We start from the raw sequence: 115,343 nt of genomic DNA, 5'->3' as shown, positions 1-115,343 counted from the left end.
AAGAGTGTCAAGAGATTGTTAAAAATGCGCCAGCACCTAAAACAAGGCGTACACGCAAATAAAAAATATAGTAACCTGCCTTTCCCTGCGAAGGGCAGGGATATAAATGAATGATTAATAACGTAGAAAATAAACCTTCACGCATCATCATTTTGGGTTATATGGGGGCTGGAAAAACCACCTTAGGTCATGCTTTGTCAAAGGTTTTGGATATGCCTTTCTATGATTTAGACTGGTATATTGAAAGCAGAATGCGCAAAACGGTGTCGCAAATCTTTGAAGAACGTGGCGAAGAGGGATTCCGAACCATAGAAAGGAATATGTTGCACGAGGTGGCAGAATTTGAAAATGTCATCATTTCGTGCGGAGGCGGCACTCCATGCTTCTTCGATAACATGGAATATATGAACCAACAGGGCGAAACAGTCTATCTTTCAGCCACGCCAGAAATACTTTACCAACATCTACAAATGGGAAAAAAGGAGCGACCACTGCTCAAAGGTAAGTCGGAAGAAGAACTAAAAATGTTCATGCAAACTCAACTCAACGACAGGAATGTTTATTACAACCAAGCAAAGCATATTTTCCGTGTAGAATTAATGGATACGCGCGACAAAATACAGTTCCTTGCCGAACGCCTTATCAACGATTTGGGCATCAAAAAGAACAATACAAATACAAAATTATAATTGGAATAGAGAATGAAAAAATGGACGATTGAAGATTCAAAGGAACTCTACAACATCAAAGGGTGGGGTACTTCTTATTTCGGAATAAACGAACAGGGTAATGTTTTCGTTACACCTTGCAAAGATAACACACAATTAGATTTGTGTGAAATCATGGACGAGTTGGTGTTACGCGATGTTACACCACCTGTTTTGCTCCGTTTTCCAGATATTCTTGACAATCGTATTGAGATGACTTCATCGTGTTTTGAAATCGCAAAGAAGGAATACGATTACAAAGGAGAGAACTTCATAATCTATCCGATTAAGGTTAATCAGATGCAACCTGTTGTTGATGAAATTATTTCGCACGGCAGAAAGTTTAATCTTGGACTTGAAGCAGGTTCAAAGCCTGAACTTCATGCTGTTATAGCAGTGCAATGCCAAAGCGATTCGCCTATTATTTGCAACGGATACAAAGACCAAAGCTACATAGAATTGGCTCTTTTAGCGCAGAAAATGGGCAAACGCATCTTCATTGTGGTTGAAAAACTCAATGAAATAGACATTATTGCCAAAGCAGCAAAGAAACTTAACGTGAAGCCAAACATTGGTATTCGTATAAAATTGGCATCAACTGGCTCTGGAAAATGGTCGGAAAGTGGTGGCGATGCGTCTAAATTCGGACTCACTGCATCGGAACTTCTTCAAGCATTAGATATTCTTGACGAAAAAGGTTTGCACGATTGCTTGCGCTTAATTCACTTCCATATAGGTTCGCAAATTACCAAAATACGCCGCATTCAGACCGCTCTTACTGAAGCAGCCCAATACTATGCAAATTTGAGAAAAATGGGTTACAACGTCGATTTCGTCGATTGTGGTGGCGGATTGGGCATTGATTACGATGGAACTCGCTCGTCAAGCAGCGAAAGTTCGATTAATTACACCATTCAAGAGTATGTAAACGACTGCGTTTGCACTTTTGTCGATGCCTCAAATAAGCATAATATTCCTCACCCAAATATCATTACGGAAAGCGGACGAAGCGTTGCTGCCCACCATTCCATACTCGTTATTGATGTGTTGGAAACAGCTTCGTTGCCAGAAATGGACGAAGAATTTGAAGCAAAGGAAACCGACCACCAATTGGTTCGTGAGCTTTACAAGATTTGGGACAACCTAAATTCGCGTAATATGTTAGAAGACTGGCACGATGCCGAACAAATTCGTGAAGAATCGTTAGAACTTTTCTCACACGGATTGGTTGATTTGAAGACTCGTGCTGAGATTGAAGCCATGTATTGGAGTGTTTGCCACGAAATAAACATATTGGCAAAGGGTATGAAACACGCTCCTGACGAGTTGCGAAACTTGGATAAAATTCTTGCTGATAAATACTTCTGCAACTTCTCTTTGTTCCAATCATTGCCTGATAGTTGGGCGATTGACCAACTTTTCCCTGTGATGCCTATTCAAAGACTGAACGAACGACCAACAAGAAAGTGTACCTTGCAAGATATTACTTGCGATAGCGATGGAAAAATTGCCAATTTTGTTACCGAAGGACGCACCTCTCATGTGTTGCCAGTTCACGCTTTGAAACGCAACGAGCCTTACTATTTGGGTGTATTCCTCGTTGGTGCTTATCAAGAAATACTCGGCGATATGCACAATCTCTTTGGCGATACCAACGCAGTACACCTTTCTGTGAAGGACGGAGCCTATCATATTGACCAAATTTTTGATGGTGAAACCGTTGCCGAAGTGCTTGAATATGTGCAATATAACCCTAAAAAATTGGTTCGACAGCTTGAAATTTGGGTTACAAAGAGCGTAAAACAAGGTAAAATTTCACTTGAAGAAGGTAAGGAATTTTTGAATAATTACCGAAGTGGACTTTACGGTTACACTTACTTAGAGTAAAGATTTTTATTGAAATCCAAGCAAATATTTTTCATTTGTGCGGGCTTTTGTTCATCTATCTTTTATATTTCACACCAAGATATTAAGCAAAAGCTCGCACGAATAAAAGAAAATGTAGCAGTAACCATTTATTTTAATTCGTAACAAAAGTTAAAATTATTTCTTTTTCGCCCCCTTTTGTAACTTTATCCTCACCCAATTCGTCATTAAAACAGAGAGAATGAAAAAAATCAGTTTCCGAAACGATGTCTTGCCTTTAAAGAATCAACTCTTTAGGTTGGCTCTTCGCATCTGTCTTAATCGCGAAGAAGCAGAAGATATTGTACAGGATACGATGATAAAAGTGTGGGACAGACGCTACGAATGGGACAATATTGACTCGATAGAAGCCTATAGTTTGCGTATTTGCAGAAACATTTCACTCGATAGATTAAAGAAAAAAGACAACCAAAACGCATCGTTAGAAGACGAGAACGTAGAGGTTACGAATGAAAGTATCACCCCACAAGAACGATTAATTCACCAAGACCGCATCAGAGTAGTCAAGGAAATCGTAAATGCTCTGCCCGAAAAGCAACGCTCATGTATGCAGTTACGCGACTTTGAAGGTAAGCAATACAAAGAAATTGCCGATATATTGGACATCACGGAAGAGCAAGTAAAAGTTAATATTTTCCGCGCCAGACAAACGGTAAAACAAAACTTTCAGAAAATAGAACAATATGGATTATAAGTACATAGAACAGTTAATGGAGCGTTATTGGCGCTGTGAAACTTCTCTGCAAGAGGAGGAGATACTTCGTTCGTTCTTCTCTCAGGAGGACGTACCTGCCAATTTGCTGCCTTATAAGGAATTGTTCAGCTACGAACAAACCGAAAAGGCAACCGAGATACTGGGTGAAGACTTTGACCAAAAGATACTCGGAATGGTCAATGAAGACCATCCTGTAAAGGCTCGTGTAATAACCATGCGACAAAGGCTTATGCCTCTATTCAAAGCGGCGGCGGTTGTTGCTATCATACTCACTTTGCAGAACGCATTACAGGGTGCTTTAACCGATGAACAAGCGGCTCAGCAGCCTACAATGACACCTATTGAAAATACAGCCAACAAAGGTGCAGCGGTAGCAAAGATTGATTCGGCAAAGATTGATTCTGCTCAGCAGGCACAAGCAATAGCACCTTCCGATGTAAATTAAGAAATATCATTTAATGCTTTCTCTATAAAACAAATCATTTTTCTATAAAACAACTCGAAACTGCGAAGTTTCATATCTCAAATTTTGATAGCATATTAGAGTAAAAAGCTAGCACCATGGTGCTAGCTTTTTTGTTTTATGTTAAAATATCGTTCAAATTTTGCTTTAAATTTCCCACTTTTTGATTTTTCTTAAAATTGTCTTTGTCAGAGAAAGGATAGTATAAGGCGTTCAATTTCGTTACAAATAGGAAGTTTACATTTTGTTTTTGGTGTTTTAAGGGCGTTTTTCGAATATAAGGAATGTTTAAAACACTTAAAATGGTATGTGATTTAAAATTATAAGTAAGTTGAAATTTAAGGAATAAAGTATCTTTATGATGCTGTTTAATAATAATTTTATGCATAAAGTAATTTGTTTCTTTTAATTTTAGGATATAAGTAAACAATTATATGTTTCTTATAAATTATTAAAACAAATAGAAATGTTGCGTTTTTATTACTTTTTGCAAAACGATAGAGAATTGTCAATAAATTGTAAGCATTTAATTTGTTTATTCAATATTAATGACTAATTTTGCAAAGAATTTCATTCACTTTGAAGAGTAATGGGTAACAGATTTAAAACTTTTTTTTATGAGCATTAAAATTACAAAGAGAGCGCTTTTTCGCGAGATTGTAGATTATCTGATTATTGCCATTGGCTGTTTGTCATATGGTATTGGTTGGAACATTTTCCTGCTTCCTAACAATATTAGTACGGGAGGTGTGGCTGGTTTGTCGTCTATTTTATTTTGGGGCTTGCACATTCCTGTTTATATTACCTACTTCTGTATGAACGCATTACTGCTTATCATCGCCCTTAAAACATTGGGCTGGCGGTTTTGTGTGAAGACTGTTTACGGCGTTGTTATGCTTACATTTGTAACAGGCTACTTACAAGAGTTTTGTCCTAATCCAACGATTTTGAGTGACCAACCTTTCATGACCGCACTCATCGGTGCTATTTTCTGTGGTGCAGGTTTGGGTTTCTGTTTGTCTTATAATGGTAGTACGGGAGGTTCGGATATTGTTGCTGCGGTGGTTAATAAGTATCACGATATATCGCTCGGCAGAGTGATTATCTTGGTGGATACCACTATTGTATCCTTTAGTTACGTTGTTTTGAAGGATTGGGAACAAGTCATTTATGGTTATGTTAGTTTGATAGTTGCTTCGTTTGTGCTTGACCAAGTAGTAAACGCAGGACGAAAGTCAGTGCAATTCCTTATTATTTCAGAGCGTTACCAAGAAATTTGTAAGCAAATTGTGGAGATGCCTCCTCATCGTGGTTGTACGGTAATTGATGCTCATGGATATTATACAGGCAACAATACGAAGGTTGTTTTGGTGGTAACTCGCCAACGTGAAGCTGGTTTGTTGTACCGTTTTATCAACGATATAGACCCTCATGCCTTTGTAACCCAGAGTCAAGTAATGGGTGTGTTCGGTGAAGGTTTCGATAAGTTTAAAGTAAAGAATAAGAAAAAAGATAAAATTGAAGATTAAAGGTCGGCATTATCTAATTGTGCTGAATCCCAAAAGAGCCTGTTTTGAACTTCAAAACAGGCTCTTTTTTTGTTGCAAACCTATTGTTTTAAAATTGAAACAATAGGCGAGAAAAATAATACATAGAGGTTGTAAGTCATGTTTTGTTGAAATTTACGTTAAACGAATAGCGATAAGTCTTAACATTTTATATTCTTCAATCTTTTTACAACTAATTCTAACGCAAAAAAGTTGGTTTTAGTAATTAAATCATACTTTTGCGCAAGTAATTAAATCATACAAATGAAGCTTAAACATTATCTATTATTACTCGCTCTAATGGTAGCAATCGTTGCAAATGCACAAGAAGTACAGGTTTGCGATGCTACTACAAAATTGCCTATACGCAATGTGCAGGTAAAAATAGACGATAAACCATTTGGAAAAACAGATTTCCGTGGCATTATTTTACTTCCTGACACATTTAAAACAGCTACTTTTACGCATAAAAGTTACCATAAAGAAACACTCTTTTGTAAAGAATTAAAGTCAGATACCTTATTCCTTTTTAATGAGAAACACTATTTAGACGAAGTCGTTATCATGGGAAAGCACCGAATAGATGGGCGAGCATTGCTAAAAACGATGCCTGAACGTGATATATTGGAGAAAGCCCCACCTCGCGAATTGGGCGGATTTGATTTAGGTTTAATGCTCGACAAACGATTGAAACGAGATAAAAAGCACGTTGAAAAACTACGCAAGATATTTAAACAGATGGACGGCACCGATACGGACGACCCTATTTTGCGTATTTACAACCAAATGAAGATTGACAAGCAAAGGAAAGAAATAGAGCAAAAAATTGAGGAAAGTCAAAAGAAATAAAAATTTTCGAAATTGATTTCTATGTTTTTCGTTAAAAATACAGTTTCTAATACTTTTTAGAAAAATATGAATGCTTTCGCATCAAAAGTTTGATAAAAGTTTTGTTTTCATCAATTTTCTAATTACTTTTGAAGCATCTCTTGATGAAATCAACTATAAACCAAGTTTTTTTTTCATCAACAAACTGAAAATTTATCAACAAACTAACAATCTTATGAAAAAATTTTATTCATTAATCACACTGTTATTATTGGGTGCTTTAAACTTATGTGCCCAAAGTGTTAGTCCAATCTATCAACCAGGAACAGAAGGACCATGGTATCAAGAAAAAGTAGAACAAGGAAAGCCACGCAATTTTTATGATTATGGTGGTCCTGAAAAAGGAACAAAAGGCGATTTTGCTTATACTTTGATGCGCTTAGAACCAGGAAATTCTGACTCACATATAACCATTGTATTTGAAAAAATGAATTTAGCCGAATATGATGATTTAAGAATTTACGATGGATTAGTTGAACTCTATTGCGATCGAACAGATGAAGCTACTTGGGGCTGGCCTAAAGATAAAACAGAAATAAAGCGTTTTAAAGGTGAAGAAAATAAGATGCCTGTGCGTGTTTCTTCAACATCTAAAGATGGCTGCTTGTCAGTAGCTTTCTATTCGGCTGATGTAGCTGAAGGTTGGGTTGCCAAAGTGTATTGTGTGCCTAATGGTGGCGAAGAGCCTACTGTTGGAACAGCAGAAGTTGTACCTAATTTCACCCTGAAAGTAGACCCTAAGTTGGAAACAAAATTAGATGAAGATGGTGAAGAAATTCCTAATGAAGTAACTTTACAGCTTGGAGGAATACAAGCCAATCAGACCATTCAGATTGATGTTGACGGCACAAAAAAGGACTATACCATTTTGAAAAAGGGTCTTCCAAACAAAGTTAATTTGGAAGTTAGTGCTAATTCGGTAATAAAAATTTATGGCGACTTGTATAGTTTGGCAGCTCAATGTCAAAAGTTGGTAGCTTGCGACTTGGGTAAGAATGACCAATTGGAAGACCTTGATTTAACAGGCAACAAGATTACAGCATTGGATTTGAGCAAATTGCCAAAAATGCGCATTTTAAGTGTTACAGCAAATAAACTCACTTCTATCGATTTGAGTAACTTGGCAAATCTTGAACAATTCTATGGTAGCTACAATGTAGTGGGTGCTTTGCGTACAAAGATGAATCCTAAATTGGAAGTACTATCATGTGCTGGCATGGGATTAACAGAATTAGACCTTACAAGCAATCCTAATCTTGAAATTTTGACCATTGATGAAAATAAATTTGAGGTATTCCCTGACTTGACCAATAAGCCAAATCTTAGATATTTGCACATGGAAAAATGTGATTTGAAGAACATTGATGTTGCAATTTACCCATTATTGAAAGACCTTGATGTATCAGACAATCAACTTTCTACTATTGATATTACCAAGAATCCTAAATTAATTAAACTTGATTTGGACAATAACAAGTTTGATGCTTGTACGCTCAACGATGTAATGTATCTTTTGCCAAAAGCAAACGAAAGCGACCAAGCACGTTTCCAAGCTGACGGCAATGATGGTTCAGCTACTTGCGACAAGACTTTGTTGGACGGTAAGAACTATTTTGTAAAGGTACAAGGCAACGGTGGTGGTTGCGACAAAGTAAGATTGAAGTTTGAAGCAAACACACAAGGTAGCATTAAAACAAAAGTTGATGGCAATAATGTGGCCGAATGGACACCAATTGTCAAAGGAAAGAAGGTGGAAATAGAAGCTACACCAATGCAAGGCTACAAGTTGGAGAAGACTATGCTCGACGGAAAGACAATAGAAAACAATACATTTACCATTAATAATTATGGTGTCCTTGCAGCTGTATTTACCAAAACAGACGGAATTGATAAGGTTGAAACTGAAAATCTGAAGGTGATAAGCCATAACGGAAATATCATTGTGAAAGGTTTGCAAGCTGAAAAAACATTTGCTATTTTTGATACAGCTGGTAAATTGCTCCATAAAGGTGTTGCAGATGCAAACGGTGATGTAACTATCTCTATGCCAAGCGGACATATTGCCATTTTGAAACAAGGTAGAGTCGCAATAAAAATAGCGTATTAATCGAAGAAAATAGAATGCTTCTTGCGATAAAATCGTGAGAAATGAATAAAAATAAGTTGGCGAAGATAGTTGAGTAAACACTGAATTATCTTCGCCAAACTTGTTTTTGATAACAAAATTTTGTATCTTTGAATGTGGAAATGAATAAACCCACAGATACAAAAATGAAGAAAATAACGATTTTATTGATTGTCTTGCTCTGCGTAATGGGCTTTTCGGCATTCAAAAAGGATAAGAGCGAAGTGCGAAAAGCGTCTGTTTCGACTACTGCACAACGCATGGAGCAGCAAGGATTAGTAAATATTAAAAGCGTAGACCCTACCATAAAAATAGCGTTGATGTATGCTCGTACGGACAATTTCTTAAAGAAAATGCTGTACAAAGACTTGCGTGAGGCTTATTTCCTGCCTCGCTGTGCCACATCATTGAAGAAAGCCCAAGCCGAATTGAAGCGTTTGCGTCCAGATTTAAGTCTGATTATTTTCGATGCTACCCGCCCCATGAGCATACAACAAACCATGTGGAACGCAGTAAAGAATACCAATCATTATTTTTATGTATCGAATCCGAAGAACGGAGGCGGCATGCACAACTACGGAATGGCGGTGGATATTAGTATTTGCAAGGCTTCGTGGAATGAAAAGTTGTGGAAAGATAGCGCAAAGGCATGCTCAATAGATACAATTCCAATGGGAACGAAAGTAGACCACATGGGCTTTGAAAGTCATATAGACAAAGAACAGCAACTTTTAGCCAAGGGTATCCTTACAAAAGAGCGTTTTGAAAACCGAGCATTATTGCGCCGTGTGATGAAAGAAGCGGGATTCACTCCTTTAAGAACCGAATGGTGGCACTTTAATCTCTGCACAAGAGCATGGGCAAAAGCCAACTTGAAAGTAGTAAAATAATATAGTTCACAAAGAATTTCAGACAATTGGAAACTCCAGAATTTATCCGTGAATATGCAAATGCTGATGTGAAAACACTCGCTTTGTTGGGGAAACGTTTTCCAAAGGTGGATATGCCTTTTGCCATTAACCAGATACAAGGGCGACAGTTAGCAAAAACAAAACTACCCATGTGGGCAGCGATTGACGGAATAATCTATCCGCCGCACCTTAATATGGAGCAATGTTCGAGCGAACAAACAGCAGTTTATAAACAAAAACTGGTGAGAAGGTTGATAAATTCTGTCGAAGTGAATGGCAAAACTAGTCTTATTGACTTAACAGGGGGATTTGGTGTAGACTTTTCTTATATGTCGCAAGTGGTTGAAACGGCTTGTTATGTGGAACGAAACGAACAATTGTGCAGCATAGCAGAACAGAATTTCAAGCGACTAAGGTTGAAAAATGTAATGCTAAAAAATAAAGATTCCATCGAATTTTTACAGACTTTAGAGCCACAAACAATTCTCTTTTTAGACCCAGCACGCCGAAATGCAAACGGGGGGAAAGTGGTTTCCATAGAAGATTGTGAACCCAATGTGTTAGCATTGCGCGATGAATTGATGTCAAAAAGCCAATTTGTCATCGTAAAACTATCGCCAATGTTAGATTGGCACAAGGCTGTGGAGCAATTAGAATGTGTTTTTGAAGTGCATATCTTATCGGTTGGCAACGAATGTAAGGAACTTTTGTTGGTACTTTCAGCTGATGAAATGGCAAAAAATAATAAATCAGAAACGAAAATAAGGGTTTTTTGCGTGAACGATGAACAGTGTTTCGAATACGAAAGAAATAATGAAAAAGAAGCAAATTCATCGTTGAAACAAAGAATTTTCGATATGAATTCGCCTTTACCCAACTACCTTTATGAACCAAATGCCTCGCTAATGAAAGCGGGCGACTATGCTCAAATTACAGAAAGATATGATGTTGCAGCCGTTAGTGCTAACTCTCATCTTTTTATTTCAAATCATTGGGAACGTAATTTCCCAGGCAGACAATTCAAAATCATAGATTATTGCAGCCTTAACAAGAAGGAATTAAAAGAAAAAATAGCAGGTATTACGCAAGCAAACATCTCCGTTAGAAACTTTCCCATGCGTGTTGAGGAGTTGAGAAAACGCTTAAAAATAAAAGATGGAGGCGAAGTTTATATTTTTGCAACTACACGTCAAAACAAAGAATATATATTAATAATAGCCAAAAAAGTGATGTAAATTTGTAAACCTTATATAAAATAAGTATCTTTGCATGTTTAAAGTCAAAAATGAAATAATTATATCATAATGTCATTAATCCAAATAAAGAAGGTCGAAACAAAAAACGAACTTAAAAAGTTTATTGAATTTCACTATGACCTCTATGAAGGAAATGTGTACGACGTCCCTCCGCTCTATAGCGACGAGTGGAATGTATTGTCCAAAGACAAGAATCCAGCGTTCGATTTTTGTGAAGCTGAATATTTCTTAGCATTGAAAGATGATAAAATTGTAGGTCGTGTAGCTGCAATTATCAACCATAAAGCCAATAAAAAGTGGGAGCGTAAAGACGTGCGTTTTGGGTGGATTGAGTACATTGATGATATTGAAGTTTCAAAAGCATTACTCACCGCAGTCGAAGAATACGGTCGTTCGAAAGGCATGGATACCATTGCTGGACCTTTAGGGTTTACAGATATGGATCCAGAGGGCATGCTTACAATGGGTTTTGATAAGTTAGGAACGATTGCAACGAATTATAATTACGATTATTATCCAAAGCATTTTGAACAATTGGAAGGTTGGGAGAAAGATGTAGACTACTTGGAATACAAAATAAATGTGCCTGATCAAATCCCAGAAAAGTTGATAAAACTCTCTGAAATGATTCAGAAGCGATATAATTTGCACATTAAAAAACTTACGAAAAAGGATATTTTCGAAGGCGGATATGGTAGAAAAATCTTCCATCTCATTAATAGTACTTACAAAGACCTATACGGCTATTCAGAATTGACCGATAAACAAATAGACGTTTATATCAATCAATACTTCCCTTATGCCAATTTGGAATTTATAACAGTCATTGAAGACGGCAATAAAGACAATCAAATTGCAGGTATGGGCATCACTATTCCGTCACTTTCCCTTGCATTACAAAAATGCAAACGAGGCAGATTGTTACCTTTTGGCTGGTGGCACATGTTGAAAGTAATTAAGTTTACAAAGACAGAAGGAGTAGATTTATTGCTGTTAGGATTTCTTCCAGAATACAGATCCAAGGGCGCTAATGCACTGTTGTTCTACGATTTAATTCCACGCTACCAAAAATATGGTATCAAATGGGGTGAAAGTCAAGTCGAAATGGAAACTAATGGTGGTGTACAAAGCCAATGGGACATGTTTGACACAGTAAATCATAAACGCAGACGTTGCTTTAAGAAAAAACTTTAAGTAGAGACTTGATAGAAAAGAATTAGAATTTAATAAGGATAGATACAGAAAAAATATCGTTCAGGAGGAAAAATGGCTGAAGACAACAAAAAATCAGTAGCATATACAGACGAAAACATTCGACATTTATCGGATATGGAACATGTACGCACACGTCCTGGTATGTACATCGGACGTTTAGGTGATGGAAAACTCCCCGAAGATGGAATTTATGTGCTATTGAAAGAGGTCATAGACAATTCTATTGATGAGTTTAAAATGAACGAAGGTGATAGGATTGAGATTGATATTGAAGATAATTTAAGAGTTTCTGTCCGAGATTATGGTCGTGGCATTCCACAAGGTAAACTCGTTGAAGCCGTTTCAATGCTTAATACAGGTGGTAAATACGACTCAAAGGCTTTTAAAAAGAGTGTCGGTCTGAATGGTGTTGGTGTGAAAGCAGTCAATGCATTAAGTTCTAAATTTGAAGTAAAGAGTTTCCGTGAGGGCAAAGTTCGTGAACTTTCATTCGAGCAGGGTAATAAAAAAAGCGATAATACCAAAAAATCTACCGATGAGCAAGGCACTTATATTTACTTTGAGCCTGACAATACGTTGTTCAAAAATTATAGTTTCCACGATGATATTGTGGTAACTATGCTCCGAAATTATACTTACTTGAACACGGGATTGACCATTATGTACAATGGACACCGCATTGCAAGTCGTCATGGATTGCAAGATTTGCTTACCGATAATATGACGGTTGATCCGTTATATCCTATTGTTCACATGAAGGGGGAGGATATTGAGATTGCTTTTACCCATACAAATCAGTACGGAGAGGAATATTACTCATTTGTAAATGGTCAGCATACAACGCAAGGCGGTACGCATCAAAGTGCATTTAAGGAGCATATTGCACGCACTATCAAGGAATTTTTTGGAAAATACGAATATGGGGATATTCGAAATGGTATGGTTGCAGCCATAGCTGTGAATGTTGAAGAACCAGTTTTCGAGTCGCAAACAAAAATTAAGCTTGGTTCTACGCTCATGGCGCCTGATGGAGAAACCATCAACAAGTTTGTTGGCGATTTCATTAAAACCAATATTGACAACTATTTGCACATTCACAAAGAAGAATTTACCGATATTTTAGAGAATAAAATCAAGGAAACTGAGCGTGAACGTAAAGCCATGGCGGGCGTAACAAAGTTGGCTCGTGAGCGTGCAAAGAAGGCAAACTTACACAATAGAAAGCTGCGTGACTGTAGAATTCATTTCAGTGATGCTAAAAATGACCTTAAAGAAGAAAGTTCTATCTTTATTACAGAGGGCGATTCTGCCAGTGGAAGTATAACAAAAAGCCGTGATGTCAATACGCAAGCAGTCTTTTCTTTGCGTGGAAAGCCGCTGAATTGTTTCGGATTAACCAAGAAAGTGGTTTATGAAAACGAAGAGTTTAATCTTTTACAAGCTGCCTTAGATATTGAGGATGGGCTTGATACTTTGCGTTATAATAAGGTGATTGTGGCGACCGATGCCGATGTTGATGGTATGCACATACGCTTACTTATTATAACTTTCTTCCTACAATTTTTCCCAGAGCTTATTAAAAAAGGGCATGTTTATGTTCTTCAAACTCCATTGTTCCGTGTTCGCAACAAGAGAACAAAGATAAAGAACAAAAAAATCATAGAAGAACAAGATGCCAAACTTCGTAAAGGCGATAAGAAAAGCGACCTTATTACGCTTTATTGTTATAGCGAAGAAGAGCGAATTAATGCTATTGAGGCACTTGGACCAGACCCGGAAATTACGCGATTTAAAGGTCTTGGCGAAATTTCTCCTGACGAATTTGTTCATTTTATTGGTCCTGAAATGCGTTTAGAGCAGGTTACTTTGCACAAAAACGACCAAGTTCAAAATCTTTTGGAATACTATATGGGTAAGAATACGATGGAACGCCAAAACTTTATCATTGAGAATTTGGTTATTGAGGAAGATTTAGTAAACGATTTATCGCAAGAATAGACTCCCACTGAATATAAAAACAAACCCAAGGACGTTTCATTGACGTCTGAAAAAACAGAAAAGAAATGAAAAAGATTTGCCTTTTGATTGTAATGGTGGTGTTGCTTTGCAATAATGCAGTTGCACAAGTGAGCCTTAACTTTGGTGGTGATTCGCCATTGCGCAAATTACAAATGGCAGAAATTGCTATTACTAACTTTTATGTTGAAGATGTAAACGAACAAAAGTTAGCGGAAGATGCCATTCGTGGTATGCTCAAAGAACTTGACCCACATTCTACTTATACTGATGCTAAGGAGACAAAGGCTTTGAATGAACCTTTGCAAGGCGATTTTGAAGGTATCGGAGTTCAATTTAATATTATTGACGACTCGTTAGTGGTCATTCAACCTGTTGTAAATGGTCCTTCTGAAAAAGTAGGAATTATTGCTGGCGACCGCATTGTTATGGTTGATGACACGCTTATTGCTGGTGTAAAGATGAGCCGTATGGATATTATGAAGCGTTTGCGTGGTAAAAAGGGTTCAAAAGTGAAGTTAGGCATTGTTCGTCGCGGGGTTAAAAATAAACTAACTTTTATTGTTACTCGTGCCAAAATTCCTGTTCATACGGTCAATGCAGCCTACATGATTCGCCCAGGAATAGGTTATGTACGTTTAGAGAGTTTCGGAATGAAAACCCACGAAGAGTTTATGGCTGCCATTGAAACGTTAAAGCAACAAGGAATGAAGCGTTTAATTCTTGATTTGCAAGACAATGGTGGTGGATTTTTGGAATCTGCTGTGCGCATAGCTAACGAATTTTTGCAAGACGACGACATGATTGTTTATACAGAAGGGCGTCGTGTGCCACGACAAAACTTTAAAGCACGTGGTAACGGGCGTTTAAAAGATATACCAGTTTATGTTTTGGTCAATGAGTTTAGTGCCTCAGCAGCCGAAATTGTCTCAGGTGCCATGATGGATAACGACCGTGCCACCATTATAGGTCGCCGTACTTTCGGTAAAGGTTTGGTGCAACGTCCATTCGAATTGCCTGACGGAAGTATGATTCGTCTGACGGTTGCACATTATTATATACCAAGTGGGCGCTGCATTCAGAAGCCTTACAAGAAAGGCGACCAAATGGATTATGACATGGACTTAGAGAAACGCCTCAAACATGGGGAACTTACCAACCCTGACAGCATACATTTTGACGATTCGTTGAAGTATTATACCGTGCGCAAACATCGTCCTGTTTATGGTGGGGGCGGTGTTATGCCCGACTATTTTGTACCATTGGACACGACCAAATTTACGGTTTATCATCGCCAAATCATGGCTAAAAATATTTTGATGGACGCTTTTTTGAAATACGTAGATAATAATCGTAAAGCGTTACGCAAGGGATTTAAAACATTCAATGACTTCCAAGCCAATTACGAAGTGCCAACATCGCTGACAGAAGCAATTGTTGCTGAGGCTAAAAAGCAAAAGATTGAACCTAAAAATGCTGCCGATTTAGAAAAGTCATTGGTATATATGCGTCATCAAATCAAGTCGCTCGTTGCTCGAGATATATGGGATATGAACGAGTACTTTAGGATTTGGAACGAGCAAAGTGATATTATTCAAAAGGCTTTAGACGTGATTAAAGCCGACGAAAAGCAATAAAACAAAAGCAGCAAGTTAGTTTGTATTTCAAATCAGCTTGCTGCTTTTTTCAATATCATCATGTGGGACTATTGATAGTTTCACATTTTTTTATTTCATAGATAATTCTTTCAATATTGCCAATGCCTTATTTTCATTTTCTTCCATGATTTCACGTTCTCCTGGACCTTTGTCGTTGATGCCACAAAGGTGCAAAATGCCGTGAATAATGACCCGATAAAGCTCTTCCTCGTAGGTCTTTCCAAACTTTTCGGCATTGGTTCGAACGGTGTCTAATGAGATTACAATGTCGCCATTGAGTTCGTTTTCTTCACAATAATCAAAAGTGATAACGTCAGTATAATAGTCGTGACCGAGATATTCATTGTTTACTTCGAGAATTTTCTCATCGTCCACAAACATATAGCCTATTTCTCCCACTTTTTTTCCATGCGTTTCGGCTACCGCCTTTATCCATTTGGTAGTTTCTCGTTTGCCTATTTTAGGGAGTTTTACCCCTTCTGCATTGTATGTTATCATCTTAATTTATTTTTCAGTCTTTATTTTTTGGCAAAAAATCGCTCACATCTCTGCCAAAGTGGATTAATTCTCTTACAAGGCTTGAACTGATGTTTGCCAAATGTGGTTCGGCTACTAAAAACAAAGTTTCTATTCCGCCCAATTGTCGGTTAATATCGGCTTGCTCCCGCTCATATTCAAAGTCTTTCACACTGCGTACGCCCTTTATAAAATAGGTAGCTCCTTCACGTTTTGCAAAATCTATCGTCAAATCGGTGTAGGCTTTCACCTCAATTTTGCTTTTATCGGCATACACCCCCTGAATTGTTTTCATGCGTTCTTCAGTTGTTTGCATGTATTGTTTGTGCTCGTTTACACCTATACCAATCACAATTTTATCGAAGAGGGGCAAAGCTCGCCTGACAATAGAATCGTGTCCAAGCGTAAAAGGGTCGAAACTACCAACAAAGAGACCTATCTTCATTTCCTTTTCTGCGTTCATTATCATTATCTTATAATGAGTTTTATCGTATGCAAAGATACAATAAAGCATAAGCAAAACCAAATTTCTAACTCCTTAACTCCAAAAATATTATGTTTGCTTCTCTTTTATTATCGTTTCATGGTCAAGAGATTTTTAAAAAAAAGATAGTTGTGCCTGCATTGCTGCCTCCGCTTTTATTTCATTTTACGCTACATGTTTCGTTGCAAAATTGTACTATTGTCGAAGATAAAAAAAAGACTTCATTTCAAAAGAGCCTGTTTTGAAGTTCAAAAGAGCCTGTTTTGACGTTCAAAAGTGCCTATTTTGGATTTTAAAAGTGTAGGCATGATGCCCCGATACTGCTGAAGCTAAATTGCTTTATTAGCCTGCGACTAATATTTTGCAACCTTTCTGCTTACATTTTTGCACACTAATGTAATTGTTTGCCTACTTCTTGATTTTTATTTCTGGAATATTTTGTTACTCCCAATATATAAAAAAATGTACCCTTTATTTGTTAAAAACAGAGTATAATTTAAATCTTTATACAAATATGTTATTTTTTTGTAGATTTTTTTGTAAGATTTCAAAATTATATATATCTTTGGCGACTATTACAAAACAATCATATAATAACAAAACAAGAGTAAATGATGAGAAAAAGACATTTATTAGCACTTCTGTTGCTGTCTGCTGTACAGATGGTCTATGCTGCTCCTGTGAAACAATCCACAGCAGCACAAACTGCAAAATCTTTTTTTGCAGCAAAAGGAAAAGTGTTGAAAACTACGAATGCGGCCTATGCCCCACAACGTAGATTAAAATCAGCAACTAAGGAAGTTGCTCCTTATTATGTATTTAACGCTGGTAACAATAATGGTTTCGTTATTGTGTCAGGTGATGACAGAATTCAACCAATCTTGGGTTATGTAGATTCTGGCTCATTCGACTTGAATAAGATACCAGATAACATGCGTGACTTCTTGAAAACCTATTCTGAACAAGTAGCAGAATTGGATGCTGAAAACAAAACAATCGGTGGTACTTCTTCACAAAACGCTATCCAATCACGCAGAGCAGTAGAACCATTGGTAAAATGTAATTGGAATCAAGATGCCCCTTATTACAACGCATGTCCAAAAGGCACTAAAGGTCAAACTGTAACAGGTTGTGTGGCTACAGCGATGGCACAAGTAATGTATTACTATCAATGGCCTAACAACATTACAAAGGAAATTCCTGCTTATAAGATAAAAGGGGAAACTGGACACTATTCAGGTACTGTTGCGAAAGTAGACGCAGGTACAGCAATTGATTGGGCTAACTTGAAGTTAGAAAAATATACAAGTGGTTCAACACCAGAACAAAAAGAAGCTATTAGTAAATTAATGGCTTACATCGGAAGCTCTGTTCAAATGGAATACGACTATGCGGAATATGGTGGTTCAGGTGCAATGCCTTCAGACATTGCTCCCGCTTTTAATGATTATTTCAATTATAGTGCAAGTTTTTTAGACCGTTCTAAAGTAACAGCACAAGAATTTGAAGACGCTATGTACAATGAAGTTGCACATAATCGTCCTGTTATTTTTAATGGTTCACAAGCTGATGGTGGCGGTCATTGCTTCGTTCTTGACGGTTACAATGGCAATGGTCTCTTTCATATCAACTGGGGTTGGGGTGGTATAGCTAATGGTTATTTTGCTATTCCAATTTTAAACCCTGATGAGTCTGGTATTGGCGCAGGTTCAGGTTCAGGTGGTTATGCTGTTTATCAATCTGCAATCATCGGAATTAATAAAGGTGTGCAAGCAGAAAACCGTAGTACACGCATAGTGTCAGAGTTTGTTCGTATTAACGGAGCTGCGATTACTACTCGTTTGTTCCATTATTCTGATAAGACCCAAGACGTTGAATGTGCAATTGGTGTACGCGAAGAAAATACAACAAATACTCCTGCATTGAATACGGAGATTGAAAAATTTTCCATAACCCCAGGATATTATAGTAGACCTACGCAGTTTATATTAAAAAATCTTACCCCTAATAAGAAATACAAAGCTTATATCTTACTTCGCCAGCAAGGAACTACTGCATGGTCATGGGACGAAAGCAACTTTGTAGATGTATCTGTAGATGGCCAAGGTATTATTACAACTGCTTACAATAAGGTCTACAACGATTCTAAAAGTTTAGAAGTAGTAAGATTAGAACCTTTTATCGAAAATATTGTTAATGGATTTGCAAAAGCCCACGTTACTATTAAAAATAAAAGTCAAAAAGAATACAATGGTACAATAGGTGTTGCAACAGCTAAGTCTTATATTCCTGGTTACGGAGTAGCTTATAAAATTTATAAAGCTCGCCCTATTTTGTTACAAGCTGGCGAAGAATTATCTTTCGATTTAGACTATGCTTTTACACAAGCAGGTCCTCAGAAACTTTATTTGGTAGCTGGTAACAATAAGTTATTAAAACAGCAAGAAGTAAATGTTGATGCAGAAGTTGAAAGTAGTACTGTGGAAACAAAATTTTCTTTCAAAGATGATGTAAAGACAATCGTTGGTGATAACGTAGTGGGTTCTGTTAAAATTACTGCAAAAGATGCTCCAATTACATCAGGTTTACTCCTTGCATTGGTAAAGGGTGGTTATATTTATAAATCTTTTCCAACTTCTGTGAAACTTGAAACTGATGGTGTTAAAGAAATTCCATTCAACTTCCAAGGTGTAGCGCCTGGAACTTATAATATAGCACTCTTGCGTTATGACGCTACTAATAAAGGTTTGGTTTTTTGTGGAAAGGCAGATTACATCAGCGTACGTAATACAGTCGTATCTTACAAGAAAGATGGTAAAAAGGAATTTGCTCTTTATACAAATAATATGACATTTGATGCTGATGTTGTGGCAGTTGACCTCACAAAGGTTTCTCCTACAAGTATTAAACCTGGGGCAAACCCAAATACATTATATTATGTTGGTAATAAAAACATCACTGGTCTTGAAAATGCTAACAAGGTTTTAGTTAATCGATATAGTCCTAGTTTACCAGTGGCAGAAAAGATAGTATTAGACGATAATTATAGTTTCGCATGTCCAATTGCTTTCGTAGCTAAAGATGTGAAATATTCTCGCCAATTTACAAATAGCTATGCCAAAGGTAAAGGTTGGGAAACTATCGCATTACCATTCAATGTACAAAAGGTTTCTATCAACGGAGAGGCTATTGATTGGTACAAAACTAAAGACGAAACTGGTAAGAATTTCTGGTTGATGTCTTATGATGGTCAAGAAAACGACGATGTATGTTTCCGCTATGCACCTGAATTCCTTGCAAATACTCCATATATTATGGGTGTACCAGAGAAGATGAAGAACGTAAATATTGACTTCACAGCAACAAATGTACAATTTGAAGTACGCGATCTCTCTGCTACTCAAGGAGCTAATTATACTTACTTTGGTTCATACAGAGAAAGAACCGTGCAAGATGCCTATACTATCAACGCTACAGGTAATAAGTTTGAAAAGCTTGGTACAGCCGTTAAGCCTTTCCGTGGCTACTTCGCAGGTAAAGGAACAGCAGCGACTTTGAACTTAAAGGCTATTGGTTACGATGTAACAGGCATTGATAACATTGCGGAAGACGGCACATTCGCAGCACCACAAGCAGTGTTTGACCTTCAAGGTCGCAAGGTTGCAACGATTAAAAACGCATCTGAACTCAACAATTTGCCAAAGGGTATCTATGTTGTTAAGGGCAAAAAAATGGTTGTAAAATAATTTTTTCTAATCAAGAAATATACTGATTGAAAAATAAATAAAATGAATAAAGCGGGGCGCATGCTCCGCTTTATTCATTTTATTTCGTTATCTTTGCAAAGAAGTAAGGAGGGTTTATAAGCTAATTGGACGAGTATTAACGGCTCTTAATGCAGTTAGAAATAGAACAAAAGACAATCATGAATGAAGATTTCAATATAAGAGAGGAACGTGTTTCGGCAGAAAAGGAATTTGAAAACGCTTTACGTCCACCGAAGTTTGACGACTTTAGTGGACAAGATAAGGTTGTAGAAAATCTCCGAGTGTTTGTAGAAGCTGCCAAATATCGTGGCGAACCATTAGACCACACGCTGCTCCACGGCCCTCCAGGATTGGGTAAAACAACGTTGAGCAACATTATTGCCAATGAATTGGGCGTAGGATTTAAGATTACTTCAGGACCAGTTTTAGATAAACCAGGCGACTTAGCGGGTATTTTAACCTCGTTAGAACCTAATGATGTGCTTTTTATTGACGAAATACATCGCCTGTCTCCTGTCGTGGAAGAGTATCTTTACTCGGCAATGGAGGACTATCGCATTGATATTATGATAGACAAAGGTCCTTCAGCACGCTCCATTCAGATTGATTTAAATCCCTTTACGCTCGTGGGAGCAACGACTCGTAGCGGACTTTTAACGGCTCCTTTGCGCGCTCGTTTCGGCATTAATCTGCACTTGGAGTATTATGCTCCCGAAACGTTGAGTAAGATTATCAAGCGTTCGGCAAACCTTTTGAAAGTTCCAATCTATGAAGATGCTGCCGTAGAGATAGCTCGTCGCTCTCGTGGAACGCCTCGTATCTGCAATTCTTTGCTGCGCCGTGTGCGTGATTTTGCCCAAGTTAAAGGGAATGGAACGATTGACCATGCTATAGCACAATCGTCTTTACAAGCATTGAACATTGATAAATACGGTTTAGACGAAATAGATAATAAGATTTTGCTGACCATTATCGACAAATTTAGAGGCGGTCCTGTTGGCATTTCCACCATTGCTACTGCTATTGGCGAAGATGGTGGTACAGTAGAAGAGGTTTATGAGCCTTATTTAATCATGGAAGGCTTTATAAAACGCACTCCACGAGGTCGTATGGCTACCGCTTTAGCCTACGAACACTTGGGGAAAAATATAAGAAATGAATCCCCTACGCTGTTTGACTAAAAGGGTTTAGGTGGACGAGTCGGACTTTTCGGACGTGTCTGATTAGTCTGACAAGTCTGAAAATTCCGACCACTCTTATTAATCTGATAGGCTTTTCTCCAATTTATTTCAAAAAAATCACTTTTCTTTGCCACAAAATAGCTACAACCTACGTCTCTATAAATACAAGCGTGATAATAAAAACAATTTAAAACGATAAATTTATGAGAACAATTCTTATTACACTCGCACTCCTTGCAATGAGTATCGTAGGCAAAGCACAAAGTATTGACACCATTCTTGAGCAATTTAAGAATGAGAAAAACGTAACGTTGGTAGATATGCCAAAGGATTTAATAGCACTTGCTGCTTCATCTTCGGGTGATAAAGATGCTGCAAAATATTTAAAATCGATAGACCGTCTGCGTGTTCTTTCTTTGGAAGAAGCCGATAAAACTGTGCGTGATAATTTCTTTGCAGCCTTTAAAAAACTTGATTTGAAGGATTATAACGATGTTGTCAGAGCTACATCAGATGGGGAAAAGGTGAGAATATTGACCAAAGAAGGTAAAAACGACATTACAAGTCTTGTCATTTGTGCCATAGATGCAGACGATGGCGATTGTGCTTTGGTTGTAATTGACGGGCATATCAATCCGAACGATATTGATAGTATCATAAATAGTCAAAAATAATGCCCCTATAGCCATGAAGAAAATATTATTTTTCCTCGTTCTATTGTTGAATACCCATGTGGTAAGCGCAACAACCTTTGTGGGAGATAACGTAAAAAGCCTCATTTCGGCATTTCGTCATTGTCCTAATGCGGATTATACGCATGTGTCAAAACCACTAATGTTTTTGGCAAAAGCTATATTGAAGAAAGCAGACTGCAAAGATGATGAAGATTTATCTATCCTTAAAATGATAAATTCGGTGAAAGTAGTCGATTTAGAGGAATGCTCTGATAAGGTGAAAACCAACTTTTACGAGCGTGCCAAATCGTTAAAGACAAAAGGTTATAAGGAAATTGTAAGAAGTAATACCGATGGCGAATTGTCAATCGTTATGGTAAAATCGAAAAACGATATTATTCGCGAAATTGTAGTCATTGATGCAGAAAAGAATGATGGTTCAATCGTAAAAATAAAAGGGAAAGTTCCACTGAAAGCATTGCAATCGGTGATTGAAAATCAGACTAAAAAATATAAGCATAAACGCTCTCGATAAAGTTATAAATGGAATCCTCTCAGTTTAAAACACTCTTTTTGCCATGTCATCGTAAGCTCTATGCGGTGGCATGGCGGCTTACAGGCAATGCTCAAGCGGCTGAAGATTTGGTGCAAGAAACCTTTCTACGCCTTTGGACACGCCGCCAACAAATTGTAAGCGTAGAGTGTGTTGAGGCTTATAGCATTACAACATTGCGAAGAATATTTTACGATACGAAGCGAAGTAAGCAAATAGAAGCATCAGAGCGTGAAATAAGCGAACTGCATGTGAAAGATAGCGAGGATTTAAACCAACGAATTGATGCGCAAGACGAATGGCAACGCATCAGAACGATGATACTCGCACTGCCCGACCCACAAGGAAAAATCATGATAATGAGGGATGTTGAAGGGCAAACGTACGAGGAAATCAGTGTTGAAACAGGGCTCACCGAAGTGAATTTACGTTCGATATTGAGCCGCGCACGCAAGAGAATAAGAGAACAAATAAAGGAGATGAGACAATGAAGGATAAGGCGGAAATACAGAAGCTATTAGAAAAATTCTATGATGGGCTTACCACCGAAGCGGAGGAAGCACTGTTAAAGGATTATTTCTTGAGCGACAATGTTGCTGAAACACTCAGTGAGGAGCGAGTTATTTTCCTTGCTATGTGCGAGAGTGAGGTTGTTGTGCCTGCCGACTTAGTATCAAAATTGGACAGACAAATCAATCAATGGAATACCATTGAGCGTACAACACGCAAAACAATCACCCGAAACGGAATGCGTTGGATAGTAGGCATAGCAGCCAGCATTCTTGTTTTGGTTGCTGTGGGTGTCTTTATAGACAAACACGAACAAAAACAATTGTCTTCTACGGAAGAAATTGACACTTATGATAACCCCGAAGATGCATATGCCACTACAAGGAAAGCACTTACAAAGTTTTCTAAATCGCTGAATAAGGGTTTACAAGCGGTGGAAAATGCAACTAATAAACAAGTAGATTAAAAGATATGAAGAAGCTATTATTATTTTTGCTGCTTATATTTACCTGCAACATGGCTTTTGGACAAAAGGCTTTGTTCGACAAATATGACGATGTTGATGGCATAAGCACCGTTTATATTTCGCCAACCATGATGCGAATGATGAAAAATGTAAAGGCTGGAAACAAAGATATATCTCGTATTGCCAACCGATTAGACCATATTTACATCTTGGAATGCGAACGTCCTTCGATGATAAACAGCATAAAAGCCACAGCCGAAGCCTATTATAGAAGGGGAAAATATGCTTTGGTGATGAAAACAAAAAGCAAGGGCGAGGTGGTAAACATCTATGAAAAGAAATATAGAAATGGTAAATCAGAATTTGTTTTACTAAGTGTTGAATCCGACGAATTGGTTATTATCAATCTGTTTGGAAAGGTTTCGCTATCTGAAATTCAATCGATAACGGGTTAAAAAAAATGACACTTGCCATAAGATAAATCGCTTCTATTTTCAAAACAGACTGTTTTGAACGACAAAAGAGCCTATATTGCAGCGCAATATAGGCTCTTTTGTTTTTAAAATGTATGACCGTTATTTGTCTTAATGGATTAAATATTGCGCAATCGTTCACGGCATTCGTTAAGAATGGCAATGATTTCGTCCACTTTTGAGGCTCGAAGCATGGCTATGCGTGTTTGTTTGAAGTCTGGAATACCTTTAAATATAGGCGAGGCAGCAAGGTGACGGCGCGTGTGTAATATTCCACGATATTCGTCAATGCGTTCTACATTTATGCGTAACATCTCTTCTAAAATGTCTATTTTGTCGTCTATCGTGAGTTTTGGTGCATCGTCAGTTTCGCTAAACAACCATGGACACCCAAAAGTGGCTCGCCCTATCATTACAGCATCAACACCATATTTGTCGAAATGCTTATGAGCATCGGCGATATTTTCTATATCGCCATTTCCAATGATTGGAATATGAATGCGAGGATTGTTTTTCACCTCTCCAATTAGAGTCCAATCAGCGTTTCCAGTGTACATTTGGGCTCGTGTGCGACCATGAATGGTGAGTGCTTGTATGCCACAATTTTGTAATTGCTCTGCAAGGTCGGTTATAATCAAATTGTTATCGTCCCACCCTAGGCGAGTTTTAACTGTAACAGGTGTTTTCACGGCTTTCACAACTTCACGCGTTATCTCTAAAAGCAAAGGTATATTGCGCAACATGCCAGAGCCTGCTCCCTTGTTTGCTACTTTTTTCACAGGGCAACCAAAGTTAATATCAATAACATCGGGGTGTACTTCTTCTACAATTTTAGCTGCTTCCACCATCGACGCTACGTCTTTTCCGTATATTTGTATGCCAACGGGGCGTTCTTCATCGTTGATAACAATTTTATTGAGGGTGGATTTAATGCTTCGTATGACGGCATCGGCTGAAACAAATTCAGTATATACCATTGCTGCACCAAATCGTTTGCACATTTTTCGAAAGCCTATGTCGGTAACATCTTCCATTGGTGCCAAGAAAAGTGGGCGTTCGCCAAAATCTATTGTTCCTATTTTCATGCTGCAAAGTTAATGTTTTTTCTGTCAATTCACAAGGTTATATATGATGAAGCAATGTTTTTATGAAAATGGTCAATTCTATTATTCTTGTAGTAATTGGAAAAGTAAAATAAAATTCAAACTATTATTACAGCAGATTGCGACTTGTTGTGATTTTTTTTATTGATATGAACCATCAATATTACTGAAATTTCGAACTTAGGTCGTAATTTTTTCTCTGTTACCTATTCTTTGCAACTTGGTTGCATTACTTTTTCTATAACTTTGCAGCAGAAATTTTAAACAAAGAGAAATGAAGACAAAACTTATTAGAATAGTTCTTACGGTTGTATTGTTGGTACTTGTTGGTTACGCTGAGCGGCATTTTAACCTGCCTTTATGGCAATTGTTGCTCCTTTACCTTGTACCTTATCTGATAATTGGTTACGATGTTCTTATCGAAGCGGTAGAAGGACTATTGGAAGGCAATGCTTTAGACGAAAATTTTTTAATGTCTGTTGCCACAATAGGTGCTTTATCCATCGGCTTTTTGCCCAATGGAAACCACCAATTCTTAGAAGGCGTGTTTGTAATGTTATTCTTTCAGGTGGGAGAAATGTTCGAACATTATGCCAAAGATAGAACTCGTGATTCAATTTCCGACCTTATGGACATTCGCCCCGATAGAGCTAATGTGGAGCGAAATGGAGTAGTACAGACTGTAGACCCAACGGAAATTGCAGTCAATGAGGTTGTATTGATTAAACCAGGAGAGAAGATTCCATTAGATGGTGTTATCGTTGAGGGCAGCTCAAGCCTTAATACAGTGGCACTAACGGGCGAAAGCATGCCACGCAATGTGTCTGAAGGCGACAGTGTCCTATCTGGTTGTGTGAATGTTTCAGGACTCTTGAAGATGAAAGTAACCAAAAATTTTGGTGAATCTACAGCTTCAAAGATTATCCATTTAGTGGAAGAGGCAAGCGAAAATAAATCGAAAAACGAATCATTTATCCGTCGTTTCGCCATTGTTTACACCCCGATAGTAGTAGGAATGGCACTCGTTTTGGCTTTCCTTCCGCCTTTTTTCTACGATAGTTATGGCAGTGCTTTGTCCACATGGTTGTATCGTGCTTTGACATTCCTTGTGGTAAGTTGCCCTTGCGCATTGGTAATTTCTGTGCCTTTATCGTTCTTTTGCGGTATAGGAGGGGCGAGCCAATTGGGCATACTCATCAAAGGTGGCAACTATATGGAGGCTTTGGCACGCACAAAGACGGTCGTTTTCGATAAGACAGGTACACTCACACAGGGCATTTTTGAGGTTGAAGCTATCCATCCGAATGGTATTTCTAAGGAAGAGTTGTTGAGTTGTGCTGCCCATGTGAATCAATTCTCAACTCACCCCATAGCAGTAGCATTACGAAAAACCTTTGGGAAAAATCAATTCACCGAAAAAGTAGACCATATCACTGAGGTTGCTGGGCAGGGAATACAGGCGAAAATCAATGGAAAAACCATTAGTGCGGGCAACAAACGCATGATGGAATCGATAGATGCAAACCTTTTAAGCAATGGTAAAGAAAGTTTCGAGCATACGGGAACAGTCATTCATGTGGCAAACGATGAAAATTACATGGGACACATTGTTATTTCCGACAAAGTGAAAGCCGATTCGAAAGAAGCCATAACAGCCCTGAAGAACATAGGCGTAAGTAACATCGTAATGCTTACGGGGGATAGGCAAGAAGAAGGCGTTCGTGTAGCCGAAACATTAGGCTTAGATAAGGTATACACCGAATTGCTGCCGACCGATAAAGTGTTGCATGTAGAAAAATTATTAAACGAAAAAGCTAAAAATAGCACCCTCGCGTTTGTTGGCGATGGTATCAACGATGCACCAGTATTGGCTCGTGCCGATGTGGGAATAGCTATGGGCGCACTCGGAAGCGATGCCGCCATAGAAGCTGCTGATGTGGTTTTGATGGACGATAAACCATCAAAAATAGCAAAAGCCATTGAAATTTCTCGCAGAACTATCGGCATAGCCCAGCAAAACACGATATTTGCCATTGGAATAAAAGTTGCAGTGTTGATACTTTCTACTTTTGGATTAACAACAATGGGCATGGCTGTCTTTGCCGATGTCGGTGTCATGGTGCTAACCGTTATGAATGCCAGCCGCGCATTGAGTGTAAAATCCTATTGAACCCTATAATGGTCTTGCCACCAGCATTTACCACAAGGTTTTGCAATCTGCGCCGCTGTGGGTTGTACAATTTTCCTGTACACCCACTCTAAAAAGCCACAAACCAAATGTCCCAAGTGCGGCAATTGCCATTTGGTTAAAAATGGATATCGTTATCGAGACTTCCTTGCACTTCCCATTGGAAGTCGGCGAGTTGTCATTCGCATGAAGGTTCAACATTATAAATGTAAGCACAAGGGTTTCGATTATTAACAGAGTATTGTTTTAAGATAGTAATAAGGATTCAGCATAGAAGGCGAACGAAAAAGATATTTTCGTTCGCCTTTTAAATGGTAATATATCAGTGTGCAAAGCGAATACTTGATAATAGTCTTCCATTTTGGTTGTAAGCTACAGCTATATAAATACCACTTGCTATATCTCGTAATGAGATACTTCCTTGTTGTTCTTTAGACTGCCATAACAATCGTCCATCTGTTGAGTACAGAACAATCTTGGCTACAGCTGCAGATTTATGGATTGTAGCGCTGATTTGGTCATAGCGCAAATAGGCTTCTGTTTCGCTTTGTTGTTGCCCATTAATTCCTGCATTAACTTCTGCTACCACTTTCCAACCATTTTCGCGTGCTTTAGTTGTATTTGCCTCTCTATGAACGCAATAGTTGAGGGCGGTAACAGAAGGGGAATATAGATAGATTATATAATATTAACACAATTTATGATTACGGGGGGGGTAAAATACTTACCTTTGCAACAAATTATTTGAAGGTATTTTTTTACACACGGTACCTCTTTTGTAGATAAGTTAATAAACGTAATGAATACAATATGAAGAAAACTTATTTTCCCCCAAGTATTTTAGTACTTGCATCACAAGGTTTTGTTGGACCAAATATTGGTTCAGGCGATGATGATGCAGAGTTGCAGCCAGACGAAAAAAATAATAATGATTCAACTCAATCTGCCAAGTGGTCAAATTCTTTTTTCGATTAGTGCATGGTTAATCACATGCAGGCATACTTTGACTATCTATTGTGGTGCTGAGAGCACAGTTCATGGGTGGTATAAGAAATGAAAAACAAAACAAATTTATTGATATCAATGATGAGAAATTATTTACAGCGAATGGCATTATTGCTGTTGATGTTGCCATTATGCATGGCTGTGTCGGCGGTTACATTTGTCAATGTTACTCGCGAAAACAGCAAAGTGACGAAGGTTGACGTGGGTGAGCAGCTAAGCAGTATCACGTTGACCGTGACGTTGGGTGCCAACGAGGCTCTCAACGGACAGGCACAGTTGCGGTCAAGTACCGATGAGACAGCTCTTGTCAATAATGGTAGTGGTTTTCTTTCTGACAATGTGCTGAAACAGAAAACCGAAAATCCCAATGTGTGGGAAATAACATGGCTGAACGTGCCGGTAGGGAAATATAAGGTGTATTTCCAGCAATCAGGTGGAACCACACACACATTCTTGCACGAAGTGGAGATAGTGGAGATACCTTCAACAGACCCTCCTGTCATCTCGTTCAAGGTGAAAGACGCCACATGTAACACATCGCCAACAGACACCAAAAATGGTAGCATAACAGTGAATGTAGAGAAGGGCGTAGCTCCTTTTACCTATAAAGCGACAATCCATCACGCAGACAACACCACCGAGGAGAAGACCTTGGAGAACACCCCGAACCGTGCATGGATTGTAGATGGATTGGCATCGGGCGAGTATATCGACGTAACCGTTACCGATTCGAAGGGCAAGACCGTCACCAAAAAATCTGAATTGGTGGGCTTTGGCAAGACAACAGTGTCTATAGGGCAGACTATTTTCATCAAGCAGACAGGCGATTGTACGTTTGATTATTACCTCAGAGCAACCATTGAAACGGAAAACCAAGACGCGCTGGATGCTCAAACTGAACTTTTGGCGCAGACATTGAAGCTGCGTAGTTATGCCGATAAAAAATATTACGATGTGGAACATGTGCCGGCTTACGACATGCCGGTGCCACATAGGTCAGGCAAGTACTATCGTTTTTACAAGGTTGCATCTGCTGCCAAACTCTCGTCACGAGGACAAAATAGGATATATGGCTTAAAATATTCTACCCTTTGTAGTGGAGAAAGAACAACGCGTGACTACTATGCGCATGTGCGTACACTTGATAAAATGATGAATTTTAGCACTTCGTCAAAGGGAAGTTTGAACCCTGCAGACTGTTCTTACCAAGACGCTAAGTTCACCATTAAGTATGATTTTCAGGGAGGGTACAATCGTGGCAACGACGATGACTATATTTTTTCTTATTACTTCATGGACGAAGCGCACCGCTATGCAAAATTGTTTAAGAAAAATGAGGATGGCACTTATCCTTCTACACCAGTCAAGGCAGATGTGCCTATGCCCATCAACGAGTTTGATACTCGATGGTCGCAGACAATAGAAGTGGCAGAACCGGGTACGTATAAATTCGTATATGGCTCTGATTGCGACCAAGTGCGTATAGAAAAGGAAATTGTGGTTGAACCCATCAAGCCTGAGTTTAAAGATATAGGCGATTGGATGTCTCCTACAATAAACCAAGAGTTGGGAATACATGGCAATACCGCTGGCTTGGCAATAGGGCTTGCTAATGTTTCTGCCCCATTGACTCTGACCGTGAAACGCCTTGATGACAAGAGAGAATTTGTCATAACCGACTTTGCGGATGACAAACCGTACACCAAGCACATAGATTTCCCACAGAATATAAACTACGACAAGTTGCGTGACGCTTATTTCATCGCCGACCTGCCTGCTGGCAAATATGCCTTGGATTTGAAAGACAATTGCAACAATACCGCAACCTATAACTTTGAAATTCCAGAGAGCAAGCTCCAGCATTACAAGCCCAAGCGCGACGAGGGATACAAGGACGGAGTGTATGTAGGAGTTGATTGCAATGGCAACAATGTTGTGAAGTTCGATTTCGGTCCGGAAGGAGACAATGTTGCCTATGCTTATAAAACCAGCACGGGGGAACAAGGAGCGTCGAGTAGCAGAAAGACTTGGGCATCTAATGTAGATCCTATCACTCCATTGGAAAAACTGATAGACACCAACTATTTCGGTGCTGGCTTTGCTCCAAGTTTATATAATGGTCACAGCTATTCTGCTGGGAACAACATCTACTCTGCCATAGCGAAAGCAGACAGATACTATAATAGTGACGAGTTTGTCATCCGACCTGCGGAGCCAGGCGATTATGCCCGCAAGACATACAAGTTTGATTTCGCCGATTATGCTGACAAGGCAGCGTTCGAAGTCTTTGGTGCCATGTGCAATCGCGATGGTAAAGGTACCGGTATGGTGAGTGTTGGCGTCGCTAAAGGTGTGAATGTAGCGTTGCCCGTTAAATACGAATTGTATAAGACGGAGGATGGTTCGACCCGAATCGGAGAACCGCTTCGGACTTACGAAGCAACCAGCGCACAGGATGCTCTCAATGTAGTATGGAAAGATGTGGAGGTAGGGAAGTATCTCGTTCGTACCATTTATAACGGCACATGTGAAGGAAAGAAATTTGTTCAAGTATCGCCTACCGACATACCAGAGCCTTCGGTGGAGACTGAAAACGGTTTCGAGGTGAAGAGCATTATCAACCTTGACATTACCGATGGTATGAAACCCCTGCATCTTTATTTGCCTGTTTCACCTTATATATATAATGTGGAATGGTATGATATTACGAACACTCCCGAAAAGAAAGTGTTTGACGGTAACGATATCAACGTGACATTCAACGAGCCAGGCGTGTACACCTATCAGGTTCGCACCACGTTTACTGACCGCACATCGTGTCCGGGAAGCTCAGGTGGTGACCGAATTGTGAAGTTCTACGTCACGAAGACCGACAAACCCAACTACTGGGTAGGCTCGACGAGCGAAGATTTTAGCACCGCTTCCAACTGGACAGCAAATAAGGTACCTACCGATAACGAGGACATCGTGTTTGCTACGGAAGAGAATAACAACGGACATGCTGCCGAAAGAGATTGCCGACTGACAGAAGGAGAGTCTCCTCTTACGTTTTGGGCGGCCAGCTTGATTAACGAAAGCGGCAAGGCGATGGTTGTTCCAGCAGGTAGTGCCTTGGTGGTTAATAGTGGAACGGTGGGCTTCGCGCATGAAATTAAACAAGATGGAAGCGTAGATCCTGTTCGTTTGAAGATTGAGGCATCCGACAAAGATGTTCCAAACGGAACTTTCATTGCGAAATATCCTGGTGCGGCATCAGACAAAGTGTATGCTGAGGTGCAAATGTATGTCAGGTCACGTAAGCTTGCGCAGCCTACATCATGGACGGATAATTTGGAAGGTTCGCCTACCAAGGGTACGACTTTCCCTGTGAAATATACGGACCAATTCTTTGGAATACCGTTCAAAGAAATGTCATCGGGCATGCTTGGTGGTTCATATATTTACAAATATGATGAGGCACACAACGCTAAAAACCAGTTCTACCAAAAGTTTGTTGGCTTGAAAGCCAATGCTCCGATGACTGCTTTTGCTGGTTATTCAATTCGAAACGCATCTACAACGCCTAAGATTAAAACCATGAAGGGATACCTTGACTTTAACAATGTGACGTTGACGCTCACCCAAAAGGCATCGAAAGTGAATGGCGCTACAAGTCAAAAAGATGCCGTGAATTACTGGGGGTTGGGTCAAAACCTATTTGGAAATTCCTATACGGCACCCATAAGTTCAGGGGCTTTGGCACAAGCTATGGCATCCACCAATAAAGTGGAGAATACCGCTTACCTATACCGTACAGGCAGTGGGAAAGACTGGGGAGAAAAGTTCGAAACTGACGATGAAGACGGAGCGGGTTCTTACCAAGCTGTTCCATTGTTTGCTGCTTCTGATTTGGCTTTCTATGTAATTCCTTCTATGCAAGGTTTCTTGTTGAAATTTTTGTCAGATGAAGTCAAACCAAATGGTGACGACGCGGTGTTGACATTGGATTATAACTGGGTTGTGACATTAGATAGCAATAGTCCACAGTTGGCTAAGCGTTTTGGTGCTGCTCCAAGCGAGACTTCTGGTTCTGTGAAGTTTGAGCTAACTGGTGAGCATGCACACGAGACGATGTGGTTGTTGGAAAATGCCAACACGTCTGACGACTTCGATAACGGTTGGGATGGTTTCAGACTTGGAGCTGAATCGATGCCTACAGCCATCTATTCCAATGCCAAACCAGGCATGTTGCAGGTCAACACCACGGACGATTTGACTAAGGCGAATATCACAGTGAAGACAGGAAAGGCAGGCAATTACACCTTGACCCTTACCCGTAATAGACTCGACCAATATGCTGACTTGAAGCTTGTCGACCTGAAACTGCAACAGTTGGTACCCTTTGATGGCGACAAACTGTCTTACATGTTTACCGCTGGTGAAAGCGAGACGGCTACAGACCGATTTACTTTGGTCAACACAACGGCAAAATCATTTGCGGATTGGGCAATGAGCGTGTCGTCTGTAGAAAACGATATGGAAGGTGAAGTCAGTGTTTATACGTTGTCAGGACACATGGTGGCACGGTTTAATCTGCCCCAAGACAAGAACCTAATGAAGAATAGTATGAAACGAGGAGTTTATATCTTATCGGTTAAGAATGGTACGGTGACTAACAACCGAAAATACATCGTTAAGTAATAACTGCTTTTCTCATTTATTTATAATAAGAGGTAGCTTTCCCATTCATAGAGGAAGTTACCTCTTTAACGTTAGAGATGTCAAGATTATCATGGATACCGTTTTCTGTGGGTATCATCTCTATGGAAATTGAGGGGAAGAGTGCACACGACTTTTTTATTTTACCTTAATTCCGCACCACTATTGTAAATTAAACTTTTTAAGTACCTGAGCAACAATAAGTTGCTTGGGATTTTGCTATGTCAGAATTTTCACTTATTTTAGTGTTGCAAAAAACAAGAGAATCCGACGATAGACATGGCAAAATACAAATTAAATCTGAGAGACTCACTCCTTTTGGGGGAATATTTTCAATCATGGAGCAATTTGACTCTGTATAGTCATTTTCCATTCACTGCTACATTTTTTTGAGAGTCTGCTTTTGTGTAGCAGTTTCTGTAGCAAAAAATGACCGAATGATGACTATCAAAAGGTATGGTTTAGCAGTCAAACGGATATGGATAAAAACAAAAAAATCGCTGTAAAACCTCGATTTTACAGCGATTATCCTTGTTTTGAAGGCTAAAATGACGTGTTGTTTGACGTCCTCTTGAAACCTCTTTGTGGACCAGCCTGAACTAATCCACAGTGTATCCTAATCGCTGAATGCTAATTGTTTACCTTTTCATTCAGATAGTTCCTGTAGCAGAAATGTAGCAGCAAACTGACTGGTTTATGACCGCTATTCTGACTATCTGTCGAAAGCACGCTTACTCTCATTTTCTGTGTACAAAGTTAGATTTTTTTGTTTATATTTCCAAATCTTTGTGTCATAAATATTTAGAAACTTTTCTGCTACATTTTCCAGTGCACGGTGCAAGCCCTTATATATAAAGGGTCTTGCACCGTGCACTGGCTTTCATAATAATTATCTTTTTTTGCCGATTTCGGAATGATAATAAAGTATTTTTTCGTTTTAATCTATTAGGAGTTGGAAAAGGTATTCCATGCTGACACAGCCAAAATATTTATCTGCACCTAATGCAAGCTTCCTTGCATGGGATGCAAACATTTGAATGAGGCGGGTTGCTCAAATTTAGGTGTCTTTGTAACTTTATACATATGAAACAGTTGCACAAAACCCTAAAGGAAAAGCGAGAGCATGAAGGATACTCACAGGAGTATATCGCTGAAAAACTGAAAGTTAGCTCAAGTACCATCTCAAGATGGGAAACAGGATCCGTATCCATGAGTATAGTACAAATTTGCAGCTATGCCAAAGTTTTGGAAATGGATGAGAGTGATCTGCTTGCATCTATTGCAAGGAGAAGAAGAGAAATACCACCCCCATTTATCCGACTTGGCATAGACGTGTTTGACGAAGAGACTTATGGAAAGATAATGGATCTCGCCAAGGAATTGGGACCGCAGCACATTATCTTACAAACCAAACTGTGATGACATATGGAAATAATAGCAGTAGAAAGCCAAGCTTATCAAGAACTGATAGACAGGCTCAACCGAATTGAGCAGTATATCGAGCGCACCTCTCATCTTATCCAAGATATAGATGATGAGCTGGAGATGACCACCAAAGACCTTATCGGGACTCTGAATGTTTCAGAGTCCACCCTTTACCGTTGGCGCAAGAAGCAGTTGGTGCGGTATCGCTACACCGAGGGTGGTGATGTGCGTTATTTTTTCAAGTCTATCGTGATTGCCACGAAATGCAACCGCCTCCGTGTTACCGGTATGAGGAATGACGAGGTTCTTGGTAGGCTCAATCGTTTTAAGGACAATCTTATCATGAGTTCATGTCTTAACCCTAAAAACAGACAACTATGATAGAAAAAGAACAGATTCTTTTGCTTACCCAAGGAGGTTTGAATGTATTTTCCCATTTCCTTGGTTTTGAGGTGAATCTTCACCGAAACTTCCGTAGCCCCTTCTATGACGACAAACGGGCTTCCTGTCATATCTACTATGATAGGAAAACTTCTTCTTATAAATTCTATGACCATGGCGATACCACCTATTCAGGGGATTGCTTTTGGTTTGTGGCAACGTTGCGTAGTTTGAATCTGAAAACGAGTTTTCCCGAGGTCTTGGAAACCATCGTACAAGAACTTGGATTGTATTCTTTATGTGATGCCGAAAAGCATAACAAGCATATCACACCGTCATATAAAAATCCTATAGCCTCCAGTCCTACGGTCGAAAAGACCAAGCGGACGGAAGAACGACCATATAGTTTCGAGATACAGCCATTTGACGATAGACTGCTGAACTATTGGGCGCATTATGGTATCCATGAAGATACACTCCAGCAGTTTCGGGTACGGAGTCTTAAACGGTATGAGAGCGTATCTGCCGAGGGCAAGAAGTTTGAACTTCATAGTTCACCGACAGAACCTATATTTGCCTATATAGGAAACGGCTACATAAAGATATATCGACCACACAGTTCGAAAATCCGCTTTCTCTATGGTGGAAGAATGCCTGCCACCTATTGCTTCGGTATGGAGCAGATTCCCACCAAAGGTGATATTCTTTTCATCACCGGTGGAGAAAAGGATGTGCTCTCGTTATATGCACACGGCTTCAATGCGATATGTTTCAACAGTGAAACGGCACAAATACCGACAAGCATGATTGAGAGCCTTCAACTTCGCTTTCGGCATATCATACTCTTGTATGATGCGGATGAAACTGGTGTAAGGGAGGCGCATAAACAGGCTGAACATTTAGTAGAATTCAAGGTGTTGAATCTTACACTTCCTCTTAGTGGAACCAAGACGGAAAAGGATATTTCTGATTTCTTTGCTTTGGGCAATGGGGCAAAGGAACTGAAAGAGCTGCTTGCCAAGATGTTTACAGACCTATACAGCCAAACCATGATGATGTTACGTTCCTGTGAAATTGACTATGAGAATCCACCAGACATTTCCAAATCAGTAGTAGCAGTAAATGGTGTGCCACTCGGCACGCAGGATAACCTATTCTGCATCACTGGAGGAGAGGGTACGGGCAAGAGTAACTATGTAGGAGCCATTCTTGCCGGAACATTGGGAGAAGAACAACTGCCAATAGAGAAAACCTTGGGCTTGGAGATTGCCTGCAATCCCAAAGGCTTAGCAGTTCTGCACTATGACACGGAGCAGTCCGAGGCACAACTCCACAAGAATTTGGGCAAGACATTGCGCAGGGCTTCTCTGGCAGCAGTACCTGAATATTATCATTCTCTGTATCTCGCTTCGCTTTCCCGTAAAGACCGGTTGAAACTTATCCGTGAAAGTATGGACCTGTTTCATCACAAGCATGGGGGCATCCATCTTGTGGTGATTGACGGCATAGCTGACTTGATACGTTCCGCCAATGACGAGACGGAAAGCATTGCCATCGTGGATGAACTTTACCGTCTGGCAGGGATTTACAACACCTGCATCATCTGCGTGCTGCACTTCGTGCCAAATGGTATCAAACTCCGTGGGCATATTGGCTCCGAACTTCAACGCAAGGCGGCAGGCATTCTCTCCATAGAGAAAGATGATAATCCTGAATACTCGGTGGTGAAAGCTCTGAAAGTCCGTGACGGAAGCCCATTGGATGTGCCGATGATGCTTTTTGGATGGGACAAGGCAGAGGGTATGCACGTCTATCGTGGTGAGAAGTCCAAGGAGGACAAGGAAAAGCGCAAAACCGATGAACTCGTTGGCGTTATAAGAGAAGCCTTCCGAAATTCTTTCAAGCTCACCTATCAGGAACTTTGTGATGTTCTGATGCGAGAAATGGAAATAAAGGATAGAACCGCAAAGAAGTACATCGCCTACATGAAAGAACAGCATATCTTGGCACAGGACATCAATGGCAACTATCAAAAAGGAGAATTATGCCGTACATAAACTATAATGCAGAAGACACTTGGCAAAAACACCTGTTCGATAAGCTCATGAATGTCGAGGACAAACTCGACCGTCTGCTTGTCCTGCAAGAACAATCCGTCGATACGACTGTCCATCCACCATTGAAACCCGAATATTTGGATATCATAGATGTGTCCAAGATACTCAAAGTGGAACAAAAGACCATCTACAACTGGGTGTGGGCAGGGAAAATTCCCTATCTCAAGGCTAATGGTCGATTACTTTTCCTTAGGGGTGAGATAGATAAAATGTTACAAAGAAGAGAGGAGTGAGGAAGAACGATTTCTCCCTTTCACTCAATCAAACTTTAATCGTTATGACAATTCAATAACAAAAAAAAAGAAACTTATGAAATTACGAAAATTATCAAATTCACCTGCTGTAGTGTTGTTAGTCTTTATCCTTTTGGGGGTGGTATCTTGTTCTGATGAAGAACAAGTTGCATCCAATGCAGCATCTCCTTCTGACTTTATCAACTTTTCTGTTGCAGAGAACAATCAAACTCATACGCGTACAGCGTTTGACTCTCAAAACTATGTCAAGAAGTTGAAAAACTTTTATGTGTATGCGTTCCTTGACGACCCAGGAGAAGAAGAACCATATATGGATAATGTAGAAATAGTCAATCAAGGTAATGGCATATTCTCATATAAAGACGAAAATAAAAGAAAGAGATGGCTGGAAGATGAATCTAAAGACTGCATAACGAAATAACACAATAGTTTCATTGATTATCAGATAGTTATACAGGATAAACACAAAAACCAATCGTGTAAATTTGCTTTGCATTGCTTTACATTTGCTTTACATTTAAACGGTGTTTAAACGGTGTTTGAGCACGAAAAGTTTACATCGTGTAAAGGAATGCTATCGGCAGCTTGATATTTGCTTTGCATCTACACCGCGTATTAGGCTATATAGAACGCACAGAACGCTTTATATACGGGGGGCGAGGGTTTTATCGATTGCATCGGTGCGAGGGGCTTAGAACGCAAAGAAATAGGACATTTGAAATTTTGGGAGTTACGTTGGGTATACCCAAAAGAAACGGTTACAATGTAGTGTGTAGCGCTGTAACTCATTGATTAAACACTACTTAAACGGTTGTGATTCCATTTTACACGGTATTACAGCCGTTTTTTCGTCTTTTTACACCCCTTTTATGCTTGTAAGTCATTGATTAAACAGCACTTAAACACTTTTAAAGCTATTTTAAACGGTATAATAGTCCTTTTTGCACTATTTTACACCGCTTTAGGCTCGTAAATACCTGATTAAACGATACTTAAACGCTTTTATACAGATGCTTTACGTATTTACCGATATTTACCCTTATTTTTGCCGTTTAAATGTTAAAACACTCGTTTGGTTATACACTTGGTTATACGTTTGGTTATACACTGAAAAAACGAAATGATACAAGAGGTTATACGTTTGGTTATACACTTTTTGGTATTTTCGCTCTCGTACACCCCCCTTGTTTGGTACTAAAAAATGGCATTTTTCGTATTTTTCGTTGAATTAAGGGGGGTATTTTCCATATTAAAAGGGGGTGTTTGGCGGGTGTTTAAGTATACAAAATAAGTAGCAAGTATTTATAAATCAATAGTTTAAACAGTTTTAAGGTTAAAAAATAGATAAAAAAGCGTGTGCGCACCTATTTGCAGGCACAAAAAAGGCTACCAAGTGGTAGCCTTTTGATGGTTAGTGGGTACTAACAAGATGCGAGTAATTAATATGTGGTAAGGAAATAGGCGGCAAACAGCCGCCTATTTTTGTAAAAAAGTACACTTATTTCCAAGTGTAAGAAAACTTCTCGCTTACATCTACCCACGGCACTAACCCATACATTGAATATGTTGTTGGAAATGTAGGGGACAAAACAAGTTCGGATGTCCTTTCTTTCACTTCTATTTCTTTTATACAGTATTTTAATCCCGCTTCACTTTTAGTAGGAAAACTTATATCTTGACTAACAGCAAAAACGACATATTTACCTATGGGTATTGTTACTGTTTTGTAAGTTTTTTCGTGTTGGGAAACATATATGTCAAAAACGGGATTAATAATGCTCCCATCTTTTGCTTTTAAAACCCCATAATTAGGGTCTGCTGAATTATTATCTCTTCACAGACAGAGGGTAGCAGACGTAGCCCCTCATAGTGACGATAATGATGAAAAACCACCAGATTTCGGTCAGGGCAAGACAAAGTTCCCTGAGGAACTTCATCACGTTTTTAACGAAGTAGCACATTCCTGTCCAGCATCGTGCTGTATCTGGAAGCTTGGCTCTTATGTCATTGGCTCGATAGATTCTCTTGCCAGTACCGAATGAGCATTCGATTTCATTGCGCTCCCCGATGGCTTTGGCCATTCTGGATTTCATCTCATCTGAAGGAGGATCCTTCGGTGGTCGCCCTAACGGTTTGCAGTATGAATGGATTTCAAAATCCTCAAGTATATCTCGGTTTGACCTGTTTAGGTAAATCTTATCCGCAAGGATGGTGGCCGGAAGATAGCCGAAGCGTTCTTTGAAAAGTTGAATCTGTAGCAAGAGATCCTGGCTCTCGTTGTAGGCATCCCAGCTGTGGTGGTCGATGAACGTATAGCCCTCGACTATGCTTGCACCTATCTTGGCCCCGAACTCAGTCCTTGCCTTAGCCTTTCCACGGACAATGGCACGGACGTGTGGCTGAAAGATGCTCAGTATGCGGTCTGCACAAGTATGAGTCTTTGACCTGTACATCTCCTCCTGCTGATGGTACATCGTGAGGATTGCAGTCAAGGTGCGTTTCTCATATAGGAATAGGCTCTCGTAGTACGTCTTGTTCTTTGCAAGCAAGTCCATTAAGATGCGGATGTCCTTGCGCAAGTAGTTGAGCATCACCCCGATAGTATCACGCACCATCTTGCCTTTCTTCTTGGCTTTCTTGACAAGCTGAAGGTATGCCTGACGTGCATGCTTGTAGTTCGTGCGTGGCTTGTGCAGCTCAAACATCTCGCACACCTTTATAATATAGTCGGTAACCTTGCGGCAACCATCATGTATTATATCAACGTCAACAGGATAACGCATCTCTGCATCGGCACAGGTAGCATCAATCTTCAGCACTCCCTTGTGCTCGCGACCTTTTGAGTCGGTGAAGGAAGCGGCATTCGGATCCTCTGGTTTCGGAGCCGGCGGGTCCTCATCATTCCTCTTCGCCTCTTCTTCTTCACGCTTGCGTTTCTCTTCAAGAAGACGCCTCTGCTTGTCGAGAAGCTTGACTGTCATCTTGTTGAGTTCTTCCTCTGAGATTCGCTTGCGTATCGTGACGAATAGGCTCGGGTCGAATATAGGCTTGTCGGTGAACTCATGCAATCCACAAAAGTACTGCATGTAGGGACTCTCTCTGATAATCTCGATGGTCTCGGCATCACTCAGGTTTAGTTTGTGCTTGATAATCATTGCGCCGAGAATCATGCGTGCCGGCTTGTTCCCTGCACCTTTCTTCTGATTGTCCAACCTTGAGTTGTATTCCTTCTCAAGTTCTGTCCATGGAAGAAGGTCACCGAGAGCCACCCATCGGTTTGTCTTGTCCAACTCATCAAGGGATGAGCGGAGCAAACCGAGGTCAAGTTGCTTGTATTTTGGAGCGTAAAACTTCATCTTGCTATGGATTTAACTATATAAAGGTACGATTTTCTAGTTAAACAAACAAAGAAATAAAGTTATATAAACTTAAATATCAGAGAGTTATAAATTATTCAGTAAACACTAATTAAATGCACCGTGCACACGACTGGAGGCAAATGTCCTCATTCGTGCACGGTGCATTTTATGTGTGGGTGAGATGTTTTGCAAAGATACAAATAAATTCGGATAACAAAGAAAAAAATAGAAAGATATGGAAGGGAAACAATTCAATTCTGCGCCGCTCCCATTTCAAGGGCAAAAGCGCAAGTTCGCAAAAGAGTTCGCAAAGGTATTACAACAATACCCTGATGATACAATGTTTGTCGATTTATTCGGTGGTAGTGGTTTGCTGTCGCATATAACCAAGCGTCAAAAGCCAAATGCCACTGTCGTGTACAATGACTTCGATAATTACCGCCAGCGGTTGGCGCACATCTCGCAGACAAACGAACTGCTGGCGGCAATTCGTGAAATACTAAAAGATGTGCCACGTGGCAAAATGGTTGCAGGTGAAGAAAGACAGCTCGTAATTGATGCTATTAAAAGGCATGAAAAGTTTTACGGTTATGTAGACTACATTACCTTGTCTTCATCGATAATGTTTTCAATGAAATATTGCACAAATATTGACGACTTTGAGAAACAAGGTATTTACAACCGGGTGCGTAGGGGAGATTTTGCAACGTGTGATGGTTATTTAGATGACTTGACTGTTGTGTCAGTTGATTACAAACAATTGGTCGAGCAATACAAAGATGTGCCTAATGTCGTGTTTATAATTGACCCACCTTATTTGAGTACCGATACGGCATCATACAGCATGAATTGGCAGTTAAGCGATTATTTAGACGTGCTTCTTGTTCTTTTTAATCATTCGTTTGTTTATTTCACGTCTAACAAGTCTTCTATCATTGAGTTGTGCGAATGGATAGCTCGCAATAGTGGAATGAACAACCCATTTGAAAGATGCAACAAGGTTGAGATAAACACGTCGATGAACTACAACTCCGCTTATACGGATATAATGCTGTATACTACAATTTAAAAGGTGTTCTTTCAGTGTTTAAATACTCTTTAAATACCCTACCATTTTCTTGAAGTCAGGAAATATGGTAGGGTACTAACGTTGTATTTTAGGTGTGTGCGTGTGCGCGTGCCACATTTATACCATTTCGTTTTTGTGTATAATAATATTATATATTCCATTTCGTTTTTGAAGACGACTTTATTTCGTTTTTCCGATTATAAATCCCTGCATTTTGTTGCGGTCAACTCTCCCAATAATTTTGGAAGCAGACCAGAAATAGATGTATGGAGCAACCACGAGGTAAGCCTTGGTGTATATTCGGGAGGAAACGAGGATTATATGGCAGCTTTCGAATCAGATGAATATAAACAAGCAAATCATGGTACCGTAAAATTACAATTCCATCACCTCCTCTCACAAATCAAGTTTGGAATTTCCAATATGTCAAACAATCTTGAAATCATGGACATCAAGCAAATCGGCTTAAAGGGGGTGTATCATGAAGCAGAGTTTACAATGCAGGGAAATGGGGCGATTCAAACACGTATGGCAAGGGATTATTTAGGTCTTGGCGAATATTCATTTGATATAGAAAACTTTGAAAAAGCAGATAAATCATATCTTAATGCCAGCAAAGACATTTTTATAGTTCCGTTGAATCATCAACCGTGGAATCCCAAGTCAGGCGTTAGAATTGCAGACATTAATAAGGCTATTCGTGAGAATGATGCACAAAACATTTATTCCTATGTATGGGTGAAATGTAAAATTTATGACCATAGCACAAGTCAATATGTTGTTGGCGACTGCAATAGTTATGGCGTTACTTATTTTCCTTTCAAAGCTGATTTGAAAGCAGGAAAAAGATACAAATACACGATTACCATTACGGATGACTTTATTGGCTACCCAGACCAAAATACAACACTCCAAGAGCCTAAACTTGGTTGGGTAATATCCGATGCTGGCAATATTTTCTCCACTTGTGAAGAAGCAGACAATGCAGGTGAGAAACCTGTTGCCATGATTGCATATATAAGTGATAATGGTAATGGCCCTGCACCTTATAGCAAACATGGACTTGCCATATCTTTGCGAAATCTAAAAAGCCCGGACAGGACTAACTTGTTTTTAATAGAGGAATTGGAGAAAGTAGACACATACCTTTCTGAATATCAGAAAGTAGCGCCATCTTGGACCCAATGGTATGTGCCAAGATTCAAAGACTTTGATTTAATATTTGATGCTTTTGGCGGTACTAAATATAGTAATAAACCACATTATACAACCCAACCGTGGGACTATGGAAGACTTAATGATTTTATGGAATCAACAGAACGGTATGGTGAAGACGAGGTTTATCATGATTGTTTTATAGGATACCTACCACCGTATTACGATTGGCAACCATCCCGTTATTGGATTAATGTTTCCGAGAATTCACAGTCATCATTTTTGTGGTTATATGATATTAAGGATAAGCAATACTTACAATGGCACCGAACTGCACTGGGAGGCTGTTTTATACGTCCTGTATTTAAATTTTAATTCTTAAAATGTGAAAAGATGGAAACAAAAAAAATAGAAATAAATAATCAGATAAAGAAGAAATATATAGCACCAAAAATTACGATTTTTGAAATGGGTGAACCTGTACTGACAGCAACTTCTCCAAGTGAGAATCCGAGGATGGAAGTTGGAGTAGACGACTGGATTGATGATGAAGAAGTAAACTCAACAAATGCAAAACATTTTTTTCATGTCTGGGAAGATGAAAATAGAGAAGAACTTTAATGATTAAGATACTCTACAACTTGGTTTAACAAAATCTACAAGTTATATCATATGTATTAAGATGTGTTAGATTTTGGCAATTTGTTTGTTTTATTGCCAAAATCTAACTATCTTTGCACCGAACTATTAGTGATAGTAGAATGAACGTCAATAATATCATTTTAGATTTTGCAAACACCAATAAGGAGTTCAGGACGAATGACTTGTTTGAGTATCTTTCTGGAAAGTTTGAACTTTCCAAGAAGATGCTGTCTTGGCATTTACGCAAGTTGATGGATGAAAACAAAATATTCAGAATAAGCAAGGGAGTATATACGACTACTCCCAAAGATATTTTTCGCCCAGTTCCCAATACTCATTCCATTCGGTTGTACAAGAAATTAAAAGCGGAATATCCATTATTAGACTTTTGCGTATATAATGGTGAAATTCTGTCTGATTTACAGCATCACCTTTCATACAACAATAATATCTATATAGAAACGGAGCGCGATGCCACTGAAACCATATTTCACTTTGTACAGGATATACATGAACGCAGTTTCCTTTCTCCAAAGGAAGACATGATGTCCGATTATATTCGGCTGGACAAAAGATCCTATATCGTAAAGCCTCTTGTTTCAGAGTCTCCCATACAGGAAGTAAACGGCATCAATGTACCAACAATCGAGAAACTTTTAGTTGACATCCAATGCGATAAGGATTTCTTTTACATGCAGGGGCAGGAAGCCCTGTACATGATGCAGAATACCTTTGCTAACTATAATGTAAATGTAGGTATGCTGTTGCGGTATGCCTCACGACGCAATATTAAATCGCAAATAGAAAAATATATCAAGGAATTTGTATGATCAAGAAAGAATGTATGACTACAGAATGGATAAAGACCATGTCTGTTCGTAACAAATATAAGGACTTGAACCTGATAGAGAAAGTCATCAGGGCAATGTCCCTGCTGGAGATGCTGAAATTGTCTGGATGCCCTTTCTGTTTCAAGGGCGGTTCGGCTCTGATGCTTATTTTGGGAGAATCCGCTCACCGACTATCCATTGACATTGACATTATCTGCCCACCCGGGACGGATATTGAGCCATATTTGAAAGATATAGAAAAGTTCGACTTTATATCTATGACCCTTGATGAGCGGCAGCAGAGGGACACGAATATTCCCAAGAACCACTCGAAATTCTTTTATCACATCGCTTATAAGAACGATGATAAACCTGCGTATATATTGCTTGATGTCCTCTACGAGGATTTACAATACCATGCAACTGAAGAAGTTGAGATTAAAGGTCCTTTTATAGAATTGGACGGTGATCCGTTGAAGGTAACCGTGCCATCCGCTGATGATATTCTCGGTGATAAACTAACGGCATTTGCCCCCAACACCTCGGGTATTCCTTATATCAAGGGAGGCAGAGACTGCTCGTTGGAAATTATCAAGCAGTTATATGATGTAGGCAGGCTGTTTGAACATTCCGGTAACTTTCAGCACACTAAGGATACTTTCATCCAAATTGGGAAAATAGAATTGCAATACCGTGGCTTACCCGCTGAACTTTCACTCATATATGAAGATATTCGGGAAACCGCATTGTGTCTGGCTACCAGAGGGCAAATTGGTAAAGGTGATTTCAAAATGCTACAAAGTGGCATTAAGAAAATAGACGGCTACATCTATAAGGGGAAATATCGCATAGAAGATGCTATCATAGATTCGGCTCGTGCAGCTTACCTTGCTACCTCAATAGAAAAATCAAATGCAGAAATAGAGAAATACGATGGAAATCCGAACACCATACTTGCTATGGAATTGTCTCCTTCCGTCAATAATAAACTCAACAGATTGAAGAAAACACTACCTGAAGCTTTTTTCTATTGGGTCAAGACAAGCGAACTATTACAAATCTAACCAACTCAACAAATAACTATAAATACACTTCCATTAGTGTCTCCACTTGGGTCTGAAACTCTGCAAAGGGTTATCCTCTTCTTTGTCTTGGACAGGGTTGTTTTCATTTTTTATTTTGGCTGAATAATTGTTGTTGGGTAAATCTTTTCCTTGCTTTATTCCCGCTTTTTCTTCATTATCCTCGTCAGGCGGTGCAAGCGTAAGTGCAATCCGCCTATCCAGCTCGGCTGCTTCTCCCTTGAGCGCACGTAGTTCGTCCTCCCTCTTCCATGAACTATTGGCAATGTTGGTATAAACGTCTTTATTGGCTGCAACCTTTGCTATTTCCTTCTCATGTGACTCTATCACCTTAGGGATACGCTCCAAGGCATTTACGAAGTTCTCGCAGGCAAGTTTCGGGTCTGCCGCTAACTTACCGTTATTATAGGTATAGTAGATGCTTTCCTGTCCCTTGACAAAGAAGCGGTTCACCGAGCAGTCGAACAAGTCCTTGGAAGTGCTCTCCGTCTTGACCATGATGGAAAAGCCGTAAACCTCGCCAATCTTGTTGTACTCGCTCTTGGTACGAGCCTTTTCCTCTATCTCGTGCAGACGAGCGGCGATGACCTTTATGTCGGTGCTGTCCTCTACACCTTTGATTGTCAGTTTATTGACGGGCAGTCCCTCCGTATCACGCTCCACGCGCTGCTCAAAGCAAGCCAAGTCAGCCTGCGCTTCCTTGATTTTATCCGAATGGAAGGACACGGAACTCTCAATCTCCGCCAGCTTGCCCGTTGCGGCATCACGCTCACGGAGGAAATTCTTGCGCTCGGATTCCAAGGTGGTAATCTTCTTGTCAAGCCTCGCTTTTTCCAAAAGGTCGGTGTTGCCTGAAAGTACTGCTACATATTCTGAGAAGTTCATACCACTGTCCTCGTCCATCGAACCCTCATCAATGGTACGGCTACCCAAGGTGTTTGTTTTTAGCTGGTTGATAAAGAGCTGTTTGTTGTGCAACAGATTGAACTTATAGCTATCCAAGGAACGCTCTACGGCATAGATGATGACATCGACCTTGTTGTCCGCAAACTCCTTGGCGACAAGATTTCCCTTTCGGATGGCACGCCCATTGCGCTGCTCCAAGTCCGAAGGTCGCCAAGGCGTGTCCAAATGATGGATAGCCACAGCTCGTTGCTGGGCATTGACTCCAGTTCCCAACATAGAGGTAGAACCGAAGATAATGCGAATGTCACCACGATTCATCGCATCTACCATCGCTTTCTTTGCTTTCTCGTTCTTGCACTCCTGAATAAAACGTATCTCGTATGCCGGGATATGGTAGTCCTCTACCAATTTTCTCTTGATTTCCGAATAGACATTGAAGTCTCCACCGGGCTTGTAAGTACCCAAGTCAGAGAAAACGAACTGCGTCCCTTTCTGTGCATCATACTTTTGGTAATAGTCATTGAGCATCTTGGCACAGTGACTTGCCTTGTTGTCGATATGGTCTGAGTACCCATTTTCATCAATCATGCGTAAATCAAGGCTCATCTTGCGGGCATAATCAGTTATTAAGAATGAAGGGAAATAGGGGGAAACGCAAGGAATGTAACTATTTGAAATATCATCATTTAGCATTTTCTTGCTATTTTGAGGGTAAGCGAAAACGAGCATCAAACGGCAGGAGTTCCGTTACCAAATCGTAACCCATCAGGGAAAAAGCAAAAAGGGGTTACGAATTGAAGGTAAACAACTGTGTCATAGGTTTTTATTCTTCATCTTTCATTTTTCTGCATCGCTCAGGAATACTTGTTCATCTGTACCTTTGCAAGCAAAGGAAATTTAGAAAAAAACGACAGAAAAATGAAAGAAAACAAACTCAAAGTATCGTTCTTCGTTCAGGCGAAACGAACCGACAAGAAAGGACTTGTGCCTGTCATCGGGCGCATCTCCGTTGGCAGAACCCATTCGGGCTTCTCCACCAAGTGTAAGACTCCGCTCGCTCTTTGGGACAGCCGCAAGCAAAGGCTTATCGGCAAGAGCAGCATGGCTGTGTCCGTCAATCAGAAACTTGGTGAATGCACTGCACTTATCCACACACGCTTTCACGAACTCAGTGAAAGAGAAGAATCCTTTACAGCCACAGACGTGAGGGATGCCTATCAGGGGCAAATCCACCGCCAAACCCTGCTCTTGGAGAGTTTCGGGGAGTATCTCACACAGACAAAGGAGCGCATAGGCATCGACCGAGCCTTGAAGACGTTCAAACTTCGTACCTACCAGCTCTCCCTGCTCCGTGAGTATGTGCAGAAAAAGCATAAAGTAAGCGATATACCCCTTTCACAGTTGGATAAAGCATTTATCGAGGGATTCGAGTATTATCTCACCATCGAACGCAGACTGAAACGCAGCAGCATATCGAGTACCTTGTCTACTTTGCAGACCATTGTCCGCATAGCGGTAAAGAAAGGTGTGCTGGACTTCTATCCGTTCTTGGGCTACAGTTACGAGCGACCAAAGGGTGAACCGAGAAGCATTACGCAGGAAGAACTTGAGCGCATCATCAACTTGGAGATTGAATGGGAGAACTATCGTTTTGTCCGTGATTTGTTCGTCTTTTCTTGCTTTTCAGGGCTTGCCATCTCCGATGTCCGCAATCTGAGAGAGGAAAACATTGTCTTGGAAGAAGGCAAACTCTGCATCAAGGGCAGACGCATGAAGACCAAGACCCCGTATCGTGTACAGGTGCTTCCCCCTGCGCTGACTATCATGAATCGTTATAGAGGGATAAGGGCGGGCTTTGTCTTTGACGTGCCGACCACCGACATTGTCCTCAATGGTATGCACTACATACAACGAAACATCGGCATGGAAACTCCGCTAACCTTCCACATGGCTCGCCATACCTTTGCTTCGCTTATCACGCTCTCGGCAGGCGTTCCTATCGAAACGGTGAGCCGTATGCTCGGACACACCAACCTGAGAACGACACAGGTATATGCAGCGGTTTCCTCCGAAAGAATCCATCGGGATATGCAAGCGATACAGCAGCGAATACAAGATACATTCACCTTAAAACTTTGACATTATGGCACGAAGTACATTCAAGACACTCTTTTATATCAATCGCTCCAAAGAGAAAAAGAACGGCAGCTGCCCAATTATGGGGCGTATCACCATAGACGGAGAACAAGTACAATACAGCACGGGCAAGGAGATTGCTCCTGAACTTTGGGACAGCCATAAGGGACGGTGCAAGGGAACAGGTGAAGAAACAAAGGAAATCAACCGCTACTTGCAAACCAAAGAGGAACAAGCCAAAGGCAAATACCAAGAATTAGTTTGGCAACGTGGCTATATCACTGCCGAGTTGTTGAAACGTGAACTCATGGAAGAGGACAATCCCAAAGGCTTTCTTTTGGAGGAAGCCCGACTATTTATTGAGGAAAAGCGTCCATGCGTAGGACTGACGATTGCCAAGCCTACCTTTGCTAATTACATCTACGCCACACAACTCATAGAGGCTTATCTGCGTGAACGCTTAGGGCTGGAGGATATTCGCTACTCCCTGTTGGACTATGGCTTTATTGAGGGAATGGACTTCTATCTCAAATCAGAACGCAACCTCTCTCTTGCCACTATTCAGGTAGTGGTCATCTTCCTTAGAAAACTCATCGGCATAGGTCAGCAGAAGAAGTATATCCGCATTGATCCGTTTGCAGACTACAAAGCAGAACTTCCACACCGCACAAGGCGTTATCTCACTACGGAGGAGCTGCAACGAGTATTGCAAACGCCCATCATTGACAAACAGTTCGAGCGAGCAAGGCAACTCTTCATTTTCTGCGCCTTCACCGGTTTGGCTCGTGTGGATATGCAACGGCTCAAACCGAAGCATATCACCCATAATGCTGACGGCACGGAGGAAATACGCATCAAAAGGCAGAAAACGGATGTAGAGGCGATTATTCCGCTCCTGCCTATTGCCAAACAAATCCTTTCGCTCTATATCAAGGACAAGAAAGCGGACGACTTGATATTTCCCAATCTCACAATAAGGAAAGCATCCTTTGCGTGTGTGAACATCGGGCAGATATGCCGGATAGATAAGGGCTTGACCTTTCACATGGCTCGCCACACATTCTCAACCACGATATGCCTATCCAATGGTATTTCGATGGAAACGCTCAGCAAGATACTCGGACACAGCAATATAGGTACGACACAAATCTACGGAAAGATAACCGACCACAAGATACAGGAGGATATGACTGCACTCACAGACAGGGAGCATACTGTATTTGAAGGTTATTGTGAGTCGATAGCACGGCAGAACGTGCCACTGCAACACGCATAAAAAGGAAGTAATTACCAAACATTTATTATTCACGATTGAAAACCAAATGATTATGAAAAAGAACAACAAACAGGAACTTTCTTACTTTCGATTGAAATTAAGAAGTTACATGAGTGAGCATCACCCTGAGAGATTGAAAGATAAGGAGTTTATCACTGCACGGGCAGATATGGCTCTCACAGCTTACTGCGATGCCGTGACACAAGGTTTCACGCACCCCGAAGCGGAAAGCATGGCAAGCGAGGTTTTGTATCAAGGCTTGCACTTTTCCAAGTATGATACGCTTGTATCCGTGTTTGAGAATGAGTTTGAAAGGGAACTGCCTGCACCTCTCCCAGAGAAACTCGTACCTATATTGTTGTCGAATAAGGCTATTCAAGCCACATTCGACAAGTTCGGTTTGACGGACACATTTGCTTCTGACGAGCAATACGACCGTCTTTACACCGAACTCACAGGCACGATAGTGCTGCTTACCAAGAGCAATCATTTGCCAATAATCGGTCAGACGGAGAGGTAAGCCCAAAGGCGTTGTAAGCAAAGGCACACGCAAAGTCCCTGATGCCGTTTCTTATCGTGCAAAGGTACAACGGCAGCCAATCTGCCCTGACAAGGTCAAGTCCTGCGGATGGAGAGAAGAATCTCCACCGCAGGATTTTTCTTTTCAAGTTTGTATTGCCATTTTCAATATTCGTGCGGTCGTATTCATCTCTCCCAACCTTGCAGAGCAGGGCTGCCGTAAGAGAGTATAGGCACGACAAGAATACGGCATACTCAGGCTCTTTGGACGCAAGGCGTAACAACCAACAATAGATAGGACTGACGATAATACGGACTATCTGTTGTTTGTACAATTTGTTGTCATGACTATCTGTTGTCATGACTATCTGTTGTCATGACTATCTGTTGTCAAAACTATATATCGTCAAAATAATCTATCGATAAAACTATCTATCGATAGTTCTACATATCGATTTGTCGAACTATCGAACTGTCGAAAGAATAATTGCTATGTTATAAAAGGAAAGAGCCGGCACCTCATCTCATTACCGCAATAACACAGATGGATCTCCTTTGGTCTTTTCTCTTGTTTTCTCTCTATTTCCCTGCTTTTCCTCATTTCTTGCAGCGGTGCTTCCGAGGGTTTACTTTTGCACTCGATAAGTACGGCAATGGACTGCATAACAGTTTGTTTGCCGAGTAACAATAAAGTAATCAAAACAAAATCAAGGCAATGAAACTCATTATCATCGACCGCAAGGCGTGGGAGCGGCACTGCTCCGAATTTGCAGATTTTATCCACAGTATTGAACAGCTTATCGGCAATCCGCCCGAAACGGACGAATGGCTCGACAATGAAGCCGTATGCCGCAGGCTCGGCATCAGCAAACGCACCCTGCAATCCTATCGCGACACGGGTAAAATACCCTTCTCCATCATTGGGCATAAATGCTATTATAAGGAGAGCGACATCGCAGAGTTACTGAACGCAAACAATGAATGAACTCAAACAATGAATGAACTATGGAAGAGAATGAAATCATTACGCAGGAAGACCCTCAGATGCAGTTGTTTTCACAACTGATGGAAGGAATATTGAAGAAATTGGAGCGGTATTGCGCTACCGCCCGTCCGATGCTGGGCGGAGAGGTTTACCTCACTGGCGAGGAGGTTTGTAGCCAATTACGGCTCAGCACACGCACGCTCCAAGAGTACAGAAACTTAGGAACGCTTCCTTTCTACAAAATCGGAGGGAAGATACTTTACAAACAGAGCGACATACAAACAATGCTTGAAAGACATTATAACGCAATACCCAAGAAATTATGGCAAGAATAGATGAACAAAGGAAACAACGTCTGGAACAAGCCCTTCGAGATATGGGCAATTATGGCGTTAAACTCCGCAAGCCCGAAGAGTTGCCCGATTTTGACCAGCCCGTAGATTATGAAGAGGAAAAGAAAAGATTTGAGCCTGTTAAAGTTGAGGAACAAAATGACAAGGAGAGTCACAAGGACTATTCTCAACCGTCCTATCAAGAAACAGAGTTGTCACCAACGGAAAGGGCTACTTCTACCGAAGAGAATCATCAACGAATGGGAAAAACAAGGGAAAGGAAGCAATTATCCGAGTTTCAGGGGAAATATCTCCAGCCCTTTCGCAACAGCCACCGCAAAGCCGTGTATGTATCAGAGGAAACTCAACGAAAGTTGGACTTCGTGGTGAGGAAAATCGGTGAGCAGGGAGCAAGCGTTTCAGGCTATGTGGAGCAGGTGCTTCGAGAACATCTCGACCAATACAAAGATGATGTGGAAAGATGGCGGAAACTCTGAAGTACTGCATTCCTCGAATGCAAGCCTACGCTGAGTTACTGTATTCAGTGAATGCAGTAACACGGCATGGGCTTATAATCCCATTTTCTACATCAGCAAGGTGTGTCTTTGTGACACAAACTGCCGTTTGTCCCACAAAGACCCTTGCCCCAAATGGGGAATAAAATCACTCCGAAGTCGTGATTAGAGAAATAAAAACAAGAGAATATGGCAAGCGATAAATCAAGGAAAAGAGTAGCGAAAAAGTATGGTGATATGCCCGACAAGTGGGACGATTGGCACGTCCGTTTACCAGACCGGTAGTGTCCTTAAAAGTGTGTAATTCATCTTTCCTTTCTCTGTACTTGCACTGTTATTTTATTCTTTTCTTTCCAGTTTTTGAATTGATATATTCTCCTTTCATATGTCGTCTTTGTTTCCTCCATCGCCACGGCTGCCAGGAGGAAGATGACAGACTTTTCTGATGGCATGGATGTTCTCATTTGGATGGTTCTCCTGTACTTCCTGTTGAGCCTTTCAATCCAGTTGGTCGTATATATGCACCTCTGCACTTGGGCCGGGAAGTCCATATACGTGAAGTAGGCACTGTTGCGTTCGGTCTTGTACTTTCTTAGTGCAGGATATTTCCTTTCCCATTTCTCGACAAAGGTAATGAATTGTTCGTATCCCTGCAAGGAATTCATCTCGTTGTTCTCCAATTGGAACACCTCACTGAGCTGCTGCGCCATTACCGGTTTGTCTTTATGTGATGCGCCGCTGAGTATCTGTCGCTTGACGTGTGCCACGCAGAACTGGTGTGCGGCACCTGGAAAGGCTGCACAGACGGCATTCTCTATTCCTTGCAATGCATCGGAAACGACTAAGTCTATCTGTTCGACGCCTCTTTGCTTCAAGGCCTCAAGCTCGTCTTTCCAGCACAGAGCCCCTTCTGTGGGATGATTGACAACCGTGAGCACCTCCCTGCTGCCGTCTTCTAATACCCCCAGAATGGTATAGTAGGCCTCCTTGGACACCTGTCTGTCCCTACGGGTGGAAATAAAGGTGGCGTCGATATAGACGGCTAAGTAGTGGGAGGAAAGGCTACGGCAAAGCCACCGCTCGACGTCCTCACGGCAGCTACCGGCAAGATGCGATACCTGCTGCTTGCTGTAGGAACGACCATAGACGCAATTGGAAATCTCGCCTATCTGCTCCGTGGTAAGACCTTTGGTGTAGAGGAGGTTGAACAATTTGGCACGTTCCTCGCTTTCGCTGCGTATCAACCCTAAGAGAATGGGATAGAAGTTCCCGCTGCGACTGCGCGGAATACGGAGCGAGAACTCAAAGCCGTGACTGTACCAACGACGACAACGGAAGCCATTGCATTGTTCATGGGCATTTTCGCTGACGAACAACTCTCGTTCATGATACATCAGGGAGTTCATGATTAATGACTGAAGGGTAACAAAACCCTCGCTGCTGCTTGTGTAATTCGAAAGAATTTCCGAAATTTGCGAATGTGTAAGTTTCATTTTTTTCTTTTTTATGGTTTACAAATACAAAGATAAGAAAAAAGAAGCTTACACACTTTTATAGGACAGTACCACCAGACCCGAAAGACCAAATACGAGTGATAGACCTCTATCACAAATCAGGCTCAATGTCCAAGTCAGAGTTCGTGCGTGCAAGATTATTGGGGGAGCATTTCAAGGTGATAACGGTGGATAAGTCCGCCGTGGAGTATTATCGCAAGCTCTCTGAACTCACAGCCCAAGTACATAAAATTGGAGTGAACTACAATCAGGTGGTACGACTGATGCGCCTTTATACGGCAGAGAAAAGCATACAGACATTGTTGCGGGAGCTTATCGGTTTGACAAAAGAACTCACTGCCTTGCAAGAAAAAGCAGTGAGTTTAACCATTGACTATCGAGAGAGATAAGGAATGTGCGATGGAATTAGATGTCCCCAAGCATTTTTTGCAGCAGATTGCCCGATGTTCGAGTTATCTGGAAATCCACCGTTTGGTTTTCTACAGTTTTTATGTCGGCTGACTTGAAACGGCATAGTGCTTCCTGGCGCTCCAATGTGTCACGGACGGAAGAAAGGTCTTGTATCTGTCCTACAAACGTTCTATATGGAGATTGCAGACAAATCATTTGTCCATTCACTTTGTCTGGGCGTTTGTTCTCAAACTTAAGCAAGATGGTTATATTCGTGCTGTCCACTGGTGTAGTTGTCGTTTTGTGTATGGTAGCCGTACCCGAATATACTTGTTTATAGGGCAGGTAATAGGCTACAGCAAAAAGGCAGAGCAACACCATTCCGATGGCTGTAATGCCATAACGGATAAGCGAGGAGGGTATCTGTCCCACGATACTACGAACTTTTTCGCTACGAAGTTCAAAGCTCCGTTCTGGTTTCTTTTCTTCTTTCATATTAGTTGCCAAGTTCTAATTGATTCTTTACTAAGGCAAAATATTTACCACGTTTGGCAGTCAGTTCCTCGTGTGTACCTACCTCTACAATTTTACCTTCATCCAAAACTACAATTTGGTCGGCATCGCGAACAGTGGAAAGGCGGTGTGCCACTACTACAACTGTTTTTCCCTTGTAGAACTCCGAGAGGTTTTCTGTAATGGCTCGTTCATTGTTGGCATCGAGGGCATTGGTCGCTTCATCCAAGAAGACGAACATTGGATTCTTATAGACTACCCTTGCAATAAGGATGCGTTGTCGTTGCCCTTGACTGATGCCCTGTCCGTCCTGTCCTATCATCGTGTTGTAAGCCAAAGGCAGAGCTTCGATGTAGTCAGCGATGTTTGCCACACGGGCAGCATGACGGATACGTTCGATGTCTGGCTCATCGTCAGATATGGCAATGTTCCTCGCAATGGTATCGGAGAAGAGATATCCCTCCTGCATCACCGCACCGCATTGGCTTCGCCACCAGCCGAGGTTGTATTCACTCAAATTGGCATTGCCTATCTCGATGTTTCCATTCAGTGGCTCATAGAATCCCAAAAGGAGTTTTACGAGCGTTGTCTTTCCGCTTCCACTCGCTCCCACGATTGCCGTTACCTTGCCGTTGGGAATAGAGAGATTGATGTCGGAGAGAATATCTTTCGGACTGTAGATATCATATTTGAAGGATAGGTCTTTTATCGTGAGGGAATGTCCTTCGGTGGTCTTGTGCGTATAGGCGGTACGTGTCCGTTCGACATTTTCCTCGTTGGTCTCGGTGTGGATTTCGTTCATGCGGTCAAGGCTGATGCTTACGTCTTGCCATGAGTAGATAAACTGAATAAGTTGTTCCACAGGGCTGTTGAGCTGTCCGATGATGTACTGTACCGCCAGCATCATACCGAGTGTCATGTTGCCGTGTATCACGGCTGTGGCTGCAAGTACGGTAATGAGGATGTTCTTCACCTCATTGATGGTGATGCTTCCTGCCTGTTGCACTTGTTGCAGATTGAGCGATTGCAGATTGACCTTAAACAGGTCGGCTTGTACGTCCTCCCATTCCCAACGTTTGCGCTGCTCGCACCCCTGCAACTTGATTTCCTGCATTCCTCCTATGAGCTGGTAGGTGACGTTGCGGTTGCGTCCTGCCTGCTCAAAATACTTATAGTCCAGCTGTCTGCGCTTTTTGAGGAAGAGAATTATCCAGCCTGCGTAAAGCGATGTCCCAAACAAGAAGACAAGGAAGATGCCGAGATTATAGACTGCAAGAACGACACCGAAGACCAGAAATGTGAAGAAAGAGAAGAGTAGGCTCAGACTGCTTGAGGTAAGAAATTGCTCAACACGGCGATGGTCTTCAATGCGTTGCAAAAGGTCGCCCATCAGTTTGGTATCGAAGAACTTCATCGGTAGTTTCATCAGCTTGATGAAGAAGTCTGATATGAGCGAGATGTTGATACGGGTGGAGATGTGCAGGAGTATCTTGGAGCGGATAAACTCAATGGCTGTACGGCTGAAGAGGAGCATCATCTCAGCCAGCAGCACCAGCCACACAAACCCGATGTCCTTTCCCCCGATACCCGTGTCTACGATGGCCTGCGTGAGAAACGGGAAAATGAGTTGCAGCAGCGAGCCGAGCAACAAGCCAAGTATCAACTGCGTGAAGAAGCGTTTGTACTTCTTGAGATAGTTCCAGAGAAATTTCACTCGCCTTTGAGTCGGCACTGCTTTCGTGTCGTTTTGAGCATAAAACTGTTCTGTCGGTTCAAGAAGAAGGGCAATACCTTTCTCCTCGCCGTTGGTCTTAGTACTCACCCAATGCTCGCAGAATTCCTCCTTGGTATAGGTTATAAGTCCTTTTCCAGGATCTGCCACATAAACTTCATATCGATTACCTCTGCGTTTCTTTATCTTATAAACAACCACAAAGTGGTTCTGGTTCCAATGAATGATGCAAGGTAAGGGAACTTCTGACGTAAGCGTGTCAAAACTCAAACGACCACCGATAGTTTTAAAGCCTATCTCTTCAGCTGCTTTGCTAATGCCGAGAAGAGAAACACCATCCTTGCTAAGGTCACTTAATAGTCTTAATCTATCTCGATCAGTAGATTTTCCATAATATCCCGCTGTCATTATCAAACATGAAACTCCACAATCCATTGTGTCTCGTTGTTGTTCAAAAGATATATTCTTTATCATCGGCTAGATGTATTTTAATTAAACACGATGTTCGTTTACTTCGCAGTCGCATCGTTGGTTAATCCACTTACATTATCTTGATTATTAAGTTTGGTGGGACCATGGATGCTTTTCTTTCTGCCAATCGTAAAATTGTATCTAAAATTTATGGCAAATAGATTTTGGAAATTATTCCAAATCGTTTCTTCCTTAAAGATTATCAAACTATTGTTGGAATAGATGGCAGATGGCTTGGGATTGTGAATATACTGCAATGCCACATATACATTGTTTTTGGAGTAAGATAGCTCACTAAAAACATAGGCTTTCTTCTTTTCCGTTACATCCCCCAATAGATCGGTCATAGAACTACCTACGTTTCCTAATATGGAAAATTCTTTGTAAGAAATGCTTGCCGTGATAGAAAAGTATTTTGACCACTCACTTAGACTGGCGCCATCAGGCTTTATGGCACTGGAATATACAATTGTTGCGAACGGCTGGATTTTCAAGAATGGGAATGGAAGCCATTGAAGGCTGAGGTCCGCAGCTGTGTATGAGGTGTGTTTAAAATGTTCAAGGGTCTTCACTATCTCTGCGTCTCTACTCTCAAATAATGTCATATAAGGGCGGCGCAGGTACGAATGCCGTATTGCGGCACTCATATAGAAAGTAGGCAGACTCAGTTGGTATTGAAGACGATTATAGAAAGTATAGTAAGGATGAAGATGAGGATTGCCCACACTATAATATTGATAGTTGAGATAGACTGGATGGATGGTGAGCTGTGAGATGTCAGGAACATTGGATAATATAAGCGAGTTAAGCCTAATGGAAGAGGAGTGACCAATCTGATAGCTCGCAGAAAATGAAGGTTTGAACACGGTATAATGCCTTGCCTTCATTTCTCCATTGTCTTGAATACTATGTTCTATACCTACACCTATGGTGTAATGGAGATTCTTTAACTTGCCTGAAAGATTTGAATATATATAGCAGACTTGCTGGTCCATTGTAGAACGGGTGTTTTCATTATAGGTCTGCCGAAGCTGCTTATAAAAGTATCTTGCCCCGATGCTTATATTTTCATTGGAAAAGGACTTGTTGTAAAGCAACTCGGATATGATGGAATTAGAGTAATTCCTGAGATGGTTGTTGTACCGATAAGCTATTGTATTATCTGAATTTTCTTGGGAAATCTGATTGTCCGATTTGGAATCAAAATAAGATCCCACAAAATTGGCTGTCAATTCCTGGTTGTTCTTCAATTTTCTATTGTAATACAAATCCAATGATATAGCATCATAATTACTTTTAAGTTTTTTTGCCGAATAACCTTGTTGTAGAATTCCTGTACCAAATTTCGTTGTTGCAGTTTGTTGATGGCTTTCCCGCCCCGGGTTGAGGCGATACCTTACTTTAGCAGAAAACTGTTGGTTGTCATCCGGACGAAACATGTAATCTGCCCCTATGATATGATACTCCCCCTTGTAAGTACCGGGAAGTCCTTGCAGTTTGCTGGAGAAATTTGCATGGTCTATCTCATACTCGTAAGTCTGATTGATTCTGTTGTCGTTAAGATTCCTATAATCAATGAAATAAGAAAGGGCAATCTGGTGCTTGGGCGTGTACCACTTCGCATTGATAGTGTTTGTTCCGTAACCCGTTGTAAATGAGTTTACTGTATTGATAAAACTGTTAAACCCGCTATCCTTTTCTTTAATGGTAAAGACGCTTAGCACTGCACCTATGTTTTTATTGGCAAATCTTGCTGGTGGCTGTGTAAAATACTCAACTCTCCTGATTTTTTTTGCAGATAAAGCCATTAAGTCATTTTCATTCGCTTGTATGCCATCTATGAGAATGAGTATATTCTGCCGGTCTGTCGTTTGAAGGATATTTGAAATTCTATTCAATTGAAATTGTGGCATTTCTCCCAAGGCCGCCAAAGCAGAGGAGGCTCTTTCTTTCAGACTTTGTGGGATGAGTAGTTTGTCCTTACTCCCGAAAGTCTCAATCTCCCTTGCAGAAATAACTACTTCCTGCAGTTCTTCAGAATACCGCTTCAAGATGATTTCGTGATGAGACTTGGCTGGTAAATATATTGTTTCGTAACCCACGGAAGATATTTTTAGTATAAGTTGCTGGGAGACAGTATTCGGGAAAGAAAAATATCCCTTGTTATTGGATACCGTACTGGCAATCAGAACACTATCAGGAATTTGGTACAGCCTAATAGTTGCAAATTCGATAGGTAATTTTTCCTCATCTATTATGACTCCGGATATCTGGGCGTTGAGAACTTTGCACGAAAACAACAGAACTATTATAAAGACAAACTTATTCATACCGAACACAGGATTAAATTTCTTGTTGCAACAAATTGAGTTTAAAATTGTAAATAACCAATTCCTCCTTTGATAATCCAAGGTTCGAAAGCAAGCATCTAAAATTGCTATCTTCTTGGGGACTATTCTTGCTACAAGGTCCATAGCATGCGGGATATAAACTACATTTGTCACATAATGACAAATTGTTTTTTATTATGTATTTTGATAATTTATTACTATCAAAAACTATCTTTCCTTCTTGGCTAATGCAACCCACAGATGAGTTTTCATCAAAAGAGTCTATAGTGGAACATTTAAAGATTTGCCCATCAAAATTAATTAACACTTGATTTAATCGCTCAGCAAAGCAGGGAGATAGTCGAGGCAGAGCAAAATAATCCACGAAGAAATCATTATCTATTAGCAAATCTATAGATTGTGACAATTCTTCTTTTGAAATACTACCAATATCAACTTGCCAAACTTTTCGAAGAATAATTGAACATTTTTTTCGGTTGAACTCCTTTATATCGCCTAAAATAAGTGGGATATCCTTTAATGTATTGTTGTCGAAATTGATTCTTAACCAAACATATGTATTTGGCAGATTGGTGATTATTTCTTTAATGTTGCTTATAATAGTATCGTATGTTCCTTTTTTTGATACTTTGTTAAATCTAATATTATTATGGCAATCACGATATCCATCAAGAGTGATTTGAAATGTAGTTTTATAGTTTTTTAGAAAGTCTATAAGTTTCTTGTCAATAAGTGTGGCATTTGTAGTAAAGTCACATATCAAATCAATGTTGTTTTCTGAACAAAACTCTTTTGCAAAATGGCATAATTCTTTTATTGCTTTGATATTCAACAGCGGTTCTCCTCCGAAAAAAGAAATTTTAAGTTCTTTATAATGTATCTCACTGTACTTATGAGTAATAACCTTTTTTATTTGCTTGATTGTTGATTGACTTAAATTGGTTCCTTCCGACTTGTCCTCGTAACAATACCAACAATTTAAATTACCCTTAATTCCGCAACACTATTATAACTTAAACTTTTTAAGTACCTGAGCAACAAAAAGTTGCCCAGGATTTTGCCATGTCAAAGAATTCACTTATCTTAGTGTTGCAAAACAAGCAAGCAAAACTCTGATATGGCATGGCAAAAATACATATTAAATCCGATAAACTCACTCCTTTTGGAGGAATATTTTCAATCATGGAGCAATTTGACTCCACATTGTCATCTGTAATCGACTCGACCCTCGGTCTAAGGTGTAGATCATTCGGTTATCAGTACAGCGAAATCATCCGTTCACTCATGAGTATCTACTTCTGTGGTGGCTCATGTGTTGAGGATGTCACTACTCATTTGATGAGCCATCTCTCGCTTCATCCGACACTTCGAACTTGTAGCTCTGATACTATCCTCAGAGCGATAAAGGAGCTGACGCAAGAAAACATCTCATACACGTCAGATACGGGTAAGAACTACGATTTCAACACGGCTGACACTCTCAATACTTTACTGCTCAATTGTATGTTTGCATCTGGCCAACTGAAAGAGGACGAGATGTATGATGTTGATTTCGACCATCAGTTCATAGAGACAGAGAAGTATGATGCAAAGCCTACATACAAGAAGTTCCCTGGTTATCGCCCTGGCGTGGCGGTTATTGGCGACTTAATCGTTGGCATTGAGAATAGCGATGGCAACACAAATGTTCGTTTTCATCAGAAGGACACGCTGAAGAGGTTCTTTGAGAGATTTGAACAGAACGGCCTTACTATCAATCGTTTCAGAGCTGACTGTGGATCATGTTCCGAGGAAATCGTAGAAGAAGTAGAGGAACACTGCAAATCCTTCTATATCCGCGCAAACCGCTGCAGTTCGCTCTACAATGAAATCTTTGCTCTCAGAGGTTGGAAAACTGAGGAAATCAATGGCATTGAGTTCGAATTGAACTCTATCCTTATTGAAAAGTGGAAGGGTAAAGCATACCGACTTGTGATTCAAAGACAGAAACGGTTGGATGGTGTATTGGATCTCTGGGAAGGAGAATACACATACCGTTGTATCCTGACTAACGACTATGTATCTTCCGTAAGAGAGATTGTCGAGTTCTATAACCTTCGAGGGGGAAAGGAACGTATCTTCGATGATATGAACAATGGTTTCGGATGGGACCGATTGCCCAAATCCTTCATGGCAGAGAACACCGTGTTCCTTCTTCTTACAGCACTTATCCGTAACTTCTACAAGGCCATTATCCAAAGACTTGATGTAAAGAGGTTCGGACTCAATACAACAAGCCGCATAAAAGCGCTTGTCTTCAGGTTTGTCTCTGTACCAGCAAAGTGGATCAGGACATCAAGGCAGTATGTGCTGAATATCTATACTTGTAACAATGCTTACGCGGATGTGTTCCAGACAGATTTTGGATAACGCCTACAATTTATGGGTATGATACTGCGTATTGCCTCAAGTCGCATTGTGGGGTAAGGGGATGTTGTAGGCTGAAGTGGGGGATTTCAGTTCTAATTATCTGCAAATTCAGTAATGAGAGGATGTGTACACGCAAGAAGGACGTTGAAAAGTTAAGTTGCGGATTTGAGGATTACAATTAAAGGTTGTATTAATAACTATGTGGAATTGCCTAGAGTCAAGTTTTAGGATAGTACGTCTCATTTTTGCAAGTATGGTTTCGATATGGTCAACCCAATACTTAATAATGTGCTTCTTTAGCTGCCGAATGTCCTGTTTGCCCACAAGCACGGCACGTTCCTTAATCTCATTAGGAGAGAACTCTTTCCAGCTTTTGAGCCGCCCGTCCTCCTGCAACTCCGATGCCATAAACATACAGGTAGGTAGTTCGTTGGCATAGGAAGTCATATCGACCCATTCAATTTTTAGAGGACACGCTCCTTCGGGGTAATCTTGTACCAATACCGCTCCTGCACCATCAGAAAGCATGAACCGCATAAAATCCTTTTCAAAAGCCATATAAGGGTCTTTGTCAGGATTGTCGTGTGTAGCTTCATACTCCGGGTCATAAAATTTGGATACCAATGCAGGTGAAGTTAATTCTGATGCCACGCATACAGCTTTTTGATGCAGTCCTGCAAGAATATTGCTATAGCATATTTTCAATGCCTGCAATGAGGTAAGGCATACACCTGCAGAGGAAAATATTTCCATAGGATAGTTGGCTAATTCTCCATGAACCATAGACGCATGGGAAGGAAGCAATTGATCGGGTGTGCTTGTCCCACAAGCCAAAAGGGTCAAGTCGTCAGGAATATTTCCATTTTCAAACAGCCCACATACGGCTTCTTTTGCCAATTCTGCATTCGAGTGTGTTAGGCTTTGGTTTTTGTCCAACCCGTAATATCGTGTTTTAATCCCATTCTGCCTCAGTACAATTGAGCGAACCCTTGAAGGATTTCCACCAATTTTTCCGATATAGTCTTCCATATCCTCATTGGCGATGGGAGAATTAGGAAGATATGCCGATACGCTATTGATATATGCTGCTTTTTCCATAGGAATATTATTTGGTTATTAAATAGTATATTGTGTATATTTGCTCTTTCAATTCGGAAATAGAAAGTTGGCTGCTCAATGCACTTCTGTATGACAATCCAAGATATATATTTCTAATGGAAGATATAATCTTTTCTGTTTCCACAGTTTGAGTAATCTCTCCTTTCTGTTTGGCAAGCTCTATCACCTCTTTCCACTCAAGGCTCTTTCTTTTCTCGTATTCTTGAAACTTCTCTTTCCAATCCGGATAGTTGTCTTTCAGATACAGGATAAATGACATGAAATTGGCAGAAGTAACGGTGCCTTTTGTCATCATAAAAAATGATTTCATACGGCGACCGATATTTTCTATACGATTGTCGATGAAGTCCTTTAATGGCATTGAACTTGTAAACGCAAGAAGGTCGGGAGCATCATTGGTCAAGAATTGAAATACAAACCTATCAACAGCATGATGGAAAATATCTTCTTTATTCTTGAAGTGATGAAACATATTGCCACGAGAAACGTTGGTTGCTTCGACCAAGTCTGAGAATGATACAGCTGCATAGCCTTTTTTCAGAAATAATCTGAACGATTCGTTAAGGATAATGTCCCTTTTGCTTATACTTTCTTTATCTATTTGTTTTTCCATTATTTCATAGTTACTAAATTCAAAACAGAACGTTTGTTCTGTGTTTGTAAGTGCAATTTTATGCAAATTATTTCAATCCGCCAAATTTTTCCGATGATTTTTCCCGAAAAAGTTTCATTTTTCTCTCTTTATCTTACTTTACAGTGTAAAATAATTGATTATGAGCCTTTTTGATAGCATAATAACAACACTAAAACTTGAATAAATAAGTGCCAATAGAATTAGATGTGAATATTTTAAGGTGTATCTACAATTTATTTCTCTAAAAATACACTGTTTTCATCAGAAAATATTATCTTTGCATTATCAATTTAAGTGCTCTTTGAAGTAATGCAGAATAAAGAAAGAGTAAGAAACTTGCTCGTTTCCAACTCGTAACCCTTTTATCCTTTACACTTCCTTATTCTATTGATTATCTGAAAGATACAAATATCTTGAATCTTTTCCTCGCGTAGTCAGTTGCAATGAGCATCTTTGCCTTTTCCTCACTCTCACTTAGTGGTGCACGTCCCAAGAGTGTGGCATTACCCGTCTTGGCGAACTCCATCAGTTTGCCGATAAATTCTTCCTGCTCTGGCGTGGGCGGTATGTTGTGCAGTATCTCGTTTTTCTCGGGACGGTCAATACCGATGTCCTTTGCCGTGCGGAAATCGCAAATCTCCGCATAAAAGGCAGCCAGCTCTGGCACCTTGATAAATGTTCTGAACCGTTCCTTCTGAATGATGTCGTTTGTAATGGAGAACTCGTAGTCAGTTGATTTCTTGGCAAAGACGGCTGCCCATGCATCAAAACTGTTGATACCTTGCTTCTCCAAAGCCTGCGGACGGAGGTATTTGAAGAGCAAATACAATTCTGTCAGACTGTTGGAAATGGTCGTTCCTGAAAGGAAAGTGGCTCCCAAATCCTTGCCAGACCTCTCCTGTATGGTACGAATGGCAAAGAGCATGTTTAAGGCACGCTGTGAGCCATCAGGATTACCCAAACCCGACACTCTGTCGTGGCGTGTGTTGAACATCAGGTTCTTAAATTGGTGGCTCTCATCCACGAACAAATGGTCAATACCCATCATCTTGAAATCTACGGCATCGTCCTTACGCTCTGCAATGCTGTCCTGTATGTTCTGTAGCTTGGCTTCAAGGGTCTGCTTGCGCTTCTCCAGTCCTTTGAGCATCCCACGGGAAATCTCCGTTCCCTGCATACGCAGGACTTCAAGGTTTTCTTCCACTGAGTCCTTCTCCTTCTGCAGGATAGCCTCTTGTACTTCCAAAGCTTGCGGTATCATGCCGAACTGTTCATGCGTCAAGATAATACAGTCCCAGTCGTTGTTCTTGATGTCGTTGAAGATACGTTGGCGGTTCTGCTTATTAAAATCGTTCTTACCAGGATAGAGTATCTTAGCATTGGGATAAGCCTTGCGGAACGTGTCGGCAATGTCGAATACATTTGCCTTCAGTCCGATAATCATCGGCTTGTTTGCCAGTCCTAATCGCTTCATTTCATAGGCAGCCGTACACATAATGAGCGTTTTACCCGCTCCCACCTCATGGTCGCAGATACCGCCGCCATTAGTCTTGAGCATCCATACGGCATCCTTCTGACTCTTGTACAGGTCGGTTATGCCCAACCGTTTGAGGTCAAGGTCGGGGAAAGTCTGGTGCGTGCCGTCGAAATTAGGGCGTACAAAACAGTTGAACAGACGATTATAACGGTCAGAGAGCTGCTGTTTGAACGTATCAGGTGTACGTCCGAGCCAATCGACAAAGCCCTGCCTGATTTCCTCAATTTTGACATTTGCCATCTGGATGGCATGTCCGTCCCTTATTTTGATGGTTTTGGTCTCTCCCGTAACCTTATCCGTCACCTCCTTGCTCTTGTTGATGTCGGGAATGGTATTGTGCAGGGCGTGCTTCAGAAGATTGATGCCGTCATAGCGGCGGAACTCACCCTGTACGGCATACTTGTGCCAGATATTGGCATTCTTTCGGTCGCAGACAATGCTATACTCATCCATATTGGAGTGATAGGATACGTTAATGTCTGTCTCGAAGAACTCTGAGGCAAACCTGCCATAGACTTTAGCTGGTATCCAACGTTCACCGAGATTGAAGTCAAGGTCCGCAAAAGGAATGGGTGTTGGCGTGGCTGCACGCAGGGCAGCAAGGCTCTGCTTTGCTTCTTCGTGTTCGGGATGGTCCAAGAGCCACGACTCGATACGCTCCGCCTTTTCTATTACATTGCCCGAAATGAACTTGTCCGCCACCTCGTATGCGTTTTCTTCGGGATTGAAATAGATGCGACCTTCCAAGGAAGAAATGATGTCGCTTTCCTCCATATCAGGTAAAAGCGAACTCATGTAGTCAAGTTCCACCGTACCGTACTTGTTGAGCGATGCACCCAGTGCCTCCATCGGGTCTGCGGCAACGGTCAGTTCCGTGGTGGAAAATGCCGTTGGATGGTCAAAGATGTCCGCCTTGATGTACTTGCCGTTTTCGGACCGTTCCAAGAAAAGCATTTCCACGCCTGTGGCATCCATCTTGATGATTTCGGTGTTCGCCTTCTGGTTAAAGTAGCCCCAGCGTGCAACATAGTCATCATACAGATGATTGAGCCTGTTTCTATCTTCCCTGGCTTCTGCATGGTTCTCTGCCTCGTAGTCATAGAGACGGTGATAGCACTCCCGTATCTCGATATAGCTTTTTAGTTGGGAAAGCTGGGCATACGGCAAGTCCATCGGATTAAAGGTTGGATGTCGCTTTAAGTCAGAAAGAAAGCCGACCTGCCCTTTCTGCACGACAATGGAGCCGTCTCTCAGGTGAGAGTCCGGCGAAGAGAGAAAAGGGCGCGGGGAAGCATCAAACTCTTTTTTCACCTCCGCTATCGGCTGTGGCTTACGCTCTTCGGCTTCATTCATAAAATCAAAGAGAGACGGTTCACTATATGACTGAGAGGAAGTTTTCTTGCTGCTTCTGCCCTTGGTTCTGTGCTGCGTTGCAGTTGTTAGCTGTTTCTCCTTATTCTCGTTGCTTCCTTTATTTCCCGTCAGCCTCTGTTCTTTGGAAGCCTGTATCTGTGTTTTAGGGGCTTCCTTAATCTCGCCGTTCACGCGCTTTACTTCCTGCGTCCAAAGACTGTATTCTTCTGGTGCAAACAGTGAGGGCTGCTCCGTTTCCTGTCGCTCATCAATACTGTCCATAATGGGGTGATGATCCTCATCGAAATAAACAGTCTGCCCGTTCATCTCCCGTGGGGCTTCCACATCGGTGCGGATTTCTTTCACTTCCTGCTCATATTGGCGGTGAAGGTTAAGCACAGGTACTCCCTCTGGGGCTGATTCTTCAATAGTAGAGTCTGCCTCTTGTATCTGTACTGTCTGCTCACCGCCCGTTTTATCAACTTGCTCACTGATTTTTTCAACTTGAACTTCCTCTTTGGGTTCTTCCGTGGAAAGGTTATCTTCCATTGTCGAAGTCTGAACTTCGGGTGCAGCCTTTTCCTTGATTTCCTCTGTCACCACTTCTTCTTTGGTATATTGTCCCCTGACGATTTCTTCCAGTTCGGCTATCTCGTGCAATTTCTTAGGAGAGAAGTACAGGTCGCGCTCGATGCCCAGCCCATGAATCTTCACTTCCTCCATCTCGTCAAGCGACATATTGCCCAACTCCCAGCCGTAGCCCATCGTGACAGCACCGAAACCAATGCGGCTCTTAGGGTCGTACTCCAAAAGATAAGCCGTGTAAGCTCCCATCGGGAAGAAATAGCGTGCGTAGGCGACCTTATCACCAATAAGTTCCTTTTCCGTGCTGTACAGTTTAGGTAGTCGCTTTCTGATGCTGTCGGGCATCAGATTATAGGCGTTATCTGCCTCCTTGTGCACTTTGGGATCCTCTTTGGGTAAATTTACCGTTATACCTAACTTTCTCAGTTGTTTTTCGGCTTCTTTCTGCCGTTCCTCCTCCGTCATAGGTATGCCTGTTTCATAGAGTTTTCGATCAAAGCGTTGCTCAACTTCCAAGGAGAGCTGTGTCCTGATACTCTTCGCCATATCATCAATGCTGCCATCGAAGCGATACTCCCATGCAGGCTTGCCGTAGGGGTCTGTACCCATCGTGCGCTCCGTGGCGATGATACGGTGAGCAATGTCTTTCCAATCTCCTGCGAAAAGTGAGTTGTGCTTGAAGACGACAGAAGAGCCTTCTTCTTTGGGAACGGAAAGAGTTTCTACAAACTGCTGTTCAATCCCCTCGCTGATTTCTTTACCTGTCTGCTTCTGCAGGACGATGAGGTCACTGCCTACGTCTGTTCCTGCATTGTCTGAAAACATACCTGATGGCAGTCGGAGAGCGGAGATAAGGCGGCTGTTCTGCATCAGATAACGACGTATGGCTTCATTGCGGGGACTGTCCAATACACCCTGCGAGGTGATGAATGCCAGTAAGCCACCTTCCTTGATGCAGTCCAGACCTTTCACGAAGAAGTAATTGTGGATGGCACGTGTGGACTCACGTTTAAGAATGTCCTTGCCCTTGCTGTACTCACGGTCATAGACCATAAAATCCCCGAAAGGAATGTTACTTGTAATAAGGTCGTATTTTTCCTTATCTTCCAACTCTCCGATGGCTTCAAAGGGTTCTTGGCGGACAATGATGTTGCCTTGCCCATAAGGATGAATGGATTGTGAGATACGGGCAGTGAGCAAATCTTTTTCCATTGCATCGACCATTCCAGCCCTTTTAGCAAAAGTCTCGGTAAAGGCTCCCATGCCTGCCGAAGGGTCCAAGCAGCGACGTATGGGTACATCTACAGAAGTAAGCGCATCGGAAATGGCGGCAACGATACGGGTATCGGTATAGAAAGAGGTCAGTACGCTTGCCTTGATGCTCTCCCAGTACCGCTTGGCGGTATTGGCATCGACGGCATCACGGTAAATCATCTGTTTGAGCCTTTGCGTAGGCTCGAAGAGCTGTTGCTCCGACTTGCTCCAATAACGGAGGTCGTCGGGGCTGTCACATCGGTTCAGTACGCATTTCAAGCCACCGAAGCCCTGATAGTTCCGTAAGATACTTTTCTCTGCTTCGGTGGCTTCGCGGCGTTCTTTTTCCAAGCGAAGCACAACACGGATGGCTTCCGTGTTGGCTTCAAGGACGTTTTTCTTATTATATGCCATAGTGTTTCTTTTTTAATTAGTGTTTACTGAATAATTTATAACTCTCTGATATTTAAGTTTATATAACTTTATTTCTTTGTTTGTTTAACTAGAAAATCGTACCTTTATATAGTTAAATCCATAGCAAGATGAAGTTTTACGCTCCAAAATACAAGCAACTTGACCTCGGTTTGCTCCGCTCATCCCTTGATGAGTTGGACAAGACAAACCGATGGGTGGCTCTCGGAAACCTTCTTCCATGGACAGAACTTGAGAAGGAATACAACTCAAGGTTGGACAATCAGAAGAAAGGTGCAGGGAACAAGCCGGCACGCATGATTCTCGGCGCAATGATTATCAAGCACAAACTAAACCTGAGTGATGCCGAGACCATCGAGATTATCAGAGAGAGTCCCTACATGCAGTACTTTTGTGGATTGCATGAGTTCACCGACAAGCCTATATTCGACCCGAGCCTATTCGTCACGATACGCAAGCGAATCTCAGAGGAAGAACTCAACAAGATGACAGTCAAGCTTCTCGACAAGCAGAGGCGTCTTCTTGAAGAGAAACGCAAGCGTGAAGAAGAAGAGGCGAAGAGGAATGATGAGGACCCGCCGGCTCCGAAACCAGAGGATCCGAATGCCGCTTCCTTCACCGACTCAAAAGGTCGCGAGCACAAGGGAGTGCTGAAGATTGATGCTACCTGTGCCGATGCAGAGATGCGTTATCCTGTTGACGTTGATATAATACATGATGGTTGCCGCAAGGTTACCGACTATATTATAAAGGTGTGCGAGATGTTTGAGCTGCACAAGCCACGCACGAACTACAAGCATGCACGTCAGGCATACCTTCAGCTTGTCAAGAAAGCCAAGAAGAAAGGCAAGATGGTGCGTGATACTATCGGGGTGATGCTCAACTACTTGCGCAAGGACATCCGCATCTTAATGGACTTGCTTGCAAAGAACAAGACGTACTACGAGAGCCTATTCCTATATGAGAAACGCACCTTGACTGCAATCCTCACGATGTACCATCAGCAGGAGGAGATGTACAGGTCAAAGACTCATACTTGTGCAGACCGCATACTGAGCATCTTTCAGCCACACGTCCGTGCCATTGTCCGTGGAAAGGCTAAGGCAAGGACTGAGTTCGGGGCCAAGATAGGTGCAAGCATAGTCGAGGGCTATACGTTCATCGACCACCACAGCTGGGATGCCTACAACGAGAGCCAGGATCTCTTGCTACAGATTCAACTTTTCAAAGAACGCTTCGGCTATCTTCCGGCCACCATCCTTGCGGATAAGATTTACCTAAACAGGTCAAACCGAGATATACTTGAGGATTTTGAAATCCATTCATACTGCAAACCGTTAGGGCGACCACCGAAGGATCCTCCTTCAGATGAGATGAAATCCAGAATGGCCAAAGCCATCGGGGAGCGCAATGAAATCGAATGCTCATTCGGTACTGGCAAGAGAATCTATCGAGCCAATGACATAAGAGCCAAGCTTCCAGATACAGCACGATGCTGGACAGGAATGTGCTACTTCGTTAAAAACGTGATGAAGTTCCTCAGGGAACTTTGTCTTGCCCTGACCGAAATCTGGTGGTTTTTCATCATTATCGTCACTATGAGGGGCTACGTCTGCTACCCTCTGTCTGTGAAGAGATAATAATTCAGCAGACCCTAATTAAGGAGGAGGAAAAAAGTCGGAAGATATAAAGTATATTACCTCCCGACCAATTCCGTTCCTCTTTATTTCTGTCGGGATTATCTCCCTCTTGATTTTCCTTTCCGGCTTTCAAATTCAAAGGATGTGGTATAGTCTTCATTCAGTACCAGACGGGCGTTGAACTTCTTGCCTGCCTTGCTGGTTAATCCTTTGAGAATGGGTGTACGTCCTATGGTTAGCAAATCCCGGATGTAGTCCTCGGTGAGAAGCGTTCCACAAACCTCACGGAAGATATGAAAGTCACAGTCCTCATGCCTACACTTGGCGACCTTGGCATAGATGCCCACGCTCTCATTGCTACATTTGGGGCAGCGATAGGTGGAATAAGACTTCTGTTTGGGAGCCAGCGAGAGGAGTTCCTCGCAGATGGTACCAACGTAGGAGTTGATGCCTTGCGCGAACTTTTCGGGCGGCATTTGTCCTGCTTCAATGGCGGCAAGTGTCAGTTCCCAGCTCCCTGTCATCTCCGCATTGGCGATTCGCTTGTCCTTGACAATCTCATAGACAGCCAAGCCTTTTTCGGTCGGTATAATTGCTTTCTTGTCCCTTCGGATATAGTCACGCAGGATAAGTGTTTCGATGATGTTGGCACGGGTAGCTGGTGTTCCTATACCGCATTCTGCCATAGCTTTTTTGCTTTCTGCATCCTCGACCTCTTTCCCAGCATTCTCCATTGCTGAAAGTAAAGTAGCTTCCGTATAGAGTGGTTTTGGCTTGGTCTTATCCTCGGTGATTTCTGCATCAAGTACAGGCAAGTTTTCTCCCTCTATCAGGTTTGGCAATGAAGACAAAACCTGTTCTTCACCCCCTTCTTTCTTTTCAGCTTCCGCTTCTTTACCTTTCTGCACGGCTTTCCAACCCAAGGAGATTTGTCGGCACGCTTTCCAAGCAAAAGTGCTGTTGCCGTCCGTGAAACGAACCAGCATACGCTCTTCCTCTGAATCGGGAGAAAATGCTTCGATGAAACGATTGACCACCATTTGATAGATAGTTGTTTCATCTGCCGACATTCCTGAAGGCGTTTCCCCAGTAGGAATAATGGCGTGGTGGTCAGTTATCTTTGCATTGTCTACCGAATGGCGATTAAGTGGATTTGATAGTGAGATGCCTATCTTGTGCAGCAGGGCGGGTACTTCCTCGAAAACATCCTCACTGATGTATCGGCTGCCTGTGCGGGGATAGTTTATAGAATAATGACAATGAAAGAAGAATGGGTAAGTACAAACGGAAACACTTGAACAATAACAACTTATACACTTTTCTGCATTTTGAGATATGGCAAGATTGAGCGAAAAACGGCAATAGTTCCGTTACCAACTCGTAACCCATAGGGCACAAAGCAAAAAGGGGTTACGAATTGAATATAAACAACTGTGGCATAGGTTTTTATTCCTCATCTTTCATTTTTCTGCATAGCTCAAGAACTCTTGTTCGTATGTACCTTTGCAAGCAAAGGAAATTAGAAAAAAAACGACAGAAAAATGAAAGAAAACAAACTGAAAGTCTCGTTTTTCACACAGGCTAAACGAGCGGACAAAAAAGGCATGGTGCCGCTTATCGGACGGATAGAACTGGGCAGGAAGCATTCCGCCTTTTCCGCCAAAAAGAAAGTCCCATTATCTCTTTGGGATAGCAGAAAGCAACGTCTTCTCGGCAAGAGTGCCATCGCAAATTCTATCAACCAGTATTTGAATGAATGCACTGCACTCATTCATGCACGCTATCGGGAACTTTGCGAAAGTGGAGAGTCATTCACGGCTACGGATGTGCGCAATGCCTATCAGGGACAGCTTTGTCAAAACGCAATGCTTTTAGAGTGCTATGCTGAGTACCTCACACAGATTCATGAAAGAGTGGGCATAGACCGGGCAATGAAAACACTGGAGCTGCGTACCTATCAGCAAACTCTTCTTCGGGAGTATGTGCGTAGGAAATACAAGTTAAGTGATATTCCGCTCATGGAACTGGATATTTCCTTTATAGAAGGCTATGAATACTTTCTGACAATAGACCGAAAATTGAAACGTGGCAGTATATGCAGTGCCTTGGCTGCATTGAAGGCGGTTGTGAACAAGGCTGTCAAAAATGGCATGATAGACATGTATCCGTTCATTGGTTACAGTTACGAAAAGACGAAAGGAACGCCGAGAAACATCACGCAGGACGACCTGCAAAAGATTATCGACCTGCCCATCAAATGGGAGAAATATCGTGTCGTCCGTGATTTGTTCGTGTTCTCCTGCTTCAGCGGTCTTGCCATTTCGGATATACGCAATCTCAAAGAGGAAAACATCATCATTGAGGAAGGAAAGCTATGTATTAAAAGCAAGCGTGTCAAGACGAAGACCCCTTTTCGCGTAGTAGTTCTCTCCCCAGCCAAGACCATTATGGAAAGATATAGGGGCAGACGTGCGGGATATGTATTTGACGTTCCCCCAAGAGACGTGGTTTACAATGCGATGCACCACATACAGAGAAGTATCGGTATGAAAACCCCTCTGACCTTTCACATGGCTCGCCATACTTTTGCTTCGGTCATTACCCTGTCGGCTGGTGTTCCAATAGAAACCGTAAGCGGTATGTTGGGACATACCAATTTGAGAACGACACAAGTGTATGCAGCGGTCAATTCAGAAAGAATAAGACAGGATATGCAGAAGATTCAACAACGGATAGAACACACTTTCACCTTAAAATTATAGCTTATGGCACGCAGTACATTCAAGACATTGTTTTACATCAACCGTTCCAAACTGAAGAAGAACGGCAAATGCCCGATAATGGGGCGAATCACCATAAACGGGCAACAAGTACAATACAGTATGGGTTGGATATCAATCCAAACAATTGGGACGCAAAGCATGGCAGATGCAAAGGCGACATTGACGAATGAAGAACATCAACCGCATACTGACAGAAAAGGAAGGACAGATACAAACCAAATACAATGAGCTGGTTTGGCAAAAGGGGTATGTAAGTGCAGAACTGCTCAAAAATTGTCTGACGGAGGATTCACAAAGCAATGGAATGCTCATGGAAGAGGCAGACCGTTTTATAGAGGAAAAACGCCCTTGTGTGGGAATTTCCATCGCCCAATCCACTTTCCGCAACTACATCTATGACAAGCAGCTCATAGTATCCTTCCTGCTGGAAAAATACGGAATGTCCGATATTGGTTATTCACGGTTGGACTATGGCTTTGTCGAAGAATTGGATTTCTATCTTAAAAGCAAGCGCAGATTATCACCTGCCACCATTCAAATGACGGTTATTTTCTTGAGAAAGCTCATCAGCATCGGACAACAGAAAAAATACATCCGCCGAGACCCGTTTGTGGATTTTAAGGCGGAAAAACCACGTGGCACGAGAAGGTATCTCACAACGGAAGAACTCAAGCGCATTTTGCAAACGCCCATCTTAAACAAGCAGTTCGAGCGAGCAAGGCAACTCTTCATTTTCTGTGCCTTTACGGGACTGGCTCGTGTGGATATGTTGCGACTGACACCTAAACATATCCACCATTATGATGACGGAACTTGTGAGATACGTATCAAGCGACAGAAAACGGACGTGGAAGCCATCATTCCACTTCTGCCCATCGCAAAGGAGATACTTGACATTCATATAAAAGGGAAACAACACGATGATTTGATATTTCCAACATTGAACGTTAGCAAGGCATCTTTCGCCTGTATAAACATTGGTCAGATATGCCAAATTGAGAAGGGCTTGACCTTTCACATGGCTCGCCATACTTTCGCCACGACCATCTGCCTTTCCAATGGTATAGCAATGGAAACGCTCTGCAAGATGCTCGGACACAGCGACATTGGAACGACACAGATTTATGGAAAAATTACCGACCTGAAAATCAGAGAGGACATGAACCGTTTGCAAGAACATAAAAGTAAGGCTTTTTCTGACTATACGGAAGCTATCGAAAAGCAAAACGCAACAATATTTTAGAAATCAGCAAAAATTTATGTATGAAAACAGATAATAGCAAAAAGGAACTTTCCTATTTTCGATTGAAGTTGGAAAGCTATATGAGTGAACATCACCCCGAGCGATTGGGAGACAAGGAGTTTATCACGGCAAGAGCCGACATAGCACTGACCGCCTACTGCGATGCCGTGGCGCAAGGTTTTAATCATTTAGAAGCAGAAAGAATAGCAAGTGAAGTGCTTTTCAGTGGACTGCATTTCTCAAAGTACGATACCCTTGTTTCTGTCTTGGAGGACGAGTTTGAGAGGAAACTCCCTGCACCGCTCCCCGAGAGGCTTTCGTTTTTATTGTTGGCGAACAAGGCTGTTCAAGCCACATTCGCTGGGTACGAACTGACGGACGAATTTGCCGCAAGCGAACAATACGACCGTCTTTACACCGAACTGACAGGCACGATAGTACTGCTCATCGAGAGCAACAACCTGCCAACGGTCAAACAGACGGAGGAAGCAAGCCCGAAGGCGTTGTAGGCAAAGGCGCACGCAAAGTTCCTGATGCCGTTTCTTATCGTGCAAAGGTACAACGGCAGCCTGTCTGCCCTGAAAGGTCAAGTCCTGCGGATGGAGAGTAGAATCTCCACCGCAGGATTTTTCTTTTTCAAGGCGGTACTACAATCCTCAATATCCGTGCGGTCGTATTCATCTCTCCCAACCTTGCAGGGCAGGGCTGCCGTAGAGAGTATAGGCACTACAAGAATACGGCATACTCAGGCTCTTTGGACGCAAAAGCGAATGATAGAAACAATAGTTAGAACTAACGATTGTCTTGACAATCTTATTATATGACAAGCCATTTTTTATACAACTTATTGTCTGTACAATTTGTTGTCATAACAATTTATTGTCAAGACTATCTATTGTCAAGACAAACTATCGTCATAACAAACTATCATCAAAACAAACTATCGTCAAAACAAAACTATCGTCAAAACAAACTATCGTCAAAACAAACTATTGATAGTTCGACATCTCGATTTGTCGAACTATCGAACTGTTGATAGACCAACAAATATGCAATAAAAGGAAAGAACCGGCACCTCATCTCATTACCGCAATAACGCTGAGGGATTTTCTCGTGGTCTTTTCTCTTGTCTTCCTGACATTTCCCTGCTTTTCCTCATCCCTTGTAGCGATGCTCTTGACCACTTACTTTTGCACCCGATAAGTACGGCAACGGGCAGCATAACAGCTCCATTGCCGAGTAACAATATAGTAATCAAAACAATATCAAAGCAATGAAACTCATTATCATCGACCGCAAAGCGTGGGAGCGGCATCGCTCCGAATTTGCAGACTTTATCCACCGTGTGGAAAAACTCATTGGTAATCCTCCTAAGAACGAGCAATGGCTCGACAACGAAGCCGTGTGCAAGCGTTTGGGCATAAGCAAGCGTACCCTGCAATCATACCGAGATACGGGAAAAATCCCTTTCTCCATGATTGGGCACAAGTGTTATTACAAACAGACCGACATCAGCGAAATGCTGAATGAAGTCAAAAAATGAATGAATTATGGCAGAGAATGAAATCATTACGCAGGAAGACCCTCAGATGCAGTTATTTTCACAACTGATGGAAGGTACTTTGAAGAAGTTGGAGCGGTATTGTGCCACAGCTCGTCCGATGTTAGATGGCGAGGTTTACCTTTCGAGCGAGGAAGTGTGCAGCCACTTACGGCTCAGCACACGCACGCTCCAAGAGTATAAAAATGCAAGAATACTTCCATTCTACAAAATCGGAGGGAAGATACTTTACAAACAGAGCGACATACAAACAATGCTTGAAAAGTATTATAATCCAATACCGCAAACAGGTAAGTTATGAGTTAAGTTAAGAAATCAGTCGCGACTTAAGTAAAATGGTCAGTTATGACTTTGGTCAAAAAAATAGTTTCGACCTAAGTCAAAATTAACTTTAGTCAAAAATATGTCAGCTCATAAAGTCAGTAAGTCAAGAAATTAGTCAAAACTTATCTCTTGACTTACTTTTTGAACTTTGAACTCTCGTCTATCAAAAGCACCCCAGAAAGGTTGCTTTATGGAACATAACAAACTATCTCTTTCTTTATACTGGCAAGGTGTGTCTTTGTACCACAAATTGCCATTTGTACCACAAAGACACTTGCCCCGAAAGGGGATTAAATCACTCCAAAGTCGTGATTAGATAACATAGAAACGATGAAAAGAAAGAAAACTAACAAACCTGACGGCAGATGTGCCACCTGCCAAAAATGGGACAGATGGCACATCAGGTTACCTAACTACGAAGACCAACAAAAGGTCATCAATCTTTATCGAAAGTCGGGAGCAAAAACCAAGAGCGATTATCTAAGGGCAAGATTACTTGGAGAGTCATTCAAGGTTATCACAGAAGACAAGTCAGATGAGAAATACTTGCGTGATCTCTCTAACATAATATCCCAAATTTACAAGATAAGTATTTTCTATAATGAAGCTGTCAAGACGCTCAACTGTTATCACTCAACAGCTACTGCCCAAAGAATGCTCCACAAACTTGAGAGCTATTCTGAAGCCATCATCAAGCTGCAAGTGCAAGCGATAAAATTAACGGAGGAGTATTCCGATACAAAGTAGTTATGTGTGTGCTGTAAAAATACCGTGAATTATCGCAAACTCACAGAATTAATAGCTGAAGTTCATCAAGTAGGAGTAAACTATAATCAGGTGGTTAAACTTCTACACTGTAATACGGCAGACAAAAGCGTTCAGGCTTTATTGAAGGAACTTATCAGATTGACAAAAGAACTCATCGCCCTGCAAGAGAAGACGGTGAGTTTAACCATTGACTATCGAGAGAGATAATGTAAGAGAGGGGATAATATTCCTACAAAATGTCCATTACGCCGTGTTTCCTTGGATTGCACAGCCTTTTTTGTTACCTTTACAACTGTAAAACAAGGTTCTTTGAAACATTGCAAAATAAGGAAAAAGAAAGAAACTCGTTCGTTTCTTATTCACCTTTTATATGTTGTATATTCTATTTTTACCTAGTAATCAGTCGATTATATTCACGCCCATTACCTTTGCATATGACAGCCTATTTTTATTAGCACAAACAAAACTGTGATAATCTTTATTATATTCCTATTCTATTTTTCTTAAACTGCTATAAATTTGAAATTATTAGAGATTTGATATGCCTTTGAGTCTGAATAACACACCGCCCTCTTTCTATATCAGAGCTTTACTCTTTCATACAAAACTATCAATTACGCAATTTTTACCTCATCATTTATGGGTATTTTAATGCAAAATGAGGAAAAAGATAGAATAAAATTTGGAGGGTACATTATTTTTACCTAAATTGCGCAATATGAATTCTTATCTATAATGTCAAACTAAAACAGATGGTTATGAAGAACTATTATCTAAAATTATTACCCGTAGCACTCTTTTTTTTGAGTGGGTGTAGTGACAAAGCAAATGAAGTTGATACCATTATAGATAATGGGTATAGATCTTATATTTCTTTGTCAGAACAAGAGTACAATAGTATTGCCTATCCAGATAATAAGGAATTAACAAATTCCGAAATTGAGGATATTGCAAAATCATACATCGAAAGTATTAAGGGGACAAGCACAAGAGCGACCTTTAATTCTTTCTCAGATGTACAAAAAGAAAAAATCACTTTACCTTTGACGACAAACAAGCACGAGAAAGATGAAAACATAAGTTTCACAAAAATAAAGTGGACTGCCCAACAAACAAAGAAACCGATAAGTATGATTGTAAGTTCTGATTGTCGTTTCCCTTATGTTATTGCTTTTTCTGAGGAAGGAGATTTCTTTTCACCAAACGAAACAGCAGATTTGATGATAAAAAATGCAATGAACATAGCCTTGCAAGAGATTTCCGTAATTAAGCAATGCGAAGATTCTCTTCGTGAAAAGACAAAGGCTTATGTCAATACGCAAATTAGGGAAAAGGGGATGAAACATGTAGAATACCTTGTAAACAATACTCCTGTAACACGCAGTTCTGCCACAGGCAATCCTTCTGGGCAATTATATAAAATAGTTGAGCCTATGCTAAAAACAAAATGGGATCAGACAAGTCCTTATAATCTTTATATGCCTAAATGTCCCCCAGAATATGATTTTGGCTATGGTTATGACGGACGCCATCCTGCAGGGTGTGCAATTATTGCTTGGGCACAAGTCTTGGCGTATTTACAACCGAATATTAATGATATTACAACTCCTGAAGGACAGAAGTTTTATTGGGGTAATTTAGGAAGTTATTCTCCGAATTTTTGGGGAAACCATGAGCCTACTGAGGAAGATAAAAGATTAGCCTCTTTGATAAAGAATCTTGCAGATGGAAGTGGCACAAAATTTACACGCAAAGGAGGTTCTGTTTCTGTAGATGAAGTTGCAAATTATGTAAAAAAATGGAATATCCATATTGATGGAAAAAACTCTTGTACTTTCCAAAATATGGCAAACTCTTTAAATTCAAGAAGACCTGTTATATGTAGAGGAACTGCAAGAGCCATCAGAGGAACAAGAGCTACAGGAGTATTTACCAATGGTTCACATGCATGGGTTGTTGATGGTTATCAAATTCGCGTTCGTCCCTCTAATGTGGCTCTTTCACCAAAACAACCTCGCAGAATTTTAAAGAGGTACAATGTTTATTGCCATGCAAATATGGGATGGGGAGGAAGTTTTGATGGTTGGTATTTATATCGTTATGACGGAAGTATTGACTTCGATTGTGGAGGAGATTTATACGATATAGATTTAGCCTGTTATCCAAATGCTCGTTTAAACTAATATCTTTTGGCAATCTCTCTTCAAACGAGATTGCCTTTTCTTTAAATACTATAGAATATGCGTTTAAAATTGAACAATACAATATATATAGTTTGTGCTATCTTTTTGTTTTTTCATAACTCATGCATGAAAAATGAGATAGAGTTAAAAGAAAAAGATGAAAAAAAAATAGTAACTTCCTATGAGAGAAATATCAATGATGCGGAAACAGAACTCAATGATATTCTTTTAGGCAAAACAACTCGTGTAAACTCTATTGTTCCAAAACACCTCATTCTGAAAAATAAATTTACTCTCAAAGTAGACGGAACTTCTATAGGTACAAGAGTTGGGGAACAGACAAGGTCAGATGTTGATAATTCAACAAATGTACATATTTTCAATTTTCAAGGTGGTGGATATGCTATAATGAGCGGAGATACAAGGGTTACTCCAATGTTAGTGCTTACAGATAAAGGAGAAATCCCTCAAGATGGTGTCGTAGACAATCCTAATCTTGTACCATTTTTGGCAAATATGGAAGTCCAAATCATTAAAGAGATTAATGAGTTTAACGAAAATAATAGAATCAATAAAAACAATGAAATTTCTGTTGTATATGGAAAATGGGAAAAAACTTTTTCCGAAATGAAAGAAGGATATTGTCCTGTTGAGTGGGGGCAAGGAAGTCCTTACAATCAATTTTGTCCATTAACGGATGGAAAATTATCCTGCACAGGCTGCGTACCAACTGCTGTTGCACAATTATTATCCGTTTATAAATTTCCTAAACAATACAACGGCTATGATTTTGATTGGGAGATTATGAATCGTTATGTAACGAATTGGTATCCATATCCTCCTGCAATCCCTTATATAGCAAGGATTATGCAACAATTAGGTTTACGACAAAATTTAGATGTTACTTATGCCAAATATCCAGAAAGTGAAACTGACGAAAATAAAGGAAGCTCCGCTTCTACTGATAATATCCCGAGGACTCTTAAGAATTTAGGGTTTTCATCTGGAGGAGTAAAAAAAGATTATAATGAAACAGATATTGTCAATGAATTAAGGAAAGGATACTATGTATTAGTAAGTGGTTATGCAAAGGAAACGAAACACAAAAAGAAATTTTTAGGCATTACTATAAAGACTTGGTATTCATACTCAGATGGGCATTGTTGGCTGGTTCATGGGTTATTGGAAATGAGCCGTTCTGTCTTTCGCAAAAAAAATGGGCAAACCATAGGTTTTTATACACAACGAAAGTATTATTTGTTGTGTAATATGGGATGGAATGGCTCGGATAGTGGCTATTATTATAGCGGTGCTTTTAATACAGATAAAGGTCCTGAAACAGATTTTGAAAAAACAAGAAGCAAGAGTAAGGAAGAGGGTAATTTTCGATATAAACTATCTGCTATCACAGGAATACGGAAATAAATAATGACAGCGAAAGGGTTTCACAGCAAAGCCCTTTCGTTGTATTTTCTTAATATTCTTTCGAGATGCAACTTCTTTTGAAAGATAGAAAAACATTTCGAGTACTCTCCTATAAGATTTGATTTTAGCCTATATGGGTAATATGGTGTTCTTAAGAATGTAAACGATAATCTTATATCATTGCTACTATCCCGAAAGTTATATTTTGAATATGTCTTTTCCTTTCAATATCGTAAGATTTATAATTGCGATATTATTAAGAAGTGTAATAATATTAAATTTACCTAATTATGATGTCGTTTCACAACTATTGATTATCTTTGCACTATACAATAATATGGTCTTTGAGGCATTGCAGAATAAAGAAAGGGGAAGAAACTCGCTCGTTATCAAGCCGTAACCCTTTTCTTCTTTATTCATTGTTATCTTCTTGATTATCTGAAAGATACAAAATTCTAAAATCTTTTGCGGGGATAGGTCGTGATTTTCTTCTCATAGAGGCTCTGGGCTATTGAGAGGGTTTTGTCTGCTGAAAAGCCGTGGCGTCTGTTGGCTTCCTTCTGCAAGGCAGTAAGGTCGTACAAGAGTGGTGGCGCGGTATGCGTTACCTTTCTTGCGACCGATTCTACCGTAAGCTGGCTCTGACTGCGAAGCTGGGCGAGAGCAGTCTGTGCCGATGCTTCACTCTCATAGTCAGTACTGCCAATGGCTTTCAGCGACAAGCCCTCTTTTTCCATGAGTGCAGAGTGTTTCCAATAAGGTACGGAAGAAAAATCACGATTTTCTATGTACCGATGGCAGACCATAGCAAGGGTTGGAGTCTGTACCCGTCCTAAAGAATAGCCTCCCTTGCGGGCAATGGACAGCGCACGACTTGCATTGATACCCATGAGCCAGTCGGCTTCGCTTCTTGCCTTGGCGGAATAATAGAGATTGTCGTAATGGCTTCCCGGCTTAAGATTGGAAAGTCCTTCACGGATAGCTTTGTCCGTCAATGATGAAATCCAAAGACGGTCGAAAGGTTTCCTACAACCAAGATGTTGATAAATGTAGCGAAATATCAACTCTCCTTCACGTCCTGCATCGGTGGCTACAACGATGCGGTCTGCTTTGTCAAAACAGGAACGTATCACTTTGAGCTGTTTGAGTGCCGTAGGATCGGATATATATTCCTTGTCCTTACGCACTTGGCGGACAATAAGTTGGAAAGGATTGGGACGAATGGGCAGGTCTTCGGCTTTGTAGGCAGAAAAGCCGTAGGCTTCAGGCATAGCAAGGGTGATGAGGTGTCCCATCGCCCATGTAACAAAATAGCTGTTACCTTCCAATTGAAAATCGGCGGACGGAGTGGAAGCCAAATATCCGTCCTGCTTGTTCGTTGCCCCAACGATACGGGCTATATCTCTGGCTACCGAGGGTTTCTCGGCGATAATACAAGTTGTCATAGTCGATAATAGAATTAAGGGTTACATCTTACGTCCACGAGACTTCTTCTGTTTGTTTTCGTCCGGTTTCTGCTTTTGGGCGGCAGTGGGCTGTGTTTGCCCAGTCTTCAATGGCTCTTTCACATTCTTCGTGGCTTCGTTGGTCTTGCCGTCATTATTGACCGCTACCTGCGTCTTGTGTTCTTCGGCTACGGCAACCACCTTTTCCTTGCCAGTTTCCTGCTTCTTGTCAGGATTCCACTTGTAAAAACGTGGGCGGTTCTGTTCCTTGTCCATGCGAACATAGGCGTTGAATGATTGTCCCTGTTTGTCCACCATATTCTTTAGATATAGTGTACGACCGCTATCCAAGGCTTCACGCTGTTTATCAGATAACTCTAAGCCGCAAAGCTTATGTGGGACGCCTTGCTGCTGTGTCTGTTTGTGTTCCTGTCGTTCTCTTAAACTCTTGTTGTCGCCAAAGATGAACTCAATGCCTTTCTTCTCGGCATTGACCTGCAAGGTGGCGTTGAAAGACTTGCCGCTCTTGGCGGTCATATCCTCCACCTTCACGGCTTTGCCTTCCACAAGGTCTTTATACTGAGCGTCAGAAAGGGTAACGCCCTTGATTTCCTTGGGAATGTTCACACGGTCGGCACGCAGGGCTACAATTTCGTTGGTCTGTGGGTCGATGGAGACATAGGCTGAAAAAGGATTGCCGTTCTTTGGCGTTACTTCGATTGTCTTGCCAAGGTTGCCCGTAGTGAGTAGTTGTTCTTTCTCTTCGGGAGAGAACTTGTAGCCCATATAGGGGAAGTCAAGCTGTGGCTCCTTGCGTAAAGGATGAATAGCCAAGCCGATATTGCCGCTATCGTCCGTACGGAAAGCAAGGCGGGCTTCGGTGTAGATAGTTGTATCACCAATAGGTACGGCAATAGTAACAAGGTTACTCTTCTGCCAAGAAAGCATCTTTTCTAACTCTCCACTTTGTTTCAGTCGTTCACGGGTAAGACCGAGGTTGTCGAGTTGCTTCCAATCAATCTTTGATTCATCAATGACTGTGGTGTTCTTCTTTTTCGGCAGATAATCGTCAAAGGATACTCCAATCTCTGTCAGTTTCTGTTTGCTTTCTGGCTTTTCGCGGCTTTGCAACATGGTGCGAAGATTGTCCACACCTTGTTCTACATTGTTTGCCAAAACTTTGTACAGTCCGAAACGAGATGGGTCGTTGAACTGACGGAGAAAATTGCTCATGAAGTTTTTTAGAAGTCCGTCCTTGTTGTTAAACTTCAAGAACGCTGCCTGATTCGCAGCGATTGCTTCGGTGGTTTTAAGGTTACCCTTGTCGTCAATACCTGAAACTACGGAGAGTTTTCCCGCTTCTTTCTCATTCTTCACTTCCGTGCGGTCTTCCAAGACCAGCACATAGTTGTCATTGTTGTTTGGTTCCATATTTTTTTGTTTTTAAGATGAATAAATAACTGTAACACAGCGAAGTTATAAGTATATAATAGAAAAGGCAGAAATCGAGGATTAGGTAGGATAAATCGGGAAATATTGGGAAAAATGACGGATTTTCAAAAATTTCTGTCATTTTCTTCGTCAATCCAATAGACAATGAGTAACTTTGTAGGATATTTAATGGATGAAGAAATAAATAAAATCATCGTATGACGATAATAAATAGAATTAAAGTTGTGCTTGTGGAGAAGCAGCGTACAAGCAAATGGCTGGCAGAGCAACTTGGAAAATCCGAGAATACAGTTTCAAAATGGAGCTCCAATAAGACCCAGCCTTCTTTGGATACTCTTTTAGAAATAGCGTTGGTACTTGATATTGATATTAGAGAACTTCTTGTATCGACAAAATGCACATAACTGTTTGTCTCTTTATCTTTACAATCTTTGCCATTATGAAAATACAGACAGTTTTCATAGCCCTCTTAAAGAAAAATATTGCTTGTTATCGAATAAGCATATTACTCTGTACTTTACTATTGAGTACAAATGTATCCTTTTCACAGACAAAAAGCAATTCCATACAACAGATAGGTGATCTGAACAATATGTTTGCACGTATTGCGGAAACCAATGCATATGTAGAGGATCTGAATTATAACGAAGAGGAGGTAATAAACCTTCCAATCGCCATGAAACGTACGATTGGAGGTATGGAGATAACTATCGCCATAAGTCGCTTTGCATTGCGGACTTCTTCCACAGAAATTGGCGTTTATGCAAAAGCTGTTATTCCACAGGGGGCAGATGGCAAACGTACGGTTCTTTTTTTTGGGGCAGAAGGAATAAAAGGAACGCATACCGGTGGATTGACAGGAGAACTAAAACTTTCGCTTCTGCATGATGTCGAAATACCCTTTAATGGAGGTAACACGAAAATTGTCCTAAAGGGAAAAGGACTTAATAAAGAGCGAGGATTTTCTCAAAGTAACACCTATATGACAATTGGGTGTGATGGCTTCCATAATCTTGCAATGGATGCAGAAGTCCATTTCCCAACCTCACTGATAGTAAAGGCTGGGGGACAAAATATAGAGAGAAACGAAACAAAGAACGGACTATCAGCAGATGATTTTGATAAAGAAAGTAATTCCTTAAATCAGGTTATCGGGCATTTCAGCACAGTCATAGAAAGTTGGGATGATTTACTTGTTTCTTTAAATCTGCCAAGTTTTGAGATAAAAGGGTTGAAAGACTATATATTCTCACTTGATAATGTCATTTTGGATTTCAGTAGCAGGCGAAATTCCAACATAACACGTTTTCCACAAGAATACCAGCAAGGTTATCTTCCTGATGAACAAGCTTTGTGGAGGGGTGTGTATGCAGAGAATGTGTCAATAACCTTACCGAAGGCCTTTTCAAGAGCAAGTTTTTCTGCCAAGGGATTACTAATAGACGATTATGGCATTACAGGATTATTCGCTGCCGACAGCATTCTTTCACTAGATAGAGGTAGTGCAGACGGATGGCGTTTCTCTGTTGATCATTTCGGTTTAAACCTTATTGCCAATGAACTTGTTTCCGCAGAGTTCTCCGGTAAGCTTGGCTTACCTTTTAAAGGCAAGAATACAACTTTGGGCTATGAAGGCTATCTGCAGCCCAACAACGCGTATACATTGCGGGTTAAAAATCAAGAGTCTCTTGATTTCTCTATTTTTAATGCAAAGGCATATCTTGAGAAGAACTCAAATATAACTCTTCGTTTAGTAGAAGACCATTTTGTCCCGGAAGCTGTACTTCATGGATATATGACTCTTGGAAAAGAGGGAAACAGCGACTCCACATCACAAACAAAATTTGATAAGATTAGTTTCCGCAGTCTTAAACTAACAACCGTAGCACCTTATATTTCCGCAGAATATTTCGGTTATGAAGGAGAAGCAAAACTAGGAAACTTTCCATTATCTATAAATAAAATAGCACTTAACAATTCTGATACTAAACACGTCCGATTGACCATTGGTGCGGGGCTAAATCTTGGACAAAACTTATTCTCCGGCGCTACGGAACTATCTCTACTTGCCAAATATGAGCAAAACACTTGGATGTTTGATAAGTTGGAAGTAGGGACTGTTGCCGTAAATTCTGTCATAGCAGGAGTTATACAGATGAAAGGAGAACTCAATTGGCATAGAGGAGATGCAATATATGGTTATGGCTTTGCTGGAGACGTAACTTTGGGATTCTCCTTTAATGGCAAAATAGACAAAAACACAAAAGAACGGGCTAAATATGATGCATCCATTACTGCACGTGCAGCCTTCGGGTGCAAAGAGGATTTTCACTATTGGTATGCAGATGGAATGGCGACTTTCCAGCCCGGTGTGCCCATTGTTGGCGCAATGACATTGAATGGTATTGGAGGCGCATTAACCTCAGGCGTACGTGCGGAAGGTCGCAATCCTAATGGTGGCCGTTTCACGAATGCCAATTATATTCCGGATGCTTCTATGGGATTTGGCTTCAAGGCTTCTACGGTTATTGAAATAGGCAAGGCGGCTTATGGAGAGGCTGCTTTTGAAATGGTTTTCTCAAAAGCAGGTGGCTTGGAATCAGCAGGTTTTTATGGTTATGGAGAGTTTCCTAACAGAGGAGGTGGTAGTGCCTCTACCAGCGAAAAGTTAGAGAAACAGCAACGTACTTTCCCTGCCAAGTTATCAGAACAGTTCAAACAGAATGACTGGACGCAACTGGCTGAAGCCATCAAATCCATGCCTGATGCCATTAAAGATATGGGATTATCAGGTACTTTATGTTTCCAAATGGACTTCCAGAACAATGTACTGTATGCACGTTCAGATGTTTACCTCAACACCCCTTCGGAATTTATCCGTGGCGTAGGAGAACGTGGGAAGGCTGGTTGGAGTGTTTTACATATAGATCCAAAAGAATGGTATCTACATCTTGGTACACCAACTAACAGGTTGGGAGTACAGCTAGCTGTTGGAAATATTCTTGCCGTAAAAACAGGGTCATACTTTATGGCAGGAAATCGTATCCCCGATATGCCCGCTCCTCCGCAGGCCGTTGCAGACCTCTTGGGACAAGACATAGGAAGACTTAGCCTTGGGAGAAATCTTGATGCACTAAGCACTGGTAAGGGGTTTGCCTTTGGCTCTGAACTTGCAGTGAAAACCGGAGACCTTCAGTTCCTAATGATGTATGCTAATTTCAATGCTGGGATTGGATTTGACATCATGTTAAAAGACTATGCACAGGCGCAGTGCAAGGGACGCTCCGGTACCATTGGTATGGATGGATGGTATGCTCAAGGACAGACCTATGCCTATCTACAAGGAGAATTAGGCGTAAAAGTAAAACTATGGTTCATCCGTATCCGCGTACCTGTAATTAAAGGAGGCGCGGCTGCGCTTTTGCAAGCGGGATTACCAGACCCAACATATTTTAAGGGATATTTAGGAGTGAGTCTCAATGTTCTTGGGCTAATCAAGGGCAGGGCACGGTTTAAACTGACAATTGGTGAGAAATGCGATGTCATCATCCCTGGCAGCTCTCCTATAGATGAACCTATGATCAATGACCTGGCCCCTGCTGATGGCGAGCAGGATGTCAGTGTTTTCTCTGTACCACAGGCAACATTCAATATTGCAATGGATAAGAGTTTTGAGGCGACTGGTGAAGAAGAGCAGACTGTTTACTATCGCATCAGTCTCAAGGAGTTTGTCGTTAAAGATAAGGAAAATCATAGCATTGCAGGAAAACTCATTTGGGGAAAAGATAAGACTGATGTCCGCTTCCAGTCTAAAGAGATCCTTCCACCTAACACAGAATTAACGGCTGAGGTCCGCATCGTTTTTGAAGAACTGAAGAATGGCGAATGGAAACCAGTGATGACTTCCGGTAAGCCTGCCTATGAAGAGAAGGTATGCCATTTTACTACAGGAGGTGCTCCATCGGATATACCTGTACAGAACATTGTATATTCTTACCCTGTGCTTGGCCAGAAATACCTTCTGACCAAGGAGTATGGCAAGGGATATGTACAATTGCAGTTTGGACAAAAATACCTGTTTGAGAAAGGGTTTGACTACAAGCTGGCTTTCGTTACGAAGCAGAATGAAAGCATAGTTACTGACTTTAGCTATAATGAAGCTGAAAATCGTCTGGAGTTCACCCTTCCTGTCTTAAAAAGGCAAACTGAATATACATTGGATTTATCATATTCTGCCACACAGAAAGACAATGCAGACACAAGTGATAAATCTTCCGAAGGCTTAGAAACAAATGGCGACGAAGACTTTTCCGGGCATATTGGCGGAAATAAGGCCAGTGCAATGATTTCCAGTAACCTTGAACAGTCTATCCTGGCATACCACTTCGCAACCAGCCTTTATGAGACGTTTAGGGATAAGATGAGAGGTGTGAAAGTCCGTGACGATGTTGCCATAGATGCAGGTGTTGGCCTTACATTGGGTGCGGAAGTGCAAAGTAAGGAATCCTTTGACGAAGCAGAAGTCATAGGCGTGGAGAAGACACAATACATACCTTTGCTCTCTTTTCATTCCGACCTCAATGAGGAGTATTTTACAAACACAGTTATTCCACTTGTCTATGAAGGATATCCTTATGGTAATATACACCTTGTAAGAAGGGAAGAACTGCCAACAGGTATTCCTCCATATAAGGCATTCTCGCCAAGTCAGAATTATCTTTCCTTGTTGCAGTCTGGATCAATAAACCTGTCCCTGTTCCGGTTCCCATTCACATTCGATGCATCTCTAGTGTCATTCAACGACTACCGAGATTTGCAGAATTCCATCATTAATAATCGGGAATCCGTTACTCCACAGATCTATACCAGATTTGTCATCGGCTCGTTGCCCATATTGAAGAAGGGCAGATACAAGTCAATTATAAGTTATACCCTGCCAGATGGGACTGTGACAAGTGATTATGAGTTCATCTATACGAATCAACTCAATTTAAATAAATAAGCATGCGCCATATAAAAGTAATAAGCCTTTTTGCTTTTCTTTGCATATACCCCCTTATGAGCATGGCCCAGTTGGGTCAAACACCAGCTATTAGGATGCGTGCAGAAGCACAATCTGACCGTATCTTGCTACGCTGGATTTCAACCGATGCAGAAAGTTGGGAACTGCTTAATAAGTATGGGGTGCGTTTGGAACGTCTAACGGTAGCCCGTTCTGGTGTTGTTCTGGAACATCCGGAAATCAAGATACTCCACGAAAATCTCAAGCCGGAAGAAACGGAAACGCTAAAAAAACTTGCTGCTGAATATCCTATGGGAGCTGTCATTGCGCAAGCAATCTTTGGAGAGGATTTTGAAGTCAGTCTTGGTGATAATTCTATATCTAAAGCCATCTCTCTTGATGAAATGCGTCAGCAGCGTTATTTATTCTCACTTTATGCAGCAGATCTGTGTTTCCCTGTAGCTAAGGAAGTTGGATGGGGATGGGAAGATAAGGATGTTAAGAAAAGCGAGCGTTATCTTTATCGTGCAATATCTCTTGTTCCAAAGGAAAAAAGAAATATCGAGCAAGGGGCAGTATTTGCTATTGCAGATGAGACTGTCAAACTAGTAAAGCCCATAGACCTATCTGCCCAGTTCAGCGAGTCTGGTGCGCTTTTATCATGGGATTATAATACGTTGTCATACCTTTATTCCTCCTATTTCATTGAACGGAGTGAGGATGGTAGGAACTTTAAGCAGATTTCGGATTTACCGGTTACCCGCATGGCGGATACAGACAAAAATCCTCATGCTCCTATTACTTATTTGGATAGCATACCGTTAGGTAAGACCATATATTATCGTGTGGTTGGCGTTACGCCCTTTGGTAGCAAAGGAGAATATAGTGCTGTTGTCTCTGGAATTGCTTATCCTGCATTGAAAGAAGCTCCTATGATTACTGATTCAAAGTTTGATAAGGTTGGTGGAGCAGACATTGCTTGGCAATTTGATAGTGCACATCAAGACCTTATCAGTGGATTTAACATACTCCACTCTACGGATGATAAGACCTATAGTACCCTAGCCAATAATATCGGAGCAAACGAAAGAAATTACCATATAGAAAAAATTGGGAAAAACATATATTATAAGGTAGAAGCTAAAGCTAAGCACGGAGCATCTACCCATTCGCTTCCTGTACTTATCCAACCTGTTGACAGTGTTCCACCTGCAATTCCACAAGGTCTGAAAGCTCATATAGACAGTCTTGGTGCAGTACATCTCTCTTGGGATGCCAATCATGATGCCGACATTTACGGTTATCGCCTTTATCGTGGGCAGACCAGGGGAGAAGAGCTGATACCCATTACTGACTTGGCTATTCGCGAAACATACTACACGGATAGTGTAAACATCAATAATCTTAACGATAAGGTTTACTATGCTTTGACATCCCTTGATGAGAGATACAACCAATCTGGACAATGCGAAACTATTGAAGTATCCAAACCACAGACTATTCCACCTGCTGCACCGATCATCACTGGAGGGATTGCAGAGATAGGCAAGAATATTATAGAATGGGTCAGTGGAGATGAAATATCCATAGATGGTTTTATTGTGCTTCGTAAAGATGCTGAAAATGAGGAAAAACAGAAAGTTTTGCGTATTGAGAATCCTACAGCTATCAGACACGAAGATAATGATATTGAATCAGGAAAAACGTATCAATATCAAGTGATGGCTTATTCCGCCAATCAGCAGCGCTCCCCTTTATCTTCTCCCATTAAGATAAAATCGTTAAAAGAAGAGGACGAAAATGAAGCTATTAAATTTGATTTGGAAGTCTTGCCAGAAGGCATCGCTATTAAATGGAATATACCCAACAAGGATGTTATCTCTATTTCTTTATATAAGATAGACAACACAAATACACGAGTTCTTTACAGAGAGAACTTGCCTGTATCAGGAGAATTAGTAGATGCTGACATATTACAAGGGGGGAAAAATGAATATATGATAGTTGTTAAAACAAGAGCACATAAACCAATAACCATCAAAAAAGGTGTAGCATTATGAAAATGACATATATCCGCAAATTTTTATTTACTACATTTTTGACTTTATTACCACTGTGGGTATACGGACAAACAGATGGAAAATATAGGCTTAGTTTGTCTTTTGACCGAATTGTAAATCATGGCAACTCGATGAAATTTGTCGAACTTGAATTTTATGGAAGTAGCTATGGGCATGAAGAGGAGTTATTTCGTTGGCGACATGGTGGCATAGATAAGCATAGTATAGGAGATGCCCCTCCTACATTCACAAGGGACTATTTGACAACTGCAAAAAATATACCTAGTCAAATTAGAATATGGAGCAAAAAACAAACACCAGCTTGGATAAAACCTGGAAAATATTATGCAGAGGATATAAAAAGATGGAATAATAATCTGCCTTATATTAAAATGGATTTTGACAAAGGAGATGCTGAGAAGTCCTTTATTGATAAGATGACTTTAATGGTTCATCTAGAAATTATTCCTATCTCCATCAACCTCCACTATTTTACAGATAGAGGACAAGGAGCAGAAAGTTCATTGAAACTGTTACCAGACAATGATGTTATTACGCTGAAAGCAACCAAGGGATTTGTCGAATCTACTTATAAGTGGCAATACCAAGTATCGGGGGAAAGTACTTGGCATGACATGCCTAATACAGTATCTTACAGCGAAGGAAAATCTGTTGTTACATTCAAGGGAACAGACCTATATGACCAAAATATATTTAACAGCCTGATACAGCAAGGTAAGAATATTCTTTTCCGCATCAATGCCATAACCAATGAGACAAGAAATGAGGTAGATTATAAAAAGATTATATTGACACCGACCTACTCGGCCCCTCATATTCTATCCCATGATATAACATTGGAACAGTGCCATCTATCGGGAGATGCCTCCATACGCATTTTTCTGGACAGACCCCTTTGGCCAGGTGAGGTTTTGGCATTCTTTCAAGTAGGAGGTGCAGGTTTTAATGTGAATGCTCTTGATGCTGAAAACAGTTTTAGGATCAACAATCTGGTCGCAGGTACATATACATATCAGCTAAGGGGAACACACAGCAACGGCTTAGCCACATACACTGAAACACCCTATCACATCTTAAATACTACAATCAGTAATCGTCCAGCCATCACTCATTCTTTCACCCAAAAGAATGTTAGTTGTTTCTCCGGCCATGATGGGGAGATAACACTGACAGCATCAGGAGGAACAGGAAATTTTACTGCAGAATTGATGGATGCTGGAGGCTCTGTTGTACAAAGAGAATCCTTCAATACCGGAAGTACTACGTTTAAACAATTATCGGCAGGTAACTATACACTTCGCCTACAGGACAGTAATGGTTGTGTTGCGAAATCAACTTCAGGCGAAGAACTTGTCCACCAAATAACATTGACAGAGCCTGACGAGGCAGTCAGTATAAAGGAAATAGCAAAAACAAGTCCATTGGCCTATCAATCATCAGATGGTTCCATACAGATTGCAGTTTCCGGAGGTTCGCCATCTGCATCGGGATATACCGTTCACTTTATCCGAACAAGTGATGGACAATCATTTACACCAACGGAATCACGGTCTGACGGTACCCAATACATCTATACACTTCGAAACATTTCCCGTGGGGAATATACGGCTATTGCAGAAGATATGCGATACTCCTCACTTGAAAACGGAGACAAGCAAGAACCTTGTGGTTGTCATGCACAATTAGCGATAACCCTTTCAGCTCCTCCCTTGTTGACTGTAGAGGTTGAAGAAACTCATTTCGTCAGCTGTCATGGCGATAGTAACGGTGAACTGACGGCTCATGGGAAAGGTGGCAAACCTATCGTTTCTGCCCGCCTCCCATATACCTACACTTGGTACAAAGTATCAGATGGTGCCAAAGAAGAACTTCCCTTGCAGGTGGATAGTATAGCGCACAACCTTGTGGCAGGCCAATATCAAGTCAAAATTACTGATGCGAATGGTATTTCCGCAGAATCGGCTGTTTTTGAACTCAAACAGCCCGACTTGCTTGCTCTATCATTTACCACACGACCTCCATCGTGTAACAGTGGAAGTGGGCTTATTTCTACAACTGTAACAGGTGGCACGCCTCCTTATACTTATGAGTGGAATAAGGAAGGAGCGACAGAGGCTAATCTGGCCATTGAGGAAGCGGGAAGTTTCTTTGTCAGAGTTGTTGACAGTCGTGGTTGTTTTATTACCGGCAATGTAGAAGTTACAGCACCGGATGCAATATCCATCAAACCCACTATCACCAATCCAACTTGCCATGATGCAAATAATGGTGCCATATCTTTGGAATTGTCAGGAGGAACTGCACCCTATACCATACGTTGGGAAGATGATAATAATGTCACAACAGCTAATCGAGAAAATCTGAAAGCAGGTGAATATGTTGCTGTCATCACAGACAAAGCCGGTTGTTCCCTACACTATAGAGTTGTGCTTGAACAACCGGAGGCCTTAATTGTGAAACTTGGTGCGGGCTTTACACTCTGCCATGAGCAGTCTCGCAAGATAACGGCTCTGCCTAATGTGGAAAATGTAACTTATCAATGGTTTCACAATGGACAACAATTAGAGGAAACGAGCAAGGAACTAATTGTATCAAAAGCGGGTAAATACCGTGTTGTCATCACCAATGAAAATGGATGTACCGCTATGGCTGAAATTGAAATCAAAACAAGTAGTACAGCACTTCCTTTGGATATGACAGCTCCTACGTCTGTTACTGTAGGAGCTCCTATTCATGCAGTCAACATCAGTCGAATCCGTGCGGATAAACTGGAGTGGATGTTGCCTGCAAATGCAATTGTAACAAGCAAATCTGATGAAAGGGTAACCTTTACAATCCCCGAAGCTGGTGTTTACGAAATAACCCTCGTTGGCTATTTGGGAGACTGTTCTACCGTTGTAACCCAACGGCTTGAGGTACTCGCTGAAGGAAGTGTTGTACTACCCGACGGTAAGGACGGATTTATCAGACAGTTCTTAGTTACTCCAAATCCGACAACTGGTGATTTTAAGGTATATGTTGAACTGAAAGAACCGCATGACTTTACCCTACGCCTTCTCTCTCCGACTGGTACAGAAATGGATAGAAAAGCTGTACAAAATGTCTCTAAGCATACATTTGAATATGAATTGCGTGGTGATATTGACGGAATATTTGGAGTGGAGCTTTCCGTAGGTAATGAGAAATCGACACTCAAGATTACAAAGAAAAAGAAATAACTCTACATAAACAGGAAGTATGAGCACAAAATCGACGAACTTTTGTAAACTATTCAAAACACTGTTAGTAGCCATCCTCCTTACCGTGGTGGGAGGTGGGCGACTCTATGCCCAATACTATCCTGTTCATGCTACTGTCCAATGGCCATCACCCCAAAGTCCATACTTGTCTGATTACTATAGCGGAAGCCGTGACAGGCTGATAGTCAATCTGCTCAACCGCGACCTACAGCAACCCCTGCTCTTTGCCAGACTGCGCATCAAGATTAAGAGTACAGGTTTTCTTGCCACTAGCCGTGAGGAAATCAACTACCCGATGCTGGAGCTCAGTGCAAATGTCCCGACCCGCCTGACCAATATAGATCTCGCCCCTTATCTACAACCTCAAAACCTCCAAACCAGCGGGAATCTGAGGAACGGACAACTTCCTGTGGGATATACAGAGATTTCTGTTCAGGTTGTGGATTATTATACCGGTCGCGTTTTGTCTGACTGGCATACAGGCCGCTCTTATCTTGATGTAAAGAAACCTCCTTTGCTTAATTTCCCGGAGAAAGATGCCCAAATAGGTATCACAGAGCCTCTCTATATCCGTTTCCAATGGATGCCCCGCCATCAGGGACTTGCCGGAACAGAGTATGAGTTTGTATTGAAGGAACTGCCGGACAATGGCGCAGCTCCTCAGTCTGCGTTTGCTTATGGCAATGAGATATATCGTATCCGTACCCGTAATACAACGTTGAACTATACCCATCTTGAACCTATCCTTTTTCCAAATCGATGCTACGCTTGGCAAGTACAGGCAATTGCCCGTGACGGGGTTGATGAAGTCGGCATGTTTGAGAATGGCGGTTTCAGTGAAATCAACTGGTTCTATCTTAATGACAATTGTCAAGCACCGACTGGGTTGAAAGCTCTTCCCCGCTTTGCCAAAGTGGAACTTTCATGGAACAAGGTCATTGGCACAACGGGGTATGTCGTGGAATGTCGTCCTAAGACGAAGCTAAATGTTTACGAATGGAGCAGTACACGTGTTGCCGGCGAATACCTTACACTTGCCCAATTGAAACCGGGATGGACATACGAATGGCGTGTAGGTACGCTCTGCACGGATGATCGTCCTGTCTTTTCGGACGTACATGAGTTTACGCTCAGTAGCCGGAATGACGAGCTGCTGGCTGACTGTGGCAAGGAACCTGTGAGAGAAGACCTTTCGCAGGAGCCTAACTTGCGGATTAAAGCCGGAGACATTGTTACCATTGGTGGCGACTATCCGATGACCATAACAGAGGCTGTCTCATTAGGAGACGGTTGGTATTCCGGCCGTGGGAAAACACGACTAAAGACAATTATCGATGCTCCCGTATCTTTACGTTTTGATCGTCTCCGTATCAATGTGGATAACTTCCAAATAGACGGAACGGTGGAAGCGTCCTACGATGAGAAAAAAGCAAAGATAGCCAATCTTGACTATGTGGATGACGGCGGCAAGGACATCAAACCGGCTACGATCCGTATGCGTGAGCATAAAATGGACTTTACCCTTCCCGACATACCGCAGTTTACATATAATCCTGAGAGTGGAGCGTTAGAAACGATCGATGCCGACGGTAACCCACAGACCATCAAAATAGATGTGCCGGAAAACGCCTCGTATGAGAGTATTTTCCCCATGTTGGTTACGGACAATAAAGGAAATACCTATCAGATCAGTCCGGCAGAACAGGATGCCGGAGGGACAAATGATGATGCCGAAAATGGAAATCAAGATAAAAACATAAAACTCACCTGTGAGCCTGTAACTCGTATTGGAGATTTCAATACGGAATCCCTATCAAGCAAGTATGGCTATATACACTTTGAACGCGGAGACGGGAAATATGCCTTTGATGCCGGTCGGGAGAAATGGTATAAGAAGAGTGTCAAGGTGGATCGTTTCTACAAGCCGTTTGCAAAGGGGTATATTGCGCCTTGGAAACTTGTCCCGACAGGAGAGAATGATATTGTTACGGCAAGGTATGACGGTCAGAAGAAAATAGACCTGAAGAAAGTTCATTTTGTTTCCGATCCGAATTCTGCTGCATTACCTGCACAACTCAACGAAGCGGAGCAGACATGGACGATTAGTCTCCGTTCTGTATCGGCCGGTTCCGGTTACGATGTTTTTGCAGTTTACGAGGGAGTGGTCATTGGCAAACTCCGCGTGGTAAGCTATGCCAATCAGCAGCACAAGGTAACCCTTGTTCCAATCAACGAGGCAAAATTGGATAAAGCTGACATTGAGCAGGAACTCAATGCCATCTATAATCCTGTTGGCGTGCAGTTTACCGTGAATGTGGATGAGCGCATGCGTGGCAATTACAGTAGGGAAAGAAAAACAGAAAAAGACAGTCTGTTGGGTGTCGTTAGTAAGTCTTTTTGGGGCTATGACAAGGAAGTCAAAGAGACTCCAGAGATGCTCAATCTGCAAAAGACTTACCAACAAGCAGCAGGAACATTGGATGGTGTCTATTTATTTGTGCTGAATGGTGCTACGGGGCTTGAGGGGCAAAAAGGCGATTTACTGGGTGAAATGCCTCGCAAGAGCAGATTCGGGTATATCTTCGCAGGTAACAGCCCTAATACAGAAGAAATCGTTCATACCATTGCCCATGAAGTAGGGCATGGCATTTTCACACTTCAGCATACTTTTGATGCAGAGTATGGCAAAGGCACGCAGGGCACAACTAACAATTTGCTTGACTACACAGAAAAAGGAAAAGAACTTGCCGCCTTCCAATGGAATGTTATGGCCAATCCTGCCGTGTTTACAGCGATGGATAAGACTGATGAAGGGGACATCCATTTAGTTAAAGGACAATATCTTGGGTTTACGCCTGATGGTCGGATTATACAAGCACGTCCCAAGGAATATGCTGGAATATTTGACAATGATTCAACATACTTCATCTATGCTTTTAAAGATAACAAAGGCACATTCTACAAATGGAATAGGGATAAAAGAATCTATATAAACGATAACGGAGATATTTTTAAAGTTCCGGATGTAAAGGTGACCGGGAAAGTTGCTATTTGGAGAAACAGCAGCAATCCCCAATGCTATGTCTGGTATAAATTTTTGGACGTATATAAATATACTTCTGCTCAGTTTGAACTGATCAAACAACGTATTGCCAAAGATGATGGATCACAATGGGAGCTTGATTTGGTCGAAGGTGCAAATGCTTCACCTGCTTGTAAAGATGCTGCAAACGCCGAGAATGAGAAATTGACTTCTCTCCAGTCTTTTATCCATTTTACTGATCACGCCAATATTTCTCGTTTTCAAATATTGTCCAAACTGGCCAAGGTTTTCCAGACAAATCGAAAGAACACACTGACAGATAATAAAGAATTTGATAAGGACCGTGTTATCATTATTAGCATAGAAGGGTATGATGATAATGAAATAAAAGAACTAAAAAGTAAATATAAAAAATATTTACATTTCATTTTTTCCAATGAGAATGGAACTATCAAATTCTCACGAATAGAAAGTCCGGATGAATTTATAGATAAGCTATCACATATCAGTGAGCTAATCAAAGATAAACCTTGGGCAGCACAAGCTATTATTCTCTATGAGGTAGCAGACTTGTTGGACAAGGGTATTGAAAATTTTAAAATTCCAGATTCCGTATGGGGTTGCAATACAGAATCGAATATTTATAAAGATGTCATCATCTTTTTATTGAATACTCAAGACTATTGGATTGTAGTAGATAAACTTTCTGATGGCAGATTTAGTGACGAAAGTAAATTTGCATTTGTCTGCGGTTTATGGAATGGTACTGTTGACATTATTCAGTCGGTACCGAAACTTGCTAAACTTTTGACTTGCGCTTTTCATGAAGATTGTGCGGAATCAGTATCTTCACAATGGGAAAGTTTTAAGAGTGCAGTGATTAAAGATGAGAATGGTAATATTCTATGTCAGCAAGACGAATACCTCTGCAAGGCAAAGCATATGATTGGTGCTGCTCTTGAGGAACTCGTGGAGGACGACTGCAAACTCGCTCACACTGTGGGTTCTGTCGTTGGACCCGTTGTAGCTTTGACTTTGGGAGATTATGCCGCAGCACCAGGGCTATTGGAAACGTTGAGCACAGTCGGTAGTGGGCTAAGATATGCCATTAAGGGATTACAGCTCTGCGACAAAGTAACAGATATAACAAGACCATTAGCCAAGGGGCTGAAAGCTACGACAGTACTTATAAAGAAAGCAGGAAAGCTTGTACCTGAAATACATATAGGAAATAATATCACCTTACATTTTGATGGGGATAAACTGTATCTTCGTAACCCTAAGGTTGATGCAGGTCGCGGTGTTGCTATAGAAGAGTCGAAACTTTCACAGAAAATAGAAGATGCTCTGTCTACTGAGGTGAAGGAAATAGCATCCGCTAAGTTTACAAAGTCATTATCTTCTAATAAAAGTTTCATGGACGTACTCAAAGGGGTACGAATAAAGGGGAAGCCCATAGAACTGGAGGACTTAGCAAAAATATTTGAGGATTTGCACAAAGCAGTTCCGGCAAACTCTGTAAAACCATTAAAGGATGTAATGGACGACTTCGTTTACTTGGTAGATCATCACTTGTCAGACATGCTGAAAAGACCCAATGGAAAGAAACAAATAACAGCCTTCATCAATGAGTTATTGCAATCAAAAGACAAGTTCAAGGCGGGAACCACCACTTTGGAGGTAATACGTAATCCCCAAAAGTACATTTCCAATACGTACCACAATACCCTCAGCAATCTTGAATTGGAAGATCTTATTGCTTATGCAGATGATACAGGTGATTTTCGATTTGACATTAAATGGGAAGCAAAAACCAACCAAAATGTAGCAGGGAGGCGAGAAGTGAATATTTTTGTGGACACAAAAAACTACTCGTCTGCTCGCAACATGTTTAAAGATTTGAGGCAATTTAAGGCATATCTTGAAGCAATAGACAATTTTGATCAACTCTATATTATCCAGCAAGGAGGCCGTGATGTAACAAAGAAAGATATTATCAAGAAGCTGGAAAAAGCCATAGCAAACGATGCAAAAACTGTGTTTGAGACTAACCCAAAATTATGGGGGAAAATAGGAATAAATCGTTCTGAATTGTTAGAACAATTATGTCACAATCACACATTATCCAAAGGCCCCCAATACGAACCATTTAGAAATATGATATTAACAACAAAATAGTTTCAAGTATGAGATATATTGAGTCACAAAAAATAGAAAATGTCAAAAGCTTCTGTCCCAGTAATGGGGACTATGCCTATACCAAAGAGCAGAAAGGTTATTTGTATATCGATGGCGTGCTTTTAGAAAAAGATGATGCACCTTTAGAGCTTTCTCTTAGAGGTAAGTATATGTATGTATGGTATAGTCATTTGGGGAGTCTTGAACTATACGAGGGGCACACACTTTTGAACAGTATAGAACGTAATGTTATTCTGCTAAATGAGCAAACTCAATATATAGGTAAGACCTATGAGGAATTTAATCCTTTTCGACAGGGTTATAACTTCGCATCTCCAATTGATGGACAACTGATATTGCCTGAGTTTATTCCGTACATGCTGTATGTGGAAGATGATATAATTATCGCCTATGATAATTTTAGCGGAGAGTTCAAGCGAATAAATACTCAAATCGAAACTCTCTGGCAATTTCCTCTTTCTTTATTGGGAGGGACGGAATATGAACCTGACGGAACCGACAAAATAGACAAGATATTGGGAGTTATTCACGGGAACATCTGGTTTTATACAGATTTTTATAGATTGGTAGCTTTGGACTTGGAAACGGGAAACAAAGTATATTCATTTGATTGCTTTGGTGTCTATTTAGACAAAAGAACAAACAACATATTTGCAATTTCATCAAATGTGATTACGATAATCGACACGGAAAAGTTAGCAGTTATAGAACGGTATGATTTCCTTGAAACTGATCCCACGGGTATAGGAACATACCGAAGAGTATTCAGTCCGATGCTTCAAGGAGACTATTTTACCTTTTTGGGTGAGAAAGAGGAGGACTTCGGTAGCAACATGCGTCGGATCGGCATTTTCGATTATAAAGCTCGCAAGCTGGTTTGGGAATATGAACTCATCAGCATAGATGAATACGAACAAACACGTAACCACTTAGTGCCTTCCAAGCCTTTGTATATGATAGGCAATAAATTATACATAAAGGACTTTAAAAATACTTTACACATCTTTGAACGAGAAGATATTTGATGACAAGCTATGAATACAATACATAGGCCATATCGGGCTGTACTACTCTTTATGTTGACGTGCTTGGTCTCTTCCTGCCTCAAAGAAACTGCTGTCCCTATCGAATCGGCATTCACCATTGAGACATCAGAAGATAAGACCTCACCTGTAACTATCCAATTGAAAAACGAAAGTTATGGGGCAGACGAATATGAATGGACATTTGAAGGAGGACAACCTAGTAGTTCTACAGACAAAAGCCCAGGAAAGGTTGTATTCACGCAGGCAGGTGAGCACAAAATAACCTTGCGAGTTTGGAATAGTGTAGAGGAAAGAGCAAGTCAGCAGACCATAAGGGTTGATTCCACCATGACTATAGACTTTGATTTTTCAATCGCCCTCAATGACATCGCCCCAGGCGTGGTATCTATTACCAATAAGAGTAAAGGTGGAAGCCAATACGAGTGGGCATTTGAAGGAGGTGTTCCCTCTACATCCAACCGACAGCATCCGGGCACGATAACCTTTGCGGACGGTGGTGAGCATAAGATCCACCTAAGAGTATTCAATGGCAGTAAATACGAGGAACGTACTAAGGCGCTAACCCTACAACCTCCTATGCAAGCCGATTTTTCGTATGCACCTCTGCCTGTTGATCAAGACTGGGAAGCCCCACTCACGTTGAAGACAACCAATCTCACCACAGGAGGGTTGTCTTATCATTGGGTATGTGCAGGAGCCAATGTGCTGTCTCCTACAAGTGAAACGACGACCATTCGCTTCGAGGACGCTGGTACTTACAAACTACAGATGATTGCTGGCAATGGCAAAGAAAAAAAAGTTGTGGAGAAAAACATTGTTATCAAACCAAACAGTGGCATTATTAAGCAGAATGATCTAAAATTTGGCATCAATGAGGCAAAGAATAGTGTAGGTTGTTTTTATTCAGCCAAGGAAGGTGGTGTGGTAACATCAAGTAAGATTGTGGAGAAACAGTGTGGAGCATGGGTTGACTTCGGTTTCTTTGCCCTTAACTCCTCTTTCAACTACTGCTACTTCTTTGCACCCAATCAGGCTAAAGCCAATTCATTCCCAAAGATAGACAATGCTCAAGATGCTACTTTTATTAATAATCCCAGTTCAATGGGAATCAATATCACAAATGCCATTTTTGACAACATCAAAAGATCTTCTGACATGAATCAATTTACAAAGTGGTCGGAAACTAATCAAACAAACTTCAACAAAACCAGTACACCACATTTCGTGCTGGTACGTACTGCTGATGGTAGAAGGGGAATCATCAGAATCAAGGAGTTCGTCAAAGATGGCTCGCAATCTTATATTGTTGCGGATGTCAAACTTGAAAAGAGAGCAGGGGAATAACAATATACGCATATAAGACATATGAACAGACCTCATATCATACGAATAGTCTTGGGTCTCTTCATGTTTATGACATGGAGCAGCGCCGTATCAGCCCAAAATGTGGAGGAGATATTAGAGTTTCGCAAGAAGAAGCCGCTAAAAATCAGTGGTAGCATTTCAGCAAACGCAACTCAATTCAATAGTACGCCCAAGCAGTCTCGTCAGTCTTTTACCTATCAGCTGTCAGGCTCTATAAACATGTCGCTGTATGAGTTGTTTCATATCCCTATCTCTTTCAATCTGAATAACTATGGAACAAAATTCTCCTATCCATCTCTTCCTAATCGGCTGAGCCTTCATCCTTCCTACAAATGGATTCGGGCACATATAGGAGATGTATCGATGAGCTTTAGCCCCTATACGCTCAACGGTCACCAGTTCACCGGTGCCGGTATTGAGCTGACTCCAGGCAGATGGCAAATCGCCGCAATGGGCGGTAGATTATTAAAACGCGTGGATACTGACTCTTTGAATCCATCTATCCGTCCCAACTATGAACGATGGGGATATGGTGCAAAGGTCAGATATGAGGCCGATAAGTTTGCGTTAGGAGGAACAGTTTTTACGGCAAAGGATAAAAGGAGTAATATTTCTTTTGATGCTGATGCCTTGGGAATATATCCTAAAGGAAACATCGCTATTGGACTGGAAGGAAGTCTTAGCATAATCAAGGATTTGAAACTATCCTTAGAATATGGTCTAAGCATCATGCAGCGAGATTTAAGAGTAAAGGAGAAAAGCTATTATCATGCTATCAAAGCGGATTTAGCATATAGCTTCTTGGGGAATACCATCGGTATAGGCTATGAACGAATCAGCCCGGATTATGAAACACTCGGTGCCTACTATTTCAATAATGACTATGAGAACCTTACAGTCAATTACAGCCGTAGCCTTTTTGACAACAAGATGAGTATTGCACTTAGCGGAGGTGTGCAGCGAGATGATCTTTCGGGACAAAAGCAGGAGAAAAACAAACGGTTTGTTGGTTCTGCCAATATCAATTTTACTCCCAGTGAGAAGTTTTCAGCCTCTGTTTCTTTGTCAAGCTATCAGGCACATCGCAATATAAAGTCCTCATTTGATTATATAAATGAGCGTACACCGTATGAAAATCTTGACACCCTGAGGTTTACCCAATTGAATAACAGTATGGATATAAATATGAACTGGCGATTACTGAATAATGAGAAACAGACACACAACCTTTCTGCCACAGCGAGTTATCAGGAAGCTGCCGACAAACAAGGGCAATATATCATGCCCGGTAATCTGACACACTTTATGAATCTCGGTGCCAATTATGGTATTGATTTTATCCCATTGGATCTCACTATAACAGCAGGAGTAAATGTCAGCAACAATTATGCATCACGCAAGAATGTTCTGACATTAGGTCCTACACTCACCGGTACAAAACGGTTACTAAAAAAAGCCTTAACCACAGGACTGACTTTTTCGATGAATCAAACTCAGGAAGAGGATAAGAAATTGGCAACCATCTATAATATTCGATGGCATGCCAGTTATCGTTTCCTTAAACGACATGGATTAAATGCCAGCGTAGCTTATCAACACCGCTCCTTGTCAGAAGCATCTTTGAGTAACTCTTCATCCCTAACCAGCCAGGTAAGTTATAGTTATTCATTCTAAAACAACCAGAACATGCAATATTGTACAAAAACAAAAATTCTCATTTTTATCATAGGCGTAGTTTGCTTATTCTCTTGCCAAAATGAGACTACCGACTTTGTTGAAAATCCAGTAAAAGCATATAGTGACACGATTGCAGCCAACACTGCCGTAGATGCTCTTTATGCAACGGGGCTTCCACAGCTTTATCTTTCGGCAGACCAAGAATATGGTATTCCCTTGGCATGGGGAAGCTATTTGTCCGGACTGTTTGAAAGTGAAGCTACGCAAGGGTATTTCCCGGCATTGGAAAAACAAAATTTGGAAGACCCTTCTGTCCGGGATTTGGCCAAACAAATATATACGTCATGTTTTGATGGAATTGAGGCCGCCGATACTGTCATCTTACAGATTCCCAACACGTCGGGATTCACCCCGGCAGAGCAGGCAAAACTTGTTGGTGAAGCTAAATTCTTCCGTGCATTCAATCGGTTTTATCTTATCCGTACATTCGGTTCTTTCCCGGATGAAAGGCATGCCTCCGCGTGGCTGAGTATGGAAAAGGCATATTTGAAAGTGGAAAAAGACTTGCTTGATGCCATTGCCACCTTACCGGAAAAGAATTTCCAAGAAAACAATTCACATGTAACGGCATTTACCGCCCGTGCCCTATTGGGTGATGTGTACCTGCATATGAGTGGGAAACCATTACAGAAGAATAAATATGAACAGGCCGCCGCTATTCTTCGCCCCATCATACGGTCGGAGAAGCACCATCTCGCAGCTAATGGTGCTAACGAAACAGTGTCTGCTATCAATACGCTTCGAACTACTCCAACCAATGACGAGTACCTTTATGTTGTTTATGGGGAAACATCATTGACACGGGCATCATTCGCTTTTCCCAAAATGGCCAAAAACTGGGAAAATGTCAAGGAGCATGTAGCTTTCAATGCCTTCAAGCCCATTCAGGCGTTTATGAGATGCTATGCCGATGGAGATATAAGAGGAAAGGACCGACAGTATTTCCATACTTTCTTTAAAGTTAAAGATGAGGGAAAGACAATCTTTGAAATATTTGATCCGGCTCCCTATTTTTGGCTTGCTTCTGGGACAGATATAGCTGCTTCTAACAAACAGTACTGGGGGATTTATCGTTATGCGGAAGTCCTGCTTATGGCAGCAGAAGCCATAGCCCATAGCGAAGGAGTTACTCCGGAGACTGTAAATTATCTTGCCCAAGTTCGGGCTCGCTCTACCTCTGATTCTCAGATTGAATTAAGCAAACAACTTTCAGTATTATCCGTAAATAAGTTTATCGAGGAAGTTTGGTTGGAGCGATTAAGAGAATTACCCTATGAGATGAAACAACTTTCAGATATTTTGCGCACAGACCACTACCCAGTATATAAAGATAGCACACTGCAGTTTGTTCCACTTCAAGAAGCTGGCACTTCACAAGATAAATTATTTAATAAACAATCTTTCTTTCTGCCTAAACCTACTCCTTGATTAAGTGAGCAAGGGCTGGGTTGCTTTTTATCCGTTCTATTTCTGAATCCACAAGAGATAATACATCTTGTTTGACACATTTATAATTGGCTTCGATAGTCTCTTTGAGGTTGTCGGAGCCATTTTCGTTTATGAAGTTTGCTATTACAGGGATTGATTGGTAGGCTTTCATCTCAGCAGAGACTTTGGCACTATCCACCACGATCTCCGCATGGAAAATCTTTTGGTCAATACGCTCATCGAAGTTGTCGGACACTGCTCCAACGAACATTCCCTGTGTGAGGTTACTGATTTTGGATGCAGGGATAAGGCTGTCCATTTGTGTGGAAATAGAGGTGGATTTGTCATTGCGGTTGATGGTCATAGACTGCCGTTGTTGAAGCACCTTGCCGAAACGTTCTGAAAGCGTTTTAGCAGTTTCGCCCACCACCTGTCCACTGAACACGTTGCCCACGGTATTTTGTATCACCTTACTTTCTTTGTCCCCATAATCACGGGTGAGCTGTGAGAAGTCTTGAAAGCCCAAACACACCGCCACCTTGTTGCTTCGTGCTGTCGCTATGAGGTTATCCAAACCACGGAAGTAAATCGTTGGCAACTCGTCGATGATCACGGAGGATTTGAGTTGCTTCTTCTTGTTAATGAGTTTTACGATACGGCTGTTGTACAGTCCGAGTGCTGCCGAATAGATATTCTGACGGTCGGGATTGTTACCTACAACCAGTACTTTCGGCTCATTAGGATTGTTGATGTCAAGTGAGAAGTCGTCGCCCGTCATCACCCAATAAAGGGCAGGGCTTATCATACGGGAAAGCGGTATCTTGGCACTGGCAATCTGCCCTTGCAGCTGGTCTTGTGCTCCGCCCTCCCAAGCGTCCATAAAGGGTGAAAGGTAATTGGCAAGTTCATCGTAGGAAGTGAGTATCGGGAATATCTGCGCATAGGGTCGGTTCAGGAACTCTATGGCGTGCGGAAAGGTACAATATTTCCCGTTCTCATAGATTTTCAGAAACCAGATGATGGCTGCCAGCAAGATAATCGGCGACTCCACAAAGAAATCACCCTGCTTCTGAATCCAAGAACGGTTCAAGTTGAGCATGATGGTGTAGGCACTTTCGTAAGCGTCCGATATATCCGTCATAAAGGCAGGATTGATAGGATTGCACCGATGCGATTTCCTCGGATCGTCAAAGTTAATTACATAGAACTGTGGTTTTACCTTGTAGGCATCTAAATGATGAAGCAGGTGATTGTAAGCAATCTCTGAAAGGTCGGGAAACTTGTAATCATAGATATACATGGCAAAGCCTTTCTCAATCTGCTGTTTGATGTAGTTGTTCACAATGGCATAGGACTTGCCCGAACCGGGTGTACCGAGCACCATTGAGGCACGAAAGGGATTGACCACGTTAATCCAGCCCTTGTTCCACCTTTTCTTATAATAGAAGCGTGTAGGAAGATTGACGGAGTATTCATTTTGCATCAACCTTGTTTCTTGCATGAAACTCTCATTCTCCGTATTGAACACATCGTCCATGAGATTGTTTTTGAGCAATCGGCTCATCCATACACCACCCATCAACAGGCAGATATAGCCCACGGATAGCGTGAAAATATAAAGCGAAGCTGCCCCGACCTTTCCAATGGGCAATGCCAGCAGCCACCAGTTGAGGAAAAAGAATACAAAACCGACGAAAAGCACCGTCCAAATCTTTGGCCACGTGATTTTCTCTTCTTTCACACCTTTTGTCCCAAAACAGGATAAGGCAAGGAACACCACACAAAAGAGTTTCGTCCAAAGGATGGACGAAAACAATCCTGTGGTTCGCTGAAAGTTCATCAGTATCTTGTTGATGATACCGAGCGTGAAATGCCACTCGTGAAACGCCTCGTAACAGAACCAATAACAGTTAATAAGGAGGAATATCACTGATATGCCCCGCATAAAGTCCATAACTTTACCCAATGCTCTTAAATCATCTTCTTGTGCCATAATCGTATTGTTTTTGGGAAGCCTCCCCCAACCCCTCCTAAGGAGGGGAGTTGGAAATGCTCATTTATTTAACGTTTTCTTCGTTTAATATTCGTCTTACTTAGTTTTCGGAGTTTACGCTGCCATGCGGCTTCCTTCCAATCATCGTTGCCCGTAGATAGGAAAGAACCATCTGCCATACTTTCGATAAGTTCATCGACAACGATGTCATAGTCCTCCGTGTCACGCTGTAATACCTGAACCCTGTTCGTCTGCTCTACACTGACAGTCGGCTTACCATAAAGTTCCTCGTCCAAGAAAGGGTTATTTGTTGGATTAAAGAAATAGGCATTGAATACATTGGCGGCATATCCCTTGCCCAATCTGGATCCATTAAGGGCAATGCCCATTTCATCATCAATGAAAGTAATACCATAGATGCGTCCGCTTTCGTTCTTGCGGATTACTGTACGTAAGCCTTGTTCCTCCAATCGTTGTAGCAGGTCTTCCTCTGTCTTTGGAGAGGTACGCATAGTTTGTAACACTTTGTTCCTGACGGTTGGTATCAGCGGCTTGATGGCTTGTTTTGATTTCTGCATCCTGTTATGTACGGCAGTATAACCTACGCCACGCCCGATGTCCGAAGCATGAATGGGTGTGCCTGCCTTATTGCCCTTATCATCTGTTGGAACATAGACTAAGCCGTCATACTTCTTTCCCCGAAACTCCGTCTTCACTTCTTCCACAGTAAGATTGTAAGCGGAAAGAATGGCATTCAATTCACCCAAGGAACAGAAGCGATAATGCTTCAGAACCGTGCGGAGGGCACTTGCGACCTGCTCTTTGATATTTCCTTTTGTGGTATCCACCTTGGGCGTTTCTGTTACGGTTTTCTCGCTAACCTTTGAACTCGCAATGAGGTTATATTTCTTTTCTAAGGCATCGGTAATCTGCTTACTTCTCCGCTTTTCAAATTTATCGTTGATTTTCTTTCCACGACTGTCCACCCGAAGCGACACGATGTGTATATGCTCACGAGCGATGTCGCTGTGCTTGAACACGATATAGGGCTGCTTGCCATAGCCAAGTGCTTCCATATACTCTTTGGCAATCTGCGTGAGCGTTTCATCAGATAGTTTCTCGTCCGGATGTGGATTGAGCGAGCAATGGAATACCATCTTCTTTGTTCGGCATTTCTCAGGGATAAGTACTTGCATATCGGCAAACACCTCTGCCATCGTATATCGTTCCTCTTTGTTTTGATACAAGCCTTGAGTAAGAAGAATGCTTGCTTCCTCTTTCTCTACCTTTTTGAAGTTATAGCCGAGTGCTCCTCCAAGGTTCTCCGTTGCTGAAATCTTGGCTATCATCTCTTGCGGTAGTCAATGGTTAAACGGATAGCCTGTTCTTGCAAAGCTATGATTTGAGCCGACAGTTTCTCCAACTTTTCAAGCAGAATCTGTGCGGTCTTGACCGAATGATAGCTGTTGATGGCACGCACGGATTGGTTATACAGCACGCCAATTTTATGGATTTGTGCCGTCAGTTCGGAGAGTTTACGGTAGTATTCCACGGCGGATTTATCCACCGTTATCACCTTGAAACTCTCCCCAAGAATGCGACCACGCACGAAATCCGACTTGGTTTCTGCGCCCGAACGTTGAAACAAATCAATCGCCCTTTGCTGGTCTTTCGGGTTAGGAAGACGGGTGTCCCATCTGTCCCATCGTTCAATCTTGTCATTCATTATCTTTCCTTTTTGTAATTACGACTTTGGAGTAATTCTCTCCCCTTCGGGGCAAGGGTCTTTGTCGGCAAAAACGGAGTTTGTCGGACAAAGACACACCTTGCCAATATCAAGAGATGATGCAATAGAAGCATCCACCTTTCAGGGTGTCCGCTTCGGGGAGATTAGCTCCATGTTCTCTATCTGCCTGCAAAGTTACGGCAGATTTTCAAATATCTCATTATCAATGATATTCACTCTTTTTCCTTGCATATCCCTGTACTTCATAGGTGTCATAAAATCAGCCGAAATATCATTTATTTTGCAGTCAGAACGAGCGAACAATGGTATGATGTCACAAGCAAAAGACATATCATATTACCGCCTGCTTGCACCAAAGATGATAAGAAGGAACAATGCATATTCATAACAATTTATTGTCATGACAAACTATTGTCAGTACAACAGATTGTAAGAACTCGAAATCGTTCTTTAGGACTATCGTATGAACCAAATGTAGTCAAAACAAACTGTCTGCTGATAACTCTTAAGAATAAAAGAACATCCAAACATCAAATAGACAAATAATATAAACTAAGAAATTATCATTATGGAGAACAAACAACAACACCCCCTCTTCCTGGGGTTCTCTTCCCAAAAGGGAGGAGTGGGAAAAAGTACTCTTGCCGAAATCATAAGTAGCATCCTTTTCTATGAGAAGGATGTCAATCTTTTCGTGGTGGACTGCGACTTGTCACAGGATTCCTTTTACAAGCTCAGGGAGCGAGAGAAGAGTGTCATTCAGAAAAGCGAGGAACTGTCAAGGTCGATGGAAGCGTTTTTTCAGACATTCGGTAAACAAGCATACCGAATTTACAAGTCCGCCCCCCGTGATGCGGTCAAAACAGCCAGTAACCATATTGAGAGACTCCATGACGAGGAGTTTCAGGTGGTCGTGTTCGACTTCCCTGGTCATGCAGGAACCTCTGAGCTGATGGAGCTGTCCCTTCAGATGGACTATATCCTTTCTCCGCTTGAAGCCGACATCCAGTCCTTGGTCTCATGTCTGGCATACGCCAAGACTATCACGGACATTGGAGTTTCTATGTCCGATTCCCGGATAAAGGACATCATACTGTTTTGGAACAAGGTGGACAGAAGGGTAAGGAACGTCATCATCGACGAATATACTAAGTTCATCAACGAGCAGCAAATCACGCTCCTTCCCGGCTATGTATATGCCATGCACCGCTTCTCCCACGAACTTTCCACATACGGGCTACGAGGAGTGTTTCGCTCCACCTATCAGCCTCCCGCAAAGGGGTTGAGAATAGGCACAGGAGTGGATGAGCTCATATCAGATTTGATACAACGTCTCAAACTAAAAACGAAATCAGAAAATGGCAACGATTGAGGAGAGAAAGCAACAACTGGAAAACAAGCTGAAGAGAATGGCAGAGGACAACGTCGTTGTGGAACCAACAACGACTCCCAACTCCTTCGACCCGCCCGATGAAGCTGCGCCTTTGTCTGAAACATCACGAGAGGAGGAAAGAACCCCGAAAGAGGCAAAGACGCTAAAAGAGAAATTTGCAGAAAAAACCGAGGAGGAAACTGGGGAGAGAAGGGATAAGGAAACAAGAAGAGAAAGTAATCCGAGAATGGAAAAGCCCGGCGTGTCCTCCCTTTCCATAGAGGACTACCGCTCCCTGTACTTTCATCCCGTCCGCTCCCAAATGCGGACAGCCTTCTCTATAAATCTGGAAACGCTGCAGAATCTGCGCAACGTATTGCAGGACTTGGGGGAGCGTGTCTCCATAGCCGCATATATTGACAACATCCTTCGGGAACACCTGCGTGAACATTTGGAATTGCTCAACAGTGCGGCAGCAAAGCAAAGACGCAAGACAACAATAACACTATGATGGAAACAATACTTTTCAGTTTTATACTGATACTCATCATCATTTGGATAATGCTGGGTATCCTGTACTTCTATATGCGGTATGTATCTCCGTATGGCGTCCTTATCAAGAAAAATAAAAAGGGCAATGAGCAGACTAAGGAGAATGAAGCGACGAAGGAAAAAGACGGACAAAAAGGAGAAGGAAAAGAAGATCAAGCCGAGTTTGTACTGATTGGCAAAAGCCGTTCCATTTCCCCTATTATCCCACAAGTTCCCTCTGCTTCTTCATCTGAAAATTCAAAGCAGAATAGTAATAATTTTGCACCGCAAAACTCCGAAAATAAAGATGACTTAAAGGAAGAGGATAACGAGATGGAGGTTAACTACGATATGGAAAGAGAGGACGAAAACGAGGTTGCTCGCGAGGAGCTGAGTCTGCCCATTGAGTCCGCATCTGAAGATGGTGAGGTATCCAGTCAATCTATCCTCGCACGTGACTTAGGTCGCATGAGAAAGTGGCGTAAGAACAGTGATGAGGTAGATGATGCCGAAGTCGAGGAAATTGTCGGTCAACTTAAAGGCACTGACTTTATGGAGAAATACAAGGAGTATGTCGCCAAAATGCAAGGTGAGCAGTCCATATTGCTGGATAAAATCCGAAGCGCAGAGGAAGGAGAAGAGCAGACAGATGAATTATCCACTTTCGATGCCTCCAGAAAGAACACTTCTGACAATATGATGACGGAAACTGACGATATGGGCGAGCGTCCACTGTCATACTATCTGTAAAACCAATGTTCATATTGTAAAATTGTAAAGTGATGCGGGGGTGGCTCAAAAGTAAAACAATCTGCCAATATCTGTCATACGATAAAACCGAGCTACCCCTTGCCACTTTCACCCTAAAAAGAAAATAATTTGTTTAACAACTTAAAATAAAAACAGCAATGAACAACAAAAAGAAAATCACAATGCTGCTCCTGATGGCTGCCGCCACCGTAGGAGCTTATGCGCAGGGCAATGGAATGGCGGGCATCAACGAAGCCACGAAGATGGTGACCAGTTATTTTGACCCCGGTACCAAATTGATTTATGCCATCGGTGCCGTGGTGGGCTTGATAGGAGGAATCAAGGTCTATAATAAGTTCAGTTCGGGTGACCCCGATACGAGCAAGACCGCTGCCTCTTGGTTCGGTGCGTGTATCTTCCTCATCGTGGCTGCCACCATCCTACGTTCTTTCTTCTTGTAACAATGGCTGAGTGGGAAATCAACAAAGGTGTAGGTCGGACGGTGGAGTTCAAGGGCTTGAAGGCGCAATACCTATTCCTCTTTGCAGGAGGCTTGCTGGCTGTCTTCATCCTCGTGGTCATTCTTTATCTCTGTGGAGTGAGCCAGATAGCCTGTCTGGGCATAGGCGTAGTGGGTGCCACCCTCGTGGTGTGGCAAACGTTCGCCATGAACCGCAAGTATGGCAATACGGACTCATGAAAAAGGGAGCCGTGAGAATGCACCCACGCTACCTTTTGAACCGCCGGACGGTCTATCACCTTATCCGTAACCTTCAACCCAAAAGAACGAAGCAATGAGAAACAACAGTAAGATAACTACCTTGGAGTCGAAGTTTCCACTGCTTTCCGTCGAGCAGGGCTGCATGGTGAGCAAGGACGCCGACATCACGGTCGCCTTCCGTTTGGAATTGCCCGAACTCTTTACCGTCACCTCCGCCGAATACGAGGCGATGCACTCTGCCTGGCATAAGGCAATCAAGGTGCTACCCAATTACAGCATCGTACACAAGCAGGACTGGTTTATTAAGGAGGACTATCAAGGAAAGCTCTCCGATGGCGGACTGAGTTTCCTTGCCCGTGCATCAGAACGGCACTTCAACGAGCGTCCGTATCTCCACCACTCTGTCTATCTCTTCCTTACCAAGACCAACAAGCAGCGTATGGCACAGCAGAGTAATTTCTCTTCACTCTGCCGTGGACACCTGCTGCCCAAGGAAATCACCAACAAAGATGAAGTGATGAAGTTTATGGAAGCAGTGGACCAGTTCGAGCGTATCATCAACGATACCGAACAGCTAAGGATGTCCGCATGACTGAAGATGAGTTAGTTGGCACAAATGAAAAGGGTGGCCTCCTTGACAGGTATTTCTCTCTTTCAGAAGAGGGACATGCCTCCTTGGAGGACATCCGTCTGGGCGCAGACCTTGTGCGTGTCGGCGACAATATGCTTTGTCTACACACACTCTCCGACACGGATGACCTACCGACAACGGTCAGCACGGACAGCCGATACGAACGGCTATCCACTGACCGATCGGATTGCAGGTTGTCCTTCGCCGCTCCCGTAGGGCTGATGTTACCCTGTAACCATATCTATAACCAGTATATCTTCATCGAGGACAGCGATGCCAACTTGGAACGCTTCGAGAAGCAGGCAAGAAACATGCACTCGCTGGCACGCTACAGCCGTAGCAACCAGATCAACGAGGAATGGATACAGGAGTATCTCAATATTGCTCATTCACAGGGACTGACCTCCATCCGTGCCCACTTCAACGTGCTGGCATGGAGCAGCGATAAGGAAGGACTTCGCCAGATCAAGAATGACGTAGGTTCGGCACTTGCTCTTATGGAATGCCACCCACGTCACAATACCATTGATGCGGCAACGCTCTACTGGGGCATTCCCGGCAATGCGGCAGACTTTCCCGCAGAAGAGTCATTCTATACTTTTATCGAGCCTGCCCTCTGTTTCTTTACGGCAGAGACAAACTATAAGGATTCGTTCTCTCCCTTCGGTATCAAGATGGCAGACCGCCTTTCAGGAAAGCCCGTCCACTTGGATATATCGGATTTGCCGGAAAAAGGGAGTCATCACCAACCGTAACAAGTTCATCTTGGGTCCTTCGGGTAGTGGTAAGTCTTTCTTTACCAACCACATGGTACGTCAGTATTACGAACAGGGGGCGCATGTCCTCTTAGTTGATACGGGTAACTCATATCAAGGCTTGTGTGAACTTATCCATCGCAAGACCAGGGTGAGGACGCGTGTATTTCACCTATACCAATGAAAGTCCTATATCCTTCAACCCTTTTTATACGGATGATTACTTCTTCGACGTGGAGAAGCGGGAAAGTATCTGTACGCTTGCTGCTTACACTTTGGAAGAGTGCAGATGAGCATATTACTAAGACCGAGGCAGGTGAACTTGGTTCAGCCGTAAACTCCTATATCGAGCTGATATGTGCTGACCATAGCGTTACGCCCTGTTTTAATACTTTCTATGAGTATCTGCGAGATGTGTACCGCAAGGATATGGAAAAGCGTGACATCAAGGTAACGCTCTCGGACTTCAATATCAACAACCTCCTTACAACACTCAAGCAATATTATCGTGGCGGTCGTTACGACTTCCTTTTGAACTCGGACAAGAACATCGACCTGCTCTCTAAACGCTTCATCGTCTTTGGAAATTGACCAAGTGAAGGACAACAAAGACCTTTTCCCAGTGTAACGATTATCATCATGGAAGCCTTCATCAACAAGATGCGCCGATTAAAGGGTATCCGCAAGATGATACTTATTGAGGAAGCGTGGAAGGCGATTGCTTCGGCAAACATGGCAGACTACATCAAGTATCTCTACAAGACGGTGAGAAAGTATTTCGGGGAAGCCATTGTCGTAACGCAGGAGGTGGACGATATCATCCAGTCGCCCATTGTCAAGGAGAGCATCATCAACAACTCTGACTGCAAGATACTGCTTGACCAGCGCAAGTATATGACCAAGTTCGATGGTATACAGGCGATGCTCGGCTTATCTGAAAAGGAAAAGAGCCAGATACTCTCCATCAACCAGAACAATGACCCGAACCGACTCTACAAAGAGGTATGGATAGGCTTGGGCGGTATGCAGAGTGCTGTCTATGCTACGGAGGTGAGCATGGAGGAATACCTGACCTACACCACGGAGGAAACAGAAAAGGTAGAGGTCATGCAGCGTGCGGAACAACTCGGTGGCGATATAGAGACCGCTATCCGACAGCTTGCCAATGAGAAAAGAAATAATAAGAAGAAATAAGTACGAACAATCAAAATAGCAGTAACAATGAAAAAGTTTTTATTTATGGCTCTCTTAGGATTGAGCCTTTCAGTTTCCAAAGCACACGCACAGTGGACGGTCTATGACCCGGGTAACTTTGCCGGCAACATTGCCAATACGGTCAAGGAGATAGCCACCGCCTCGAAGACAGTAAAAAATACCTTGGACGGATTCAAGGAGGTGGAAAAACTCTACAACGACACCAAGAAGTATTACGATGCCCTAAAGAAGGTGAATAACCTTATAGGCGATGCCTATAAGGTCAAGGAGTGTATTCTCATGGTAGGCGACATCTCTGAGGTCTATGTCACTTCCTACAAGAAGATGCTCTCTGACAAGAACTTCCGCCCGACAGAACTCGCTGCGATGGCTTCGGGCTACACCAAGCTTCTCGAGCAAAGTGGTGAGAGCCTGAAGGAACTCAAGTCCATTGTCAAGAGTAATGTCTTCTCCATGAACGACCACGAGCGTATGCAGCAGATAGACCGTATCTATACCACACTACGCGAGTACCGCTCCTTGGTGTCGTACTATACAAGGAAGAATATCTCCGTGAGTTATGTCCGTGCTCGTGAAAAGAACGACCTTGCCTCTGTTAAGGCGCTCTACGGCAACACGGCAAGGTACTGGTAAATACACAGACTAAAAAAAACTTGAAAAAACTTTCATAAACACTTTTGCTTATGGATTTTGCCAGTTTACACGAGCTGCTTTCGCTCGACCTACGATGAGATGATGCCGCTCTGTGCCCAGATGACGGGCATTGCCAAGGGCATTGCAGGCTTGGTGCACTCTTTTATATTGCCCTTCGGGTATGGGCTTCCATAGCCCGTGCCGAGGCGATAGACGTTTTCCCTTTGCTCCGTCCCTTTGTCTTGGGCTTCTGCATCATGTTCTTCCCGACAGTCGTACTGGGTACGATGAATGCCGTCCTCTCGCCCGTAGTGCAGGGAACGGAGATGATGGTACACCAGCAGGAGGGGAACCTTGCCGAGCTTACTGCCAAGCGAGACAAGCTGCAGGAGGAAGCCTACCTCAGGAATCCCGAGACGGCTTATTTGGTTTCCAACGAAAAGTTCGACCAGAAGATAGAGGAAATGGGCATTATCGGACCTGAAGATGCCGTGACAATTGCGGGGATGTATGCCGAGCGTGCCGCCTATCAGACCAAGCAATGGGTCATGAAATTGGTACACGACTTTTTGGAATTGCTGTTCCACGCTTCGGGGCTTATCATTGACACGCTTCGCACCTTTATTCTGATTGTCCTTTCGATACTCGGACCTATCGTGTTCGGCATAGCCGTATGGGATGGTCTTGCAGGCTCACTTACGGCATGGTT

86 protein-coding genes and 10 pseudogenes (1 of these 96 running past the window's edge) are annotated in these 115,343 nt (G+C 41.6%); 73 read left to right on the top strand and 23 right to left on the bottom strand.

Annotated elements, in window-relative coordinates; translation table 11 throughout:
- The 13 genes from topA to DYI03_RS00395 all read left to right on the top strand — a co-directional run.
- Window positions 1-62 carry the final stretch of a type I DNA topoisomerase gene (gene topA, locus DYI03_RS00460; RefSeq protein ID WP_025064546.1) on the top strand. It extends 2,284 nt beyond the left edge of the window, so 62 of the gene's 2,346 nt are visible here — the last part of the coding sequence; its start codon lies beyond the left edge, outside the window; it ends in the stop codon at window positions 60-62.
- 48 nt (window positions 63-110) lie between these two features.
- Window positions 111-689, top strand: coding sequence for a shikimate kinase (locus DYI03_RS00455; protein ID WP_021669644.1), 579 nt, complete (start codon window positions 111-113; stop codon window positions 687-689).
- Window positions 690-701: 12 nt separating this feature from the next.
- Window positions 702-2,594, top strand: a complete 1,893-nt coding sequence (gene speA, locus DYI03_RS00450) for a biosynthetic arginine decarboxylase (RefSeq protein ID WP_021669645.1) — start codon at window positions 702-704, stop codon at window positions 2,592-2,594.
- A 220-nt stretch (window positions 2,595-2,814) separates the two neighbouring features.
- Window positions 2,815-3,327 (top strand): RNA polymerase sigma factor, encoded by a 513-nt coding sequence (locus DYI03_RS00445; RefSeq protein ID WP_004358414.1) that lies wholly within the window; start codon window positions 2,815-2,817, stop codon window positions 3,325-3,327.
- Window positions 3,317-3,793, top strand: coding sequence for a hypothetical protein (locus DYI03_RS00440; RefSeq protein WP_021669646.1), 477 nt, complete (start codon window positions 3,317-3,319; stop codon window positions 3,791-3,793). The genes DYI03_RS00445 and DYI03_RS00440 overlap by 11 nt, the downstream gene beginning before the upstream one ends.
- A 635-nt stretch (window positions 3,794-4,428) precedes the next feature.
- Window positions 4,429-5,340, top strand: coding sequence for a YitT family protein (locus DYI03_RS00430; RefSeq protein WP_004358437.1), 912 nt, complete (start codon window positions 4,429-4,431; stop codon window positions 5,338-5,340).
- A gap of 282 nt (window positions 5,341-5,622) precedes the next feature.
- Complete coding sequence (locus DYI03_RS00425) at window positions 5,623-6,207, top strand: hypothetical protein (protein ID WP_021669648.1); 585 nt, start codon at window positions 5,623-5,625, stop codon at window positions 6,205-6,207.
- Window positions 6,208-6,421: 214 nt separating this feature from the next.
- Entirely contained in the window at window positions 6,422-8,353 is a 1,932-nt protein-coding gene (locus DYI03_RS00420; RefSeq protein ID WP_025064544.1) for a leucine-rich repeat domain-containing protein, read from the top strand.
- A gap of 164 nt (window positions 8,354-8,517) precedes the next feature.
- Complete coding sequence (locus DYI03_RS00415; protein ID WP_025064543.1) at window positions 8,518-9,261, top strand: M15 family metallopeptidase; 744 nt, start codon at window positions 8,518-8,520, stop codon at window positions 9,259-9,261.
- Window positions 9,262-9,287: 26 nt separating this feature from the next.
- Window positions 9,288-10,517 (top strand): THUMP-like domain-containing protein, encoded by a 1,230-nt coding sequence (locus tag DYI03_RS00410; RefSeq protein WP_021669652.1) that lies wholly within the window; start codon window positions 9,288-9,290, stop codon window positions 10,515-10,517.
- A gap of 69 nt (window positions 10,518-10,586) precedes the next feature.
- Entirely contained in the window at window positions 10,587-11,732 is a 1,146-nt protein-coding gene (locus DYI03_RS00405; protein ID WP_021669653.1) for a hypothetical protein, read from the top strand.
- Window positions 11,733-11,804: 72 nt separating this feature from the next.
- The gene (locus DYI03_RS00400; protein WP_021669654.1) at window positions 11,805-13,751 is read left to right on the top strand and encodes a DNA topoisomerase IV subunit B; all 1,947 of its coding nucleotides are present in this window, start codon (window positions 11,805-11,807) and stop codon (window positions 13,749-13,751) included.
- A gap of 65 nt (window positions 13,752-13,816) precedes the next feature.
- On the top strand, window positions 13,817-15,406 hold the full coding sequence (locus tag DYI03_RS00395; RefSeq protein WP_021669655.1) for a S41 family peptidase: 1,590 nt from the start codon (window positions 13,817-13,819) through the stop codon (window positions 15,404-15,406).
- A gap of 90 nt (window positions 15,407-15,496) precedes the next feature.
- On the opposite strand, the gene ybeY is transcribed toward DYI03_RS00395, so the two are convergent.
- Together ybeY and coaD are read right to left on the bottom strand one after the other, a co-directional pair.
- Window positions 15,497-15,925 (bottom strand): rRNA maturation RNase YbeY, encoded by a 429-nt coding sequence (ybeY, locus tag DYI03_RS00390; protein ID WP_021669656.1) that lies wholly within the window; start codon window positions 15,923-15,925, stop codon window positions 15,497-15,499.
- 13 nt (window positions 15,926-15,938) lie between these two features.
- Window positions 15,939-16,388 carry a pantetheine-phosphate adenylyltransferase gene (coaD, locus tag DYI03_RS00385; protein WP_025064542.1) on the bottom strand — a complete coding sequence of 150 codons (450 nt, stop codon included), beginning with the start codon at window positions 16,386-16,388 and terminating at the stop codon, window positions 15,939-15,941.
- A 650-nt stretch (window positions 16,389-17,038) separates the two neighbouring features.
- Between coaD and DYI03_RS00380 the strand changes: the two genes are divergently transcribed.
- From DYI03_RS00380 to DYI03_RS00350, 7 genes are all read left to right on the top strand, one after another.
- Entirely contained in the window at window positions 17,039-20,173 is a 3,135-nt protein-coding gene (locus DYI03_RS00380) for a C10 family peptidase (RefSeq protein ID WP_021669659.1), read from the top strand.
- Window positions 20,174-20,352: 179 nt separating this feature from the next.
- On the top strand, window positions 20,353-21,375 hold the full coding sequence (ruvB, locus tag DYI03_RS00375) for a Holliday junction branch migration DNA helicase RuvB (protein ID WP_025064540.1): 1,023 nt from the start codon (window positions 20,353-20,355) through the stop codon (window positions 21,373-21,375).
- 203 nt (window positions 21,376-21,578) lie between these two features.
- Window positions 21,579-22,049 (top strand): DUF4252 domain-containing protein, encoded by a 471-nt coding sequence (locus tag DYI03_RS00370; RefSeq protein WP_021669662.1) that lies wholly within the window; start codon window positions 21,579-21,581, stop codon window positions 22,047-22,049.
- 13 nt (window positions 22,050-22,062) lie between these two features.
- Window positions 22,063-22,584: a DUF4252 domain-containing protein gene (locus tag DYI03_RS00365; protein ID WP_021669663.1), complete on the top strand. Its 522-nt coding sequence runs from the start codon at window positions 22,063-22,065 to the stop codon at window positions 22,582-22,584.
- An 8-nt stretch (window positions 22,585-22,592) separates the two neighbouring features.
- The gene (locus DYI03_RS00360; RefSeq protein ID WP_004358161.1) at window positions 22,593-23,093 is read left to right on the top strand and encodes an RNA polymerase sigma factor; all 501 of its coding nucleotides are present in this window, start codon (window positions 22,593-22,595) and stop codon (window positions 23,091-23,093) included.
- Window positions 23,090-23,578, top strand: a complete 489-nt coding sequence (locus tag DYI03_RS00355; RefSeq protein WP_021669664.1) for a hypothetical protein — start codon at window positions 23,090-23,092, stop codon at window positions 23,576-23,578. Before DYI03_RS00360 ends, DYI03_RS00355 begins: the two co-directional genes overlap by 4 nt.
- A gap of 5 nt (window positions 23,579-23,583) precedes the next feature.
- Window positions 23,584-24,033, top strand: coding sequence for a DUF4252 domain-containing protein (locus tag DYI03_RS00350; protein WP_004358139.1), 450 nt, complete (start codon window positions 23,584-23,586; stop codon window positions 24,031-24,033).
- A 137-nt stretch (window positions 24,034-24,170) separates the two neighbouring features.
- On the opposite strand, the gene dusB is transcribed toward DYI03_RS00350, so the two are convergent.
- Window positions 24,171-25,136 (bottom strand): tRNA dihydrouridine synthase DusB, encoded by a 966-nt coding sequence (dusB, locus tag DYI03_RS00345; protein ID WP_021669665.1) that lies wholly within the window; start codon window positions 25,134-25,136, stop codon window positions 24,171-24,173.
- Window positions 25,137-25,428: 292 nt separating this feature from the next.
- Between dusB and DYI03_RS00340 the strand changes: the two genes are divergently transcribed.
- The gene (locus tag DYI03_RS00340; protein ID WP_021669667.1) at window positions 25,429-27,324 is read left to right on the top strand and encodes a heavy metal translocating P-type ATPase; all 1,896 of its coding nucleotides are present in this window, start codon (window positions 25,429-25,431) and stop codon (window positions 27,322-27,324) included.
- 57 nt (window positions 27,325-27,381) lie between these two features.
- Window positions 27,382-27,576, top strand: a complete 195-nt coding sequence (locus tag DYI03_RS00335) for a transposase family protein (protein ID WP_242401813.1) — start codon at window positions 27,382-27,384, stop codon at window positions 27,574-27,576.
- 88 nt (window positions 27,577-27,664) lie between these two features.
- Here DYI03_RS00335 and DYI03_RS00330 read toward each other — a convergent pair whose 3' ends face one another.
- Complete coding sequence (locus DYI03_RS00330) at window positions 27,665-27,931, bottom strand: T9SS type A sorting domain-containing protein (RefSeq protein ID WP_021669670.1); 267 nt, start codon at window positions 27,929-27,931, stop codon at window positions 27,665-27,667.
- Window positions 27,932-28,152: 221 nt separating this feature from the next.
- Between DYI03_RS00330 and DYI03_RS13360 the strand changes: the two genes are divergently transcribed.
- From DYI03_RS13360 to DYI03_RS00295, 7 genes are all read left to right on the top strand, one after another.
- Window positions 28,153-28,317, top strand: coding sequence for a hypothetical protein (locus tag DYI03_RS13360; RefSeq protein ID WP_021669671.1), 165 nt, complete (start codon window positions 28,153-28,155; stop codon window positions 28,315-28,317).
- A 108-nt stretch (window positions 28,318-28,425) separates the two neighbouring features.
- Window positions 28,426-33,027 (top strand): T9SS type A sorting domain-containing protein, encoded by a 4,602-nt coding sequence (locus DYI03_RS00325; protein ID WP_169720547.1) that lies wholly within the window; start codon window positions 28,426-28,428, stop codon window positions 33,025-33,027.
- A gap of 1,101 nt (window positions 33,028-34,128) precedes the next feature.
- Entirely contained in the window at window positions 34,129-34,464 is a 336-nt protein-coding gene (locus tag DYI03_RS00315) for a helix-turn-helix domain-containing protein (RefSeq protein WP_024992793.1), read from the top strand.
- A 6-nt stretch (window positions 34,465-34,470) separates the two neighbouring features.
- Window positions 34,471-34,851 (top strand): MerR family transcriptional regulator, encoded by a 381-nt coding sequence (locus DYI03_RS00310; RefSeq protein ID WP_025064539.1) that lies wholly within the window; start codon window positions 34,471-34,473, stop codon window positions 34,849-34,851.
- On the top strand, window positions 34,848-36,908 hold the full coding sequence (locus tag DYI03_RS00305; protein WP_115367859.1) for a bifunctional DNA primase/helicase: 2,061 nt from the start codon (window positions 34,848-34,850) through the stop codon (window positions 36,906-36,908). The genes DYI03_RS00310 and DYI03_RS00305 overlap by 4 nt, the downstream gene beginning before the upstream one ends.
- Entirely contained in the window at window positions 36,896-37,201 is a 306-nt protein-coding gene (locus tag DYI03_RS00300) for a helix-turn-helix domain-containing protein (RefSeq protein WP_025064538.1), read from the top strand. The genes DYI03_RS00305 and DYI03_RS00300 overlap by 13 nt, the downstream gene beginning before the upstream one ends.
- Window positions 37,202-37,277: 76 nt before the next feature.
- Entirely contained in the window at window positions 37,278-37,643 is a 366-nt protein-coding gene (locus tag DYI03_RS00295) for a hypothetical protein (RefSeq protein ID WP_021670120.1), read from the top strand.
- A 1,405-nt stretch (window positions 37,644-39,048) separates the two neighbouring features.
- Here the strand turns inward: DYI03_RS00295 and DYI03_RS00290 are convergent.
- Window positions 39,049-40,578, bottom strand: a complete 1,530-nt coding sequence (locus DYI03_RS00290) for an IS5 family transposase (RefSeq protein ID WP_115367858.1) — start codon at window positions 40,576-40,578, stop codon at window positions 39,049-39,051.
- Between the two features lie 238 nt (window positions 40,579-40,816).
- Between DYI03_RS00290 and DYI03_RS00285 the strand changes: the two genes are divergently transcribed.
- The 5 genes from DYI03_RS00285 to DYI03_RS00265 all read left to right on the top strand — a co-directional run bounded on the left by DYI03_RS00285 (window position 40,817) and on the right by DYI03_RS00265 (window position 45,341).
- Window positions 40,817-41,650 carry a DNA adenine methylase gene (locus DYI03_RS00285; RefSeq protein WP_021670366.1) on the top strand — a complete coding sequence of 278 codons (834 nt, stop codon included), beginning with the start codon at window positions 40,817-40,819 and terminating at the stop codon, window positions 41,648-41,650.
- A gap of 168 nt (window positions 41,651-41,818) precedes the next feature.
- Window positions 41,819-43,180: a fimbrillin family protein gene (locus tag DYI03_RS00280; RefSeq protein WP_244916326.1), complete on the top strand. Its 1,362-nt coding sequence runs from the start codon at window positions 41,819-41,821 to the stop codon at window positions 43,178-43,180.
- Between the two features lie 18 nt (window positions 43,181-43,198).
- Window positions 43,199-43,426 (top strand): hypothetical protein, encoded by a 228-nt coding sequence (locus DYI03_RS00275; RefSeq protein ID WP_021668163.1) that lies wholly within the window; start codon window positions 43,199-43,201, stop codon window positions 43,424-43,426.
- 140 nt (window positions 43,427-43,566) lie between these two features.
- The gene (locus tag DYI03_RS00270) at window positions 43,567-44,277 is read left to right on the top strand and encodes a DUF6577 family protein (RefSeq protein WP_021668162.1); all 711 of its coding nucleotides are present in this window, start codon (window positions 43,567-43,569) and stop codon (window positions 44,275-44,277) included.
- Entirely contained in the window at window positions 44,274-45,341 is a 1,068-nt protein-coding gene (locus tag DYI03_RS00265) for a nucleotidyl transferase AbiEii/AbiGii toxin family protein (protein WP_021668161.1), read from the top strand. The genes DYI03_RS00270 and DYI03_RS00265 overlap by 4 nt, the downstream gene beginning before the upstream one ends.
- Window positions 45,342-45,374: 33 nt before the next feature.
- On the opposite strand, the pseudogene DYI03_RS00260 reads toward DYI03_RS00265, so the two are convergent.
- Window positions 45,375-46,895 (bottom strand): annotated as a pseudogene (locus DYI03_RS00260) (helicase-related protein); the annotation flags it as partial.
- A gap of 288 nt (window positions 46,896-47,183) precedes the next feature.
- Here DYI03_RS00260 and DYI03_RS00255 point away from each other — a divergent pair.
- Genes DYI03_RS00255 through DYI03_RS00245 form a run of 3 tightly spaced genes read left to right on the top strand, consistent with a single transcriptional unit; the run spans window position 47,184 to window position 50,197 of the window.
- On the top strand, window positions 47,184-48,404 hold the full coding sequence (locus DYI03_RS00255; protein WP_025064855.1) for a site-specific integrase: 1,221 nt from the start codon (window positions 47,184-47,186) through the stop codon (window positions 48,402-48,404).
- Between the two features lie 4 nt (window positions 48,405-48,408).
- Complete coding sequence (locus DYI03_RS00250; protein ID WP_004348459.1) at window positions 48,409-49,677, top strand: site-specific integrase; 1,269 nt, start codon at window positions 48,409-48,411, stop codon at window positions 49,675-49,677.
- 52 nt (window positions 49,678-49,729) lie between these two features.
- Window positions 49,730-50,197, top strand: coding sequence for a DUF1896 domain-containing protein (locus DYI03_RS00245; RefSeq protein ID WP_008450577.1), 468 nt, complete (start codon window positions 49,730-49,732; stop codon window positions 50,195-50,197).
- On the opposite strand, the gene DYI03_RS13355 is transcribed toward DYI03_RS00245, so the two are convergent.
- Complete coding sequence (locus tag DYI03_RS13355) at window positions 50,151-50,558, bottom strand: hypothetical protein (protein WP_162013120.1); 408 nt, start codon at window positions 50,556-50,558, stop codon at window positions 50,151-50,153. The genes DYI03_RS00245 and DYI03_RS13355 overlap by 47 nt on opposite strands.
- A 353-nt stretch (window positions 50,559-50,911) precedes the next feature.
- Between DYI03_RS13355 and DYI03_RS00240 the strand changes: the two genes are divergently transcribed.
- The 3 genes from DYI03_RS00240 to DYI03_RS00230 are packed head-to-tail and all read left to right on the top strand — an operon-like array spanning window position 50,912 to window position 52,010.
- Window positions 50,912-51,181, top strand: a complete 270-nt coding sequence (locus DYI03_RS00240) for a helix-turn-helix domain-containing protein (protein WP_004348461.1) — start codon at window positions 50,912-50,914, stop codon at window positions 51,179-51,181.
- 20 nt (window positions 51,182-51,201) lie between these two features.
- Window positions 51,202-51,516 carry a helix-turn-helix domain-containing protein gene (locus tag DYI03_RS00235; RefSeq protein WP_025064919.1) on the top strand — a complete coding sequence of 105 codons (315 nt, stop codon included), beginning with the start codon at window positions 51,202-51,204 and terminating at the stop codon, window positions 51,514-51,516.
- Complete coding sequence (locus tag DYI03_RS00230) at window positions 51,504-52,010, top strand: DUF3408 domain-containing protein (RefSeq protein WP_021668821.1); 507 nt, start codon at window positions 51,504-51,506, stop codon at window positions 52,008-52,010. The genes DYI03_RS00235 and DYI03_RS00230 overlap by 13 nt, the downstream gene beginning before the upstream one ends.
- Before the next feature lie 323 nt (window positions 52,011-52,333).
- On the opposite strand, the gene DYI03_RS00220 is transcribed toward DYI03_RS00230, so the two are convergent.
- Window positions 52,334-53,521: an IS256 family transposase gene (locus DYI03_RS00220; protein WP_025064900.1), complete on the bottom strand. Its 1,188-nt coding sequence runs from the start codon at window positions 53,519-53,521 to the stop codon at window positions 52,334-52,336.
- A 74-nt stretch (window positions 53,522-53,595) separates the two neighbouring features.
- Between DYI03_RS00220 and DYI03_RS00215 the strand changes: the two are divergent.
- Window positions 53,596-53,931 (top strand): annotated as a pseudogene (locus tag DYI03_RS00215) (plasmid mobilization protein); the annotation flags it as partial.
- Window positions 53,932-53,947: 16 nt separating this feature from the next.
- Here the strand turns inward: DYI03_RS00215 and DYI03_RS00210 are convergent.
- From DYI03_RS00210 to DYI03_RS00195, 4 genes are read right to left on the bottom strand one after another with little or no spacing between them, the layout of a single operon-like run.
- A complete protein-coding gene (locus DYI03_RS00210) occupies window positions 53,948-54,427 on the bottom strand; it encodes a hypothetical protein (RefSeq protein WP_115367945.1) in 480 nt (159 codons plus the stop codon).
- Between the two features lies 1 nt (window position 54,428).
- A complete protein-coding gene (locus DYI03_RS00205) occupies window positions 54,429-56,651 on the bottom strand; it encodes a peptidase domain-containing ABC transporter (protein ID WP_115367857.1) in 2,223 nt (740 codons plus the stop codon).
- A 35-nt stretch (window positions 56,652-56,686) separates the two neighbouring features.
- Complete coding sequence (locus tag DYI03_RS00200) at window positions 56,687-58,978, bottom strand: outer membrane beta-barrel protein (protein WP_021669482.1); 2,292 nt, start codon at window positions 58,976-58,978, stop codon at window positions 56,687-56,689.
- Window positions 58,979-58,991: 13 nt separating this feature from the next.
- A complete protein-coding gene (locus tag DYI03_RS00195) occupies window positions 58,992-59,993 on the bottom strand; it encodes a radical SAM/SPASM domain-containing protein (protein WP_036870328.1) in 1,002 nt (333 codons plus the stop codon).
- Window positions 59,994-60,121: 128 nt separating this feature from the next.
- Between DYI03_RS00195 and DYI03_RS00190 the strand changes: the two genes are divergently transcribed.
- Window positions 60,122-61,408, top strand: a complete 1,287-nt coding sequence (locus tag DYI03_RS00190) for an IS1380 family transposase (RefSeq protein ID WP_115367856.1) — start codon at window positions 60,122-60,124, stop codon at window positions 61,406-61,408.
- A 108-nt stretch (window positions 61,409-61,516) separates the two neighbouring features.
- Here the strand turns inward: DYI03_RS00190 and DYI03_RS00180 are convergent, their stop codons facing one another.
- From DYI03_RS00180 to DYI03_RS00170, 3 genes are all read right to left on the bottom strand, one after another.
- Window positions 61,517-62,506 carry a 3-oxoacyl-ACP synthase gene (locus DYI03_RS00180; RefSeq protein WP_244916325.1) on the bottom strand — a complete coding sequence of 330 codons (990 nt, stop codon included), beginning with the start codon at window positions 62,504-62,506 and terminating at the stop codon, window positions 61,517-61,519.
- 7 nt (window positions 62,507-62,513) lie between these two features.
- Complete coding sequence (locus DYI03_RS00175) at window positions 62,514-63,140, bottom strand: TetR/AcrR family transcriptional regulator (protein ID WP_021669881.1); 627 nt, start codon at window positions 63,138-63,140, stop codon at window positions 62,514-62,516.
- A gap of 412 nt (window positions 63,141-63,552) precedes the next feature.
- Complete coding sequence (locus tag DYI03_RS00170) at window positions 63,553-68,304, bottom strand: DUF2958 domain-containing protein (RefSeq protein ID WP_115367855.1); 4,752 nt, start codon at window positions 68,302-68,304, stop codon at window positions 63,553-63,555.
- 128 nt (window positions 68,305-68,432) lie between these two features.
- On the opposite strand from DYI03_RS00170, the gene DYI03_RS00165 reads away from it, so the two are divergent.
- Entirely contained in the window at window positions 68,433-69,962 is a 1,530-nt protein-coding gene (locus DYI03_RS00165; protein ID WP_115367854.1) for an IS5 family transposase, read from the top strand.
- Window positions 69,963-70,060: 98 nt separating this feature from the next.
- Here the strand turns inward: DYI03_RS00165 and DYI03_RS00160 are convergent.
- Window positions 70,061-71,203: pseudogene (locus DYI03_RS00160) on the bottom strand (type IA DNA topoisomerase); the annotation flags it as partial.
- 300 nt (window positions 71,204-71,503) lie between these two features.
- On the opposite strand from DYI03_RS00160, the gene DYI03_RS00155 reads away from it, so the two are divergent.
- From DYI03_RS00155 to DYI03_RS00145, 3 genes and pseudogenes are all read left to right on the top strand, one after another.
- Window positions 71,504-72,724: a site-specific integrase gene (locus DYI03_RS00155; RefSeq protein ID WP_036870308.1), complete on the top strand. Its 1,221-nt coding sequence runs from the start codon at window positions 71,504-71,506 to the stop codon at window positions 72,722-72,724.
- A gap of 3 nt (window positions 72,725-72,727) precedes the next feature.
- Window positions 72,728-73,988: pseudogene (locus DYI03_RS00150) on the top strand (tyrosine-type recombinase/integrase).
- Between the two features lie 20 nt (window positions 73,989-74,008).
- Complete coding sequence (locus DYI03_RS00145) at window positions 74,009-74,497, top strand: DUF1896 domain-containing protein (RefSeq protein ID WP_025064882.1); 489 nt, start codon at window positions 74,009-74,011, stop codon at window positions 74,495-74,497.
- A gap of 77 nt (window positions 74,498-74,574) precedes the next feature.
- Here the strand turns inward: DYI03_RS00145 and DYI03_RS13350 are convergent, their stop codons facing one another.
- A complete protein-coding gene (locus DYI03_RS13350; RefSeq protein WP_169337607.1) occupies window positions 74,575-74,715 on the bottom strand; it encodes a hypothetical protein in 141 nt (46 codons plus the stop codon).
- Window positions 74,716-75,261: 546 nt separating this feature from the next.
- On the opposite strand from DYI03_RS13350, the gene DYI03_RS00140 reads away from it, so the two are divergent.
- The 6 genes and pseudogenes from DYI03_RS00140 to DYI03_RS00115 all read left to right on the top strand — a co-directional run bounded on the left by DYI03_RS00140 (window position 75,262) and on the right by DYI03_RS00115 (window position 80,249).
- Entirely contained in the window at window positions 75,262-75,531 is a 270-nt protein-coding gene (locus DYI03_RS00140; protein ID WP_025064883.1) for a helix-turn-helix domain-containing protein, read from the top strand.
- A 7-nt stretch (window positions 75,532-75,538) separates the two neighbouring features.
- Window positions 75,539-75,850, top strand: a complete 312-nt coding sequence (locus tag DYI03_RS00135; RefSeq protein ID WP_021670260.1) for a helix-turn-helix domain-containing protein — start codon at window positions 75,539-75,541, stop codon at window positions 75,848-75,850.
- Between the two features lie 353 nt (window positions 75,851-76,203).
- A complete protein-coding gene (locus DYI03_RS00130; RefSeq protein WP_021668271.1) occupies window positions 76,204-76,620 on the top strand; it encodes a plasmid mobilization protein in 417 nt (138 codons plus the stop codon).
- A gap of 30 nt (window positions 76,621-76,650) precedes the next feature.
- Window positions 76,651-76,848: pseudogene (locus DYI03_RS00125) on the top strand (plasmid mobilization protein); the annotation flags it as partial.
- Window positions 76,849-77,399: 551 nt separating this feature from the next.
- Entirely contained in the window at window positions 77,400-78,824 is a 1,425-nt protein-coding gene (locus DYI03_RS00120; RefSeq protein WP_025064661.1) for a C10 family peptidase, read from the top strand.
- A gap of 126 nt (window positions 78,825-78,950) precedes the next feature.
- The gene (locus tag DYI03_RS00115; protein WP_021668267.1) at window positions 78,951-80,249 is read left to right on the top strand and encodes a C10 family peptidase; all 1,299 of its coding nucleotides are present in this window, start codon (window positions 78,951-78,953) and stop codon (window positions 80,247-80,249) included.
- 288 nt (window positions 80,250-80,537) lie between these two features.
- Here the strand turns inward: DYI03_RS00115 and DYI03_RS13820 are convergent, their stop codons facing one another.
- The 3 genes and pseudogenes from DYI03_RS13820 to DYI03_RS00105 all read right to left on the bottom strand — a co-directional run bounded on the left by DYI03_RS13820 (window position 80,538) and on the right by DYI03_RS00105 (window position 83,125).
- A complete protein-coding gene (locus tag DYI03_RS13820) occupies window positions 80,538-80,669 on the bottom strand; it encodes a hypothetical protein (protein WP_021668265.1) in 132 nt (43 codons plus the stop codon).
- A 47-nt stretch (window positions 80,670-80,716) separates the two neighbouring features.
- Window positions 80,717-81,694: pseudogene (locus tag DYI03_RS00110) on the bottom strand (DNA topoisomerase); the annotation flags it as partial.
- Between the two features lie 21 nt (window positions 81,695-81,715).
- The gene (locus tag DYI03_RS00105) at window positions 81,716-83,125 is read right to left on the bottom strand and encodes a DUF4099 domain-containing protein (RefSeq protein WP_025064659.1); all 1,410 of its coding nucleotides are present in this window, start codon (window positions 83,123-83,125) and stop codon (window positions 81,716-81,718) included.
- Between the two features lie 218 nt (window positions 83,126-83,343).
- Here DYI03_RS00105 and DYI03_RS00100 point away from each other — a divergent pair, with 218 nt between their 5' ends.
- The 9 genes from DYI03_RS00100 to DYI03_RS00060 all read left to right on the top strand — a co-directional run bounded on the left by DYI03_RS00100 (window position 83,344) and on the right by DYI03_RS00060 (window position 104,286).
- Window positions 83,344-83,550: a helix-turn-helix transcriptional regulator gene (locus DYI03_RS00100; protein ID WP_021668939.1), complete on the top strand. Its 207-nt coding sequence runs from the start codon at window positions 83,344-83,346 to the stop codon at window positions 83,548-83,550.
- Window positions 83,551-83,585: 35 nt separating this feature from the next.
- Window positions 83,586-88,148: a hypothetical protein gene (locus tag DYI03_RS00095; protein ID WP_244916324.1), complete on the top strand. Its 4,563-nt coding sequence runs from the start codon at window positions 83,586-83,588 to the stop codon at window positions 88,146-88,148.
- Window positions 88,149-88,243: 95 nt separating this feature from the next.
- Window positions 88,244-90,208, top strand: a complete 1,965-nt coding sequence (locus DYI03_RS00090) for a fibronectin type III domain-containing protein (RefSeq protein ID WP_244916323.1) — start codon at window positions 88,244-88,246, stop codon at window positions 90,206-90,208.
- 446 nt (window positions 90,209-90,654) lie between these two features.
- A complete protein-coding gene (locus tag DYI03_RS00085) occupies window positions 90,655-93,447 on the top strand; it encodes a SprB repeat-containing protein (protein ID WP_244870085.1) in 2,793 nt (930 codons plus the stop codon).
- A 484-nt stretch (window positions 93,448-93,931) separates the two neighbouring features.
- Complete coding sequence (locus tag DYI03_RS13620) at window positions 93,932-98,689, top strand: fibronectin type III domain-containing protein (RefSeq protein WP_244916322.1); 4,758 nt, start codon at window positions 93,932-93,934, stop codon at window positions 98,687-98,689.
- An 8-nt stretch (window positions 98,690-98,697) separates the two neighbouring features.
- Window positions 98,698-99,735: a hypothetical protein gene (locus DYI03_RS00075; protein ID WP_004350150.1), complete on the top strand. Its 1,038-nt coding sequence runs from the start codon at window positions 98,698-98,700 to the stop codon at window positions 99,733-99,735.
- A 9-nt stretch (window positions 99,736-99,744) separates the two neighbouring features.
- A complete protein-coding gene (locus tag DYI03_RS00070; protein WP_025064649.1) occupies window positions 99,745-101,100 on the top strand; it encodes a PKD domain-containing protein in 1,356 nt (451 codons plus the stop codon).
- Between the two features lie 69 nt (window positions 101,101-101,169).
- Window positions 101,170-102,795 carry a hypothetical protein gene (locus DYI03_RS00065; protein ID WP_244916321.1) on the top strand — a complete coding sequence of 542 codons (1,626 nt, stop codon included), beginning with the start codon at window positions 101,170-101,172 and terminating at the stop codon, window positions 102,793-102,795.
- A 12-nt stretch (window positions 102,796-102,807) separates the two neighbouring features.
- Entirely contained in the window at window positions 102,808-104,286 is a 1,479-nt protein-coding gene (locus DYI03_RS00060) for a RagB/SusD family nutrient uptake outer membrane protein (protein ID WP_021668932.1), read from the top strand.
- On the opposite strand, the gene mobC is transcribed toward DYI03_RS00060, so the two are convergent.
- The 3 genes from mobC to DYI03_RS00045 all read right to left on the bottom strand — a co-directional run bounded on the left by mobC (window position 104,276) and on the right by DYI03_RS00045 (window position 108,005).
- Window positions 104,276-106,279 (bottom strand): conjugal transfer protein MobC, encoded by a 2,004-nt coding sequence (mobC, locus tag DYI03_RS00055; RefSeq protein ID WP_115367853.1) that lies wholly within the window; start codon window positions 106,277-106,279, stop codon window positions 104,276-104,278. The two genes, DYI03_RS00060 and mobC, sit on opposite strands and share 11 nt — an antisense overlap.
- A 68-nt stretch (window positions 106,280-106,347) precedes the next feature.
- Window positions 106,348-107,628, bottom strand: coding sequence for a conjugal transfer protein MobB (gene mobB, locus DYI03_RS00050; protein ID WP_021668929.1), 1,281 nt, complete (start codon window positions 107,626-107,628; stop codon window positions 106,348-106,350).
- Window positions 107,625-108,005, bottom strand: a complete 381-nt coding sequence (locus DYI03_RS00045) for a plasmid mobilization protein (RefSeq protein ID WP_021668928.1) — start codon at window positions 108,003-108,005, stop codon at window positions 107,625-107,627. Before DYI03_RS00045 ends, mobB begins: the two co-directional genes overlap by 4 nt.
- Before the next feature lie 61 nt (window positions 108,006-108,066).
- Here DYI03_RS00045 and DYI03_RS13345 point away from each other — a divergent pair, with 61 nt between their 5' ends.
- The 12 genes and pseudogenes from DYI03_RS13345 to traJ all read left to right on the top strand — a co-directional run.
- Window positions 108,067-108,414, top strand: coding sequence for a hypothetical protein (locus tag DYI03_RS13345; protein ID WP_021668799.1), 348 nt, complete (start codon window positions 108,067-108,069; stop codon window positions 108,412-108,414).
- A gap of 180 nt (window positions 108,415-108,594) precedes the next feature.
- Window positions 108,595-109,398: a nucleotide-binding protein gene (locus DYI03_RS00040; RefSeq protein ID WP_021668801.1), complete on the top strand. Its 804-nt coding sequence runs from the start codon at window positions 108,595-108,597 to the stop codon at window positions 109,396-109,398.
- Window positions 109,385-109,909: a DUF3408 domain-containing protein gene (locus DYI03_RS00035; RefSeq protein ID WP_021668802.1), complete on the top strand. Its 525-nt coding sequence runs from the start codon at window positions 109,385-109,387 to the stop codon at window positions 109,907-109,909. The genes DYI03_RS00040 and DYI03_RS00035 overlap by 14 nt, the downstream gene beginning before the upstream one ends.
- A complete protein-coding gene (locus DYI03_RS00030) occupies window positions 109,906-110,679 on the top strand; it encodes a hypothetical protein (RefSeq protein WP_021668803.1) in 774 nt (257 codons plus the stop codon). Before DYI03_RS00035 ends, DYI03_RS00030 begins: the two co-directional genes overlap by 4 nt.
- 158 nt (window positions 110,680-110,837) lie before the next feature.
- Window positions 110,838-111,140 (top strand): DUF4134 domain-containing protein, encoded by a 303-nt coding sequence (locus DYI03_RS00025; RefSeq protein ID WP_004354999.1) that lies wholly within the window; start codon window positions 110,838-110,840, stop codon window positions 111,138-111,140.
- Between the two features lie 2 nt (window positions 111,141-111,142).
- A pseudogene (locus DYI03_RS00020) lies at window positions 111,143-111,477 on the top strand (DUF4133 domain-containing protein).
- Window positions 111,474-112,786: pseudogene (locus DYI03_RS13615) on the top strand (TraG family conjugative transposon ATPase). Before DYI03_RS00020 ends, DYI03_RS13615 begins: the two co-directional pseudogenes overlap by 4 nt.
- A 10-nt stretch (window positions 112,787-112,796) precedes the next feature.
- On the top strand, window positions 112,797-112,970 hold the full coding sequence (locus tag DYI03_RS13815) for a TraG/VirB4 family ATPase (protein ID WP_262510443.1): 174 nt from the start codon (window positions 112,797-112,799) through the stop codon (window positions 112,968-112,970).
- On the top strand, window positions 112,948-113,079 hold the full coding sequence (locus DYI03_RS13810; RefSeq protein ID WP_262510442.1) for a TraG/VirB4 family ATPase: 132 nt from the start codon (window positions 112,948-112,950) through the stop codon (window positions 113,077-113,079). The genes DYI03_RS13815 and DYI03_RS13810 overlap by 23 nt, the downstream gene beginning before the upstream one ends.
- Window positions 113,048-113,980 (top strand): annotated as a pseudogene (locus DYI03_RS13610) (TraG family conjugative transposon ATPase). The gene DYI03_RS13810 and the pseudogene DYI03_RS13610 overlap by 32 nt, the downstream one beginning before the upstream one ends.
- A gap of 27 nt (window positions 113,981-114,007) precedes the next feature.
- Window positions 114,008-114,634 carry a DUF4141 domain-containing protein gene (locus tag DYI03_RS00010; RefSeq protein WP_115367852.1) on the top strand — a complete coding sequence of 209 codons (627 nt, stop codon included), beginning with the start codon at window positions 114,008-114,010 and terminating at the stop codon, window positions 114,632-114,634.
- A gap of 50 nt (window positions 114,635-114,684) precedes the next feature.
- A pseudogene (gene traJ, locus DYI03_RS00005) lies at window positions 114,685-115,343 on the top strand (conjugative transposon protein TraJ); the annotation flags it as partial.

Origin of the sequence: Prevotella disiens, from assembly GCF_900454955.1 — a bacterium.
In the GTDB taxonomy this organism is placed as follows: Bacteria; Bacteroidota; Bacteroidia; order Bacteroidales; family Bacteroidaceae; genus Prevotella; species Prevotella disiens.
The sequence above is the reverse complement of the archived record's forward strand: the minus strand, read 5'-3'. Positions and strand labels throughout refer to the sequence as shown.

Bases quoted from the DNA above. Each gene is read 5' to 3' on its own strand.
- DYI03_RS00395 (WP_021669655.1), top strand. From the start codon at position 13,817: ATGAAAAAGATTTGCCTTTTGATTGTAATGGTGGTGTTGCTTTGCAAT.
- DYI03_RS00365 (WP_021669663.1), top strand. From the start codon at position 22,063: ATGAAGAAAATATTATTTTTCCTCGTTCTATTGTTGAATACCCATGTG.
- DYI03_RS00400 (WP_021669654.1), top strand. From the start codon at position 11,805: ATGGCTGAAGACAACAAAAAATCAGTAGCATATACAGACGAAAACATT.
- DYI03_RS00045 (WP_021668928.1), bottom strand. From the start codon at position 108,005: ATGAATGACAAGATTGAACGATGGGACAGATGGGACACCCGTCTTCCT.
- DYI03_RS13820 (WP_021668265.1), bottom strand. From the start codon at position 80,669: ATGAATAAAGAAGAAAAGGGTTACGGCTTGATAACGAGCGAGTTTCTT.
- DYI03_RS00035 (WP_021668802.1), top strand. From the start codon at position 109,385: ATGGCAACGATTGAGGAGAGAAAGCAACAACTGGAAAACAAGCTGAAG.
- DYI03_RS00175 (WP_021669881.1), bottom strand. From the start codon at position 63,140: ATGGAAAAACAAATAGATAAAGAAAGTATAAGCAAAAGGGACATTATC.
- DYI03_RS00070 (WP_025064649.1), top strand. From the start codon at position 99,745: ATGAATACAATACATAGGCCATATCGGGCTGTACTACTCTTTATGTTG.
- DYI03_RS00230 (WP_021668821.1), top strand. From the start codon at position 51,504: ATGGCAAGAATAGATGAACAAAGGAAACAACGTCTGGAACAAGCCCTT.
- DYI03_RS00340 (WP_021669667.1), top strand. From the start codon at position 25,429: ATGAAGACAAAACTTATTAGAATAGTTCTTACGGTTGTATTGTTGGTA.
- DYI03_RS00285 (WP_021670366.1), top strand. From the start codon at position 40,817: ATGGAAGGGAAACAATTCAATTCTGCGCCGCTCCCATTTCAAGGGCAA.
- DYI03_RS00255 (WP_025064855.1), top strand. From the start codon at position 47,184: ATGAAAGAAAACAAACTCAAAGTATCGTTCTTCGTTCAGGCGAAACGA.
- DYI03_RS00205 (WP_115367857.1), bottom strand. From the start codon at position 56,651: ATGATAAAGAATATATCTTTTGAACAACAACGAGACACAATGGATTGT.
- DYI03_RS00115 (WP_021668267.1), top strand. From the start codon at position 78,951: ATGAAAAATGAGATAGAGTTAAAAGAAAAAGATGAAAAAAAAATAGTA.
- mobC (WP_115367853.1), bottom strand. From the start codon at position 106,279: ATGGCACAAGAAGATGATTTAAGAGCATTGGGTAAAGTTATGGACTTT.
- DYI03_RS00325 (WP_169720547.1), top strand. From the start codon at position 28,426: ATGATGAGAAATTATTTACAGCGAATGGCATTATTGCTGTTGATGTTG.
- DYI03_RS00310 (WP_025064539.1), top strand. From the start codon at position 34,471: ATGGAAATAATAGCAGTAGAAAGCCAAGCTTATCAAGAACTGATAGAC.
- DYI03_RS00360 (WP_004358161.1), top strand. From the start codon at position 22,593: ATGGAATCCTCTCAGTTTAAAACACTCTTTTTGCCATGTCATCGTAAG.
- DYI03_RS00210 (WP_115367945.1), bottom strand. From the start codon at position 54,427: ATGAAAGAAGAAAAGAAACCAGAACGGAGCTTTGAACTTCGTAGCGAA.
- DYI03_RS00140 (WP_025064883.1), top strand. From the start codon at position 75,262: ATGAAACTCATTATCATCGACCGCAAAGCGTGGGAGCGGCATCGCTCC.
- DYI03_RS00415 (WP_025064543.1), top strand. From the start codon at position 8,518: ATGAAGAAAATAACGATTTTATTGATTGTCTTGCTCTGCGTAATGGGC.
- DYI03_RS00135 (WP_021670260.1), top strand. From the start codon at position 75,539: ATGGCAGAGAATGAAATCATTACGCAGGAAGACCCTCAGATGCAGTTA.
- DYI03_RS00240 (WP_004348461.1), top strand. From the start codon at position 50,912: ATGAAACTCATTATCATCGACCGCAAGGCGTGGGAGCGGCACTGCTCC.
- DYI03_RS00165 (WP_115367854.1), top strand. From the start codon at position 68,433: ATGAAGTTTTACGCTCCAAAATACAAGCAACTTGACCTCGGTTTGCTC.
- speA (WP_021669645.1), top strand. From the start codon at position 702: ATGAAAAAATGGACGATTGAAGATTCAAAGGAACTCTACAACATCAAA.
- DYI03_RS00130 (WP_021668271.1), top strand. From the start codon at position 76,204: ATGAAAAGAAAGAAAACTAACAAACCTGACGGCAGATGTGCCACCTGC.
- DYI03_RS00275 (WP_021668163.1), top strand. From the start codon at position 43,199: ATGGAAACAAAAAAAATAGAAATAAATAATCAGATAAAGAAGAAATAT.
- DYI03_RS00420 (WP_025064544.1), top strand. From the start codon at position 6,422: ATGAAAAAATTTTATTCATTAATCACACTGTTATTATTGGGTGCTTTA.
- DYI03_RS00370 (WP_021669662.1), top strand. From the start codon at position 21,579: ATGAGAACAATTCTTATTACACTCGCACTCCTTGCAATGAGTATCGTA.
- DYI03_RS00455 (WP_021669644.1), top strand. From the start codon at position 111: ATGATTAATAACGTAGAAAATAAACCTTCACGCATCATCATTTTGGGT.
- DYI03_RS00075 (WP_004350150.1), top strand. From the start codon at position 98,698: ATGAGATATATTGAGTCACAAAAAATAGAAAATGTCAAAAGCTTCTGT.
- DYI03_RS00270 (WP_021668162.1), top strand. From the start codon at position 43,567: ATGAACGTCAATAATATCATTTTAGATTTTGCAAACACCAATAAGGAG.
- DYI03_RS00315 (WP_024992793.1), top strand. From the start codon at position 34,129: ATGAAACAGTTGCACAAAACCCTAAAGGAAAAGCGAGAGCATGAAGGA.
- DYI03_RS00235 (WP_025064919.1), top strand. From the start codon at position 51,202: ATGGAAGAGAATGAAATCATTACGCAGGAAGACCCTCAGATGCAGTTG.
- DYI03_RS00355 (WP_021669664.1), top strand. From the start codon at position 23,090: ATGAAGGATAAGGCGGAAATACAGAAGCTATTAGAAAAATTCTATGAT.
- DYI03_RS00295 (WP_021670120.1), top strand. From the start codon at position 37,278: ATGAAATTACGAAAATTATCAAATTCACCTGCTGTAGTGTTGTTAGTC.
- DYI03_RS00060 (WP_021668932.1), top strand. From the start codon at position 102,808: ATGCAATATTGTACAAAAACAAAAATTCTCATTTTTATCATAGGCGTA.
- DYI03_RS00250 (WP_004348459.1), top strand. From the start codon at position 48,409: ATGGCACGAAGTACATTCAAGACACTCTTTTATATCAATCGCTCCAAA.
- DYI03_RS00145 (WP_025064882.1), top strand. From the start codon at position 74,009: ATGAAAACAGATAATAGCAAAAAGGAACTTTCCTATTTTCGATTGAAG.
- DYI03_RS00065 (WP_244916321.1), top strand. From the start codon at position 101,170: ATGACATGGAGCAGCGCCGTATCAGCCCAAAATGTGGAGGAGATATTA.
- DYI03_RS00095 (WP_244916324.1), top strand. From the start codon at position 83,586: ATGAAAATACAGACAGTTTTCATAGCCCTCTTAAAGAAAAATATTGCT.
- DYI03_RS00290 (WP_115367858.1), bottom strand. From the start codon at position 40,578: ATGAAGTTTTACGCTCCAAAATACAAGCAACTTGACCTCGGTTTGCTC.
- DYI03_RS00350 (WP_004358139.1), top strand. From the start codon at position 23,584: ATGAAGAAGCTATTATTATTTTTGCTGCTTATATTTACCTGCAACATG.
- DYI03_RS00265 (WP_021668161.1), top strand. From the start codon at position 44,274: ATGATCAAGAAAGAATGTATGACTACAGAATGGATAAAGACCATGTCT.
- DYI03_RS00155 (WP_036870308.1), top strand. From the start codon at position 71,504: ATGAAAGAAAACAAACTGAAAGTCTCGTTTTTCACACAGGCTAAACGA.
- DYI03_RS13355 (WP_162013120.1), bottom strand. From the start codon at position 50,558: ATGACAACAGATAGTCATGACAACAAATTGTACAAACAACAGATAGTC.
- DYI03_RS00425 (WP_021669648.1), top strand. From the start codon at position 5,623: ATGAAGCTTAAACATTATCTATTATTACTCGCTCTAATGGTAGCAATC.
- DYI03_RS00440 (WP_021669646.1), top strand. From the start codon at position 3,317: ATGGATTATAAGTACATAGAACAGTTAATGGAGCGTTATTGGCGCTGT.
- DYI03_RS00100 (WP_021668939.1), top strand. From the start codon at position 83,344: ATGACGATAATAAATAGAATTAAAGTTGTGCTTGTGGAGAAGCAGCGT.
- coaD (WP_025064542.1), bottom strand. From the start codon at position 16,388: ATGAAGATAGGTCTCTTTGTTGGTAGTTTCGACCCTTTTACGCTTGGA.
- DYI03_RS00220 (WP_025064900.1), bottom strand. From the start codon at position 53,521: ATGAAACTTACACATTCGCAAATTTCGGAAATTCTTTCGAATTACACA.
- DYI03_RS00405 (WP_021669653.1), top strand. From the start codon at position 10,587: ATGTCATTAATCCAAATAAAGAAGGTCGAAACAAAAAACGAACTTAAA.
- DYI03_RS00380 (WP_021669659.1), top strand. From the start codon at position 17,039: ATGATGAGAAAAAGACATTTATTAGCACTTCTGTTGCTGTCTGCTGTA.
- DYI03_RS00445 (WP_004358414.1), top strand. From the start codon at position 2,815: ATGAAAAAAATCAGTTTCCGAAACGATGTCTTGCCTTTAAAGAATCAA.
- DYI03_RS00245 (WP_008450577.1), top strand. From the start codon at position 49,730: ATGAAAAAGAACAACAAACAGGAACTTTCTTACTTTCGATTGAAATTA.
- DYI03_RS00120 (WP_025064661.1), top strand. From the start codon at position 77,400: ATGAAGAACTATTATCTAAAATTATTACCCGTAGCACTCTTTTTTTTG.
- DYI03_RS00040 (WP_021668801.1), top strand. From the start codon at position 108,595: ATGGAGAACAAACAACAACACCCCCTCTTCCTGGGGTTCTCTTCCCAA.
- DYI03_RS00085 (WP_244870085.1), top strand. From the start codon at position 90,655: ATGGTTCATCTAGAAATTATTCCTATCTCCATCAACCTCCACTATTTT.
- DYI03_RS00090 (WP_244916323.1), top strand. From the start codon at position 88,244: ATGCGTGCAGAAGCACAATCTGACCGTATCTTGCTACGCTGGATTTCA.
- DYI03_RS00300 (WP_025064538.1), top strand. From the start codon at position 36,896: ATGCCGTACATAAACTATAATGCAGAAGACACTTGGCAAAAACACCTG.
- ybeY (WP_021669656.1), bottom strand. From the start codon at position 15,925: ATGATAACATACAATGCAGAAGGGGTAAAACTCCCTAAAATAGGCAAA.
- DYI03_RS00030 (WP_021668803.1), top strand. From the start codon at position 109,906: ATGATGGAAACAATACTTTTCAGTTTTATACTGATACTCATCATCATT.
- DYI03_RS00190 (WP_115367856.1), top strand. From the start codon at position 60,122: ATGGCAAAAATACATATTAAATCCGATAAACTCACTCCTTTTGGAGGA.
- DYI03_RS13360 (WP_021669671.1), top strand. From the start codon at position 28,153: ATGAAGAAAACTTATTTTCCCCCAAGTATTTTAGTACTTGCATCACAA.
- ruvB (WP_025064540.1), top strand. From the start codon at position 20,353: ATGAATGAAGATTTCAATATAAGAGAGGAACGTGTTTCGGCAGAAAAG.
- DYI03_RS00170 (WP_115367855.1), bottom strand. From the start codon at position 68,304: ATGGCATATAATAAGAAAAACGTCCTTGAAGCCAACACGGAAGCCATC.
- DYI03_RS00010 (WP_115367852.1), top strand. From the start codon at position 114,008: ATGAAAAAGTTTTTATTTATGGCTCTCTTAGGATTGAGCCTTTCAGTT.
- DYI03_RS00305 (WP_115367859.1), top strand. From the start codon at position 34,848: ATGATAGAAAAAGAACAGATTCTTTTGCTTACCCAAGGAGGTTTGAAT.
- mobB (WP_021668929.1), bottom strand. From the start codon at position 107,628: ATGATAGCCAAGATTTCAGCAACGGAGAACCTTGGAGGAGCACTCGGC.
- DYI03_RS00200 (WP_021669482.1), bottom strand. From the start codon at position 58,978: ATGAATAAGTTTGTCTTTATAATAGTTCTGTTGTTTTCGTGCAAAGTT.
- DYI03_RS00105 (WP_025064659.1), bottom strand. From the start codon at position 83,125: ATGGAACCAAACAACAATGACAACTATGTGCTGGTCTTGGAAGACCGC.
- dusB (WP_021669665.1), bottom strand. From the start codon at position 25,136: ATGAAAATAGGAACAATAGATTTTGGCGAACGCCCACTTTTCTTGGCA.
- DYI03_RS00430 (WP_004358437.1), top strand. From the start codon at position 4,429: ATGAGCATTAAAATTACAAAGAGAGCGCTTTTTCGCGAGATTGTAGAT.
- DYI03_RS00180 (WP_244916325.1), bottom strand. From the start codon at position 62,506: ATGGAAAAAGCAGCATATATCAATAGCGTATCGGCATATCTTCCTAAT.
- DYI03_RS00025 (WP_004354999.1), top strand. From the start codon at position 110,838: ATGAACAACAAAAAGAAAATCACAATGCTGCTCCTGATGGCTGCCGCC.